Consider the following 115,343-nt stretch of genomic DNA (forward strand, 5'->3'; position numbering starts at 1 on the left):
GGCATCTACCTGTTCACTACCCGCGCGGACGCCGAAGCCTACTGCAGGATGCACACCGCCCGCTTAAAGGACATGGGCATCACTGGCATCGAGGCGCAGATCCTAGAAGCCAACGAGGCGCTGTCGGCGATCAACGATGGTCCTGTCTCCGGTTTTCGATAGAAAAATTCGCTCCACTGTGGTGGTCAACTAATCCCGGACAGTATTTTAAGTTTTTCTTCTGCGATCACGGATGGCACGCCGTCATTGAATGCATGAGGAGTTTTCCACCTGTTGGTAAAGTCTTCTATTTCAACTTTCCTGATACGCTTGGTCCACCAACTTTCGCGCCTTCTCCCAGTCTCCTGCCGTGCGGATATTCACCTCAAGATTTCCGGTTCCCCAGTGGCCTATGCTGGTGACGTCACGGCTGAATGCCGTTTCTTCGCCGAGCGCACCGGGCAGTTTCAGGTACATCTGCAAGCGCGGGTCTTTTCCTGATTGCACCACAATGGATACGAAGTTACGAATGCTTTTGAATGCGGTGTAGAGCTTGAGTTCTTTACGCTGAACTTCATCACCTAGCTGCTCAACGTAATGGCAGACGGTTTGGTACAGCTCAACCAGCGTGGGCGGTGCTTCAACCAGGCGTTCCTGCTGGCTTTTGTCTTTGCTGATGCTTTTAGCCGGTTTTTTGGGCGATAATGACGCACCAGCGACGGGTGCGGCTTGGTTGGCTGTCTGTGCGTTCACCAGTTCCAGTAGCAGCAGCTCATCGCCGAAATAACGGTAACGCATCAGCTCAATGTTGCGGTTGATCTGCTGAACGGCGTGCTCGTCATATTTATTGAAATCTGAGGCAATACAGATCAACCGGGTGCCGCCCCATTCTATATTTTCGGCCTCGGTTTTACCGATTTTTTCCATCACCAGCCATTTGAATTCGGCTTGGTGGTCCTGCAGCCAGTCCAGATAAAATAGGCCTTGGTTGATGACGTTTTCGTTGCTGTGACGTTTGTATTCCACAATCACTGGGCAGCCGTTCTCGTCCAGCCCCAAGGAATCGATACGGCCCTTGTGCGTTTTGCCGGTGCTGTATTCACCGGCCAAAAAACGCACACCGATCAGGGCGTCCATATTCGCTTCGATATGGTTTTGAAGATCCTTTTCCAGCTGTGCGCTTTTACCGCTCAGTTCGGTAGCACTGGTACCGGTAAGTTGAAACAACTTGATATCGCTCATGCAGTGACCTTGCGCTTGCGGGTTTTCTTCATCGGCGTCACAGCCGCCCGCTCCGCCTTGATTCTCTCCAACAACGCCTCGGCACTGTTCTCCCCGCTGATCAGCTCGGGATTGTCCTTGCGCCACTGCTCGGTGAGTTCGCCCCGGAAGGCCTTGGCCAGGATGGACTGGGTGAGGTTATTGACGCGGGCCAGGGCGTTGTTGACCTGTTGTTCGATGCGGTCGGCGTGGGCGAAGAGTTGGTCTACTCGGCTGACTATTTCACGCTGCTCATCAATGTGTGGCAGCAAGATATGCATAGATAACCACTCCGGGAAATAGACGGTTGTATGGGTTGAACCCTTTCCGAACTTAAGAAGAGAGTCTCGTTCAGCAACAAACAGCCATTTCAGCCAGTCTGGATCAATGACTGGAGACGGTACCCAGTTAACAAAATCCTGACTAGTTGCCATACTTTTACCCATTTTCACAACATAACCCACAGAGGCCGTTCGGCTAATACAAATAGTCCCAACCGGGAGCAAACGACTTGCAGAGTTCGCCAACCCTAACTCATTGGTTTTCTGTTCCGTGTCTCGAATCGTCTTGCTGTGGTTTTTGTTCGCATCCCTGATACCTATCCAGCAAATATCCCCGTTCCAGTACTCCGATTTATTTCGACTTGGAGTGTGACCGGACTCCATGCGAGCGACTTCAACCAGAGAGATCCATTTCCACTGCGAGACAGGACTGGCTACAGGCCTCCCCACTGCTGTGGCGTAATTCCCTTGAATAAACGCATCAGATCGAGACTTCCAACGGGCAGGCTTTGGAAGCGGATCATGTCCTTCAAGTAGAGTTTCAGTGGTTTTAGTGGGATTCCGGTGCCGCCACTCCTCCGTCAACCATCCACTCACCGCTGCAGCCAGCACAGACTGGCGAAAGCGTTTGAGGATTTGCGGGATGCGTTCGAGGCGGGCTTTGGTGTTTTCCACCTGGGCCAGCAGGGTGTCGAGTTTGTCGGCGATGACTTTTTGTTCGGCGAGGGGGGGGAGACGTATGTCCATCTCTTCAATAGCTTTACCTGAGATATTAGGTTGAGCACCGCCGTACGCAATTTTTAGAATATCGTCGCTTAAATAATGAACGAGATAATTTTTGTATTTATTGCAACCATCAGTTTGAAAATAAAGTTTTAGATTCCCTACTCGTTGATTTTGATAAGCCGATTCTTTTCCCTGATAAACTCCGATCTTTCCAGTTGTCGCACCTGACATGGCGATCAATAAATCACCGTTTTTAACTTCAAAGCCTGGAGCACCTTCCAGAACGTGCACCGCGGTTTTATCAGAGGCTATCTTACCATCTAGGTCTGAAATTCTAATTACAGGAAACGTATTTTCGCTTGCTGGAATGTAATCGTTGCTTTTAAATGCGAAGCCATTTTTTAAGTAAAAGTAATCGCCAACAACAGCTTTAGACCAGCCAGCTGGTAAGTCTAACTTTTCCATCACACTGCACCTTCTAGCTCTTTAAGCAACCCATCCAGTTCACTTAACGCAGCTTCCAACTCATCCTTCGCCTCACTCGCCAATACACTCGGCTCCGGCAGATTGGCAGCGTCCACGCTGTCGCTATCCTTAAGCCAGGAAATATCCAGCGAGTCGCCCTTGTGTTCAGCAATCCACTGGCGGCTGAAGCTGCGCCAGCGACTGTGGGCCAAACGGGGATCGATACCCTGGTTTTCTTCCGCTTCTTCCGCTTCTTCCGGCAGCTCGATCTTGTCGGAATGGAAGCTGTATTCACCTTCCTGTCGCACACTCAGACCGTTGGGATCATCTCCAAAAACTTTCTCGAACGGCTTGAGGTGTTGCTCACCAAACGGCGTGCGCTTGCCAAAGCTGGGCATGTTGGTGCGCAGATCAAAAACCCAGACATTTTCGGTGCAGTTCTCTTCCTGATACTTGTCCACTGCGCTGCCCTTGGTGAAAAACAGCACATTAGTTTTCACACCCTGGGCGTAGAAGATGCCGGTGGGCAAACGCAGGAGTGTATGCAGGTTGCACTTGTTCATTAAATCCCGGCGTACATCGGTGCCTACGCCAGCTTCGAACAGCACGTTATCCGGCAACACCACCGCTGCACGGCCACCGGGCTTCAGGTTGCGGTAGATGTGCTGCAAAAAGGCCAGCTGTTTGTTGCTGGTTTTAAACGTGAGGTCGTCGCGGGTGACGCTGGCATCACCGCCTTTGCTGGTGCCAAAGGGCGGATTGGCGAGAATGACGTCGGCTTTGGGCAGGCTGGCGCCAGTCTGGCCCAGGGCGTTGCCTAGGTGAACCACGCCTTCATCGTCGCCTTCCATGCCGTGCAGCAGACAGTTCATCAGCGCCAGACGGCGGGTGCCGGGCACCAGCTCGATACCGACAAAGGCATGATTTTTCTGAAAAGCCTGCTGCTGGGCGTTCAGGTCAAACAGGTCGTCGGTTTGATCCTTGATGTACTGATCGGCGGCAATTAGAAAGCCCGCTGTTCCCGCAGCCGGATCTTGAATTGTCTCGCCAGGCTGAGGTTTCAGGCAGCGCACCATGGTGTTGATCAACGCGCGGGGCGTGAAGTACTGGCCTGCGCCAGACTTGGTTTCATTAGCGTTCTTTTCAAGCAGACCTTCGTAAAGATCCCCTAGACCGTCCTTCTGGGCGCTAAACCAGTCGATCTGATCCAGCGTTTTGATCATCTGCTCCAGGTGGCGCGGCTCGCGCAGGCGGGTTTGCGCATCAGCATAAACGGCGCTGATCAAGGGGTCGTCATGAACCAATCTACCCGCACCATCCCGGCCGCTGGAGAGGCTGAGCAGAATGCGTTTGTAGTCATCAAGCAAATTGATGCCCGATTTGCCCTTCAAGTCGGTCCAGCGGCAACCTTCGGGTAGCACGTGACGCTTCAGTGATTCAGCTTGGGTATTCTCGTGCACCATTTTAATAAACAGCAGCAGCACCAGTTCGGTGACGTAGTCCGAGTAATTGATGCCGTCATCTCGCAGCACATCACAAAGATTCCAGAGCTTCTGGACGATGTCGTTATTGGTCATGGTTAGTTCCGGGTTGTTTTATGCGCGCTCAAGGAAGAGCACCATCAGCGGTGTGTTGATGTAGAAGTTGCTGCGGCCGACTTTGGTTTTGTCCAGCAGGCCGATATTGACCAGTTCATCGAGATACTTGGTCGCGGTGATGCGGCTGACGGACAGATCCTCCATGACGAATTCGATTTTCGTATAGGGGTGGTTGAACAGGTTGTTCAGCAGTTCCTGCCGATAGATCTTCGGACACTCATCACGCATACGGTGTTTGGTGTGTTGTATCAACTCGCGGATCTGACTGATCAAGTAAATGGTCTGCTGGGCGGTCTGGCTGACCCCTTCCAGCATATAAAGTAGCCACGGCTCCCAGTTACCGGTATCGCGCACGGCCTGTAGCTCCCGGTAGTAGCCGGCCTTGTTTTGGATCAGGTAACGGCTGAGATACAGCACGGGCAAGTCGAGCAGATCCTTGGCGACCAGGTAAAGCATATTGATGATGCGCCCGGTTCGGCCATTGCCATCATAGAACGGGTGAATGCTCTCGAACTGATGGTGGATGATGGCCATTTTTACCAGCGGGTCGGCATCGCACCGTTCGTCATCGTTGATGTAGTCGACCAGATTGCTCATCAACGCTTCGATTTCCTGAGCTGACTGAGGCGGCTCATAGACGACCTCCCCCGTGGCCTGGTTCTTCAATGCGGTCCCCGGTAGCTTCCGGAAACCGGCATTGTTGTTTTCAAGGGTTTCCTGAATCAGGAGAATATCGTTAAGACGAATCAGTCGGGACTGCCGAACACTGCGGAACCCGGCTCGTAGTGCCGTGGCGTAGTCCTGAACTTCCTTGGTTTGCGGTGAAACGCTGGCTTCATCCGCGACAACGGCGCGGTAAAGATCATCCTGGGTGGTGATGATGTTTTCAATTTCGGAGCTGTGCCGGGCTTCCTGCAACGTTAGGGTGTTGATCAGAATTTCTTCGTTGGGGATGGTCGCCGCGACACCTTTGAGTTCGGCTAGATAGCGGTGTGCCTCCGCTGCCTTCTTAAGCACGGTTCGGGTTTCCCACTGTTCGAGGGCTTCAAGGGGCAGAGTTGGCGGCACGGAACGTCCCTTTCTCATTTAATGTATAGAAAAACCAAAAATCTATACATGTCTGGGCGGATATGCAAAGGAAACGGCACTTTTCTTTGCATATAAGGGCCCAAATGTTCAGAAAATCGAAAAATCTATGCACTTTGCTGTGGCCACATGGCCTCGCCAAGATCTTCCAGTACGGTATCCAATTCATCCCCGAGAATTTTATTCAGCTGCTTAGCACCGCCCTGAAATGCAGGTAGCTGATTGACCGTTTCACGATCGATGATGACTTCATGGGTAAGCTGCTTGGCCAGGCGGTCTAGCCACTTGCGCTGGGCCGATGTCCAATTGTGCTGGATATAGATGCGGTCCATGGCTTCGGCCACACGCTGCTCAAAGGGCTTTAGAGGCTCGCCCAGCGCGGCGCGGCGGATATGGCCGACGATGCTGGCGGCAATGTTTTTATTGGTCTGGTTGCGCACGGCGCTTTGCAGGTTGGCTTCCGAGTAGCCGTGGTTATCCAGCAGTACTTTCACTTCCTTAAGTTGCTGGCGGGTAAGGTCGCGGGGCTTGTTGACGACCACTGCCAAGGCGGTCGATTGATTAACCTGCTCTTTGATAAACGCATTGAAGCTGTCCAGATAGTCTTCTGGCCGTTGGTGCACGCCATAGCTTTGGGTGGGTTCCTGAATGAGTTCGTCTTCATGATGCGAAATCACGGGCATTTGGTCGCTGCCTACCAGGGATTTTACTTGGCTAAGCTGATTGACCAGGCCACTGTGCTGGCGGATGAATGCCGACGCTTCACGAGGGCCAAGTTTATGCAGGTGCTGGTGCAGGGTTTTCGGCTCGACTCCCCACAGCTCGTGCAGTTCGTCCAGCTTGTCTTTCAGCGCCGGTCGGCTTTCGGCTTTGTTGTCGGCCTTGCGCAGTACGCGCATGACCTTCTGGCTGAGCTGGCTAAGCACTACATCAGCCTGGCTTTCGCCCAGTTGTTCGCCAGGGCTGTTCAGCGCTGCTTCTAAATGGCCCTCGTCGGTCAGTTCGTCGACCAGTTGCTCCAAGGTGATATTGGGGTCCCTCACCAGGGGCTTCATGGTATTGACCTCGGCAAGCGCGGCGTAGATATCGACCGGGTCGTAAATACGGAATACGGTTTTGCCGATCTCATCGCAGCGCCGTGTGGCGCGGCCAATCATCTGCTCGTACAAAATGCGCGAGCGTATCCGGCGCATGAATACCAAGTGGCAGATCTTGGGTACATCGATGCCGGTAGTCAGTAGGTCAACAGTGACGGCAATACTGGGATAACGCTCGTTTTTGTAGCGACGGATCAGCTGATCGACTTTGTCGCTTTTGCCGGTAATCTTGGCCACAGCGGTTTCATTGTAGCTGCCGTTATAGAGGTCTTTGAAGGCATCATCCAGCAGCCGCTTGACCATATCGGCGTGCAGGTCGGTGGCGCAGAATATGAGGGTTTTTTCGTCGCCAAAGGGGTCAATCTCCTGGGCAAGTTCCTCGCAGATAACCCGGTTGAAGTTTTCGTTGATCACCCGACGGTTGAAGGACTCAACTTCAAAACTCAGCTCGTCTTCAAGCTCGGTAGTGTCCACTTCGCCGGTCCGAGTGTTGATTACTTCCACCGGGTTGCCCTTCTCGAACTGGATGCCGTTCTTGGTCAGCAGAGTTTCGTAACGAATAGGCGGTTCGTGGTCGATCAGCCAATCGTCTGCGACGGCCTCCCTGTAGGAATAGGTGTAAACGGGTTTGCCGAAGATCTCGCTGGTGTGTTTGGCCGGTGTGGCAGTGAGGCCGATTTTTACCGCATCGAAGTAATCCAACACTCGGCGGTAGCTGGAGATATATTGGCTGGCATCGCGGGTCGCCAGCTCGCCTTCGGTCATTTCCTGGTCCAGGGTGTAACCCCGGTGGGCTTCGTCAATGATAATGCAATCAAACTGGTCAATGGGCGGCGGCTGATCGCTCATAAAGATACGTTTGACCATGGCCTGAACGGTGGCCACCTGAACGCGGGTTTCCACCTCGGCGGCCATATCGCCCAGTTCCGCCACGTTGTAAATATTGCTTAAGGTTTGGTTCTGCTCCAGAGGTGCTTCGTTAAAGGCGTCGATAGCCTGCTGACCGAGTGCTGTGCGATCTACCAAGAATAGAATTCGATGGTAACGTTCGGTTTTCAGGAAGCGGTACATCAGGCCAATGATGGTACGGGTTTTGCCGGTGCCGGTGGCCATGGCAAGCAGTACGGAGCGGACGTTTCGGGACAGGGCATTTTCGGTCGCCGTGATGGCCTTCTGTTGATAGTCGCGCAGTTTCAGGTAACCGAAGGGTTCATTTTTGAGCAGCTTTTCGGCGTTTTCTTTATCGCGTTCCAGTAGATCCAGCAACCCCGCGGGGGTGTGAAATCGTGACAGTGCGCGCCGGGTGTTACTGGGATCACGCGCATCACGAAACCAGGTACCCGATTGTTCGGCCAGCTGGGGAACATAGGGCCGACCGTTGCAGGAATAGACAAAAGGCACCATATAGTGACCTTCATCGTCGGCTGGCCAGGCGATGGTGCGGCCCGCCAGCTCCCAGGTACCGACTAGGGGTGCTTCTACCTTGAAGCCTTTGCTGTAACGTTCGGCCTGATGAATTTTACCCGCCACGTTGGTGTTTTCTTTCTTGGCCTCCACCACTGCAATGGGCGCAAGACCTGCAAACAGTACATAGTCTGCCCGGCCTTTATTGCCGTTATGGTTAGTGGGCCATTCGGCAATGGCACGGTAAGTGCCTTTCTCTGGCCTGGCGCCTTTCTGGTAAGTAATTTCCTGACTGTCGGCGTCCCAGCCCGCCTCAACCAGTTGCTGGTCGATCAGGATACGAGTGAGTTCTTCACTCAAAATAATCTGCTGGCTAGCCGCCTTTGTCTTCTGAGCCACTTCCTGGCGTTGAGCGGAGACTGGCTTCTCACCCTGTTCCATCAGTTGTTGCTGGAGTGCCTTGATCTTCTGCTCGTAATCCTGTTTTTGCTGTACGAGTGCCTGTTCGTGGGCGGTTGCCTCCAACGTTTTGGCTCGGGATTCTTCTTCCATAGCCAGAGCGAGGGCTTCGTACTCGGTCTTTTCCTGTTCAACGAGCTGGCTAAGCTGCTGACTGCTGTCCAGCTCCATGCTGGCGTGCTTCAGGTCATGGCGAAGCTTTTCGATGTCGACTTGCAACTGGCGTAGCTGGGCACTGGGGTCTTGCGGTGGCACGAACGGACCCGGCTTGAATCCAGTGCCAGCGTTGCCAAAGGAGCGGTGAAACCAGATGGCCAGTTCACGGGCCAGCCTCAGGCCGTCCATGGCTTCTTTATGACAAGTGCGGAACTGGTGGGTTGCCTTGTTGCCCTCAATGCGCAGGGTATGGAAAAGCTCTTTTACCTGTGGCTCCAGGCGGACTTCTCGATTCAGGCGGTAGAGCAGATCGGACTGACTGGTTTGGTCATCGAAATCAATCCCTGACGACGCCGCCAGATGCTGGGCAAGCGCCTCTCCGAGCTGGCGTAGCTTGATTAACGTAGTGTTGGGATCGCCGGAGAAGGCTCCCTCCGCAGCCGATGCCAACTGTACGAAAAGCGCGTCATGCTCGGCCAGGAAACCGAAATTTACTGATGTGTTATCGCTGCCTTGCACAATGCGCTCCACTTAGTATGTTTTTTGGTAGACGTTAAGGGAGGCCAGGCCCTTTTGATTACTTTTCTAATACCTGAACTTTAGCAGCCTAGCGATAAATGAGCAGCCCTCAGGCTAGGGAGAGCACCATATTATGAACTTTTCAAAAGCAAGGTAGATGTTGATGGAAAGGGAGCCCGCAATTTTTGGCCAGTTCGTAGATCGCTGTGCCTGCATGGGCATACCCTTTCAGTACACCGGCATGAAGCATCCGAAACGGCCTGATGGCTGTCTGAGCAGAAAGGAATCAGGCCGCTTCTTCCATCAGTCCCGCCGCAAAGTCCATATCAGAGATAAGCCTTCGGAGCCCCCTGATGACGTCGATCATTGGACATATGTCGGCCGTCATCGGGCTTCAGTCTAATGCTTCCGCCGTGGCGTAGGCATCGGAAACGCCGGCTCGGGCGAAGGCGATGTCATCCAGGGGATTCTCATCGTGAAATGGCCTTGCTTTGCTTTGCTTTGCTGTAGTGTAGTTTCACCAAAATATATTTATTTTTTTAGTTTAAGTGCGACAAGAGCTCGGACGATTCTCCGGCAAATCCCTTGTTACCTGAATGATCCTGGATGACGACAGCAATGAATCAGAGCCTTATGCGAGACATGGAATACCTGCGGTTGCTTGAAACCGCCATGGAGCAGTCGTTCAATGCCGTCCTTATCACCACGGCTAGCCTCGACTTTCCCGGACCGGAGATCGTCTATGTCAACGCGGCCATGACGAGCATGAGCGGCTATTCCCGCGAGGAACTGCTGGGCGCCACACCGCGCTTGCTGCAGGGGCCGAAAACCGACCGCGAGATGCTCCACCGTCTGCGCGCGGCCCTGGCGGCTGGTGAGTATTTCGAGGCAAACACGGTCAACTACCGTAAGGACGGTATCCCTTACCAGGTGGAATGGAACATCTCGCCGGTGCGCAATGAGGCTGGCGTCGTGACCCACTTTGTCTCGGTTCAGCATGACATTACCCGACGCATGCAGCATGAGCAGGAACTCAAGCGGATAGCCAGCACGGACATGCTCACAGGCCTGGCTAACCGGCTGAGCTTCGATCGACACCTTGAAAAGGAAATCGAGCGTACCAGGCGCTACGAGCGGCCCCTGTCACTCATCATGCTCGACATCGACCACTTCAAATCCATCAACGATGTTCATGGCCATGATGTCGGCGATCAGGTACTGGTGCACTTCGCTCGCGTACTTTCTGAGAATCTACGCACGACCGATTTCTGTGCGCGCTGGGCCGGCGACGAGTTCATGGTGCTGGCACCGGAAACCGCGCTTTCCCAAGCCGTGCAGCTTGCCGAAAAGCTTCGTCAGGCTATTGTCGGCACGGGTTTTCCGGAAGCGGGGCCGGTCACGGCAAGCTTTGGTGTCGTCGAGGTCGGTCCCGACGAGCTGGCTACCGAGGTGGTCAAACGAGCCGACCTAGCGCTCTATCAGGCCAAGGCCAAGGGCCGCAACCGGGAGATGGCCAACTGAAGACTTCAAGTCGTCTGGCGTGGTGCCCAGGCCCAAGGAAGTGCCTACGCCGCCTTTGCTAGACAAGACCAAGAAGCCAAGCATCCCATGACCGGCTCGCTGATGGCCACACACAGCCACCACCATCGCCTCCAGCCCAGGTTGATAAAACGATCAAAAGGTGAATAGATGGCCTGCGAAAACCAGACCGGTTTGCCCGTCGAAGAACAAACAGAAAGGAATCAGGCTGCTTCTTCCATCAGTCCCATGGCAAAATCCATCTCAACGATGAGTTTCTGCCGCAGAGCGTGGGGCATAGGCCGATCCTTATCGGTGTTCAGCCTCGTATCCTCAATAATGGCCTGAATATGCGAAAGCATCAGCATGCCCCTTTCCACTGCCGTGGTTTCCGAAGAAAAGTACCAGGAAGACCCATCGGCGAGGTCAACACGAATCGATTGATCGGTCATGTTCATTCTCCAAATTTGCGGGTTTGGGAAAGGATCTGAGAGGGCCTAGAAATAAAAATTGCCCTGCGTGCGGGCAGGCAAAAAAAACAGGACAATGGAAATGGGTGAGGGCCGGCCTCCTGGCCAAATCGAGCGTACCCTTGCTCACGATCCCTCTATCCCTAAGATAAACCTCCCAATTTGGGAGGAAATTAACTTAGTTTAATCCTTCCAATTTTTTTTCAATTTCGCCTCGCCATTGCCTGGAACTCAAGATTATCCGTCTTATCTTGATTTTGAGGGGGTAATTAGCGGTCGACAAACGGCCTACACCGGCCCGTGAGGCCCGGTATAATGAAGCCACAATCGCCGGAGCGCACCGAGAGAGTCGTTACTGTTTGGCAAACAGACACAAAAAAACCAGGCCCGCATAAGCGGGCCTGGTTTTTCGAAGCCTTTCGGCTCGAAGCTCGTAACTAAATGCTAGTTAGGCGAGCTGGATGTTTGAAGCCTGTAGGCCTTTCTTGCCTTGGGTCACGTCAAAAGAAACGTTTTGACCGTCTTGCAAGGATTTGAAGCCTTCAGCTTGAATTTCTGAGAAGTGAGCGAACAGATCGTCGCCGCCGTCAGCAGGAGCAATGAAGCCGAAACCTTTAGCGTCGTTAAACCACTTAACTGTGCCAGTTGCCATGTGATAATTCCTTTGCGCTTAGCGCTGTATACAAGTTGCCGGGTGTTGCCCCGAGGTGAAGCGGATAAAACAAGGGGATATGACCAGGCTACCGAAAGAATCGACTACAACTGACAATATTCACTGCTTGCTAACCAACTGCGAGCAATGATCACACATATGCGGGATGATGTCAACGTGATTGAGAGAGGATCTGACGCTGTCTCGCTGATGAGCTTTTTGGCTCAGTGCCTAGGATACCCTTGTAACGCTTTCCCGCTAGACGGAAGTCATATCGCCAAGTACCACTGCCATCAGCGCGCTTTCTCCAGATGATTTCGCCATCCGTAAGTTCCTTTTTGACTGCAGCAGTGCTCTTGTTATCTTTAGTGAATGCTGAAGGTATTTATGAGCGGATGGCAGAACGTCAGATGGCGCGCCCGCAGGAATCGAGGGGAAACTACACAACCTATTGATTTTATTGGTGGGCCCAGTAGGACTTGAACCTACGACCAAGGGATTATGAGTCCCCTGCTCTGACCAACTGAGCTATAGGCCCGCAAAGCGTGCATATCATAGCGAATGTGGCGGGTCGAGGCTAGCCCCCTTGCGCCACCTCGATGTCACTGCGGCACTTTATGTGGATAGAAGGGTCTTTTGAGTAATTCCTCATGCGGAGACGCACTGTGAAAGCCTTGATTGCTCTTATCCCGCTGCTACTGGCGATTCCGGTGCACGCTGACTGGCAGCTTGACCCTGCCCAATCGCAGGTACAGGCATCCATTACCCAGTTGAACGGCGAGGCACCGCAAACCCATCACCATCAAATGCGCGATCTACAGGGCGATATATCCAGCGACGGCACCCTGCGCCTGCCGTTAAAGCTGAGCCAAACCGATATGCTGGAGCGCTTTGGCGAACTGCCGCCCTGGGTGGCCTTGCTGGCCAATACCACCTTGGTCACGCTGGTCGCGCAAATGCCGCCTGAGCGATTGGACGCTTTGGACATTGGAGAATCACTGGTCGAGACGCTTGAGTTTCAAGTTCAGTCCGATTTGGTTAACCAACAAGAGTCGGTGCCGCTGCGCTTTACTCGCGAAGGCTTGAACGAGATACGCGTGACTCACGCCGAGCCGATGGCGATGGATGGCCGGGCGCTGATGGCGAACAGCACGGTGCGCACCGTGCTGTCGCTGCTGGGCTACCAGCAAATCGATGAGCATGTGCCCGTTACGTTGAACGCCCTGCTGATCAACCGCTAAGGCTTTTATGCTTAACCGCTAAGGGCCTCCACATCCTCCGCTTGCGCCCTTCCCGTCTGCACCCGCCACTGTGCAGCGTAGTGGCCGTTCTTGGTCAGCAGTTCGGCATGGGTACCCCGCTCGGCCACACGGCCCTGGTCGATCACCACGATTTCGTCGGCCTCCACAATGGTGGAAAGCCGGTGGGCGATCATGATCACCGTCCGGTCATGGGCAATGCGCTTGAGCGAGCGCTGAATGGCCGCCTCGGTTTCATTGTCGACCGCGCTAGTGGCTTCATCTAGCACCAGAATCGGCGGGTCCTTGAGCAAGGCGCGCGCCAGGGAAAGCCGCTGGCGCTGGCCGCCGGAAAGGCGTACGCCCCGTTCGCCCACTGCGGTATCCAGCCCCTGGGGCAAGATCTCGATAAAGCTCCACGCCTCGGCGGTCTTGGCGGCGTTAATAATAGCGGCGTCGTCGGCATCGGGTTTCCCGTAGGCGATGTTGTCGCGTATCGAGCCTTCGAACAGGTACACATCCTGGCTGACCAGACCGATCGATTGGCGCAAGGAATTCAAGCTGACGCTGTCGATGGGCTGTCCATCGATCCGGACCTGGCCATGGCTGGGGTCATAAAAGCGCAGCAACAGCTTCATCAGGGTGGATTTTCCCGAGCCGGTGGCACCCACCAATGCCAGGGTGTGGCCGGCGGGCACTGTCAGGCTGACGTCTTCCACCCCGGCGCCGCTGCTTGCATAGCGAAAGCTGACCGATTCGAAACTCACTTCACCGCGCACCGGCATGGCCAACGGCCTGTCCGTGTTGTCCTTGATCGTGATTGGCACTTCCAGCAGATCCAGTATCCGCTTGGTACTGGCCATGGCGCGTTCGAACAGGTCGATCACCTGAGCCAGACCCGTCAGCGGCCACAGCAAGCGTTGGGTCAGAAACACCAGTACTCCATAGGCGCCCACGTTGAGGTCACCGCGCAAGGCCATCATCCCGCCGACGGTGAACGTCGCCAGAAAACCCGCGAGTATCGCCATGCGAATCACCGGGATAAATGCCGAACTCACCTGTATCGCCCGTCGATTGGCCTCTACATAGGCTTCGCTGGATTCGCGCAGACGCTCGGCTTCCCGCGCTTCACTGGTAAAGCTCTTGATGGTGGCGATACCGCTCAAGTTATTCGACAGCCGCCCGGCCAGGTCACCGACCTTTTCACGCACGTCGCTGTACAGCGGCCCCGCCTTGCGCTGAAAGTAGAACGCTCCCCAGATGATCAAGGGAATCGGGGTAAAGGCCAGCAAGGCGATCAAGGGGGAAAGCACGAAGAACACCGCCCCCACCGCCACCACGGTCACCCCGACCTGAATCAGCGAATTGGCGCCGCCGTCCAGAAAGCGTTCCAGCTGATTGACGTCATCGTTCATCGTCGCGACCAGCTGTCCGGAACTGCGCGATTCGAAAAACGCCATGTCCAGGCGCTGAGCATGCTCGTAGGCATCCTGGCGCATGTTCGCCTGAAGACGTTGGGCGAGGTTGCGCCATAGAATCTGATAGAGGTATTCGAACAGCGACTCCCCCGCCCAGATAACAAACGTCAGCACCGCCAGCATGGTGATCTGCTGTTGAGGCGCCTCAAACCCGAGGCTTGCCACAAAGCTCTGCTCTTGGTTGACCACCACATCAATAGCGACGCCAATCAGGATTTCCGGGGCGATATCGAATAGCTTGTTGATGATCGAACAGAGCGTCGCAGCGCTAATACGGCGACGGTAGCCCTTGGCATAGCGCAAAAGCCGCACTAACGCCTGAAAACTGTGCGCAGATGAAGACACGACGAATTCCTTGATTATCGTTAGGGTTGCTGAGTGTAACGAAAGTCGTCGACCACCGCAGTGACGATGCCCACGGAAATTTCGATGGGGCTCAATAACGTGCGGCCGGTCTCCTTGAAATAGACATCTATTGCATCCGGCATTGCTCACTGCTCACAATAGCGGTCTTTTTTTCAAGGATGCAGCATGCTTGCCGAACTGTTTGCCGTGATGGCGCCAGTGCTCGCCGGTGCCGGGCTGGGGTTTTCCTGGATTCGCCTGGGCCACCCCTACCCGGTGGAATTCGTAACGCGGCTGGTATTCAACATCGGCACCCCGGCGCTGGTACTGGCGTCGCTTTCCGGTGCGGAAATCGATGCCGAGAGCTTCGGGCGAACCATGCTGGCAACCGCCTTGGTGATCATCGCCATGGCCGCTGCCACCTTTCTGGTGGCTCGCCTGTTACGCCGCGACTGGCGAGTGCTGCTGGCGCCCATGATGTACCCCAACACGGGCAACATGGGGTTGCCGGTGGTGCTTTACGCCTTCGGTAGTGCCGGCTTTGCCTATGGCATTACCATCATGGTGACCGTCGCTCTGCTCCAGTTCACCCTGGGCACGGTGTTCACCAGCCGCGGCAATCCCTTCAAGGCACTGGCCAAGACGCCTATCGTTTATGCGATTGCCATTGCCATGGGGCTGCTTCTGACCGACACCACCTTGCCTCTATGGCTGGCCAATAGCGTAGACTTGATGTCGGGATTCACCGTTCCCTTGATGCTGATTACCTTGGGGGTGTCGTTGGCCAGCATTCAGGTCAGAAGCTTGCGTTCCGGGGTCGGTTTCAGCCTGGCACGCATTCCCCTGGCGGCGACCATCGCCTGGTTGATCGGTGGCTGGATGGGCCTGTCGCCCTTGGCCCAAGGCGTATTGGTACTGCAAATGAGCATGCCGGTGGCCGTGTTCAACTATCTATTCGCCCAGCGCGCCGGACGTGAGCCGGCCTACGTCGCGAGCCTGGTGTTCTGTTCCACCTTATTGGCCCTGATCTATCTGCCTATTCTATTGGCGCTTTTGATGCAGGTAACACAGTAGGTAACTCAACCTCCGGTTTTGAATGGCTCTGCTAGACTCAAGTGAATTTCAATATCTTCAGAACAAGAGACCTTCAAAGCCGGGAGCCTGCCATGCCCCCCTCATTACGCTTCGCTTATCCGAGAGCTGTCACCGTGCCGGTAGCAGTTGGCGCACTGTTGTCCAGCGGTTGGCTATCAGCTACCGAAGTGATCGAACCCCAACTATCCACCGAGCTTCTGGAACTTCGCCTGGAACGCATCGCCGATGATCTAGAGCACCCTTGGTCGCTGGCCTTTCTTCCCGGCGGGCGTTTTCTGATCAGCGAGCGCCCGGGTCGCTTGCTCCTGGTGACTGAAGAAGGTGAAAAGACTGCTATCCAGGGCCTGCCCAGGGTTAACAGCCAGAGCCAGGGCGGCCTGCTGGATATCGCCTTGCATCCACGCTTCGGCGAAGGTGAGCAAGAAGACGAGCAAAACGACTGGCTCTACTTTACCTGGAGTAAAGCCGTCAACGGCGGCACCCTTACTGCGCTTTCCCGGGCACGCCTGGGCGATGATCAGCTGGACGATAAACGATTGAGTGAGCCTGAGTTGCTGTTCGAGCAGCAACGTGCGGCCGGCACACGCCACCATTATGGTTCACGCCTGGCCTGGCTGCCCGATGACACCCTGTTGATGAGTATCGGGGATCGCGGCAACGACCAGCGCGCCCAAGACGCTTCCGATTCCGCGGGTAGCGTTCTGCGGCTGACAGCCGACGGCGGTATCCCCGACGACAATCCGTTTACTCGAGACCCGCAGACCCTGGATGCAATCTATACGCTGGGGCACCGCAATATCCAGGGCATGGTGGTCACCCATGAGGGTCAGGCTTGGGTAAGTGAACATGGTCCCTTGGGAGGAGATGAGATCAACCTGCTCAAGGCCGGAGAAAACTATGGCTGGCCGGAGGTTAGCTTGGGGCTGGATTATTCCACACGTGAACCTATCGGTGCCGACTCCCTTCCCGCTATGCGCAACCCGGCATATGTGTTCGAGGGTCGCTTTGCCCCCTCGGGCCTGACAGAGGCGACAAATGAGGCCTTTGCCCCTTGGCAAGGCAACTTGTTGGCAGGCGGTTTGCGTAGTGAGCAACTCAAAAGACTGGTGGTCGAAGACGCCGAAATCATCGAGAGCGAAGTGATTCTTGACGGTGAGATTGGACGTATTCGAGATGCGCGCCAAGGTCCCGATGGCGCCATTTATCTACTCACCGACCACTCCTCAGGGGGGCTCTATCGCTTGCGCCCCACTGAGTAGAATCGATATTCACCAAGCACCCCGGTTTAGCCAGGCACTTCGAGCAACCGATGCTTTGCCACCCTGGACGAAACAATATCGTGAGGAAGATGCCTGTGAATCACAAGGAATGGGTTACCACTCCCGATGCCACTTATTTTCATGGTCTTGTGGGGGCAAGCAATGCAATGCAAATGCTGTTTCATGATACCGCCCGACTGGCCAAGAGCGATGCCCCTGTCTTGATCCTGGGGGAAAGTGGGACCGGCAAGGAATTGCTCGCCCGTGCCATTCATGCGGAAAGTCTCCGTCACAACCGCGACTTTATTGCCGTCAATTGCGCCAGCATCCCTGCTGAGCTGATGGAAAGCGAATTCTTTGGTCACCTCAAAGGTGCTTTCACCGGCGCCCATGTGACTCGTAAAGGGCTTTTTCAGATGGCACAGGGCGGCAGTCTTTTCCTGGATGAAATCGGCGAAATGCCCTCCAATCTCCAGGCGAAGCTGTTGCGTGCCCTTCAAGAAAAAACCATACGACCGGTGGGTAGTGAACGCGAGGAGCCGGTTGATGTGCGTATCATTGCAGCGACACACCGCGACCTGGAAAAGGAAATTCTCGAAAACAATTTTCGCAGCGACCTTTTCTATCGCCTGGAAACGTTTTCCTTGCGCATCCCTCCCTTGCGTGAGCGTGCCAACGATATCGAGCATCTCTTGTTCGCGCTGATCGACAAACACACTGAACTCCAAGATAAGACCCTGGCACAGGTGGAACCGGAAGCACTCAATGCATTGCTGGATTACTCCTATCCCGGCAACGTCCGTGAATTGGAAAACGCCATCATGCGTGCCATCACTCTGAGCGAGGACGGCATTCTACGCCACCGGCACTTGCCGGAACGCTTGCGCACTCATCCAGGTAAGCTTTCCCCAGGCCTCGATCCGGTCGATAGGAACCTACTGCCGGATAGGCAATTTACTCCTTCTCCTTACGCAGGCTGGCCAAGCCTCCAGGAAATCGAAAAGCGCTATATTTACAAGGTGCTTGAAGCCACCGGCGGTAACAAGCGCCGTACGGCTGAAATGCTGGGAATCGCTCGACGCACCCTCTATCGGCGCCTGGAAGAAGACTAACAGTAGCCACCTTAAAAAGCCCCCGCTAGCGCGGGGGAATGAATGATGTGCTGCATAACTCAGCCGCAGGGAACAGACAGCTGAAATCAACACACCATCATTGGGCCACTCATTCTCACTTCTCCAATCCTGCCTGGCTTATTTTTGAGCCATGGTTGCGAGTCTCAGTTTTCCGGAGACGTCTGCATTTCCTCATCGTCCTCGGGGTTATCCATCTCGTCGTTCATCGGTTCCTGAGAGCTTTCAGCCTCTTCTTGCGGAGAAACCATATCGTCTTCCTGGGGAGGTGCTACCTCTTCTTGCACGGGTGCGGGCGCCGTCTGGGGTGGAGCCATATCTTCAACCGGAGGAATGTCCTCATCATCATTATTGCCGCAGCCCGCCACTAACAGCACGGAAGCGAATACTGCCGTCATCAGAAATGGCAAACGAATTGTCTTCTTATGGCCCTTGGGGGTTGCTGTTTGGCGTTCAGCATCCATTAGCAATTTCTCCTTATCCATACAGGTTTCTTCCTTTAAAGCTGCTTTTCTCTGATCTATAAACTCCTATCATTATTCATGCCAAAAACTGTATTATCTATAAAAAAATAATAAAAACAAATACTTAAAAATAGTCAAATCTAAGAATATTATGCTTTTCCGCATGTAAAATGGCTAGAAATGACACATGCGCCCCAAGCGCCTGACTGAAACGTGTCATTTTGGCCGTAAGGAAGACAGCTCTCTTACCCGCCATGTATAATAATTTTTTGTTATTAAATAAGCTTAATTTGGTAGTTTAATTAATATATAAATAAACCAAAAGGCACTGCTGATGGATGAGACACGTAATGTCAAGATTCAGGTGAGCGGCTTGAGCAAGGTATTCGGCAAACAACCGAAGAAAGCCTTGGAGCTTCGCCGCCGAGGAGCCAAACGCTCTGAAATTCTGGAAAAGACCGGACAGACACTGGGCCTTTACGATATCAACTTCGATGTCTACGAAGGTGAGCTCCTTGTCATCATGGGATTATCCGGTTCTGGAAAATCCACCTTGATCCGTTGTCTCAATCGCTTGATAGACGCCTCCGAAGGGGAAATCATCATCGATGGCGAAAACATTCCCACCCTGGGCGAAAAAGCCTTGCTCGAATGTCGCCGTCGGCACTTTTCCATGGTGTTTCAGAATTTCGCGCTTTTCCCGCACCGTACGGTGCAGCAAAACGCCGAATTCGGGCTCGAGATTCGAGGGGTGGGTAAAACCGAGCGCTATGACATCGCCCGTAGCTCACTCAAGCAAGTCGGCCTGGATGGCTGGGAAGATGCTTATCCCAATCAGCTTTCCGGCGGTATGCAGCAGCGTGTAGGCCTGGCGCGCGCCCTAGCCAACGATGCCAGCGTGCTGTTGATGGATGAAGCCTTCTCCGCACTTGACCCGCTGATCCGCAAGGAAATGCAGGAAGAACTGATCCAGCTGCAGAATAAAATGCGCAAGACGACGGTCTTCATCACTCACGACCTCGATGAAGCCCTGAACATCGGTGATCGCATCGTTCTTCTCAAAGACGGTGAAATCGTGCAGATCGGTACTCCCGAGGAAATTCTGACGCGGCCCGCCGATGACTACGTACGTCGCTTCATTGAAGGGGTCGATCGTTCACGCATTCTCTCCGCGGAAAGTGCCATGCGCCCCGTGCGTGCAACCGCACGCAGCGGCGATGGCCCACGTACCGCGCTGCGCAAGATGCGTGAACATGGTCTGGACTCCATTTACGTCACCGACCGTGATCGTAAATTGCTTGGGCTACTGGAAGCTGATATCGCCAGCAAGGCCGCTGAAAACAAAGCTGACAGTATCAACGACTACCTGATCCAGGATTTTCGCAGCGTCCGTGCGGAAGAACCCATGCATAATCTTTTCGCCATGTTCTCCGACAGGAGTTTCCCTATCGCCGTGGTCGATGAGGAAAATCATTTGCTGGGAGTGGTCGTCAAAGGCGCCGTTCTGGATGAATTGGCACGCGCAGGAGAACAATAATGGAAATTCCACGTATTCCGTTAGGTAGCTGGATCGAAGGCGGCCTCACTTGGCTGACCACTGAATATTCCTCGGTGACCCGGGCGATTTCACGCGTCACCCAGACCGGTATCGAAGTCCTCAATGAAGCCTTGATGTGGTTACCCGAATGGGCGCTGATGGCGCTTATCGCCGTGCTCTGCTGGCGAGTGGCCAGTGTTCGCCTGGGTATCGGTGCCGTATTGGGGCTGGCGGTAATCTGGAACCTGGGGCTGTGGGATCCGATGATCGAGACGCTCACCCTGGTGGTCATCGCCACTCTGGTGGCTATCGTCATGGCATTACCGGTAGGCATTGCCGCTGCCCTTTCCAGTCGCCTGTATCGCGTCATCATGCCGGTGCTGGATTTCATGCAGACTATGCCGGCCTTCGTCTACCTGATTCCCGCCATTCCCTTTTTCGGGATCGGCTCGGTATCGGCTATTTTCGCCACCGTGATCTTCTCCATGCCACCGGCGATCCGTTTCACCACACTGGGGATTCGCCAGGTGCCGGTGGAACTCATCGAAGCCGCCGACGCTTATGGCGCCACGCGTAGCCAGAAACTCTTCAAGGTTCAGCTACCGCTTTCCCTACCCACCATGATGGCGGGCATCAACCAGACCATCATGCTGGCCCTTTCCATGGTCGTTATCGCTGCCATGATCGGTGCTGATGGTTTGGGTAGCGAAGTATGGCGGGCCATTCAGCGCCTGCGCCCCGGCGATGGGTTCGAAGCGGGGATTGCGGTGGTGATTCTTGCCATGCTGCTGGACCGCTTGACTCAATCGCTGCGTCGCACACGCAAATAAGCCGTTTCAGAAGAACGTCATAACGTTGAGGGGAAACTTGCACAAACCCCCTTACTTTCCTCATGCTATACAAGTACAGCATCAAGTAATTCTCATGGAAAAAGGAACAAGAATGCAAAAACATATCCTGAGTCGTCGCGTCCGTTTAGCCTCACTGGCCATGCTCGCAGGTAGCGGACTCGCTGCCGGCGGCCTGGCTCAAGCCGATGACCACAACTCGATCAACCTCGCCTATGTTGAATGGTCCTCTGAAGTCGCCTCCACCAACGTGGTTCGTGTCGTACTTGAACAAGCCGGCTATGAAGTGGATATGACCTCCTTATCCGCCGCTGCCATGTGGCAGGCTCTCTCCACCAGCGATGCCGACGCCATCGTGGCTGCCTGGCTACCCACCACTCACGCCGATTACATGGAGCGTGTCGGTGATCAAGTCGAAGACCTGGGTGCAAACCTGGACGGTACCAAGCTCGGCCTGGTGGTTCCCGCTTATTATGAGGCCGACTCGATTGCCGACCTGAACGACCATGCGGACAGCTTCAACAACGAGATCATCGGTATCGACCCCGGTGCCGGCCTGATGAGCCTGACCGAAGAAGTCGTGGATACCTATGATCTTGATCTGCGCCTGCGCAGTGGCAGCGGCGCTACCATGACAGCGGCATTGTCTTCAGCCATTGCCAACGAAGAAGACATTGCGGTCACCGGCTGGACGCCTCACTGGAAGTTCGCGCGTTTTGACCTGAAATATCTCGAAGATCCGGAAAATGTCTACGGTGGCCCCGAGCAGATTCACACCGTCGTACGCCAAGGCCTGCAAGACGACATGCCCGAAGCCTATGCCATTCTGGATGCCTTTGAATGGACCCCGGAACAGATGGGCGAAGTCATGCTGATGAACCAGCAAGACGATAGCGATCCCTACGAAAGTGCCAAGCAATGGGTCGAAGATAACCCGGAGCTAGTGAACGAGTGGCTGGAGGGCTAAGCCCAGCCTCGCGTTATTCAGCAGGGGGCCTTATGCCCCCTGTTGTGTTTCCGCATGTTCACATTGGTCGACAAGCGTTGAAGGCTTTCCAAGCGCGGATTGTATTTTTACCATAGTATTTGTCGAACCGTGCTTATCGAACCCCTTCAGTGTTGTTTCGAGACAAGGAGACCCTTCATGTTCAACACCATCATGGTACCGGTGGACCTGGCACACATTGAAACGCTGGAACCGGCATTAGCGGTAACCGCCGACATGGCCAAGCATCACAATGCCAGGATTTGTTATGTGGGCATTACCGCCATCACGCCCGGTACAGTTGCCAGAACGCCCGAAGAATACGAGCAAAAACTCGACGCCTTCGCCCAGAAACGTAAAGAGGTTCATGGGCAGCCCGTCAGCGTCAAGGTGTATGCATCGCCCGATCCTGTGGCAGATCTTGATGACCTTTTGATAAAGGCGATCAAGGAAGTCCAGGCTGACCTGGTGGTGATGGCAACCCATCCGCCCCGCCATCTGGATACCCTCATACCCTCTCACGGGGGCAAAGTAGCGACGCATACCCAAGCATCGGTATTCCTGGTACGCCCCACCGACGCCCAGGATTGAGATCAGCGCTTGCTGACGCGCTACATCTGACCCTCACCCACCAAAGGAGGCTGCTTCGTGGCTAATAATCCTGATGACAAGACCCCCTCGGAGGCAACGCCCTCCGAAGGTATACCGGCCCCCGAAGGGGCGGCAAATCTGATCGATACCGATTACGTTATCGGTCAGGACAATATCACGGCCAACAAATTCGGCCTGGATGTCGACCTGCACGGCAAGGTCTTCACCTTCTCCTCGATCGTGATCCTGCTGTTCGTGGTCCTGACGCTAGCGTTACAGGATCAGATGGAGCCGATCTTCAACAGCATGTTCAGCTTTCTGACCACCAACCTAGGCTGGTTTTTCCTGCTCGGCGCCAACGTCTTCGCGCTCCTGGCGCTGGTGCTGATCTTCACGCCCCTGGGTAAGGTGCGTATCGGGGGTGCTGATGCCACGCCGGACTTCGGCTACCTAGGCTGGTTCTCGATGCTGTTCGCCGCCGGCATGGGCATCGGGCTGATGTTCTACGGTGTGGCGGAACCCCTAGGCCACTATGGCACCGCCATGGGCGGTATCAGCGTGGGCGAAAATGGCGTGCGCACTGACTGGGCCCCGCTGGGTGCTGCCGCAGGGGATCAGGCCGGCGCCATCGACCTGAGCATGGCTGCCACCATCTTCCACTGGGGCATTCACCCCTGGGGTGCCTACGCCATTGTGGGCCTGTCGCTGGCGATCTTCTCCTTCAACAAGGGCCTACCGCTGACCATGCGTTCCATCTTCTACCCGGTACTGGGGGAGCGCATCTGGGGCTGGCCGGGACACGTGATCGACATCCTGGCGGTATTTGCCACCCTGTTTGGCCTGACTACCTCGCTAGGCCTCGGCGCTACGCAGGCAGCCGGGGGTCTTGAGTATCTGTTCGGCATCCCCGCCAACGACACCACCCTGGTGCTGCTGATCCTGGGGATTACCCTCGTGGCCCTGGGCTCGATCATGCTCGGCGTCGACAAGGGCGTGCAGCGCCTCTCCCAGTTGAACATGATGCTCGCTGCCCTGCTGCTGGGCTTCGTTATCATCATGGGCCCGACACTGATGATCGCTACTGACGTGGCCGATAATCTGGTCGGCTACGTGACCCACCTGCCGGCGCTCTCCATGCCGTTCGGACGTGAAGATGCCAACTTCAGCCAGGGCTGGACGGCCTTTTACTGGGCCTGGTGGATTGCCTGGTCGCCCTTCGTCGGCATGTTCATTGCTCGCATCAGCCGTGGCCGTACCGTGCGTGAGTTCCTGATCTCAGTGCTACTGATCCCGACCCTGGCCTCGGTGGTGTGGATGACCGCTTTCGGTACTACTGCCATCGACCAGGTGGTCAATTCCGGGATCACCGAGGTGCAGGATGCCGCCCTGGAGCTGCAGCTCTTCACCATGCTGGAGCAGCTGCCGCTGAGCGCCATTTCCTCATTCGTCGGCATCGTGCTGGTGGTCGTGTTCTTCATCACCTCGTCGGACTCCGGCTCGCTGGTGATCGACTCGATCACCGCCGGCGGCAAGGTAGACGCCCCCAAGCCCCAGCGTATTTTCTGGGCGCTGATTGAGGGTGCCCTTGCCATCGCCCTGCTGCTCGGTGGCGGTCTCGCCGCCCTGCAAACAGCCGCCCTCACCACCGGGTTGCCTTTCACCTTGGTGCTGCTGGTCGGCTGCTACGCCATCGTCAAGGGGCTGATGAGCGAGCCACGTAGCGGAAAACCAGAACCGCGCAAGACTAAAACGGTGTGAATGAATAAATAGATAAGCACGAAGCCGAAAAACGAAACGGGCGGCCACATGGCTGCCCGTTTCTATTCAAGCCCTGGATGATTATCAAGAGCTTGGGATGACCTTTTCAACACCAGAAGTCATGCAGCGGCGTATCGCGGTGATAATGCGTGGCAATCTGGGCTTGCAGCAATTCTGCCGTCGCCAACGCATCGATCAGGGCATGATGGCCCTGATACGCTGGCAATCCATAGCGTTCTCGGCTGGGCTGCAAGCGAATCGGTACCGGAGGATGCCCTACCCAACGTTTGAAACGCGCCCACATGGATTGCCGATGCCGCCGCGCTTCCAGCGACATGGTATCGATCATGGGAAACATGACACTCTCGCCACGGCGTGCCTTGACGGCCTCATTGAGAAAAGGCCGTTCGATATGTCGAAAATGCACCACGACGATACGCCCCGCCAAACTTTCCAGCAGCTCATTGAGGATTGCATCCAGATCCGGAGCCTGAGCGATTTCCGAGTGGGTAATATGATGATAGGCAATTGAGCTTTCGACCAAGGCGCGAGGCGGTTTTATCACCCAGTATCGCCGCTGTGAAACGCGAATTCGGTCCAGGGTAAAGGGAACCACTCCCAAGCTTACAATCGCATGGCGGCGCTCATCCAGGCCGGTGGTTTCCATATCCAGTGCCACCATTGGCACGTCCTTGATAGGCGTATCGGGAGCCGGTAACGGCGTGGCAAAGAAATTTGCCACGCCATCATCTCGAGCTTGCTCGGCACGTTGCGACATATATGTCTGCCAGTCCGACAAACGCTGCCTTGAACGCACTCTGAGCATTATGTAGCCCGCCGGTTGGCTGGCATCGGATAGCGAAACTTGAGAAATTTTTGTGCATTGCTCAATACCTGAAAAGCATCCTTGAGCGTATGCCGCTCCGTGTCGGCAACATTTTCCGGTTCAATATTGTTATCCGGCATTCGGCCTTCCTGTAAGTCAATTGCTTGATGACGGATACGCGACATGCACATGAATTCCAACGCATAGCGTAATTTGTCCACGGCACCCGGCATCAGAAGTTGCGTCTCAGCAATGTCATCCAAGCGTTGAAAAGAATTTTGCGCTCGAGAGCCTGCGGCCATGGCATGCACCCGAATCACATCCACCATGGGTGCCGTGCCTCGGCGCTTGAGATTGATCGAGTTGTTATGTTTACCATCCTTTTCCATTACAAAGGTGCGGAAAAACCCTAGGGGTGGCGTTCGGTTGAGCGCATTGCGCGCCATGGCGGCGAGAAACAATGGGCGTTGAGGTGCCTTTTCAGCAATCAGGTCCTGGAGCTGTTCAATGTAGATTTCTTCACCATCGACGGAGTCCAGATCAAAGAATATCGAACTATGCAACAAACGCTCGGGCGTCGGGTTGTCCATCCAGTCATTGAAATACATCTTCCAGATGCGCAAGGGTTGACGCCATTGACGGTTGGTTGCCATCACATCACCCTTGCAGTAGGTGTAACCACAGGCCGCCAGCCCATCGCTAACGTACTTGGCCAATGCCAGAAAGTAGCTGTCATGCTGCTCGGGAACAAAATCATCCGACAACACCAAGGCATTGTCCTGGTCGGTGACGATGTTCTGTTCGTTGCGCGCCATGGAGCCATTGACCATGAAGCAATAAGGCACCGGTGGCGGCCCTAGTTCCTCTTCGGCCAACTCCAGTAAACGACGCGTGAGCCCTCGGCCGATGGTGGATAAGGCACTTCCCACCATGTGCGAATTGGCCCCTTCGTCCACCATCCGCACAAAGGCGGCGCGTACATCCGATGCCAGACGTGCCAGACCCTCTGCGCTTGACTGGCTAAAGATATTGCTCACCAGATAGAGCCCGCTCTGGGTTTCGTAACGAATGATGTCCGATAGATGGACGATACCCACCGGACGCCGACGATAAAGTACCGGTAGATGATGTATGTTATTGCGCAGCATGGTGAGCATGGCCTCATAAACCGTCTCATCCGACTGGATCGTGATCAGCCGCTGGGAAATCACCTCCCCCACCGGGGTCTCGGGGGAGAGCCCTTGTGCCACCACGCGCGTCCTGAAATCGCTGTCGGTCAAAATGCCGCGGATCTGCCAAGTACGCTCTTCGCTGTCGATAAAGCTGCGGCGAGGATCGTCGTCAGCTTCTTCCAATACCAAGGCGGCCGACACCTGAGCCTCGGTCACTTGGCGTGCTGCTTGCTGTACGCTGGTGGTGGTCTCGACCATGACCGGATAACGGGAGAGCAATTTGCGTATCCGAGTGATCATCATGTCGTTGTCTTTTTTTTGTTGTTCCACGGCTGTTTCCAGACGCGGTCTTTCCAGTTCAACAAAATCAGCAAAGTGATCATCTTCAGCACAGAGTGTCTGAAACACTTCATCCGGAATGAAATAGATCAAGGTATCTTCGATGGCCTTGGCGGGAAAACTCACTCTATGACTACGTAACAAGCTGAAGTGGCCGAAAATATCGCCTTCGCCCAACCGGTTATAGAGCTCACCTTTGCGTCGATACACTTCGACGGCGCCACTACGGATGTAACATAAATCCGTTACTGGCTGGCCGAAAAGCATGATGTCACTGCCGGCTTTAAAGTAACTAATCTCGACATGGGTCGCGATCAGGTCCAGGAGGTCGTCCGACAAGCTATCGAAAGGCGGAAATTTGCCCATATGTTGACGAATATCGAGAAGTTCCACGTCCATGCTACCTCCTGGTCCTGCATTCAATGAGACTCTTCATGCTTGCTATCTGATTGCGAGTCAGTGTGGAGCGCCATGCACCGGGCGTAAAGTCATCCGGACAGGAAATCGCACATAAAAAAAGCCACCCTCGGGTGGCTTCTTATGTACGCGCCATCAACAATACCAGATGGCGCGTATTTCGCTAATCAAGCGAAATCGGGCAGTATAGATCAGGAATCAGCTGCCATTTCTTGAACACGTTGCATCATTTCCGGATTCTGCTGGATCGCCTGACCGATGGCATTGAACGTATCGACATCCAGACCGCTATTTTCCACGACTTCAATCATCTTGTCGTTGGCTTCAGCACGAACTTCCTGCTGAGCGGATTCGTCTTCTGCACCATGTAGACGCTCGGTGTATTCTTGAGAAATCACTGCGATTTCCTGTGACGCATCGGCGAACTGTTGCAGCTGCTGATCAGAAAAATCCTGCGCCATCGGGGCGGATTGCTGGGTTGTCGCAGGATCTTGAGCGGAATCCTGTTGAGCGTGGGCGGTAGCCGTCATAAAACCGGCAGCCAGAAGAGCAGCTGAAAACAGTGCGGTCATCCGTTTCATGAAAAGAACCTCTACATAGTGAATGTTGAATTGCCCCCCTGTGACGCGTGTTGGGCAGGCAGGTTCCTTTTTTAATGTAAAAAAACGCAAAAGATTGTAACAAAATTTAAACAAAACTCCCGGCTAATCACCGCAGTTCGGCAGAAACAAGAGATCAACCTCATGTCAAAAAGCGTAGCGACACCCACTGCCGCCTCCCTGGGGCTGGCCGCCATGCCGGTGGTCTTTGTATTGTTATGGAGCACGGGATTCATTGGGGCCAAGTTCGGCTTGCCATACGCCGAGCCCTTTACTTTCCTGTTCGTGCGTTTTGTATTGACGCTCGCCTTGTTGCTACCGCTAGTGCTGGTGATGCGCATTTCCTGGCCTCGAGATGCCAAGCTGTGGGCACATATCGGTGTCTCGGGGCTTTTGGTGCATGGCGCCTATTTGGGCGGTGTGTTTTATGGCATTTACCTGGGCATGCCCGCGGGGTTGGCTTCCCTGTTAGTAGGCTTACAGCCGCTTCTGACGGCAGCCTGTGCCGGGCCTTTGCTCAACGAACGGTTAACCACACGCCAATGGTTGGGCCTGGGACTAGGGCTTTTAGGCATTACGCTGGTGCTGGGCAGCAAGCTTGAACTAGGGGAATCGTTGTTCCAGGGGTTCGGTCTGGGCGCCTTGTTCAGCGTCCTGGCGGCATTGGCCGGGATTTCGCTGGGCACCCTTTATCAGAAACGTTTCTGCACCACCATGCCGCTACTTTCCGGCGCGGTGATTCAGTACGTTGCCGCTGGCCTGCTACTTGGCTTGGGCGCCCTGCTTTTTGAAACCCGGCAGATCGATTGGACGCCTACCTTCATTCTGACACTTGGCTGGTTAGTGTTGATTCTCTCGATAGCCGCCATCCTGCTGTTGATGGCACTGATCAAGCGAGGGGAGGCATCACGCGTCGCCAGCCTGTTTTATCTGGTACCCCCAGTGACCGCTCTTCAAGCCTGGTGGTTATTTGACGAACGCCTGCCGCTACTCGGCTTAGGTGGTATGGCAGTGGCTATCATCGGTGTAGTATTAGTAGTCCATAAAGGTAAGAGTACCTCATCGCGCCGTTAACTCAATTTATGTCAGGATGCGTATAACACATGCAAGGCCACTCCAATTGCGCGCGTGTTGCAGGCCACTGCAATCGCTGTGATAAGCCAGTGCCGTTTGCCTTTACCATGGCATTCCAGCCCATCGTTGATGTGCATCAGAAACGTATTGTTTATTACGAGGCGCTAGTTCGTGGCCTGAATGGCGAATCCGCCGGCAGCATTCTTGGCCAGGTGACCGACGATTTGATGTATCGGTTCGATCAAGCTTGCCGCATCAAAGCCATCGAACTTGCCAGTCAACTCGATATGCAGGAAATACTCTCGATCAATTTCATGCCTAATGCCGTCTACGAGCCCGAGGCGTGTATTCAGGCTACCCTGGAAACGTCTCAACGGGTGGGCTGGCCCACTCAACGGCTTAATTTCGAAATTACCGAGACCGAACGCGTCAGAGATCGCGCGCACCTGCGCAACATCATCGAAAGCTACCATGCCATGGGCTTCACCACCTCGCTGGATGATTTCGGCAATGGGTTTGCCAACCTGGATTTATTGACCGACTTGCGCCCGGACACGCTCAAGATCGACCGTGAATTGATCATGGACTGTGACACTAACAAGCGACGCCAAGCTATCCTGCGTAGCATTGTCGTTCTGGCCGAAAATCTCGGCACCAAACTGGTGGGGGAAGGGATTGAAACCCGTGAGGAGTCGCGCTGCCTGGTGGACTTGGGAATAAATGTGCAACAGGGTTTTTATTTTTCGCGGCCCAAGCTGGAAGCGTTGGCCACGATTGATCCGGAAAAATATCTCTGACGCCTGACAGGTTCTACGCATCGGTTTCTATCAAGGATTGGAGAGTCGCTCCAAATAAGCAGAGCCTCCCAAGTTACGCATCTGCTGACGAATCCACTGGCTTCGCCGTTCAACCTGATCATTCGGACGGGCAGCATTACGGGTCCGTGGGCTGGGTAGAATCGCCGCGAGCAGGCTGGCCTGCCGTACGCTCAATGTATCGGCGGAGGCCCCGAAATAATGCTGGGCGGCAGCTTCCAGACCAAACACGGCGTTATCCCATTCCGCCACGTTGAGATACACCTCAAGAATCCGCTGTTTACTCCAGAACGTTTCGATCAACAGGGTGAACCAAGCTTCCAGCCCTTTACGTAACCAGCTTCGCCCGCTCCAAAGAAAGACATTCTTGGCGGTTTGCTGGCTAAGCGTACTCGCACCACGTAACCGAGCCCCATTACGGCTCGCCTCCCAGGCACGTTTCAACTCCACCAGATCAAAACCGTGGTGCTGAGGAAAGCGCTGGTCTTCAGCGGCAATCACCGCCAATTTGGCATTCACCGACATCGCTTCCCAAGAGCGCCACTCTCGCTTGATATCGATGGGTTCACTATGAACCCAGCTTTGAATCTTACGCTCCACCATCACCATGGAGCCCGGTGGCGGCACCACACGAAACAACACCACCAAGACCACAGATACCAGCACAAACGCCAGCACGCCACGCCACATAACCCTCCAAACCAGGTGAGCGAGACGACGCAACGTGCGGCTTAGCATGAAAGATTCGCCATGTTAGCGCTTGAACAAATGTTCGGCATGATAGCGAAGGTGATCCTCGATGAATGAGGCGATGAAGAAGTAGCTATGGTCGTAGCCGGGTTGCCGACGCAAAGTCAGCGGATGATCGTGTTCTTCACAGACCGCTTCCAGACGTTCGGGTTTGAGCTGTTCTTCAAGAAAATCATCCGCGTCCCCTTGGTCGATGAACAGACGTTGGCGTGAGGCGCCATGGGCAACCAGCTCACAGGCGTCATATTGACGCCAGCGCGAGACATCATCACCCAAATACTCGGTAAAGGCTTTTTTACCCCATGGAGAGGCGATGGGGTTCACCACCGGTGAGAAAGCCGAGACCGAACGAAACCGACCGGGGTGGCGCAGGGCCAGGATCAAGGCGCCATGACCACCCATCGAATGTCCACTGATGGATTCCCGGCCATTGACCGGAAAGTGTTGGCGTACGACCGAAGGCAGTTCCTCGATCACATAATCGTACATCCGGTAGTGCTTTTTCCAAGGTGCTTCGCTGGCATTGACATAGAACCCCGCGCCCGACCCTAGGTCGTAACTCTCATGCTCGCCGGGCAGATCCGTTCCCCTTGGGCTGGTATCGGGACATACGATCGCGACACCCAACTCCGCCGCCACTCGCTGCGCGCCGGCTTTCTGCATGAAATTTTCATCCGTACAGGTAAGTCCGGAAAGCCACCACAACAAGGGCACCCGTTCTTTTTCCGCCTGAGGAGGTAGATATACCGCAAACACCATCTCGCAATCCAAGGCACGGGAATAATGGCGGTAACGCTTGTGCCACCCTCCAAAGCTGCGGTTGGCCGACACCAATTCCAATGTTTCACTCATGCTCATGAGGGGCTCCTTGTGATAGCGACTCGATCATGCTGGGTATTTATTCATCATCATACCGGACTTCAATAGTGCAGCACGGTTCGAATGCTCTTGCCGGCGTGGAGTAGCTCAAATGCCTCATTGATCTTTTCGAAAGGCATATCCTGAGTAATGAACTCGTCAATCTTGAGCTCACCATTCATGTAACGGTCGACATAACCCGGCAATTCACTTCTGCCTTTCACGCCCCCAAAGGCGGAACCTTTCCAGACACGCCCAGTGACCAATTGAAAAGGCCGCGTGCAAATTTCTTCACCGGCACCGGCCACGCCGATGATGATGGATTCTCCCCAGCCCTTGTGACAACACTCCAGCGCCGAGCGCATGACGTTCACATTGCCGATACACTCGAAGGAGTAGTCAACGCCACCATCGGTCAAGTCCACGATCACCTCTTGAATCGGTGCGGCATGGTCCTTGGGGTTGACGAAATCCGTGGCGCCGAATTGCCTGGCCAGCTCGAACTTATCGGCGTTGATGTCGATAGCGATGATACGGGCAGCCTTAGCCATCTGGGCGCCCTGGATCACTGCCAAGCCGATGGCGCCCAGACCGAAAACAGCCACTGTAGCACCCGGCTCGACCTTGGCGGTATTGAGTACCGCACCAATACCCGTGGTGACGCCACACCCCAACAGACAGATCTTGTCCATCGGGGCCTCTTTTGACACCACTGCCAGGGAGACTTCCGGCAATACGGTGTATTCGCTGAACGTGGAAGTACCCATGTAATGGTACAACGGCTTGCCTTCCAGCGAAAAACGGCTGGTGCCATCGGGCATCACCCCTTTGCCTTGGGTCGCCCGCACGGCGCTACACAGATTGGTCTTACCGGATAGGCAGAATTTACACTTGCCACATTCAGCGGTATAGAGCGGAATCACATGGTCACCCGGTTTGACGCTGACCACCCCTTCCCCGACTTCTTCGACTACCCCGGCGCCTTCATGGCCGAGTACCGCGGGAAAGTTACCCTCCGGGTCCGCTCCGGACAGCGTAAAGGCATCGGTGTGACACACACTGGTTGCCACCATTCGCACCAGCACCTCACCGGCTTTCGGTCCTTCTACATCGATCTCGACAAGTTCGAGCGGTTTACCGGCGCTTAACGCCACGGCAGCACGTGATTTCATGAAACCCTCCTAAGATCGACTATGGCTCCAACAGGACGGCAGTCCCGTCTGGTGGAACAGTGATTTTCATTGAATCAGAGATTTAGCAGTGTACGTCAGCGACGAGATGGGTTGAAGCATCTACCTTCAAGATAGATACTGGCAATTCGTGAATGCCCAGTGCGCGTTTCGAAAAGTCGCGTTATACTTAACATTCATAAGTGGATGTATATCGTCGCCAAGCGCCATTTGTTAATAAGGTAATTCATGCCTCATCCTCCCCATGCGCCTATTTCCTTTCGAGCCGCAACTTTGCGCACTGTGCTCTATGTACTGCTCGTGGGAGCTATCGCGCAAGGCGCCTATCTGGAAGCTCTCTATTTCCCCGGAATTCGCTTTTCCGAGTGGGGATTCACCGAGTTCACCCAGACGTTGTTTCTGGTTAGCAGTTGCGCCCTGCTTCTCTATATACGCCAGGGCCTCAAGGTATGGCCCAACGTCACGCTACTGATGCTGGCGTTTCTCGCCGCCTCGCTGGTCAGGGAGCAGGATGCTTTTCTCGACACCTACGTGGCAGATAATACCTGGAAGGTACTGGTGGCCTTCATCATCCTGCCTTCCCTTTACTGGGTAGGACGCAACCGGCATCGCTTCCTCGACGAATTCACCTATTTTGGCAACTCGCTTTCCTTCGGCTTGTTCATGTCCGGCCTGCTGGTCACCTATGTCTTTTCCCGCCTTTATGGGCGCCAGGATTTCTGGCGCGCGGTGCTGGAGGATGACTATGTGCGCGACTTCAAGAATGTCGCGGAAGAAGTGGTAGAGCTAATGGGCTATGCCTTGATACTGATTGCCGTTATTGAACTGCTCATCATGGCGCGGCGCTGGCGTCTAGCCAACGCTTGATAGCAGGCGGCATGCACTAGAATATAAAAAAACGCCCACAGCTTGGCTGCGGACGTTTTGTCGAGCATACAGGACGCCTACTTACTGCCTTGCTAAACTTGACGCTACCGAATTACTCGTCGAGAAACGAGCGTAATGGCTCCGAGCGGCTCGGATGACGCAGCTTGCGCAATGCCTTGGCTTCAATCTGACGAATACGCTCACGAGTGACATCGAACTGCTTACCGACTTCTTCAAGCGTGTGGTCGGTATTCATATCGATCCCGAAACGCATACGCAGCACCTTGGCTTCACGGGCCGTCAGCCCACCCAGGACGTTACGTGTCGCTTCGATCAAGCCTTCGCCGGTAGCCATGTCAATCGGCAACAGCATGGTACCGTCTTCAATGAAGTCACCCAGGTGCGAATCGTCGTCATCACCAATGGGGGTCTCCATGGAGATCGGCTCCTTGGCGATCTTGAGCACCTTGCGTACTTTTTCTTCCGGCATTTCCAGGCGTTCACCCAACTCTTCCGGTGTCGGCTCACGCCCCATTTCCTGAAGCATCTGGCGCGATACCCGGTTGAGCTTATTGATCGTCTCGATCATGTGAACTGGAATACGGATGGTACGTGCCTGGTCAGCGATCGAACGGGTAATCGCCTGACGAATCCACCAAGTGGCATAGGTCGAGAACTTATAACCCCGGCGATATTCGAACTTGTCCACCGCCTTCATCAAGCCGATATTGCCCTCCTGGATAAGATCCAGGAATTGCAGGCCACGGTTGGTGTACTTCTTGGCAATCGATATCACCAAGCGCAGGTTGGCCTCGACCATTTCTTTCTTGGCACGACGTGCTTTCGCCTCACCAATCGAGAGACGGCGATTGACTTCCTTCAAGGAGGCCACCGGCAACTGCACCATATCTTCTTCAAAAGCGATCTTGCGTTGAGCACGCGCGATGTCCGTACGCAATGGCTCCAGACGATCGGCATAGCGGGGGAATTCCGCTTGAAAATCATCCAGCCAGTCCTTGCGCGACTCGTTACCCGGGAATGCCTTGATGAAGGTCTTGCGCGGCACTTTGGCTTTTTTCACGCACAGCTGCATCACGGCCTTTTCCTGAGCACGTACCTGCTCGACACTGATCCGTACCTGGCCTACCAGACGTTCGAAATGCTTGGGCACCAGCTTGATGGGAGAAAACAACTCTGCCAAACGAGCCTGCTCTGCCTTGACCTTCGGATCATTCCGGCCATGTTTTTCTAGGGCTTCGAGAAAGGCGGCATTCTGCTCACGAATCTGCTCAAAGCGTGCCTTCGCTTCTTCTGGGTCAGGTCCACCTTCGCTTGCAGTGGAATCCTCTTCCTCGCCGTCCTCGGCATCGAGATCACTTTCCGGGATTTCCTCGGGCTCTGGGACTTCAGCCTCTGCCACGCCGGGAATACCTTCGTCGGGATCGATAAAGCCGGAAAACAGATCGGAAAGACGCCCGGGCGCCTCTTCATCCTGAGTGGCATCATAGGCATCAAGGATCGAACTGACGGCACCCGGCAGGTATGCCAGCGCCGACATGACTTCGCGTGTGCCCTCTTCAATCCGCTTGGCGATCTTGATCTCGCCTTCACGGGTGAGAAGCTCCACCGTTCCCATTTCACGCATGTACATGCGTACCGGGTCGGTAGTGCGTCCCACGTCACTTTCCACGGCCGCAAGAGCCGCCACGGCCTCTTCCGCCGCGGACTCGTCCGTGGAGTGATCCGACATCATCAAAGTGTCTTCATCCGGGGCAACTTCAACGACACTGATACCCATGTCGTTGATCATGCCAATGATGTCTTCCACTTGATCCGGGTCGGCGATATCCTCAGGTAGATGGTCGTTGACCTCGGCATAGGTCAGGTAGCCCTGTTCCTTGCCGCGCGCGATCAACTCCTTCAGACGTGACTGCTGCTGCGCATTTCCAGCCATAGAAACCCTATCTCGACGAAGAAGAATGAAGCACCTGAAGCGCTGAGAAGGAAAAACTCAACAAGCCGGACAGTATAACGTTAGCGATGGGATATTTTCCAGCTTAGCGTATTTGCGCGGCAATTCAGGTGTGTTAGGTTGTTTGGTTGGCCAGCATTTGATAGCTGGCCGGCAATGTGGTGAATGTGGTGATGGTCAGGCAAGAATTCAACCCCTAACCGGAAAACATCCCTACAAGAACGCCTTTTATCGACGCCCCTGGCTCACCGAACACGCTTACGTCAGGAACGCTGCGAAAGCTCCATGACCAAGGTCGCCAAACGCCGACGCTGGTCGTGATCGAGGCGCTTCCCCGCCCTCTCCTGGGCCAACAAGGCGTCGTATTCCTCTTGCGGCGACTGTCGCCGCCGGCGCTTTTCGAAGTGTTCCAGCAATCCCGTAAGTTCCGCTTTCCGTGTGGCTTTGGGAATCAACAGTTCACGCCGCGCCAGGCTGGTCAAACGCTGCCCCTCCAGGCTGCCTTGAAAATGCGCCAGTAACACCTGGGTACTGCGGTAGCGCCCCGCCCTGAGCAGTTTCGCCACGGCAGAGTATAACAAGGCATCCGGGTCATCTTCGGGCAGCCAATCCTCTTCATCGGGCAGGACCTCCATCAACCCCGGTTCATGCAAAAGCAATTGCACGATACGCGCCAAAGGGCTCAAGGCTCCCGCAGATGCTTTTGCCGGCACCGTTGGCGTCCGGCGACTCACTACCTGAGCTTCTTTCTGCTCCGAAGGGCCGACCTCGCGCAAGCGCCCGGCTGTCTGGGCCTGTTGCTCGCGCTGCGCCAGCAATTCGCCTAGGCGCTGACGGGACAGCCCGCTGCGCCGAGCCAATTCTTCCAACAACAGCGACTTGAGTACGCCTTCCGGCACCTTCGCAAGCGCTATCAATACCTTGGTGGCAAAGCGTTCACGCCCTTCCACCCCCGACAACGCCTGGCCTTCACCGGCCTGCTCGAACAGAAACTCCGAAAGCGGCATGGCACAGGTCACACGGTCCGCGAACGCCTCACGACCTTCACGGCGCACCAAGGTGTCGGGATCTTCACCATCCGGCAAGAACAGAAAGCGTGCCTCTCTGCCATCGAGCATCAACGGTAGAATGGTTTCCAAGGCCCGGCTTGCCGCTTGAAGTCCCGCCCGATCGCCATCGAAGCAAAATACTACCCGGCTGACCAAGCGGAATAATCGAGTTAGATGCTCTTCGGTGGTTGCAGTTCCCAATGTCGCGACTGCATTTTGGATACCGTACTGGGCCAACGCCACGACATCCATATAGCCTTCGACGATCACCACCTGCTCCAGGCGCGGGTTCGCCTGGCGCGCTTCGTACAAGCCGTACAGTTCCCGGCCTTTGTGAAATACCGGCGTTTCCGGAGAATTCAGGTATTTCGGCTGAGCGTCCCCCATGACCCGCCCGCCAAAAGCGATAGTGCGGCCGCGAACATCACGGATAGGGAAAATGACCCGGTCACGAAATCGGTCGTAGGTACGTCCACTGTCTTCATGCTGAATCAGTAGCCCGTACTCCACCTGAACCGGCTCGGCGATACCGCGTTCGCTCAAATGTCGCTTGAGCCCTTCCCACCCGGAAGGAGCGTAGCCAATCCCATAGGTTTTGACCACTTCCTGCGACAATTTGCGACGCTTCAGGTAATCGCGCGCCGCCGCACCTTCCTGCATGGCCAGCCGTTCGCGATAAAAACTTGCGGCAAGCTCGAGAAGATTGACGCCCTCCCGGCGTTTTTTTTCACGCCCCTTGGCATGGGGGTCATCTGCGCCTTCCCGCGGCACCTCAAGGCCCAGGCGCCCCGCCAAATGCTCCACTGCGTCGGGAAACAGCAGCTTGTCATATTCCATCAGGAAACGCAGGGCGTTACCGTGAGCGCCACAGCCAAAGCAATGATAGAACTGCTTGTCGGCACTGACAGTGAAGGAAGGCGTCTTTTCCTGATGAAACGGACACAGACCCGAGTAATTACGACCCGCTTTTTTCAGCGACACACGCTCACCGACAACTTCAACCACATCGACGCGGCCGAGCAAGTCATCAATGAAACGTTGAGGAATCTGACCCGCCATAGGTTGCCAGTGGCCTCGCCTGAGGCGTTGTTTCATTCCCGCAGCACCTGAGCGGCACGACAAGAAGATCTAACAAAACGAAAAACAAACGGCCACCTAGTGGCGGCCGCTTGGCATCCCTCTTGAGACAACCGATCAAAACGACTCAGTTGTCCCCGTACGGATCAATAGAGCCGTTCGAAGCGCTTTTGTTCACGCTGAATCTTCTTGGCATGACGCTTGACAGCTGCTGCCGCCTTACGCTTGCGTTCCGCTGTCGGCTTTTCGTAGTTTTCACGACGACGCACTTCAGACAGAACACCAGCTTTTTCGCAAGAACGCTTGAAGCGACGCAGCGCGACGTCAAACGGCTCGTTATCACGTACTTTAACAGAAGGCATTAAGCACTCACCTACCTTAAGGAGTCTTGAGTTCGGATAGCACGTGCATTGCACTTATATAAGCTACAATGCACGACCCAGGTTTACAGCGCACAATAGTCTAGTCCTGCATGCCCTGCATTGCAAACAATGTACTGACTTCTGGTTTCATGGAATAACGCTGCGCCTGTCCCCGCGGCCTGTCGATAATGCTAGACTTCGGCCTCTTCACCTCTGCAGTCGAGAATCAAGGCATGCGCGTACTGGGCATTGAAACGTCCTGCGACGAAACCGGCGTCGCGCTTTACGATACCAGCGTCAACGATAACCAGGGCGGCTTGCTGGGCGATGCGCTCTACAGCCAGGTCGCCATGCATGCCGAATATGGCGGCGTGGTGCCTGAGCTGGCCTCCCGCGATCACACTCGCAAACTATTGCCGTTGATTACCCAGGTCCTCGATGAGGCCGGGCTCAGCCGCCAGGAGCTTGATGGGATTGCCTATACCGCAGGGCCCGGCCTTGTCGGTGCCCTGATGGTAGGCGCCAGTACCGCGCACGGCATGGCTCGCGCCTTGGGTATTCCCGTTCTCGGCGTCCATCACATGGAAGGCCATCTGCTCGCGCCCATGCTGGAAGACGAGCCACCGGCTTTCCCATTCGTAGCGCTACTTGTCTCCGGTGGCCACACCCAGTTGGTGGAAGTGCAAGGGCTGGGGCGCTATCGATTGCTTGGCGAGTCGGTCGACGACGCCGCTGGCGAAGCCTTCGACAAGGCCGCCAAGATGTTGGGGCTGGCTTATCCCGGAGGGCCTCAGGTGGCACGCCTGGCCGAGCAGGGTAACCCCAAACGCTTTCGCTTTCCGCGCCCCATGACCGATCGACCGGGGCTGGACTTCAGCTTTTCCGGCCTCAAGACGCATACGCTGACGGCGATTCGCCGCCTGGAAGCCGATGGCGAACTCGACCAGCAGGCCCGGGCCGATATCGCCCGCGCCTTCGAAGAAGCCGTGGCGGATACCCTGGTGATCAAATGTCGTCGCGCCCTGGATCAGACCGGCCTGAAACGACTGGTGGTGGCGGGCGGCGTGAGTGCCAACCAGCGCTTGCGCGAACGGCTCGAGCAGGAAACCGTCAAGCGTAACGCCCGGGCGTTCTATCCCCGCGGACGCTTCTGTACCGATAACGGCGCCATGATTGCCTACGTGGGCGCTCAGCGCCTGTTGGCCGGCGAACGAGACGCCGACACCATGCTTGCCATACCCCGCTGGCCGCTGGAAACCTTGACTGCCCCGTCTAAGGCTCCTTGAAACGAGAAGCGACATCTCGGCGCAAACGACGCAAATTATGCCAATGGCGTACCAGCACCAGAGCGCTGAAGACAACCACTATCCCGGTATATTCAGGCGTTAGCCATAGGCTCAACAATGGCGTGAGTAACGCACTGACAATCGACGCCTGGCCGGGGTTTTTCAACCACCAGGCCATCAGCGCCCAGCCCAGCACTCCCAACAGTGCCACTTCGGGCACCAATACCAGCAGCACACCCAAGGCGCTTGCCACCGCCTTGCCCCCGCGGAAACCATGCCATAGCGGATAACTGTGCCCCAGTAATACGGCAAGCCCCACCGCACCCTGCAACCATACCGGCATGCCTAGCCATTTGACCAATCCCACTACCGGCATGCCCTTGAGGGCATCCAATATCACGGTCATCAGCGCCAAGCGCGACCCGTGCGTGCGCAGAACGTTGGAGGCGCCAGGATTGAAGGACCCGCATTGTCGTGGGTCCACCACGCCGGCCCAACGACAAACGCTCAGCGCCGCCAACCAACTTCCGCATAAATAGCCCACAAGTATCCATATCATGACTATCCGCTCGCTTTCTGCCTGGTTCGTCTGTCGCTCGACGGCGTCCTCACGTACAATCGCCGGCTGATTGAAAGGGGAAGGCTCATGGATCGCATCTTGATCGAAGCGTTGGATGTCGACACTATCATCGGCGTCTATGGCTGGGAACGTACGATCACTCAGGCGCTGCAACTCGACCTTGAACTGGCTAGCGACATTCGCTCGGCGGCCGCCACCGATGATCTGCGTCTGACCCTGGATTATGCCGCCATCTGTCAGCGAATCCAGGCGTTTGCCGATGCACATCAATTCGCCCTGGTGGAAACCTTCGCCGAACGTCTGGCCGAATGCCTGCGCAATGAATTTCCCATTGCCTGGCTACGCCTGACGGTACGCAAGCCCGGCGCGGTGGCCAGGGCGAAAAGTGTTGGTATTATGATTACCCGAGGCGTACGTCCTTCTCACGAGCAGGAGCCAAGCTGATGAGGCAAGTGACGGTCAGTCTAGGCAGCAATATCGAGCCTGAGCGGCATATCCGCCTGTGTCTCGATGCCCTCCAGGCACGTTTCGGCAACCTTGCCATATCCGGGGTGTTTGAAAGCGAACCGGTGGGATTTCTCGATAGCCGTAATTTCTACAATCTGGTGGTCGCGTTTTACAGCAACGCCACCCCCGGCGAGCTCCACGCCTGGGCCAAGCACCTGGAAGCCCAACATGGGCGTCGTCCGGACACGCCCAAATACAGTCCACGCGCTCTAGACATCGACCTTCTTACCGTAGGCGAGCTGTGCGGCCTCATCGACGGCGTGACACTGCCGCGTGGCGAAATTACTCATAACGCCTTTGTGCTACAACCGCTCACCGAGTTAATGCCTGACGCCCGCCATCCGCAAAGCGGAATAGCTTACGCAACGTTATGGAAAAATTTCTCGATGGGCAGCCAACGCCTGTGGCCGGTGGACTTTCGCTGGCAAGGAAGATGGCTTTCGCGTTACACCGACGCTCACCTAAATAACGCCCGGTTAAGCGCTGCTCGATAATGCCTGCGCTACCGCATCACGTCGCTTTCGTTTCAAGGCTTCGCCCAACTCCCCCCCTTTGTAGCCGGCAGCCACCAGGTCGCGTGGCTCTACACCACGTGCAGCCTGCCAGGCCCGTTGCACATGTTCCGCCAGGTGCGGCTGCTGGCACTCGATAAACGCCAACTGATCCTCGATCTGCTGGGGCTTACGCCAACCATCAAGGTTGTTCAGCCACGCCATTACCGCTTCCACCGTCACCTCTCCCCGACGCCCATGCTCCAGTAACCGGTGGCTTGCGGCACTATGCCGAGCCAGCTGGGCGACTACCTTGGGCAAGCGCAAGCGCTCGGCAAGGCACTGGCGAGCCTCGGGCGTCAAATGCTCTACCAGCCTGGCATAACGCCAATGCGCCACGCTTGGCGAACCGGATAGAGGAATTTCATGCAGCCGTGCCAGTGCCGTCTCAAGCGAAGCCTGCCCAGCCGCGACAAGTTCCGGCATCAGCACGGAAAGGGCGTCACAGGCCGAAAGCGCATGAAAGTAAGCCTCGGGCTGGGGTTCGCCCAAGGCTTTTTCGGTTTCGACCCAGACCCGCTCGGCGGCCAGATGCTCAAGCTCACCGCTACGCGAAAGCTCCGTCATCAATGCCTGCGTTTCCTCGGCAATGACGAACCCCAGCCCTGCGTAGCGGGCCAGAAACCGCGCCGTGCGCAATACCCGCAAGGGGTCTTCCACGAAAGCCGGAGACACATGGCGCAGCACCCGTGCCTTTAGGTCCGCCAACCCCCCGTAAGGGTCGACCAACTCGCCCTCGGGGGTCTCCGCCATGGCATTGATGGTCAAGTCGCGCCGCGCCAGGTCGTCTTCCAGGCTCACATCAGGGCTTGCATGGACGCTGAAGCCCACATAGCCATGGCCGGACTTACGCTCGGTACGCGCCAGTGCGTACTCTTCATGGGTTTCCGGGTGAAGAAATACCGGAAAATCCCGCCCTACCGGTTTGAAACCGCGTTTGCGTAACATTTCCGGCGTGGCACCCACCACCACCCAGTCATTGTCATAGACCGGCCATCCCAGGCGATCATCACGTACCGCACCGCCGACGCGATAGACCTCCAGTCCCGCAAGCCGACGATCGCGTTGCGCAGCCGACGTCATGATTTTTTCCTTGTCTGCTGGCTGGGCACGCTGATCCGCTTGCCGGTTTCCAGATCAAGCGCGGTCAAGCTGCCTCCCCATACGCAGCCGGTATCCAGAGCCTCGGCGCGCACCTTGGCCTTGGGCAGCCGTCCTTGCAGCGCCGCCCAATGCCCGAAAATAAGATAAGGATCGTCCTGCCGGGCAAATTGAAACCAGGGGGCGAACCCTTCTGGGGCGCTATCCAGCCCTTCCTTGGCCTCGAAATCCAAGCGCCCTTCGGCATCGATGAAACGCATGCGGGTCAAGGCATTGGTGATCATGCGCAGGCGCTCGATGCCTTCAAGCTCAGGGCGCCAGCGACGCGGCTGATTACCGTACATCTGTTTCAAAAAGGCGCCGGCGCGTTCTCCGGTCAAGGCAGCGTTGACTTCGGCCCCCAGTGCTTCAGCCCGATCAAGCGTCCACTGAGGCAACAAGCCTGCATGGGTCATCAGGGTATCGCCATGCCTTACGCTCAAGGGCAATGCCTGCAACCAGTCGAGAAGCGCTTCTCGATCCGGCGCCTCGAGAATAGGCAGCAGGGTATCGTTTTTTTTCAGCTTGCCACCGCCCCGCGCCACCGCCAGAAGGTGCAGGTCATGATTGCCCAGCACCGAGCAAGCGGCAGCGCCCAATGCCTTGACTTCACGCAAGCATTCGAGCGAACCGGGGCCACGGTTGACCAGGTCTCCCGCCAGCCATAACCGATCATGAGCCGGATTGAAATCAATCGCCTCGAGAAGCGCCACCAGTTCCGCATGGCAGCCTTGTAAATCACCTATCGCATACGTGGTCATGCTCAGCCTTTTCGGTCACGTTAACCAGAGCCTTCCTGGCGCCTGGTCGCGTTCAATGAATTTGATTCAACCCCGCCAGCCGAAAGGGCGCGATGGGTACATCGAAGGATTGCTGGGTGGAGACATCGAAACACGTATAAGCCCCCTCCATCACGCCCACGGGGCTTTGCAAAATCGCGCGGCTGGTATAGCGAAAGCGCTGGCCGGGGCCGATCAAGGGTTGCTGGCCGACCACCCCCTTGCCGCGCACTTCCTGGTTCTCACCATTGCCCTGGGTGATTTTCCAGTAACGCGCCATGAGCTGTACGCTATGAGCGCTGGTATTGTGAATGGTCACGGTGTAACCGAAGACATAGCGTGACTCGGATTCGCTGGATTCTTCACTGCGGTAATAGGGTTCGATAGTGACGCCGATGTCCGACACACTCACTCCTCGTGACTTGCGGCATTATTTGCCGCCAGATGGTTGGCAATCCGCACGTACTCTTCCACGGTCAAGGTTTGCGGCCGGCGACCAGGGTCGATCCCCAAGCCCTCCAGTTGCTCGGCGGGAATCAGCCCTTTGAGGTTGTTGCGCAATGTCTTGCGCCGTTGACCGAAGGCCGTGCGCACCATATCGAACAACACTTGGGTGTCTTGAGCGGTATGCGGCAATTGCGCATGCGGGGTCAAGCGAACGATCGCCGAGTCCACCTTGGGGCGTGGCACGAACGCCTCCGGTGGCACCACAAACAACTGATCAACCCGGCAGTGATATTGCGCCATCACCGAAAGTCGTCCCCAGTCCGGGCCGCCCGGCTGTGCCGCCAGACGCTCGACCACTTCCTTTTGCAACATGAAATGCATGTCGCCAATGGCATCTCCCATGGAGAGCAGATGCACGATCAAGGGCGTGGAAATATTGTAAGGCAGGTTACCCACCACGCGCAGCGCCGGCCCCTCGCCTTTCAAGGCAGCGAAATCGAACTTGAGCGCGTCGCCCTCGTGAATCACGAAATCAGGATAGTTGAAGAATTGCACCCGCAGGCCGGGAATCAGGTCACGGTCCAGCTCGATGACTTCCAGATGCCCGGCGGCGTCGAGTAAAGGTTCGGTCAGCGCGCCCTGGCCGGGGCCGATTTCCACCAGCCGGTCGGAGGCACGCGGGGCGATCGAACGCACGATCCGCGAGATAATGCCCGGGTCGCGCAAGAAATTTTGACCGAAGCGCTTACGGGCGCGATGAACCGGCACTTGAGACATGAAAACGCTGTCCTTGGAAGTTGAGTGACACTGACATTGAATGCCGCTGAAATTGAACGACACCAGGATTGAACGGCACTGAAAGCCGGCGGTTTCCGCTGTTAACCGAGCCGCTTGCGACCTGCCAGGGTGGCTGCCAGATTGAGGGCCACCTTCAGGCTTGCAGGATCGGCTTGCCCCGTCCCGGCCAGATCCAGCGCCGTGCCGTGATCCACCGAGGTACGGACCAGCGGCAGGCCCAGGGTAATGTTGGCCGCCCGCCCGAAGCCGGCATATTTCAACACCGCCAGCCCTTGGTCGTGATACATCGCCAGTACCGCATCCACGCCCGCCAAGTGGCGCGGAGTAAACAACGTATCGGCGGGCAGCGGGCCATGAATGTCCAGCCCCTCAGCGCGCAAGGCGTTCAGGGTCGGCGTGATGATGGTCTGCTCCTCATTACCCAGATGGCCGTCTTCACCGGCGTGGGGATTCAAGCCACACACCGCAATCCGTGGCGCCAGGATACCGAACTGTTGGCGCAAGCCGGTTTCCAGAATGCGCACCACCCGCGTCAATCGCTCGACGGTGATCGCATCCGCCACTTCACGCAAGGGCAAATGCGTGGTGACTAGCGCCACTCGCAAGTCGCCTGCACCCTGCCAGCCGGGCACCTGGCTGTGCAGGGCGCGATCGGTGGCCAGCAGCATGACCACTTCGCTCACTTGGCACGCATCGCGCAGAAACTCGGTGTGGCCGGTAAATCCCGGGTGCCCGCCCTCGATGATCACCCCTTTATGCAGAGGGGCCGTCACCATTGCCTGGGCATGGCCAGCCAGACATGCCTTCACTGCCACATGCAAGGTTTGCAGCACGTAATCGGCATTGGCCGGGTTGAGCACCCCGGGATTGGCGGGCTCACCCAGGGGCACCGGCCACACCGCCAGCATGCCGGGCCCGCTTTCAGGCAGAGCCTCGCCGGGTTGGCTGACGCTGATCCGCACCTGCAAACCCAACTGGCGGGCACGCGCCGCCAGCATTTCAGGATCGCCGATGGCGACAGTGCCCGAGGGCAGATCGCCTCCGGCGGCCAGCATCAGGGCAAGTTCGGGGCCGATACCCGCAGGCTCACCGGTGGTCAAAACCAGCCGGGGGCGGGCGTGTGCCAAACCAGGCATTACAGGCGGATATCGACGAAGGCTTGCGAACGGATTTCCTGGTGCCAGTTTTCCAGCGCCTCATTGGCACGCCGCTGGAACAGCGCCTGGCGTACCTGTTCACGCTGTACTTCCTGGCTGGCATCCTGGCGATACTGCTCGAGTGCACGCTCGACATCACGCTCGGTGACCGACACGCGCCCCCCCACTTGGCGCTGCTGCACCTGACGAATCAGCATTTCACGGCGGATGTCTTCACGTACATCGGCCAGGGACGAGCCGTCGGCTTCGAGCGCATCGGCGAATTCATCCAGGCTCATGCCATTGGATTCAGCAATGCGCCGCACTTGCTGATTGAGCTCGGTTTCATCCACGCTGAAGTTGGCTTCGCGAGCCTTTTGTAACTGGATCTCCTCTATCACCATGCGCTCCAGCACTTGCTCTCGAAGCGTTGGCCGGGGCGGCAAACTGGCACCTTGTCCTTCGGCTTGACGAAGCACCTGTTGCAAGCGGTCATCGAGTTCGCTTTGCATGATGGCACGGTCATCGACCACCGCCACGATACGGTCGAGCACACGTCGTTCCGTGGATTGAAAGTCCTGCGCCTGCAAGGTTATGGGAGCAATCCCCAAGCACAAAGCCAGCCCCAGAACGCGTCCCAGCGTGGTGATCTTTGTGCTGCACATCAATGGATTTCGTTTGTTCATATAAAACGTCTCTTGAGAGTAAGCGTCTGGCTCGATCGGTCTTGCTCAATAGAACTGGCTCAATCGAACAGGGCAGCGAATCCAGGTAACTGGGTTCCTAGGAAAGCCCCTAGAACTGCGTCGCACGATAACCAGGGATCGCCTGCTCGAAAGCACCGCCCGAATGTTGTCCCATGCCACCCAGGCCTTTGAACACAAAACGCAGGAAAATTCCCCGGTCACTGAAGTCATCTTCCACGCGCGCGGTGTCGTTATCGTCCACCCACTCACGCCACACCAGCTGCAGGCCGTAACAACAATCATTCCACTGCACACCGGCCAACTGGTCAAGCGAACGCTGATGCGTCTGATCGTGAAGATAACGTCCGATCAAGTCCAGGCGTGGCGTGGCTTTCCAGGCAAACGAGACATCTATCTCTTCACGGTTGTAATCACGATAGGCGTCGTCACCCGGCAACACTGCCGGGTCGAACCCCTGGATTTCCCAGCGATACCCGAGGTTCAGCACATGACCGTCAGGATGCCGGTAGCGAGCCTCGACTGAAGAACGTTCGGTCTGGTCACGGTGGTCATCGTAAAGCCATTCATAACCTGCGCTCCAGCGCGGGGTGATCTGCCAGTCCAGACGGGTCACCAGCGGCGAACGCTCGCGGGTCGCCTGATAATAACGTGCCTCGGTGAGATACTCGTCGCGGCGCGACTTGTCCGGGTCACCGTCGATGTCGATGCGTCGGTCAGCGAAATACACACTCTGCCCCATACCTACCGAAAGCCGCTCAGCGCCGGCGCCATCTTCCAGCAGGCGCGATTCCAGCGCGTAAGAAAGGCGATTGAGGTCCCCCACGCGGTCGGCACCGGAAAAACGCCGGGTTGACCATAGCTGGTTCCATGAAAACGTCCGCTCACGACTGTCGAAGTCGGGCAGGTCGCGTTGATCGGTACGCGGCACATAGGCATAGTTGAAACGCGGCTCCAACGTCTGGCGGTAATCCTGCCCGCCCAGCGCCAGTTCACGCTCGAACACCAGGCCGCCATCCACCGAGCTTAACGCCACACTACGCGTCGGCGTGTCGCTGCGCTGTGTCTGGCGATCATCGTAATCCAGCGTGTAAGCGGTATGCCAAAGCTCGCTGCGTGGTTCAAGGTAACCCCAGGGGCGATCAAAACGCCACCCGACTACCGGAGTAAGGTGCAGCCGTGACCCGATAGCCGCCTCACGCTCCGGCACGACGGTCTCGTCCACGTCACGCCAGAAATACGTCGCATTGGAGCGCCATTCGGAATACAGGCCGTTATCAAACTGCCATTGAGCGTTGGCGGCCAGACTGGGCAGACGATAGAACGGCTTATCGTTATCGGCAAGCGGATCTTCCAGACGCTGAAATCCCTGGGCACGGGCGTCCAGTTGCCAGCGCTCACCGCGATAATCCACCTGAGCCAGACGCTCCATGCTGACCCTTGAGTCTCCGCCGATGCCGCTGTCGAAATCATCGAAGTAGCGCCCGTCGCTGGCGCCGCCGTAACGCAGGCGATAATTACTGCGTGAGGTCAGACGCCCCGCATGGGTGGCATCAATATACCAGCGATCTTCTCCGGCATAACGATTAGCGCCGCCGCCGGAGCCGCCATCGTCACTGGAAAGCCAGGCCCCCTCGATCTGCCCGGCGCTTGCCTCGCGCAGATAACGGTACTCACCGCCCAGCAACCAACCATGGTCCGACAACCAGCGCGGAATAAACGTAGCGTCCTGATCAGGCGCGATATTCCAGTAAAACGGTTGGGCATAATCGACCCCATCCCCGGAGGCACTCAAGGAAGGCCACAGCAGACCCGTCTGGCGACGATCATCAAGCGGAAAGCGCAGCCAAGGCCAATAGAACACCGGCACATCCTTGACTTCGAGCCGGGCATGGCGAGCGGTACCCACGCCACTTGCCTGATCGAGCTTGATGTCGCTGCTCACCAGACGCCAGGTATTGTCACCCGGGTCACAGGTCGTGAAACCGGCATCACGCAGACGATAGCGATCTTCCCCGGTCTGCTTCAACTGGGCCGCCTGGCCGCGAATATGCTGGTTGTAGAACACATAAGCGGTATCTTCCAGCGTCGCGCGATCGGCGCTCAATGCCATATCCGCTCGTTCAGCGCGCACCAGGACGCGCCCATCCCGCAAGGAAAGCTTTCCTTCTGCGTACAGCTGCTCGCGGTCCGCAGGGATTTTCAATGACTGGGCTTCCAGTTGGGCATCGCCGCGGCGAAGCACCACATCACCACGCAACAGAGCGTCTCCGCCGGTGGCATAATTCAGCGCATCCGCTTCCAGCGAAAGAGCCTCGGGGTCGGGCGCAGCGGGCAGACGGTATGCCGGCATGACGTAACGTCCGCGACATAGCTGTCCTTCTGCGGCCGCGCCCTCCCAAGGGTGCCAATCAAGCTGTTCCGCCGTGGGTTCGTCGCCCTGCCCCCAGGCGGGGCTCAGCGATGCACTTGCCAGCAGGCCGGCCCCCAGCATTCGCGAAATCGGTGCCGTGCGCGAAAGTCGCTTGCCCATGTCCGTTATCCTTGGCATCGAGAATCGGTATTATACAGTCCGCATGATGCCCGACCAGCAAGGAGCTTGCATGTCCTCTTCACGATTTGACGCCTTGACCGCCTGGACAGCCGAGCGACACGGCTTGCCTGTTAGCGCCCTTACGCTCTCTCCAGCCGGTGGCGACGCCAGCTTTCGGGGCTATTTTCGCTTCACCCTGCCGGGAGGCGAAAGCCGCATGCTGATGGATGCCCCTCCCGAGCAGGAAGACTCCCAGACCTTCATCGCCATCGCCGAACGCTGGCGAGCCGCCGGGCTGGCGGTGCCGATCATCTACGCTCATGATCTGGCACAAGGGTTCATCGAACTACAGGATCTGGGCGAGACACCTCTGCAGAATGCGTTCAGGGCCGCCGAGCATCCCGATACCCTGGCACGCCATTACCAGGCGCTGGCGGTTATCGCCGCCCTGCAGAACCGCGCCGACCCCGGCGCCTTGCCGGCTTACGATGCTGCCTTGCTGGGCCGTGAACTGGATCTTTTCCCCGACTGGTGCCTCAACGCCTGGCTGGGAATAGAGGCGCCCGACAGCTGGCTGGCCGTACGCAAGGCGCTGATCGAGACGGCCCTGAGCCAGCCGGTAGTCAGCGTGCATCGGGATTTCGATGCCATGAACCTGATGCTCTACGAGGATCAGCTGTACATGATCGATTTTCAGGATGCCGTGGCCGGACCCATTGCCTATGATTTGATATCGCTGCTGCGTGGGCGTTATTGCCGCTTTTTCCCTGAGGCCTTCAGTGCCCTTGTCGGCGAGTTTTACCATCAGGCCCGACGCGATGGCCGTCTGGCTGCCGACATCGACCAGGCGACCTTCGAGCACCAGACTCAGGCCATGGCCGCCCAACGCTCCCTCAAGGTGCTGGGGATTTTTTGTCGTCTGACCTTGCGCGATCACAAGACCGGTTACCTGTGGCGTTTGCCGCATTTTCTCGATCATCTGGAGGATAGCCTGGCCACCCTGCCCGCCCATAGCGACTTTCTGCACTGGGTAAGGGAGACCCTGCGCCCAGCATTGAACCAGCGCCTGAGCCGGGAGGACGTCCAGTGAAAGCCATGATACTCGCCGCCGGGCTGGGCAAACGCATGCGTCCCTTGACCGACCACTGCCCCAAGCCACTGTTGCCGGTGGCGGGCAAGCCGTTGATCGTGCATCACCTGGAACATTTAGCGCGCAAAGGAGTCAATGAGGTGGTCATCAATGTCAGCTACCGGGGTGAGCAGATCATCCAGGCGTTGGGCGATGGCGAGCGTTACGGGGTCAGCATTGCCTGGAGCTATGAGCGAGAGCCATTGGAAACAGGCGGAGGTATTCGTCATGCCTTGCCATTGCTCGGGGATGCCCCTTTCCTGCTGGTCAACGGTGACATCTGGTGCGATTACCTGCCCGACCCAATCGCGCTCGGTGACGGCAAGATGGCTCATCTGGTACTCGTGAACAATCCCGACCACCATCCTCAAGGTGATTTTCATTTGGCGCACAACGGGTGCGTTCAACTGGAAGGCAGTCCTAGGCTGACATTTTCCGGGCTAAGCGTGATCGACCCGGCGCTGATAGCCGGCCTGCCGCCCGGTGCCTTTGCCTTGGCGCCGCTGCTGAAAAATGCCATGCAACAACAGCGGGTTAGTGGTGAACATTTTCAAGGTAGCTGGGTGGATGTAGGCACACCCGAACGCCTTGCCCGGCTGGAAACACAGCTGCAAGCAGCACCCTGAGCCCGGATGGATGTAAACCCTGCAGCGAGGCGAGGGAAAAATGCTATCCTCCCCCAACCAATAGTGATCCAACCCGAGGAGAGGTGCGTGAAAGCTCGAGTCAGATGGACGGATGGTCGACAGTTTGTGGCGGAATCCGGCAGCGGCCATAGCTTGGTGATGGACGGCCCGCCGGATCACGGCGGACGCAACACCGGCCCACGGCCGATGGAAATGTTATTGATGGGCATGGGCGGCTGTACCGCTTTCGATATTCTCAACATTCTCGACAAGGCGCGGGCAGACGTGACCGATTGTGTCGCCGAAATCGAGGCCCAACGCGCCGAGGAAACGCCTGCGGTATTCACCAAGATCCACGTGCACTTCGTGGTTAGTGGCCGGGCGTTGAAAGAAAAGCAGGTAAAACGCGCCGTCGAGCTGTCCGCAGAAAAATACTGCAGTGCCTCGATCATGTTGGTCCGGGGAGGCGTGGATATCACCCATTCTTTCGAGATTATCGACGTTTGAACATCTTTTCCGCGAAAGTCATAAAAAAATGCTCTTGGTCGGGTGCGCCGCACGACTCGGCCGGGCATAATACGCCCCCTTATTTTTATATAAGTGTTTATCGGTTCCGGCGCTGGCTCGTCGGGGTGTCTTCACCTGCCATGAGGAGGCTCGGACGTGTCTGATAATCTCCGACTCCACGGGTTTAACAACCTGACCAGCTCTTTGAGCTTCAACATCTACGACATCTGCTATGCCAAGACCGAAGAGCAGCGTAAAGCCTACATCGATTATATCGATGAGCTTTACAACGCCGAGCGCTTGACCCAGATATTGAAGGATGTGACCAATATCATCGGTGCTCATGTGCTCAATATCGCGCGGCAGGATTACGAGCCCCATGGCGCCAGCGTGACCATCCTGATTGCCGAGCACGAACTTGACGATGCCGCCCCCGAGCAGATTCAGCCGGGCCCCGGCCCCTTGCCCAAAACCGTGGTCGGTCACCTGGACAAGAGCCACGTGACGGTGCACAGCTACCCGGAATCTCACCCGGATAATGGCATCAGCACGTTCCGGCTGGATATCGATGTGTCCACCTGTGGCATGATCAGCCCGCTCAAGGCGTTGAACTATCTGATTCACAGCTTCGATTCTGACATTGTCACCGTGGATTACCGGGTGCGCGGTTTCACCCGGGACGTCAATGGCAAGAAACTGTTTATCGACCACGACATCACCTCGATCCAGGACTACCTGGCCGAAGACACCAAGCATGCCTATCAAATGGTGGATGTGAACGTGTATCAGGAAAACATGTTTCACACCAAGATGCTGCTCAAGGACTTCGCCCTGGACAACTACCTGTTCGGCACCTCCCGGCGCGACATTACCTTCGAAGAGGCCCGCGACATCGAAAGCCGGCTGCGCAAGGAAATGCTGGAAATCTTCTACTCGCGCAACGTGGACTGAACGCCCTTTTCCTGCCTCGCTTTACTCGGCGTCAGTAGACGCCGGGCTCTCCTTCCGGGCGCGTCTTGAAGCGACGATGCAACCACAGATATTGCTCTGGGTGCTTGCGAATCGCCTGCTCGACAAATGCATTCACCCGGGTGGCATCCTCCACTTCATCGTTACCGGGAAAGTCTTCGAGCGCCGGCAACCATTCGATGGTATAGGTGTGATTATCCGGGTTGCGATGAAATATCAGCGGCACCACCGGTGCGCCGGTCATGCGCGCGATCTTGGTGGTCAAGCGGATGGTAGCGGCCTGCTGACCGAAAAACGGGGCAAACACACTGACCCCTCGCCCAAAATCCTGATCCGGCGAATACCATACGATGCGGCCTGCTTTTATACAGCGAATCATGCGGCGTAGATCGTGACGGTCGATCAGTTCCCCAAAGACGCGATGCCTGGAGCGAGTCATGAAACGATCGAATAACGGATTATTGTGGGGGCGATAAACGGCATCCGCTTCGAAGAACAACGAATGCAAGGCGCCTCCCATATCAAGGGTCGAAAAATGCACCCCCACGATCAATACCCCTTTGCCTTGGGCTTTGGCCCGCTTCAGATGCTCTTCACCTCGGCAAGCCACACGATGGCGCAGATGCTCGGCATCACGGCACCAGGCTGTGGCGGTTTCCATTAAGCCGATGCCATTGGCGATAAAGGTTTCACGCACCAGGCGGCGCTGTTCGACAGCGGATTTTTCGGGAAAGGCCAACGCCAGGTTGGTGGCGGTAATGTGCCGGCGCCGTTTGACCAACCGCCAGGCGGCCAGGCCTATCCCCTTACCCAGCCAGAGCTTGAGCCGCCAGGGCAGCCAGGCGACCAGGTGCATGGCACCGATCGCAAGCCAAGTGGGCCAGAAACGCGGATGCGCAAAGGAAGCGGGGTAACGACGTTTAGACATATAAAAGGCAACCGCTCAGCAAAGGCCACCATGATAGCGCCTTGGCACGCGCGGCAGTACCCCGGTCAACAAGGTGTAGCTGATGGTATCGCAATAACCTGCCACTTCATCGATATTCAGCGTTTGGCCACTCAGGGCACGTCCCCACAATATCACCTCGCTGCCGATGGTCGCCTCGGGCACCTGGGTAATGTCCACGGTCAGCATGTCCATCGACACCTTGCCGGAAAGCGCGCACCGCTTGCCTTCGACCAGCACCGGGGTTCCATCCACGGCATGGCGATCATAACCATCGCCGTAGCCGCAGGCCACCACCGCAATCCGCGAGGGTCGAGAGGCTTGCCAGCGCCCGCCGTAACCCACCGGCTCACCCTGGGCGAGTTCACGTACTGCAATGATCTCCGAACGCAGGCTCATTACCGGGGCAAGCCGCTGGCTGACGGCATTGGGCACTTCCAGGGGGTCGCTTCCGTACAGCATGACACCTGGGCGGTTCCAGGCACCATGTGCCATCGGCCATGCCAAGGTAGCCGGTGAATTGGCCAGGCATAGGGGGGCCTTGAGCTGGACAGCCAATGCATTGAGACAGGTCATCTGGCGCTGAAAGTAGTCGTCATCCAAGCGGTCTGCGGTGGCGAAATGGCTCATCAGGTGAAGGTTGGTGGCCCGCATCGGTGCGGCCGACAATTGCCGCCAGACGCTCGCCGCCTCTTCAGGACGAAACCCCAAACGATGCATGCCGGAATCCACTTTCAGCCATACCGGAATAGGCCGACGCGGCGTAAACCGCAACAACGCCTGCACCTGCCAATGGCTGTGTACCGCCATCCACACACCCAGCTCATCGACGAGCACCAGCTCATCGGGAGTAAAAATGCCTTCCAGGAGTACAATCGGCGTGCGAATACCACCTTCGCGCAGCACCATCGCCTCTTCCAGGCAGGCCACGGCAAATGCCGGAGCCAAGTCTTCCAGTGCCTTGGCGCAAGCCAGAGCGCCATGGCCGTAGGCATCGGCCTTGAGCACGGCCAACGCCTGACTTTGTGGCGCCAGGTCCCGCGCCAAGCGGTAATTATGACGCAGGGCGTCAAGGTCAATATGAGCCGTCAACGGGCGCATCGGATATTTCGCTTGCTTAGCATGGGTAGGCCAGGCACCCACCACAGATAACCATGGTTTTTCGAGGTCATTATTAAAGAGGACATTTGAAATTAACCTTGGCGGCACAGGGCGTACCGTACCGCCAAGCGCACACCATCAGTTTTCGAAAATCGAATTCACGGACAAGCCTTGCTTCTCCAGAGCACGACGCAGTTTCTTGAGCGCTTCCACCTGAATCTGGCGTACCCGCTCACGGGTCAAGCCGATTTCAGCACCCACGACCTCCAAGGTGGCGGCTTCATGGCCGCGCAGACCGAATCGGCGCACCACCACTTCCCGCTGCTTTTCACTCAATTCATCCAGCCAGCCGTCGACATGTTCCTTGACGTCACCATCCACCAACGAGGTTTCCGGCCCGTTTTCATGCTCATCGGACAGCGTATCGATCAGCGGCTTGTCGCTCTCGCCGCCCACTGGATAGTCCACCGAGGAAACGCGTTCATTGAGGCGAAGCATTTTCTTGACCGACGCGACCGGTCTATCCAGATGCTCGGCGATTTCTTCGGCGGTCACTTCGTGATCCAGCTTTTGAGTCAATTCCCGTGCCGCACGCAGATAGATATTCAATTCCTTGACCACGTGAATCGGCAGACGAATCGTGCGCGTCTGATTCATCAAGGCACGCTCGATGGTCTGGCGTATCCACCAGGTGGCATAAGTGGAAAAACGAAAACCACGTTCGGGATCAAATTTTTCCACCGCACGGATTAAACCGAGGTTGCCTTCCTCGATAAGATCCAGCAATGTCAGGCCGCGATTGAGATAACGCCGCGCAATCTTGACCACCAACCGAAGGTTGGATTCGATCATTCGCGAGCGTCCAAGCGAATCGCCCTTGCGGGCCAAACGCCCGTAGAACACTTCTTCTTCCGGCGTCAGAAGTGGAGAAAAACCAATTTCATTGAGATATATTTGCGTTGCATCCAGGCTTTTGTGGTGCTGACGATCCTCGCGCCCCAATGCTTTCTCGAAAGCATCTTCTTCAACGACAGAATCATCCTCCACCTGGCCCACCGCTTCCTCTGCGGAGTTCAGGTCGACTTCCTGAATATCGCGTTCCAGCATACTCATTATATAAAACCCCCGTGATTGGGCCTGCCCGCCTTCAAACCAAAGCATTCTTTGCGCCTATCATCGGCGCTTATTGTTATGGCTGTTTATTATTTTACCCATTCATTTCTTATGAGTTATTTCATTCATATGCATGAATTATGTGGATCGGTAATTTTTAACAACCGCTTTGTAACTGCCGAAAGGTTTTACCGGCAGGTATCACGTCATTTCTTGATGTTAGCGTATCAGTAATTCAGGATATATCGCCTCAGCGTGACGGCAGGAACGTTAGGGGATCTTTAGGCTGTCCATCCTCACGCACTTCGAAATGCAGCCTGACATCTTCTGCATCACTGTCGCCCATGGTGGCAATGACATCCCCTGCGGCCACGACATCGTTTTCGTCGACCAGCAAGCTGTCATTATGCGCATAGGCGCTAAGGTATTGATCATTATGCTTTAGCAACACAAGGTTGCCATACCCCCGGACTCCGCTACCCGCATACACCACGATGCCGGGACCCGCCGCCTTGACAGATTGCCCCTTTTCCCCGGCGATATCAATCCCGGCAGTAACGTTGCTTCCCTTGCCGAATCCCCCCACCACCTGGCCGTCGACGGGCCACTGCCAGTCCACGGTTTCAACCGGGGTATAGGTACGTTCCGCACGGGGCGTGGGTGGGGCGGCTTGTGGCTCCGAGTCTTGCACGTCGGGCGCGGTGGGTGCTTCAGAGGCAGTTTCAGGCTCGGGCTCGGGTGCGGGTTCAGGCTTAGCCTCAGCTACAGGCTCGGACTCATTAATGGATGCTACCTGCGATTCGGAAGCCGTCTCGGCTTGCGGTTCAGCCTCAGTGGCGGATTCCGGCTCACGCTCGTCAGCCTGGCGTTTATCGCGTTCGATCGCGGTTTCATCGGGCAGCAGCCAGTCCAGCTCTTGATCTTGGGCCTGCGAAACCGAAGCCACTGGCTGGCCATCACCTTGATTCAGACCGGTCGCTACCGCACCGGCACTACGCGACTGAGTCGTCACGGTAGCATCGGATTGGCCCATTTCGGTTGAGGGACGTGAAGGCTGTCCCCCGTTACCACCCAGCTGCAGCTGATCGCCAGGATGAATCTGATAAGGGGGGTCGATACTATTGAGCGCCGCCAGCTGCCGGTAATCCAGATTATGCTGCCAAGCGATGCCATACAGGGTATCTCCGGGCTTTACGGTATAGCCTGAAGATGAACGTTGAACCGCACGGCTGGCTTCGCTCAGGTCACGTACCTGAGGCCCCCCTCCTTGCTGGGCGGCACACCCGGTGATTACCAGCGCCAAAGCGGATGTGATGAATACTTTATGCATGAAATTCCTACTCCTTTTCAGTCACTTCCGCAGCGGGCTTATGGGACCCGAACCTACGACCGGCACTCGCTTTTCGATTCAGCAACAACACCAATACAACCCCGCCAACCATCAGTGCGATAACAGTAGGTACCTGAGCCGAAGCACCGGTCAACACAGCATAATCATCCGGCGAAAGATAACGAAACGTCAACGGAATCAACTGTCCATCGGGGCCCAGCTGATAACGCACCAGCTCGCGCCATGGCCAAAGGACCGGCAGCGAACCAAGAATAAAGCCTAACAGGAGCTGCAATGTGCCCCCATGATAGCGACTCAACAACCACGCCAGAAGGCGCGAAAACAGCATCAATCCAATCAGACAGCCTAGCCCGAACAGGCTCATGACCCCCCAATCCAGCCCCCGGATAGCGTCCATGATGGTGCCGTACAACCCCATGGTCAAAAGCAGAAAACTACCCGATACCCCGGGTAGCAGCAAGGCACTGATGGCCACTGCCCCGGCCAACACCAAGACCAGTGCATCGTTGCCGATCACCAGTATCAGAGGCATCAATGAAGGCAATACCCTGGCCAGCATCAAACCTATCAGCAGTGGCAGCAGATAGATCCATTTCCAACCCCGCTGAGCCCCCCCTACCACCAGAGCCGAGGCCGCCACCAGGCCGAAGAAGAAACCGTCCAACAAAAGTGGATAAGCCTCCATCAGCCACAGGGCCAGGTGCGCCACACTGAACAGACTCGCAGCAATACCCAACAACAGCGGGAGGGCGAAGGACAGGTTCAAATGCACAGCCAGCCCTGGCCATCGTCCACGACGCCAGGCACCCAAAGCACTGGGTCCGAACTGCCGAATGGTATGAATCAGCTCTTCATAAATACCGGTAACAAAGGCAATGGTGCCACCCGACACGCCGGGAACGGCATCCGCCGCTCCCATGCCGGCACCCTTGAAAAAAACTCCAATTTGACGCTTCAACCAACAACTCCTTGTAACAAGGGCACAAAACGTACCGGTTCCAACCGGCGCCGGTCGATGGTCTCACCCACTCGACGTAGCTGAGTCAACCATTGCGTGCCATCGGCATCCGCCAAGGGGGCAATCAATACGCCACCCTCGCTGAGTTGTGCGAGTAATTCATGAGGTACCACTTCGGCGCAAGCCGTCAGCAAAATGACATCGAAAGGGGCCGCCTGTGGCCAACCATGATTGCCGTCGGCCAGTGCCAATCTTGCTGATACCTTGAGCCGCTTCAGACGCAATGCGGCACGCTCATGCAAGGCATGGATGCGTTCCACCGAATAGAGTTCCGTGAGCAGGCGCGAAAGAATCAACGTCTGGTAGCCGGAACCCGTTCCAACTTCCAGCACGCGACGCGGCGATTCCCGCACCACAAGCTCCGTCATCCGGGCGACGGTCAAGGGTTGCGATAACGTCTGTCCGAAGCCCAGCGGCAAGGCGGTATCTTCGTAGGCACGGTGCGCCAATGCTTCATCGACAAACAGATGTCGCGGCTCGCGGGCCATGACATCGAGCACTTCCCGGTTACGTACACCCTGCTCGATCAAGCGTTGAATCATGCGGTCACGGGTACGCTGGGAGGTCATGCCGCTACCCCGCAATTCAGCCGGTGAGGGATCAGGCAAAGGCATCCAACCATTCCTGCACATCCTGTCGCGAAGGGTAACGCGTCAGGTCCGTATGTAACGGGGTGATGGAAACATAACCGTCTTTCACCGCGGCAAAATCGGTATCCTCGCCCTCATCGGCATTGGCGCCCGCCGCGGCGATCCAGTAACGCTTGCGACCCCGCGGGTCCTCCACTTCCAGAGGGCGATCCGCCGGGCCGCGATACCCGGTGCGCGTAACGCGAAACCCGCGTAACTGCTCCCAGGGCACGTCCGGCACGTTAACGTTGAGCAGGCTGCGCGGCGGCAGGGAAAGCTGATCGGCGGCACCTACCAGCGTGGCCGCCACCCGGGCAGCGGTCTCGAAATACTGGCGCCCGCACAACGACATGGCAATCGCACTCATGCCCAGGTTACGCCCTTCCATTGCCGCAGCCACGGTACCGGAATAAATCACGTCATCGCCCAGGTTGCTGCCGTCATTGATGCCGGAAATCACCAGGTCGGGCTTTTCGTCCCACACCCCGTTAACGCCCAGGTAAACGCAGTCCGCTGGGGTGCCGTCGACACTGTAGAAGCCGTTTTCCAGCGCCGTCAGCGCCAGCGGCCGGGACAGGGTCAAGGAATTACTTGCCCCGCTGCGGTCACGATCCGGCGCCACCACACGCAGCTTGGCGTGGGGCAACAAGGCCTCATACAAGGCGCGCAGACCCGGAGCATGCACCCCATCATCATTGGAAAGCAGCAATCGCCGCATCATTCACACTCCTTGTTCGGCCTAGCCGTCGGGCCGGGCATGGTCGATAGAGAAGCCGGCAAAATCAGGATGCTCGATCAGTTCGGCAAGCACTGCGGTGGCAAAGCCGCCCCGGGGCAGTGAAAAAGCTAACTGCACCCTGTCACCTTCGATTTGCAGGCTGGGTTCAAGCAGGCACATGCGCAATGCTCGCTGGGCACGTTTGACCCCGGCCTGGCACAAGCCTTCACATAAGGCGCCATGGGTCTGTGACAACTGCTGCTCATAGCTGCCGGCCTGTTGTGTCGCCAGCTCACCCGTACCCCACATCGGCCCGGTGGGATGAATGTCCAGGGCCGCCGCTCGTTCAAGCAACTCCGCCGGCACCTCATCCACGCAGAAAATGCTTTGGGTGCCGTCCAGCATCACGACATCACCCGCCACCGGCTGCGCCCAGTCGCCCGCCTGCACGCGAGCGCCCAGCAGTTCATTGAACAAGAAACTGCGTGCCGTGGAAAGCATCATGCCTTGACGGTCGTCGCGCTTGCGCCAGCCACGTGCCAGCAACTCCCGGGCGCGAAGCAGGTTGCGCCCACCCGCCCCGAAACGTTGCGGCCCGAAATAATTGGGCACCCCCGTCTCGCACAATGTCTCCCAGCGCCGGGTGAAATCAGCGGCGGCGACGGCTTCTCCCGTCAGGCACAGCGTAAAGCGGTTGGTACGATGCACGCCTCGCTTGAGCTTACGCGGATGGCGCACCTGCTCAAGCAGGATAATACCCAGCTCGGCCAGCTGACTTTTCAGCGCCTCCGGGTCGTCCTTGCCCGGCAGATGGACACTCAGCCATTGGCGGGTGACCGCTACCCGGTCTTTCATTCCTGAATACCCCACATCGCGTGGGCCGACCGCGCACAGCCGAGCCAATATCCTGACCACATCCAGCGTGGTCTGGTTGCGTTTTTCCAGGCGCAGCCACAGATGTTCGCCGTGCCCTTCGGGGACGAAATCCAGCGTTTCCTCCACACGAAAATCTTCCGGTCGAGCGCGGTAATTGCCGGGAAGCGGAGGACCGAAGGCTGCATCCAATACCCGCGGCCAGCGCGCCATGACGGCTTCTCTCATGATTCACATCTCGGTGAAGCGTTGCTTGCCAGCAGCACCACGGCCTCGGCGGCGATGCCTTCACCGCGTCCGGTAAAACCCAGGCGCTCGGTGGTGGTCGCCTTGACGTTGACTTGCTCAAGCGTAGCGCCCAGGTCCGCGGCGATGGTTTCACGCATGGCTGCAATGTGTGGCATCATTTTCGGTGCCTGGGCCAGCAGGGTGGCGTCTAGGTTGAGCAGTTCAAGCCCCTGATCTTGCACCAGCGTCATGACATGGCGCAGCAGCTCGCGGCTATCGGCACCCTTCCAGGCCGGGTCGGTATCGGGAAAATGCGCGCCGATATCGCCCAGGGCGCAGGCGCCCAGCAGGGCGTCGCAGACGGCATGCAGCAAGACATCGCCGTCGGAATGAGCGACGAAACCCTGTTCGAAGGGTATCGCTACCCCACCGATCATCAGGTGATCGCCGGGGCCGAAGCGGTGAACGTCAAAGCCGTGGCCGATGCGCATCATGAGTTCCTCTGTTGAGCGGCCAGAATGGCATTCGCCAGGGCCAGGTCGTCCGGGTGGGTCACCTTGAGATTGTCGCGCCGCCCACTGACTAGCCGAGGATACTGGCCCAGCGCCTCCACCGCCGAGGCTTCATCGGTCACCGTCAGTTGATTCGCGCGGGCCTGATCCAGGGCACGGCAGAGCAATTCGAAGCGAAAGCCCTGCGGCGTCAAGGCATGCCAGAGCCCGTCGCGCGGCTCGGTGGCGCCACTGGCACCGCTGTCATCGGCACGCTTCATGGTATCCGCCACCGGCATGGCCAATAGCGCACCGGCCGGATGCGTTTGCATGTGGCTCAGCAGCAAGCCGAGGTCCGCAACGCTGACACAGGGGCGGGCCACGTCGTGCACCATGACCAGGTCGTCAGGTTCAGCCGGAATGGCCGCCAGTGCCTGCATCACGCTGTCCATGCGCTCGCTGCCCCCGTCGACCCTCTGCCAGCGGGCAAACGGTACCCAGCCGGGGTCGAACCATTGGTCGTCAGGATCAAGACACAGTACCAGATGGGCGTCGGGAAAGGCGGCGTGAAGACGTTCAAGGGTATGCCGCATGATAGGCTTTTCACCCAGCGCAAGGTATTGCTTGGGTTTGGCGGCGGCCATGCGGCGGCCCTGCCCGGCGGCGGGTACGATCAGCCATAAGGGATTTTTCATGATACCGGGGCCTTCATGGCAAGAGTTTCTGACCGGGTTCCACGACCAGGCCGGCGTTGATTTCCAGCATCTGGTTTTCGATCGCAACGCCGGGCACCCAGAAAAACTGTTCATCGGTGCGCACCATGCCCATGTCACTGCGGGCACGCTCCTCGACGGCATCCAGACCGTTTTTCAGGTCGGAAACTTCGGCGGCCAGGCGGGCATTGCGTTCACGCAGGGGCCGGTTATGCGCTTCCAGGACAGCGACGCGCTCACGCACTATCTGCAGATCCTGCCATCCGCCCTCACCCAACCAGAGCCGATACTGCAGCAGCGCCAGCATCACTCCCAGTGCGATCACCAGCCACTTGTGCATTATGTCGTTCCTCCGCCACATAGTGAGGATTGAGGATGGCCGCGCATTATGCCACCAACCTGAACTAGCCGCGAACCGTTCCTGGCATTCATTGCTTGAACGGCAATGCCTCCTGGGCGGCTTGGCAGTAAGCCTCGATCTGTCGGCGCTCTTCGGCACAAAATCTTGCCACCGCCGTTTCCAGCCCCGGATGCGCCAGATAGTGCAAGGAACGCAAACGGCGCGGTGCGAAACCTCGAATCAGTTTATGTTCGCCTTGGGTACCCGGGTCGAATAGCGTCAAGCCGCGCGCCAGGCAATGCTCGATCCCTTGATAGTAGCAGGCCTCGAAATGCAGGCTGTCAGCGACGATTTCGCTGCCCCAATAACGCCCGTAAAGACTCTGTGCCCCCTGCAGATACAAGGCCGCCGCCACCGGCTTGCCTTCCAGGCGGGCCTGCACCAGCAGTAGCGAGGCCGGCAGGCTATGCCGCAGCCGCTCGAAAAATTCCCGGTTAAGATACGGCGGGCGGCCACGCTCATGATAAGTGATCGTATAACAACGATAGAAGTGCGCCATCGCTTCAGCGGTGATGCCTTCCCCTTCCAGGCGCACCAGCTCCAGGCCCTGCTCGGCCACCAGGCGCCGCTCGCGGCGAATCGCCTTGCGCCGCTTTGAGGTCATCCGCGCCAGAAAGCCGTCGAAATCGCCGTATTGCTCATCGTGCCACTGAAATTGCACGCCATGGCGAACGATCAACGCCGGGCAAACCTTTTGCCAGGCTTCGACATCATCGTCATCCGCAAACAGCAGGTGCCAACCGGAAAGCGAGCCCTGATCGCAGGCCTCCTGCCAGCCCTGGGCCAACAGGCGCCGGGCGGCCAAGGGGTCGATATGCGCTGCCAACAAGGTGCGGGTACCGGGCACCGGGGTGAAGGGCACCGCGCTGAGTCCCTTGGGATAATACTGACCACCGGCGCGCTCCAGAGCATCGGCCCAGCCCCAGTCGAACACATATTCCCCATAGGAATGGTATTTACGATATAGCGGCATCGCCCCTACCAGATTGCCGCCCTGCCATAGGGTAAGATGGCAAGGCTCCCACCCCGTGGCGGCACTCACACTGCCGCTGGCTTCCAGGGCGTGCAGGAATTCATGACGCATGAAAGGCTGGTCGGCGCCCACCAGCGCATTCCATTGGCTTGCCGTCACGGCCTCAATGGCAGGTACAATAGACAATGACAGTGGCTGCATGACACCTCCGGTGAATGTTCAAACGGTAGATACCGCCTCGTCACTGTACACAAGTTTCAAAAATCGGGTTTCAAGAACAGGGAACGGTCATGACAGGGAAACTAGACGAGTGGTTTACCATTCAGCGCCATGCGGCCGACCTGGAGCGCTACCCCGGCCTGGCGACTCGCCGCGCACGTCTGTCGCGTCTCGCCAGGATGACACGTCATCATCAGCAGGCCATTGTTCAAGCCATTCAGGCTGACTTCGGGCAACGCAGCGAAACAGAGATCCGCCTGGCGGAAATCAGCGCCGTTGTGGATGCCGTGCGCCACGCTCGCTGGCATCTGCGGCGCTGGATGCGGCCTCGCCGGGTGAGCGTACCCTGGCGGCTATTGCCTGCCAAGGCGCGCATCATGCCCCAGCCCTTGGGCGTGGTCGGCATCATCTCTCCCTGGAATTACCCCTGGAGCCTGGCCTTGCTGCCGGCCGTCGATGCCTTGGCCGCCGGGAACCGGGTAATGCTCAAGCCCAGTGAACACACGCCTCATACCAGCACCCTCCTGGCGCAGCTGATACCCCAATATTTTTCTGCCGAGGAGCTCTGCGTGGTCGAGGGGGACGCGGAGCTTTCCCGACACTTCAGCGCCTTGCCTTTCGATCATCTGGTGTTTACCGGCTCGACTACCGTGGGCCGCCGGGTGGCCAAGGCCGCCGCCGAGAATCTCACCCCGGTCACCCTGGAACTGGGCGGCAAATCACCGGCGGTAATCGGCGCGGATGCCGACCTCGACCAGGCGGCTTCAGCGATTACCTTCGGCAAGGGATTCAATCACGGCCAGACCTGCATTGCGCCGGATTACGTTCTGGTGGAAAGCCGTCGTCTCACGGACTTCATCAAGGCCATGAGCCGCGCCATCGAGCATCAGCGCAGCCATAATTCACGCGACGCCACCGCTATCATCAACCCCGGCCACCAGCAGCGCCTGAGACGCATGCTCGACGAGGCCCGCGATCACGGCTGCCGCGTGATTGAGTTCGGCGACTCGGCACCCGCACTGATAATCGATCCTCATCAGTCCCTCGAAATAATGCAACAAGAAATCTTCGGGCCCTGGTTGCCGATTATCGGTGTCAAGGATATCCCGGCGGCGACAAGTTTTATCAATGCACGCCCCTCCCCCCTGGCGCTGTATGCCTTCACGCATGACAAGGCCACCCAGCAAGAGCTTGCCTATCACACCCGCTCCGGTGCCCTGGTATTCAACGAGACGCTACTGCATCACGCCATTCCCCAGCTGCCCTTCGGCGGGGTAGGCGAAAGTGGCATGGGCGCTTATCACGGTCGCCACGGCTTTGAGCGTTTCAGCCACTTACGTGGCCTGATGTATCAATCCAGGCACCCGACGACTCGCCTGGTACGACCGCCCTACCGGCGCTGGTTGCTTAAATTATTGGGCTATTGAGCGCCTTGAACTGCCAAAGATGAAGTTTCCATGCAGTCCTTTCACTTCTGTCACGGAGAGCCTTGATGGCCCACGACCTGCTTGACCGCTTACGCCAACGCCTGGAAGAACTCAATCGCTCCGAGCGCAAGGTGGCCAACGTCATTCTCGACGACCCCACCACCGCCACCACCATGAGCATTGCCAGCCTGGCCCATGCAGCCGGTATCAGTGAGCCCACCGTCAATCGTTTCTGCCGCAACTTCGGCGCCAAGGGGTATCCGGATTTCAAGATCAAGCTGGCCCAGAGCCTGGCGGGCGGCACGCCTTACGTGACACGTGCGGTCGAACCCGATGACAACGCCGCGCAATATACCCAGAAAATCTTTGGTGCCACCATCGCCGCCCTGGATGAGGCCCGTCGGGAAATCGACATGGAAGCCATCGAACGCATGGTGGATTACCTGACCCAGGCCAAGCAGATCCATTTTTTCGGCCTGGGGGCGTCCGGCGCCGTGGCGCAGGACGCTCAGCACAAGTTTTTCCGCTTCAACTTGCCGGTCATGGCTTACGTGGATGTATTGATGCAGCGGATGATCGCGGCGGCTTGTCATACCGGCGATGTGGTGGTGGTGATTTCCTACACCGGGCGTACCCGTGAGCTGGTGGATATCGCCCGGGTGGCGCGTGAAGCCGGTGCCGTGGTGCTCGGGATCACCGCACCGGATTCCCCGCTGAGTAATGAATGCACCGCCACGGTGGAGGTTTCCACGCCGGAAGATACCGATCATTACATGCCGATGACCTCACGCATGATTCAACTGACGTTGATCGATGTGCTGGCCACCGGCGTTACCCTGCGTCGTGGCGAGGATTTCCTGCCCCACCTTAAAAAGATCAAGGACAGCTTGCGCGAAACACGCTTCCCCCCTGCCGGTGGAGCCTGACGCCATGGGGTATCGGACCTTGCTGCGCCACCATCGTGGACTTCTGGGCATCGCCTTTCTGGCCATGTTCAGTTCAAGCCTGGGGCAAAGTTTCTTTGTGGGTTTGTTCCAGGTCCCCATAGCCGAGCACCTGGGGCTGAGCACCGGCCAGTTCGGTACCGCCTATGCCTCGGTGACCTTGGTGGCCGGCTTTGCCATGCTGCGTTTCGGCCCCACCATCGACTGGATCAATCCGCGCCGCTTTGCCGCTACCGTGCTGTTATTGCTGCTGGTCGGGATACTGCTTCTCACCCTGGCTCCCTGGTGGGGGTTGGGAATCCTGGGCCTGGGATTGGTGCGGATGTGCGGCCAAGGCATGCTCACTCATTTGGGCAACACCCTCGCCGGGCGCGAGTTCACCGTGTTGCGTGGTCGCGCCATGGGATTGATCAGCCTGGGGTTACCTCTGGGAGAAATCGCCCTGCCACCTCTGGTCGCCCTGGCGCTGGTGTGGCTTGGCTGGCGTGAGTTCTGGTGGTTGATGTGCGTATTGCTGGCAATTCCCTGGCTGTGGCTATTAGCCAAGACGCCCTGGCCCAAGGCGCCGGGTGCCAAGCCTTCGCGCGCGCAACGCCGACACGGCCCCCAGCCGTTCAGGGACAAGAATTTCTGGTGTCTGTTGCCGTTACTCATGTCGCTTCCCGTCACCATGACGGGCCTGTTTATCTACCAGGCCCAAATGACCACGGCGCTGGGAAGCTCCTTGGCCGTCTATGCGCTGGCATTGAGCGGCATGGGGCTGGCAAAGCTTCCCGGCGCCCTGCTTGGAGGGCGCTGGATCGATCACATCGGCCCGGTGCGTCTGGCACGCTTTTATCTGTCGCCTTACGCCTTGGCCATGGGCATTGCGCTGATCCTCGGTGGAGATATCAGCGTATGGGCCTTGATGGTCGGCGGCGGCCTGGCAATGGGCGCTCAGGAGCTGGTCGCCACCGGGCTTTTGATCAAGCTATGGGGAAGCGAACATCTAGGCAGAGTACGCTCGGCCTTGAGTGCCTCGATGGTATTTTCCACCGGCATCGCCCCCGCCCTGTTGGGTATCGCGCTGGACGCGGGCCTGTCTTTTCAGATGATTCTGATGGGCATGCTGGGGTTTATCGTTCTGGCGTGGTGCCTGGCCCAAGGCGTGTTGCACGCCGCCAACCAAGCGAATAGCGAGAAGAGCTGACGAATAGCGAATCAACACAAGCGAGCATAGACGGGTGTTTAACGTAGAATCAGCACGGGTACCGAGGCGTTGCGCAGCATGGTGGTGGTAGTGCTGCCGACCAGAAGATGGCGAATGCGTGAGTGGCCATAAGCCCCCATTATCAGCATATCGATGGCATGTTGCTGTTGGTACTCTCGCAACGTGGCTTCCACGTCACCGGCCTTGATGGCCCCTTCGGCCTCATGGCCGGCTTCGCGCAACACAGCCAGTGCCCATTCCAGTTGAGAGCGATTTTCCGCGGTTTCCGCCCCGACGATCACCACATGACAAACCGTACCGGCAAACAGCGGGCTCTTGGCCAGCATTTCCACGCCCTTGCGCGCCGTCTTGCTGCCATCGAAGGCCATCATCACGTTTTCCGGATGCTTATAGTGACGCGGTACCATCAGTATCGGCCGGTGCATCTCCCGGACCACGCGCTCGAGGTTCGAGCCCAGATGCTCACTGGCCTGATGCGCGGTTTCACCGCGCTTGCCCATCACCAGTAAGCGAATCCCGCCCTGCAGCTCGACCAAGGATTCGACCAGGGTGTCGTTACGCTGGCGGATGCCAGGGTCGGCCACCCCTTTCTCGATGGCGCGGGTCTTGGCGGCATCCAGCATCAAGCGGCCCTGTTCGCGGGTGACCTTGGCGCGCTGTTCCTCCAGTTCTGAAAGCTTTTCCAGCAGATGCTCACGGGTGCCCAACCCCACGTTTCCCGACAAGTCCGGTTCGGAAATCTGCGGATGGTTGTCCACTACATGGATAAACGTCAGGGGGGCTTCAAGTGCCAAGCAGGCCCAAGCGGCGTAATCACACACCCCTTCGGCATACGGGGAACCATCGATGGCAGCCAAGACCTGATCGGACATAACACAAGACTCCTAGAAAGGGTGCAACGACGAGTTATTATTAATGGCACATCGTTGTTAATGACAAATTGTTGTGACCCTTTCTTTTTACACTATTAGCTCACTCGCCGATATCCACCGACCACCCCCTGCTTACTCAATACCCATTGCCATAGATGAAGTTCGCGTGCGCGGAAGGCACCGGCACAGCTCAAGAGGTAATAGCGCCACATTCTAAAGAATGTATCCCCGTAGCGTTCACGAAAGCGTGGCCAGTGCTCGACGAAATTATCGTGCCAGGCCATTAGCGTGTGATCGTAATCGGCGCCGAAATTATGCAGATCCTCGATCACGAACAATTCATCCATGGCGTGCGTCATCTGTGGAAGAGAAGGCAGCCCCCCATTGGGAAAGATATATTTATCGATCCAGGGGTCGGGCATTGTCCTGTGCCTGTTTTTGCCAATGGTGTGCAACAGGAACAGACCATTGTCTTTCAAGCATCGGTTGGCGACTTCCATGTAACAACGGTAATTCTTGAACCCGACGTGTTCGAACATGCCGATACTTACAATGCGGTCGAACTGCCCCTCGATTTCCCGATAATCCTTAAAACAGAATTCCACCGGCAACCCAGTTTTCATCAATGCCTTACCGTATTCGGCTTGCTCCCGTGAGATGGTCACGCCGACACACTCCACACCGTAATTCTCGGCGGCATAGGCCATGAAGCTACCCCAGCCACAGCCGATATCCAGCACTTTCATGCCCGGTTCAAGCTCAAGCTTGCGGCAAATGAGATCCAGTTTGTCCTCCTGCGCCTGCTCCAGGGTCTTTGCCTTGTCCCAATACCCGCAGGTGTAGGTCATGCGTGAATCGAGCATCGCGGCATAGAAGTCGTTACCCAGGTCATAATGGGCCTCGCCCACTTCCCAGGCACGCTTGACACTTTGCAGATTGAACAGCCGAGCACGCAATGCATGGCCGATCAACTTACGATGACTCACCTGGGCGGGAATTCTGGCGCGCAGCAAGTGATAAAAAAACTGGTCCAGCGCCTGGGCATCCCATTGCCCTTCCATATATGCCTCCCCCAACCCCAGATTACCCTTGGCCAGAGCCCGTTCGATCACATCACCGTTATGCAGCTGTATGTCCCAAGGCTCATTTCCATTGATATGAATCCCTGCGTGCCCGAGCAATTGCTTTACCAGTTGGTGAGAGCTATTGGCGGGGTCAAGCATGGGAGGAGGCTCGACAGCAGAGGGGATAACGTTTCTATCCAGACTTTCCATGTGGCACCTCGTTAAGCGGGTTATCGGATGATGTTCACCTTGTGGGGAAATACACGATTGGTTATTGGATGGGCTACTAGACAGGGTAGCTGCAGAAACAAAAACCGCCCTGTAAAGGACGGCTTTTGTTGATCCAGTGCTTGTTGACTTAGCGTTTTAACTCAGGCTTTGGTTAATGCCGTCGTTATTAACGTAGCAGCAAAACAGGCACTTTGCTGTTACGCAACATGGCGGTCGTGGTACTCCCCACCAGCAGATGGCGTATGCGGGAATGGCCGTAAGCACCCATCACCAGCAGATCAATGCCCTGCTCTTGCTGGTAGTTGCTCAGGGTCTCTTCAACATCGCCGGCACGAATCACCCCCTGTGCTTCGTGGCCGGCATTGCGCAAGATAGCCAACGCCCATTCCAGTTGGGAATTGTATTCGGCGGTACTCGCGCCCACGATCACTACGTGACAGGCAATGCCCTGAAATAGCGGGCTACGCGCCAGCATCTCGATGCCCTTGCGCGCGGTCTTGCTGCCATCGAAGGCCATCATCACTGTCTCGGGACGTTTGAAGGTCTGCGGTACCATTAGAATGGGACGGTGCATTTCGCGCACCACGCGTTCCAGGTTGGAGCCCAGATGGCCACTGGCTTGATGTCCGGCTTCACCGCGCTTGCCCACCACCAGCAGGCGAACGTCATCCTCCAGTTCGACCAGGGTTTCCACCAGGGTGCCGTTACGCTGACGCGTGGCGGACGTGGTCACGCCATCCTCCACGGCCCTGGCTTGGGCGGCCTCCAGCATCAACCGGCCCTGTTCGCGGGACACCTTGGCGCGTTGCTCGTCCAAGTCGGAAAGCTCTTTCAGCAGTTTTTCACGTGCGCCCAGCTTCAGGTTGCCCGAGAGATTATGCTGTTGCGTGGTTTGCGAACGATTGTCCACCACATGCAAAAATGTCAGCGGGGTCTCCAGCGCCTGGCTTGCCCAGACAGCGTAATCGCAGACGCCTTCCGAAAACTGCGAGCCGTCGATCGCGGCCATTACCTGTTCGGTCATCTTGCACTCCTCGTTGATTCAAGCATTCAGTGGCCGCCCATGAGTTTTTCCACCGCTTCAGGATCATCATGTACCGCGTAACGGTCGACGATGGTGGCGCTGGCTTCGTTCAAGCCGACAAGCTCAACTTCGGTACCTTCACGACGGAACTTGATCACCACCCGGTCCAGGGTCTGAACGGCGGTAATATCCCAGAAGTGCGCACGCGACAGATTGATGGTGACCTTGTCAAGGCTTTCCTTGAAGTCGAAAGCGCCACCGAAATGCTCGGAGGAAGCAAAGAATACCTGGCCCACTACCTGATATTCTCGGGCACGGCCTTCGTCGGTTGCCCTGGAATCGATATACAGGATGTTGCCGACCTTGTTGGCAAAGTTCATGGCGGCAAGCAGCACCCCCACAAAAACACCGATTGCCAGGTTATGGGTGAAAACCACCACGACCACCGTCGCCAGCATCACCATATTGGTGCTCATGGGATGTTTTTTCAGGTCGCGGATTGATTCCCAGCTAAAGGTACCGATGGCAACCATGATCATCACCGCAACCAAGGCGGCCATGGGAATCTGGGAGACCCAGTCCGCCAGGAACACCACCATCAATAGCAACGCGACCCCGGCGATCAGCGTCGACAAGCGGCGGCGCCCCCCAGATTTAATATTGATTACCGACTGGCCGATCATCGCGCAACCCGCCATGCCGCCGATCAAGCCGGAGCCTATGTTGGCGATACCCTGGCCCTTGCACTCGCGGTTCTTGTCGCTTTTGGTATCGGTCAGGTCGTCTATGATCGTCGCCGTCATCATCGATTCAAGCAGACCCACCACGGTAAGCATCAGAGCCGTCGGCAGGATGATCATCAGGGTTTCGAGGTTGAGCGGCACGTCCGGCCACAGGAAGATCGGCAGGCTGTCCGGCAGCTCGCCCATGTCGCCGACGCTGCGAATTTCCATGCCGGTGAGCATGTAGACGGCGGTCAGTACCACGATGCATACCAGCGGCGAGGGAATGGTCTTACCGAGTACCGGTACATAGGGAAACAGGTAAATAATGCCCAGGCCGGCCAGCGTCATGGCATACACATGCCAGGTCACGTTAGTCAGCTCCGGCAGTTGCGCCATGAAGATCAGGATCGCCAAGGCATTGACGAATCCCGTGACCACCGAGCGCGAGACGAAGCGCATCAGATCGGCCAGTTTCAGGTAGCCGGCGATAATCTGGAGCACCCCGGTCAGCAGGGTCGCCGCCAGCAGGTATTCCAGGCCGTGTTCCTTGACCAGGGTGATCATCAGAAGCGCCATCGCGCCGGTGGCCGCGGAAATCATCCCGGAACGTCCGCCGGTGAAAGAGATGATCACACAGATGGCGAAGGAGGCGTACAGACCCACCTTGGGGTCGACACCCGCAATGATGGAGAAGGCAATGGCTTCGGGAATCAACGCCAGCGCCACGACGATGCCCGAGAGCGTGTCGCCCTTGAGATTCGATAGCCAGGATTGCTTGAAGGATTGGATCATTTGCGGTTCCGTTGGGTTGTGGGGCGCCGACATTCATACGCAGCAAACAGCAGGCGCATCGATGCGCTCTGAGAAGGCGAAGAATATTGACGAGGACGAGTCAAGTCCTTGGCGCTACTGAAATGCAGTCAACAGTACGGGGTTAACCCGCAAGTCATTACATGGTTAAGCGACTAGGGAGTATCGATGAGCAAGAAGTTACGCAAGGGAACTCCGTCACCGGAACGCGCAAGGCACGCGAGGGGGCTTAGCGCTAGGGTGGACTAGAGGCGATCATCAAAGGGTCCAATCGTTGAACGGAGGTGAAATACCACGCCGCGAGCATGAGACTTTAGTCTATTCGCCTCGGCAAGATGAAGGCGGATTCTAGCAGTAATCGCCTTTGACTTCACCCCAAGCGGGGCCAAGTCGATAAAACAAGGTTTCGATAAAACAATGTTCAACAAATGGCACGTCCTTGCTTTAGCGTTTCTTGCGCGTTTTTCAGCGCGGTTATCCTGCTACGTTCAAGCCGCCGCTCCATCAGCCCTTTCACCAACAGCGTACCCAATACTATCGCGCCACCCATAAATGCCAGTGCCGAGGGGCGTTCGGCCAATATCCACCATACCCACAGCGTACCGACCACCACTTCCATCAGCATCAGAAGCCCGACTTCGGCGGCAGGCAAGTATAACGGGCCACGCTGGATCAAGGTGAACCCTAGCGGTAAAAGTGCCAGACACAGCACCCCTAGCCACACCATGCTCTCGGGAGAAGGCATGGTCAGCGATGCACCGAAACCACTGGTAACGAACGCCACCCATGCCACGATCAGCCCTGCCAAGGTCAACATCGGGCTCATATCGACACCCGGGCGAGTACGGCATAGGGTGAAATTGGCGGCCAAGGCAGTCGCTGCCAACAAAGCAAAACCATTGCCTATCCAGGAACCGGCCCCCGCATCATCGAGTACGATCAAGGAGGTCCCCAATAGACACAAGAAAATAGCCACCCAGGTTCGCCGAGGCAGATGCTCTCTTAGAAACACTCGGGAAAGCGCCGCGGCTATCAACGGCGCGCTCGCCAGGATAATCAATACATTGCCGCCCTTGGTGTACTGGTTTCCCAGCACGAAACCGAAAGTCGAGAAACTGAAAAGCACGGCCACGCCGATCCCGGTCATGCCGCAACACCGATAAGCGTCAAAGAAGCCTGCCCGATGCCGGGCATAGACAATCAAGGAGAACCCCAGGGCGGTGAGCAACCCTCGCCACAGCAGGATATCTAGGTCGGGCAGGGCGATCAGCTTGATCAATAGTGCATCGGGGGAAATGATTAGCGCACCGCCGGCGGTCATCAACCACCCCTGCTGGCGGCGCGAAAGCGCCTGACTCATTGTTCCGGTGTCGCCTTGCGGGCGTCAGCGTTTGGCCCCGACTCACCCATCGCCTGAAATGCCTTGAGAAGGTCCATCGGCATCGGGAAGACCACGGTGGAACTCTTGCTGCCCATGTCCGCCATGGTCTGAAGGTAGCGTAGCTGTAACGCCGCCGGGTTGGCGGACAGTACGTGGGCAGCCTCGACCAGCTTCTTGGAAGCCTGCAGCTCACCTTCGGCATGGATCACCTTGGCACGCCGTTCGCGCTCGGCTTCAGCCTGGCGGGCAATCGCTCGGATCATGCTCTCATCCAGGTCGACATGCTTGATCTCCACGTTGGCGACCTTGATGCCCCAAGCTTCCGTCTGAATATCGAGAATCTCTTGAATGTCATCGTTAAGCTTATCCCGCTCGGAAAGCATTTCGTCCAGATCATGCTTACCCAGGACCGAGCGCAGCGTGGTCTGGGCCAGTTGGCTGGTGGCCACGGTGAAATTTTCTACCTGAATAATCGCCTTCTCGGGGTCGACCACGCGAAAATACAGCACCGCATTGACCTTCACCGTGACGTTATCCTTGGAAATCACATCCTGCTCGGGCACATCCATGGTAACGGTGCGCAGATCCACCACATCCACTTTCTGGATACCCGGCACGATAAAGAATAGCCCCGGCCCCTTGACCGTCTGAAAGCGGCCCAGGAAGAACACCACCCCGCGTTTGTACTCCGGGAGAATACGAATCGAAGCCGCTATCAGCATCAATAGCAGGACGACCGGTACTAGATATGAAATGATCATGTCTTGGCTCCTTATGGATTGCATGGTACCTGGTTGCTTGTTTCACACCGGCTCGACATGCAGCGTCAAGCCCTCGACGCGAACCACTTTAACCGTCTGGCCCTGGCTCAGCGGCGTTTGACTTCGTGCATGCCAACGCTCGCCTTCCAGTCGTACATAGCCCTGCTCTTCGAAGTCCTTCAGCACTACCGCTTCATGGCCCACTAGCTGATCCTGGCCGGTATGCGCCGGTTGTAGCTTGAGTCCGATGAAGCGTGTTGCCGTCCACAGCATCACCGCCGCGGCCAGCAACGCCACCCCACCGATCATGGGCAACGAGACACGTAAATTTTCGGCGTCCATCAACATGATGGAGCCGAACACGAAGGCCGCAATTCCGCCTATGCCCAAGATACCAAAGCTAGGCATCAGGGCTTCGCCCACGATCAATCCCAGCCCGACCACTATCAGTGCTAGCCCCGCGTAGTTGATAGGCAACACTTGAAAAGCAAACAACGCCAATAACAGACAAACGATACCGATGGTGCCGGGAAACAGGCTGCCGGGGCTGGAAAGCTCGAAGAGCAATCCATAAAACCCGATAAGCATCAGAAAATAGGCGATGTTGGGGTTGGTGATAATCGCCAGCAACTGGGTACGCCAATCCGGGTCGAAACGATCAACCTCCAGCCCTGCGGTTTGCAGAATACGCTCACCGTCATGCATGACCACTTCCCGACCGTCAATTTTCGCCAGTAGCTCCGACAAGTCGCTTGCCAGCACATCGATCACCTCTTGTTCCAGCGCTTCGCTTGCGGTCAGGTTGACGGCTTCGCGCACGGCTTGCTCCGCCCAGTCGGCATTGCGTCCGTGGCGCTTTGCCAGGCTGCGAATGAAGCTGACGGCATCTTCCAGCACCTTACGCTCCATGGCGTCACCGCCTCGGCGGGGTGTATCGGTCGAGGTATCCTCATCGCCCGTGGCATCATCCTCAGGGTCGCCCTCATCGGGCTGCTCGCTTGTACCGGGAAGGCCCCCACCCATCTGAATCGGCGTGGCGGAACCCAGGTGTGTCGCGGGTGCCATCGCTGCCACATGGCTGCCATAAAGCAGATAGGTTCCGGCACTCGCCGCTCTTGCCCCGCTAGGCGAGACATACATCACCACCGGAATATCCGAGCCCAGCATTTCCCGAATCATGTCCCGGGTGGTTTCCACCAAACCACCCGGGGTATCGAGCTGCACGATCATCACTTCACTGCCCCGCTCCCGGGCAGTTCGCAAGCCGCGCTCAAAATAATCCTTGGTCGCCGGGCCGATTGCCCCTTCCACCGTCAAAAATAGCGCCTGGCGCTCAGCTGTTTGAGTTTGAGCATGGGTTTGCCAAGCCAGCAGGAGGGTACCCAGCAGCAGGAAGCCCAAGGAAATCGAAAAAATCCTGAGAACATGCTTCCCGAACGTCATGATGACTCTCCCTGCATATGCCTAGGCTTACTGCACAGCCTAGCAGCTGAACACCAACCCACCCATATCTCATGCTCGGTCGATGCATGTTAAGCCCAATGCAGAATGTGAGTCGGCGGTGTCTTTCGTTACCATGGGCAGCAAGGGTGGCGATCACCACCGAACCAACCTGTTCGGCGACATCCTTTCCGACCTCTGCGCGGGGCTGGTGGGCGGCCTGGGCCTGGCACCCGGCTCCAATATCGGCGAGCAAGCGGCAATCTTCGAAGCGGTACATGGCTCGGCACCCGATATTGCCGGCAAGTAAACGGTCCACTAAATACATCTACTCAAGCTAAATTTTACCGCCCACACTGAGGTTCTCTTTATCCAGGAGGTCCTCATGAAGCGCGAACTCAACGCTATGCAGGCTTTTTGGCTCGGTCATCTGTATCACGCTTCCGTGATGGAGATGCCGCTAAGCCTGTATGCCAAGCACCAGGGGTTAACCTTGGCCGATCTATTAATCTGGGAGAAGCGATTAACCGTGCGCGGCTTGCCAGTCCCAAAACGTCACCGTCCCGCCCGGTTTATTGAAGTGGCGGTGGCGCCATGATCCGCCCGAGTGCCGACCTGAACGTGTATCTGTGTCGCGAACCGGTGGATATGCGCAAGCAGATCGATGGACTGGCCTTGCTGGTTCAGGAAGCCATGGAACTGAACCCGTTTGATAAGGCGCTGTTTGTGTTCGGTAACCGTCAGCGGGACAAGGTGAAACTGTTGTTCTGGGAGCGTAATGGCTTTGTGGTGTGGTACAAGCGCCTGGAACGTGAGCGCTTTAAATGGCCAACGCACCTGGAAGGTGACTCGGTCACGCTGAGTGGCCAGGAGCTGAACTGGTTGCTGGATGGCGTTGACCTGAAAGCGATGCAGCCTCACAAAGCATTGGATTTTCAGTGTATTGGATGATTTTTTACTCCACTTTTGCAGGGATTTTTGATAGCCTTTGAGGTATGAAAAACGCCGCTTCCTCCTCTCATCTTGTCTCTCGACTGCAACGCCAGGTACAAGCGCAGCAGGAAGAGATCGCGCAGCTTCATCGCCTGATGGAGAAAAAAGAGGCGCAGTGGGAAGCGGCCAAACAGTCTCTGTATGAACAGTTCCGCCTGGCACGGGAACGTCAGTTTGGCCCCTCCACTGAAAAGTACGGCATCCAACAGGGTGACCTCTTGATCAATGAGGCCGAGTTGGCCGTTGATGAAGAGGACAGTACAGCGGATGACGCTCAAACTGATGCCATCGATGAAACATCCTCTGAAAAATCTGACGATAACGCCGCTGCCCCGGCCAAAAAGCGCACGCGCGGTGGACGTGTGGCCCTGCCACCAGAGCTTCCTCGCGTCAAGGTGGTTCATGAGCTGGACGAAGCGGAACGTTGCTGTGCCGAGGATGGCACCGAGCTCAAGGTCATTGGCGAAGACGTCAGCGAAGAGCTTCATGTCGTGCCGGCACGGGTCGAAGTGATCCGCCATGTGCGGCACAAATACGCCTGCCCCACCTGTGAAGAAACCATCCAGACAGCCCCGGCACCGGCCAAGCTACTGCCCAAGAGCAATGCCAGCGCCACCCTGTTGGCTTACGTGGCCACCGCCAAGTACCAGGATGCCTTGCCGCTCTACCGGCAAAGCCAGATCTTTACCCGTCACGGTGCCCACTTGCCCCGCAACACCTTGGCGCGCTGGATGGTGCAGGCGGGTGAGCGCCTCTCACCGGTGATCGAGACGCTGCGTCAACACCTGTTAACGGCCCCTCTGATCCACATGGACGAGACCACCCTCCAGGTCAATCAGGAAGAGGAACGCAACGCCAGCGCCAAATCCTACATGTGGGTGCAGCGGGGTGGGCCACCCGGGAAGCAGGCAGTGCTGTTCGACTACGACCCCAGCCGTGCTGGAAGCGTGCCCGTGCGCCTGTTGAGCGATTATACGGGGTGCCTGGTGACTGATGGCTATGAAGGCTATGCCGAGGTCGTGCGGCGTAATGGCATTACCCACGCGGGCTGTTGGGCCCATGCACGACGCAAGTTCATCGAGGCCCAAAAAGCGCAGCCAACCAGTAAGACTGGCAAAGCAGGTTGGGCGCTGAACCAGATCAGCAAGCTCTATGGCGTCGAAAAGCAGGCCAAAGCGTTGGCACCTGAGGCACGTCAGGCGCTACGCGAGAAGCAGAGCCGCCCACTGATCACTCAGCTACGCACCTGGCTCGACAAGTCCCTGGCACAAGTACTGCCCAAAAGCGCGTTGGGTAAAGCGCTGCATTACCTGGATAGCCAGTGGCCGCGCCTGACCCGCTTCCTTGATGACAGCAGAATCCCGCTGGATAACAACTTGGCCGAAAATGCCATCCGCCCCTTCGTAGTGGGCCGCAAGAACTGGCTCTTCAGTCACACCCCGAGGGGTGCTGAGGCAAGCGCGGCGATCTACAGCCTGATCGAAACGGCCAAGGCCAATGGCCTCTCGCCCTATGACTACCTGCAGTACGTCTTCGAAACGCTGCCCACGCTCAACGACGACGAACTCACCACACTGCTGCCCTGGCAATGGAAGGAAACGTTACCCGCCTGAGCGAAGCCTGCCCAGATGTGGTTAGTGGCTCGCTTACGCCGGCAAGAACATGGCCAACCCCTGCGCCTTGTTGCTCGCGGCAGCCGATATGCTCGATCACCTGGGCATGGTGGAGAAAGGCAGCGCTATCCGGGCCGCCATTCGTACCGTGTTGGAAACCCGGCGCGACATGGTCACCGCCGATATGGGAGGCAGCGGTACCATGCAAACCTTCGCCGAGGCACTCGTGGCCGAACTACGAAACTGAAGTAACCCAGTACCGCATCGTGCTTCCCCTTTGAGCCACGATGCGGGCACCGGAACTCCCCTCAGGCACCTCCCTATCACAATCCTCATACTTTCAAAGCAACTACTAATAACTTTTTATTAACTAAAAAGAATGTTAAATAAAAACAATATCTAATAAAAATTTCTAAAAAAACAATAAAAATAATTGATTAAAAAACAAAACAGGCTACCCAAATACCCCTCATTCCTGTTTCTCTTTATTTAACTTTCTTTACAGGTCCCTTACTTAATCTAAATTATAGTGAGCTCTGCTTAGCTAATCTATGATTATTCGACTATACCTGTGTACTAGCTCTTACCGACGCAGAGCCTATGGCAAGATTGCCAAACGCAGGATGCGTAGTGGTATCAGCATTAAACGTTGCCTATAGGCATCGTTGACCATGATAAATCCAAGGAGGGCAAACATGGGCAATGTGGCTTTGCATGATGTTACTACCAACAAAGGTGATCTAAACCCAAACATTCCGGATGATGTCGTGCAAATTGACTCAAGTGTCATTGATACCCCTTTTACCTATGAAAAACCTCTTCGCGAAGCTAAAAAGCCGTGCAAGACAGTTCATGACCGCAACGTTAACCAACCTCCTGAAAAGACGCTCGAATCTCCCCAACGTATACTTTTCGTTACTTCCGAGATTGCCGATTTCGTCAAGGTCGGGGGACTGGGCGATGTCTCCTCGGCACTGCCCCGAGCGCTCGCGACGCACCATGACGTAAGAGTGTTGATTCCCGCTTACCGGGAAATGATTCAGTCCGAGCATGAGATCGAACCTGTCGGTCACCTGGCCGCATTTGCGGGTCTGCCGGCCTGTGATATCGGAAAAATCACCTGTGACGACGGCCTGATTATCTATGTGTTGTTGTGTCCCGAGCTTTATCAACGTGAGGGTACGCCCTACGGCAGGGGTTCGAGCGGCTATGGCGATGGGCAAAATGAAGGCTGGGATGACAATGATATTCGCTTCGCCAGATTGTCACGCGCCGCCGCAGATATCGCCCTGGGAGATGCCGGTCTGGATTGGCAGCCCCAACTGTTGCACCTCAACGACTGGCAGTGTGGCCTGACAGCGGGCTATCTGCATTGGCAGGGAGAGTCGGTACCCAGCGTATTCACCATCCACAACCTGGCCTATCAAGGCGTATTCAACGCCTCGCGTCGTGAAACGTTGGGCATTCCCGAGGAGGCGTTTCATATCGAAGGAGTCGAGTTTTACGGCGAACTTTCTTTCATGAAAGCCGGGATCGTCTATGCCTCGCATGTCACCACCGTCAGCGCGACCTATGCCCAGGAGATCACCACGCCTAACTTCGGCTGCGGGCTGGATGGTCTGCTTAGCTGCAAGGCGGAAAGTAAGCAATTGAGCGGGATTCCCAACGGGATTGACGACTCTTGGGATCCGCGTACCGACACCCACATCGCTCAAGCTTTCTCCTGCAATGATTGGCGGGGCAAGCGCGTCAACGCCGATTACGTAAGGCGCCACTTCGGCCTGGCAGCCGGCCAGGGTCCTCTGTTTGCCGTGGTGTCTCGTCTGGTACATCAAAAGGGGCTGGATCTGACCATAGAGGCGGCCAAGACCATCGTTCATGCGGGGGGCCAGATCGTTTTCATGGGCTCCGGCGAGCACCACGTGGAAGAGGCATTACGCAAGCTGGCAGCGCGTTTTCCGGGCGCCATTGCCGCCTATATCGGTTTCGACGAGCACCAGGCCCGCTGCCTGTTTGCCGGCAGTGACTTTCTGCTGATGCCTTCACGGTTCGAACCATGCGGGCTGAGCCAGATGTATGCCCAGCGTTTCGGCTCATTACCCATCGCCTATTGTACCGGCGGCCTGGCCGACACCATTGAGGATGGCGTGTCCGGCTTTTTGTTCAATGACATGGAATTCGGCAGTTACATGAAATCCATTCAGCGAGCCTTCACCGTTTTCAAGTCGACCGACCTGTTCAATGCCATGCGCGGCGCCGCCATGGCGGGCCGCTATCACTGGCGGCAGTCAATCGAACCGTATAGCAGGCTGTACCAGCAGGTACTCGAAAAGCAGGGCGACAAGACGCAAGCCATCCACTGAAGAGATGAGCCATGTTTCAAAGCGACGCATCTCAGAGAGCCAGGTTTCAGCCTACCTTCGGCGCCCAGGTCATCAGTGAAGGACGAACACGCTTTGTTCTATGGGCGCCTAGCGCGCATGCAGTCGAGCTGGAAGTCGAAGGGAGACCGCGCATGGTCATGGCGGAAGCAGGCAATGGATGCTTCTCGATCGAAGCGTCATGTAGCCATGGTGCTCGCTACCATTATCGCGTGTTCAAGGATGATGACCAAGCCGGTACTCGGATACCCGACCCGGCCTCCCGCGCCCAGGCCGGTGACATCGACGGGCCGAGCCTGGTGATCGACCCCCAGCATTATGTATGGCGAAACACTGCCTGGCAGGGCCGCCCCTGGCACGAAACCGTGCTTTATGAAGTGCATATCGGCACCTTGGGCGGCTTCGACGGTGTGCGCCAACGTCTGCCTTATCTTGTCGAGCTTGGGGTCACCGCCATCGAACTGATGCCGGTCTCGGAATTCCCCGGGGCACGCAATTGGGGCTACGACGGCGTGCTTCCCTACGCGGTGGAGGCCTCCTACGGCAGCCCCGACGATATGAAAGCGCTGATCGATGAGGCTCACGAGCTCGGGTTGATGGTATTTCTCGACGTGGTCTACAACCATTTTGGTCCGGAGGGCAACTACCTAGCTCATTATGCCAACGCCTTCTTTCGTGACGACCTGGTCACGCCCTGGGGACCTTCCATCGATTTTCGCCAGCCCATGGTGCGCCAGTATTTCATCGACAACGCCCTGATGTGGCTCGAAGAGTACCGGCTGGACGGCTTGCGGTTCGATGCAGTGCATGCCATCAGCGAGCGCGACTTTCTGATCGAAATGGCGGAGGAAATACGCGCACGCAGCGCACCGCAACGCCATCTGCACCTGGTTCTTGAAAACGAGGGCAACAGCGCGAGCCTGATCAACCCTCGGCAGTACAGTGCCCAGTGGGACGATGACTGGCACAACGTCATCCATGTGCTGCTGACCGGCGAGCATGAAGGCTACTATGCCGATTTCGTCGAGGATGCCACGTCACGCCTGGCATGCTGCCTGAGCGAGGGCTTCATCTACCAGGGCCAGCAGTCGCGTCACGGCCACTCCCGCGGCGAGCCCAGCGGCCACCTGCCGCCTACCGCCTTTGTGGCATTCTTGCAGAATCACGACCAGATCGGCAATCGCGCCCTTGGCGAGCGGCTGAGCGTTCTCGCCGACCCCGAGGCACTCGAGGCCGCCACCCTGCTGCTGCTGCTTTCGCCGATGGTGCCCTTGCTGTTCATGGGCGAGGAATGGGGCTCCAGGCGCCCTTTTCTGTTCTTCACCGAACATAAAGATGACCTCGCCGAGGCAGTCCGTGAAGGAAGGCGCTCGGAATTCGCCGACTTCAGCGCCTTTCGCGACGCAAGGACCCGCGAGCAAATTCCCGACCCCAACGCGCGCCAGACTTTCGAGGGCTCGATTCCCGATTTCGAAGCTCGCGAAACACCTCCCCATGATGCCTGCCTTGAGCGTTATCGCACCCTCCTGGCGCTGCGCCACCGTGAGATCGTGCCACGCTTGGAAGGCGCCGTGGCACTGGGGGCAGAGGTGCTGGGCGAAAAAGCCGTCGTCGCCCGTTGGCGGATGAACGATGACAGCCAATTGGCCATAGCGCTCAACCTGAGCGATGAGCCGGTGGCGACCTCCGGTTTCGGTGTCGGTCAGCATTTGTATGAAACCCGGGAAGGCGTGGCGGTAGCAGCACAAAGCGGGCGCCTGGCACCCCGCTGTGCCGCCGCCTGGCTGCAACACAATCCAGGAGAAGAGGAAATGAGTGTATGAGCGATACGCTGAGACAACTCGCCACGGCGGCCGGTTTACTCCTGGAATGGGAAAACAGCGATGGCGAAACTCGCCAGTTGCCGGAAGAGCGCCAACGCAGACTGCTTTCGATCCTCGGTTTTCCCGCCGATGATGAACCGGCCATGCGGGACAGTCTGAAACGCCTGAAACGCTTGAACGAACCCGAAGGACCCGAGCAATGGCCGCCGCTGATTACCGCCGACGGAGGTTATTCAGTGGCACTGCCTTCGTCGCTGACGCCTGGCACCCCTTTCACCCTGATTCTTGAGCAGGGCGGCCGTCGAGCGGGGTATCTTGAAAAACGCGATTGCCTGCCCGCCGTAGCGGAAATTGGCTACCACAGGCTGCAAATTGCCAACGTGGAAATAACGCTGGCCGTCGCCCCGGCGCAATGTTTTTCTCCCAAGGATGCGGTCACCGAGCCTACCCCACGCCTCTGGGGGCTCACCGCACAACTCTATGCCCTACGTCGCCCCGGTGATGGCGGGATCGGCGATGCCTTGGCCTTGGAAATCTTTGCCGCGCGCGCGGCTGAACAGGGAGCCGCGGCGCTGGCAATCAGCCCGACTCACGCCATGTTCAGCGCCGACCCCGAGCGTTATAGCCCCTATTCGCCTTCCAGCCGCTTGCTGCATAACGTGCTTTACGGTTCCCCCGAAATCTTACTGGGCAAGGCGGCGGTGAAAAAGGCCGAGGCACAAGGCGACCTTGAAGCGCGAATGCGTCGCCTGGAAGCCGACGACTATCTCGATTGGCCCGCCGCGGCACGTACCAAGCTGGCCTGGTTACGCACCCTCTACGACGACCTGACGACTCGCCAGGATAGCGAGGCTCAAGCACTGCGCCAGAATCTGGAGGCGTTTCGCCAGGCAGGCGGCAGTTTGCTGGAAGATCATTGCCGTTTCGAGGCGCTGCAAATGGAGTTCGGGCCGAGTGACTGGCATGATTGGCCTCAGGCCCTGCGCGACCCCGCCAACCCCGACGTCAGCCGCTTCGCTGAAGCCCACGCCGAGGAAGTGGGCTTTCACGCCTTCTTGCAGTGGGTCGCAGACCAAGGGTTGGCTCATGCCCAGAAGGCGGCCCGCGATGCAGGCATGAAGGTCGGGCTGATCGCCGACCTGGCCGTAGGCGCCGACGCCGCGGGCAGCCAGACATGGAGCCGCCAAGCGGAAATGCTGGAAGGCGTTTCGATCGGTGCGCCCCCCGACCTTCTCAACGTCCATGGCCAGGACTGGGGATTGGCCGCCTTTTCACCCTACGGTCTGGTCCATTCGGGGTTTCGCAGCTTCATCGACATGCTGCGTAACGCCTTCACTCACGCCGGCGGGTTGCGTATCGACCACGTTCTCGGCCTGATGCGTCTGTGGCTGATCCCCTATGGCGCTCCACCCACCGAAGGCGGCTACCTGCGCTATCCCTTTGACGACATGCTGCGCCTGGTGGCGCTGGAATCATGGCGGCATCGCGGCATCGTCATCGGCGAGGATCTGGGCACCGTCGCCCCGGGCTTTCGGGAACGCCTGGCCGCACGCGGCATCCTGGGCATGCAGGTACTCTGGTTCGAACTGGATGAAAACGATGCCTTCCTGCCGGCAAGCGACTGGTCTGCCGAAGCCATGGCGACCACCTCGACCCATGACCTTCCCACCGTCGCCGGCTGGTGGGCGGGCCGCGACATCGAATGGCGCAGCCGCCTGGGTCTGCTCAAGGAGACGCAAAGCGTCGAAAGCGAGCAAGGCGAACGTCGCCGAGCACGCGCCAGGCTCGCAAGTACTCTGGGGCTGCTTTGCCACGGCTCGTTGACCAGAACGCTGGAAGCATCCGACATTCCCGCTTCCCAGGTACTCGATGCCTGTGCACGCCATCTGGGTCGCACGCCTGCCCCCCTGGCATTGCTCCCGGTGGAGGACGCCTTGGGGCTCGAGGAGCAGGCCAACCTGCCGAGCACTATCGACGAGCATCCCAACTGGCGAAGGCGCTGGACGGCCGATGCCGACGTGTTATTGGCATCGAATGAAGTTCGCCATCGGCTTGGCGAACTGGCGCGCCTACGGAGGTCGGCTCATGAATGAGATCCGCGCGACCGTCCGCCTGCAATTTCATGCCGGTTTCACCCTCGATGACGCAGAACGCTGGGTAGACTACTACGCCGCCTTAGGAATCAGCCATATTTATGCCTCGCCGCTACAGGCGTCGCGAAGCGGTTCTCCGCATGGCTACGACGGTATCGACCCGACCCGCATAGACCCTGAGCTTGGCGGCGAGGCGGCGCTGGAGCGCCTCGTGACACGGCTACGCACGAACGACATGGGGTTGATACTGGATATCGTGCCCAACCATGTCGCGGTCGGCGGCTCGGAAAATCCCTGGTGGCAGGAGGTGCTGGCCTGGGGTCGTGACAGCCCCTATGCCGAATTCTTCGACATCGACTGGTGCTCTCCCGACCCGTTGCTCACCGGAAAGCTGCTGGTTCCGTTTCTCGGTGCGCCTTATGCCGAGATACTCCAGTCAGGTGAGTTGTCGCTGCGCTACGTACCGCAAGCGGGGAATTTTCACCTCGCCTATCACGAGCATCGTTTTCCCATCGACCCACGCCATTACGGCGATATCTTGCGCCTTGCCGAGCACGACTTGCTATGGAACCTGGCGGCACAATTCGATGCGCTGCAGCAGCGTGAGGATGCCTATACCGCCGTTGACGAGATCCGCCGTCAGCTACGCCTGATTGTCGAGGCTACCCCAGCTCGCCAAGCGCTCGATGAGGCCTTGGCGCTGTTCGACGGTGTCATTCCCGCCGGTGCCATCCGTCTGCATACCCTGCTCGAACGTCAGCATTACCGCCTAGCATGGTGGCGAACCGCCTCCGATGAAATCAACTGGCGGCGTTTCTTCGACGTTACCGAACTGGGGGGATTACGCATCGAGCTGCCCCAAGTCTTCGAGGCCACCCATGCACTGCCGCTACGCCTGGTCGAAGCGGGTTGGGTGGACGGCCTGCGGGTCGACCATGTCGATGGGCTTGCCGATCCCCGCGGCTATTGCCTGCGTCTGCGCCAGCGCCTGGACGCCTTGCAGGAAAAGCGCCCCGCCGATGCGCCGCGCCATGTTGTCCTCTATGTAGAAAAGATCCTGGGCGCCGAGGAGACGTTGCATTGCGACTGGGGCGTGGATGGCACCAGCGGTTACGAGTTCATGAACGACGTCTCCGGGGTACAGCACGACCCGGCCGGTGCCCAGCCTCTGCGAGAGCTGTGGCATGAGGTCAGCGGTCGCGACCCCGACTTTCTTGTCGAGGTCCGCCTGGCCCGGCGCGAAATACTCACCCATATCCTGGCCAGTGAATATGCTGCCTGCGCGCGAGCGCTGCACGCCGTCGCCCGCTCACAGCTGGCCAGCCGCGACATCACCCTGGCGTCGATTCGACGTGCGCTGAAGGCATTGATCGCGCATTTTCCGATCTATCGCACCTATGCCGACGACGCAGGCCGCCCCGAGGTAGACGAACCTTTCTTCGCCCAGGCCATGGCGGGGGCACGCCAAGACCTTAGCCCTCCTGATGCGTGGGTTCTCGAACAACTCGACCTTTGGCTGGGTGGCGAAGCGCCAAGCGACTGCGAGGATAACCAGGAACGCCGGCTGCGCCAGCGGGCCATCGTGCGTTTCCAGCAACTCACCTCCCCGGTCGCCGCCAAGGCGGTGGAAGACACCGCCGGGTATCGCAGTGCGGTGCTGATCTCGCGCAACGACGTGGGCTTCGATGGCGAGCACTTCCACCACTCCCCCGAGCATTTTCATGCCGCGAACGCCTGGCGCGCTCGCCACTTCCCTCTCAGCCTGGTAACCACCGCGACTCACGACCACAAGCGCGGCGAGGACGTACGCGCACGGCTGGCCGCGCTCAGTGAGCACGCCAAGCCGTTCACCGACCAGGTCGAGCATTGGCGGCTGTTGGCCACCCCGCTGCGTCGGACACTACTCGACGGGCCTGCCCCCTCGCCCGGCGACCAGTTGATCCTCTATCAGCTGCTGCTCGGTGCCTGGCCGCCGACCCTCGAAACTCAGGACGCAGACGGCATGCGGGACTTTACCCAGCGCCTTGTCCAATGGCAGCAAAAAGCCCTGCGCGAAGCCAAGTTGCATAGCCATTGGCTATGGCCGGACGAAGCCTACGAGGCGGCCTGTCGTGAGTTTCTGGAAGGCCTACTGGCAGAGCCGATGCTGCGTGATTCACTCGCCGACGCGGCGCGAGCGCTCGATCTTCCCGGGGCGATCAACGGCCTGGCCCAGACCGTACTGCGACTCACCGTCCCCGGTGTGCCGGATCTCTACCAGGGCTGCGAATTCTGGGACTACAGCCTGGTCGACCCCGACAATCGGCGCCCGGTGGATCATGCTGCGCGCCAGGCGGCGTTGGCTGAGGAGCCGACACCGCTTGCCACTCTACCTGATTGGCGTGACGGACGATTGAAGCAAGCCGTCATCGCTCAGCTGCTGGCGCTTCGACAACATCAGCCTGCGCTATTCGCTCAAGGCAACTATCGTGAGATAGCGACGACTGGCGAAAACGCTGCCAACCTTCTAGCTTTCACACGAGGCCACGCCGGACAACAGTTACTGGTGGTAGTGCCCCGGCTCCCCGCTGGCCTGTTGGGCGATGCCGAGCAACCACATATCCCGCCACAGCGTTGGGGCAACACCCGTTTGCAGCTGACGCCTGAGCTGCAAGGCACCTGGCAGGAAGTGCTGACTCACGCCACCCTAGCGATAAGCGAGAGCGAGATTCCAGCCGCAACACTTCTGACAGAGCTGCCCGTCGGGGTTTTTCTACGTGACGATGCCTTGGCCGCTAGAGATCGGGAAACATCTTTTCTACATTGAAACAAACAAGTCAGGGGGAATTGATATGGCTGACGAAATGAGTGAAGCCGAGCGGGTACGTTACTTGGCCTACAAGATCTGGGAGTCCGAAGGGCGCCCCGAAGGGCAACAACAGCGCCATTGGGACATGGCATTGAAAATTGTCGCCACCGAACAAGTAGCGGGCACCGATGCCACTCTCGAAGAGGTGGGGGAACCCCTTGATGAGGCGCCTATTCTGGAAGACGAATTGCCCCTGGAAGAGGACGAAGTGGGCATTCAGGAGAACCGCCTGCCGTTGGAGCCGCCCGACGGGGAGCCTTCTTTCGATGAGGTACCCTTTCGTGATGACAAGATGGCGGGGACGGATGTCCCGGTACAGGATCGTGGCCATCCGGAACAGGCACCGCCATCAGCCGAACCGCCGCCAGGGGCGATGGAGCCACTGCCGGAAGACTCCGCCACGGTAACGCGCACCCGTCGCCCTCGGCGTAGTGCCGATACCCTAACGCCGACTAACGAGACGGATACCACCCAAGTGCCGGGCAAGACAGCATCCCGCACTCGCAAAAGCGCCACCACCTTGGAAAAAACCACCAAAAAGCCTGCAAAAACGACGAAAGCTACGAAAACGGAGCAAGAACCTAAAACAGCGAAGAAGACCAAAACCACCAAGACCAAGAAGACCTCGGACCCTAGCTAGACACGCCGGGAGTGCCCTATCGGGTCAAGGATGCATGCGATGAAAACAAACCAAGCCTCACAGGACGGTGAAAAAACTGTTACCCCCGAGGAGTCCCCCAGCGTCATGCGGCGCTCAAGGGTGCATGAAGGTTGGTCATTCCCGCTGGGGGCGACTTGGGATGGCTTGGGCGTAAATTTCGCGCTGTTTTCGGCCAACGCCACCAAGGTCGAACTGTGCCTCTTCGATGAGTCTGGCGAGCAGGAACTGGAACGTGTCGAATTGCCGGAATATACCGACGAGGTATGGCACGGCTATCTCCCCGATGCCCGGCCCGGCCAGCTTTACGGCTATCGGGTTCATGGGCCTTACGCGCCCGAGGAAGGCCATCGCTTCAACGCCAACAAGCTGTTGCTCGATCCCTACGCCAAGCAGATCGTCGGCGACCTGAAATGGGATGACGCCTTGTTCGGCTACACCATCGGCCACCCTGACGGCGACCTGAGCTTCGATGAACGCGACAGCGCTCCCTTCATGCCACGCTGTCGTGTACTCGACCCCGCCTTTACCTGGGGCCGTTCGCGAGGCGTACAGCTACCTTGGGATCACACCATTCTCTACGAGACGCATGTACGCGGCTATACCATGCGCCACCCGGCGGTGCCGGAAGCACTGCGCGGCACCTTCGCCGGGCTGATGGTTAACGAAGTGGTCGATTACATCCACTCGCTGGGGGTGTCCTCGGTGGAGTTTCTGCCGATTCACGCCTTCATCGATGATCAGCATCTGCTTGAAAAGGGCCTGAGAAATTACTGGGGGTATAACACCCTGGGATTTTTCGCCCCGCATTCGCGTTATCTTTCGGGCGAAAGTATTCATGAATTCAAGGAATTGGTGGCGCGTTATCACGCTAAAGGCCTGGAGGTAATTCTGGATGTGGTCTACAACCACACCGCCGAAGGCAATGAACTCGGTCCCACGCTTTCGCTCAAGGGAATCGACAACGCCGTCTACTACCGTCTGATGTCCGACGAGCCGCGCTACTACATCGATGATACCGGCACCGGCAACACCCTGAACCTGAGCCACCCGCGAGTGCTGCAGATGGTCACTGACTCACTGCGCTACTGGGCCACGGAGATGCGTGTCGACGGCTTTCGCTTCGACCTGGCGACAATTCTCGGGCGCGAACACCACGGCTTCGATGAGGGCGGCGGTTTTCTTGATTCCTGCCGTCAGGATCCGATCCTGAGCCAGGTGAAGCTGATCGCCGAACCTTGGGACTGCGGCCCCGGCGGCTATCAGGTCGGCGGTTTCCCGCCGGGCTGGGCGGAGTGGAACGACCGCTACCGCGATACCGTACGCGCCTTCTGGAAAGGTGACGAAGGACAACTTTCCGAACTCGCCACCCGGCTGATGGGTTCGGCGGACTTCTTCGATCGACGCGGCAGGCGCCCATTCGCCTCGGTCAACTTCGTGACCGCCCACGACGGCTACACCCTCTACGATCTCGTCGCCTACAACGAGAAACACAACGAAGCCAACGGCGAAAACAACATGGACGGCCACGACCATAACCTCTCCTGGAACCACGGCGAGGAAGGCCCCACAGATGACCCTGAGATCAAGGAACTTCGGCTGCGTCAGATCCGCAATTTCTTCGCCACTACCCTCTTTTCTCAAGGTACCCCGATGCTATTGGCGGGCGACGAGCTGCTGCGTACCCAGCAAGGCAACAATAACGCCTACTGCCAGGACAATGAGATCAGCTGGCTTGACTGGAACTTCAGTGGCGATGCCCACGAGATGATCGAATATCTGCGTCGCGTGACGGCACTGCGATTGCGCTACCCCATTCTGCGCCGAGGACGCTTTCTAAGCGGTGAGTACAACGAGGACATGGGGCTCAAGGAAGTCACCTGGCTAGCCCCGGACGGCGAGGAAATGGATGTCGAGCGCTGGGAGGACTCCGAAGCCCGCACCTTGGGGCTGATGCTCGATGGTCGCGCCCAGCCCTCGGGCATTCGGCGTGCGGGTGCCGATGTCACCCTGCTGCTGATCTTCAATGCCCACCACGACGCAGTGGCTTTCAAGTTACCCGACGCGCCGAGCGGGAGCGGCTGGCTATGCCGCCTCGATACCAGCCGGACCATCGAGGAAGAACCTTTCCAGCATGCTTTCGGTGACGAGCATGTAATGGAAGGCCGTTCATTGGCCCTGCTGGAATTGGTGCAGGGAAAAGTCAGCGCCTTTGCTACCTAGACATGACGCAGCTCAGGCAAGGCACAGTGCAATTATCGACCAGGCCGAACTGCAACAGAGGAGCATGTGATGAGTTCACCTCCGTATTCAACGCCCGGGGCCGCCCCGACGCAAGAGCAGGACCCGCAAGACGTATGGGCAGCCGTCCAGGCACCTCGTATCGCTATCGAATCGGTACAGCCGACACTCGACCATGGGCGATTCGCGGCCAAAGCCATTGTCGATGAACCAGTGACTGTCACGGCGACGATCTTTGCCGATGGTCACGACGTGCTGGCGGCTGCGGTTTGCTGGTACGACGAGCAAGGCCAGCAGCACCGTGAGCCCATGCGTCAGATAGAACCGTTGGGCCTGGATATCTGGGAGGGCCGTTTCACACCCCAGCGGGTTGGACGACACGGTTTTATCATCGAAGCCTGGTGGGACATTTACGCCACTTACCGCTACGAACTCTCGAAGAAGCATCAGGCCGGGGTGCCGGTGGAACTCGAACTCGAGGAAGGCAGACGCCTGATCGAGCAAGCCGCCGAACGCAGTGAAGGCGCGCTAAAAGAAGCGCTCGACGTCATTCATGAACACTTTCGCATCCTCGAGCATGACGCCGAGCGAGTCGCCCTGCTGCTGGCTAGCGAGACGGCGCATTTGATGCACCAGGCAGATGCCCGCCCTTACCTGACCCGAAGCGATGCACTTTATCCGTTGGAAGTGGAACGCCTCAAGGCACGCTTTGCCAGCTGGTACGAGCTGTTTCCCCGCTCGGAAACCGACGACCCCGAGCGCCACGGCACCTTCGACGATGTCCACAAACGCCTGCCGATGATTCGCGACATGGGCTTCGATGTGCTCTATTTCCCGCCCATCCATCCGGTTGGGCGCACTCATCGCAAGGGCCCTAACAATATTCTTGAGGCAGGGCCGGACGACCCGGGCAGCCCTTACGCCATTGGTAGCTCCGAAGGCGGCCACGACGCCATTCATCCGGAACTGGGTAGTCGCGAGGATTTCCGCAATCTTGTGCGTGTGGCCGCCGAGCATGGCCTGGAGATCGCCCTGGATTTCGCCATCCAGTGCTCGCCGGATCATCCCTGGCTCAAGGAGCACCCCGGCTGGTTTTCCTGGCGGCCCGATGGCTCGATCCGCTACGCCGAAAATCCGCCCAAGAAATATCAGGATATCGTCAACGTCGATTTTTATGCCGAGGACGCCATCCCTTCACTGTGGATCGAGCTGCGTAATGTGGTGCAGGGCTGGATCGACGAGGGGGTGAAAATCTTTCGCGTCGACAACCCTCACACCAAGCCGCTGCCCTTTTGGGAATGGCTGATCGCCGATATTCGCGGGCGCGACCCCGCGGTGATTTTCCTTGCCGAAGCCTTCACCCGGCCGGCCATGATGCTGCATCTCGGTAAACTGGGATTCACCCAGAGCTACACCTACTTTACCTGGCGGCATACCAAGAAGGAGCTGACCGAGTATTTCACCCAGCTCAACGAGTCGCCGCTGCGCGAGGGATACCGGCCCAACTTTTTCGTCAATACGCCGGACATCAACCCCTACTTTCTGCAATCGTCGGGGCGGCCCGGCTTTCTGATTCGTGCAGCCCTTGCCACCATGGGCTCAGGGTTGTGGGGCATGTACTCGGGGTTCGAGCTATGTGAAGGTCAACCGGTGCCGGGCAAGGAGGAATATCTCAATTCCGAGAAATACGAAATACGCCCGCGTGATTACACCGCGCCCGGCAATATCAATTACGAGATCGCCCAACTCAACCGCATCCGCCGCGAGAATCCGGCGCTGCAGACCCATTTGGGGCTTCGCTTCTATCCGGTGCACAACGACCGGCTGCTGTTCTTCGGCAAGCGTAACGAAACAGGCGACAACTTCATTCTCGTCGCCGTCAACCTCGACCCCTTCGAAACCCAGGAAGGCGCCTTCGAATTGCCGCTCTGGGAGCTTGGGCTACCTGATGATGCCGCCCTGCATGGCGAAGATCTCATGAATGGTCATCGTTGGACATGGCATGGCAAATGGCAATCGGTGCGGCTCGATCCATGGCACCAGCCGTTCGCCATCTGGCGCATTCGCCCGGTCCACTAGCCACTTCATTCGTGCCCATAAAATGCAGGGAGGGTAAGCCCAATGATGGATGCCAGCAGCGAAACACACGCCGTCGAGGCCATTGATTTCCTTGACGATCCCCTCTGGTACAAGGACGCAGTGATCTATCAGGTGCACGTCAAGGCGTTTTTCGACGCCAATGACGACGGCATCGGCGACTTCGAAGGGTTGATCCAGAAGCTCGACTATATCGTTGAGTTGGGCGTGAACACGATCTGGATATTACCGTTCTATCCCTCGCCACGTCGCGACGACGGCTACGATATTGCCGAATACACCAGCGTCAGCCCCGATTACGGCACCCTTCAGGATGCGCAACGCTTCATCGAGGAGGCACATCGGCGCGGCCTGCGCGTACTCACCGAGCTGGTCATCAACCACACCTCCGACCAGCACGAATGGTTTCAGCGCGCCAGACAAGCGCCGCCGGGCTCACCGGAACGTGACTTCTACGTCTGGTCGGATACCGATCTGAAGTACCCGGGCACGCGGATCATCTTTCTCGACACCGAGTCCTCCAACTGGAGCTGGGACCCGGTGGCCGGCGCCTACTACTGGCACCGCTTCTATTCCCACCAGCCGGATCTCAATTTCGACAACCCTCAGGTACTCGATGAAGTGCTCAAGGTGATGGCGTACTGGCTCGACATGGGCGTCGACGGCCTGCGCCTGGACGCCATTCCCTATCTGGTCGAGCGCGAAGGCACCAACAACGAAAACCTGCCCGAGACCCATGTGGTACTCAAGAAGATCCGGGCGGTGATCGACGAGCGCTACCCCGATCGCATGCTGCTTGCCGAAGCCAACCAGTGGCCGGAGGATACCCGACCCTACTTCGGCGACGGCGACGAGTGCCATATGGCGTTTCACTTCCCGCTGATGCCGCGCATGTACATGGCCCTGGCCCAGGAAGACCGCTTCCCGATTACCGACATCCTGCGCCAGACCCCGGAGATTCCCGCCACCTGTCAGTGGGCGATATTCCTGCGCAACCACGACGAGCTGACCTTGGAGATGGTCACCGACAAGGAGCGCGACTATCTCTGGAACCACTACGCTTCCGACCGCCGGGCACGCATCAACCTGGGGATTCGGCGTCGCCTGGCACCGCTACTCGAGCGCGACCGCAGGCGGATCGAACTGCTCAACAGCCTGCTGCTGTCGATGCCGGGCACGCCGGTGCTGTATTACGGCGACGAGATCGGCATGGGCGATAATATCTATCTCGGCGACCGGGACGGCGTGCGTACCCCGATGCAGTGGTCGGTGGATCGTAACGGCGGTTTTTCCCGCGCCGATCCGGCAAGCTTGGTTTTGCCGCCGATCATGGACCCGCTTTACGGCTACCAGACCGTCAACGTCGAGGCTCAGGTGCGCGACTCGCATTCGCTGCTCAACAACATGCGGCGATTGCTGGTGGTGCGCAGCCAGCACCGCGCCTTCAGCCGCGGCACCATGCGTCCGCTCTACCCGGCCAACCGGCATATCCTCGCTTACCTGCGCGAGATGACGCTGGACAACGGTGAGACGGAAACGCTGCTGTGCGTGGCCAACGTGGCACGTACCGCCCAGGCGGTGGAACTCGACCTTTCCGCTTTCGCCGGCCAGGTGCCGGTGGAAATGGTTGGTGGCAGCGCCTTCCCACCGGTCGGCAAGCTGCCTTACCTGCTGACCTTGCCGCCCTATGGCTTCTTCTGGTTCCTGCTGGCCCCGGAAACCGCCATGCCGGAGTGGCACGTCCCGGTACCCGAACCGATGCCAGACTACGTCACCCTGATCATAAAACGTCACCTGGAAGAGATTTTCGAGGCGACACCCAGGCAGCTGCTCGAACGTGAAACATTGCCCAACTACCTGCCCAAGCGGCGCTGGTTCGCCGCCAAGCAGGCGCGCATCAAGCAGGTAAAGATACTCTACGTGGCTCGCTTGGAGCACAACCGACACACTTTGCTGATCAGTGAACTGGACGTCGATCATGCCCAGGGCAGCGAGCGTTATCAGTTACCGCTGGCATTTCTGAGTGAGGAAGAGCAGACCAGCGCCCTGCCGCAGCAGCTCGCCATGGCGCGGGTACGCCGCTTCCATGAGGTAGGACTTCTGACCGACGCCCTCACTCTGGACGCCTTCACCCTGGCAGTGCTCGATGCCATGCGCCAGGAAACCCGCCTGCCTTGCGATGCCGGCGAAATATGCTTTCTGCCCACCACGGCCTTTAGCGAGCTTGCGCTTCCCGAGCAACCGGAGGTGGTGCAACAGGCCGCGGAGCAATCCAACAGTTCGGTGATCATCAATCGTCAGTTGGTACTCAAGTTGTTCCGGCGCCTGGAACCGGGCCTGCACCCCGAGGCGGAAATCGGACGCTACCTCACCGAGCGGGGCTTTGCGCATATTGCACCACTGCATGGCGAGGTGACCCGCTTCGACGACCAAGGCACCCCGCAGACGCTGATGATCCTGCAAGGCTACATCGATAACCAGGGCGACGCCTGGTCCTGGACCCGTAACACCCTGGGGCGGGCGATTCGTGAAGCGGTAGCCGATAGTGAGCGCAGGCGGGATACCAGCCGCGAAGAGACAGGCTACGGCGCCTTCAATGAGCTTGAAGATTTCACCATCACCCTGGGCCGGCGTTTGGGCGAGCTGCACATGGTGCTGGCGTCGCCCAGCGACGATCCGGCTTTTGCCCCCATGATCGCCGATGAATCCCAGGTGGAGCTCTGGACGCAGCGCGTACGTGAACGCGTCGAGGAAGCGCTGGAATTGCTCGAGCATCACAAAAGCGCTGCTGGCGAAGCCGAACAGCAACTGGCCGATAAGATTCTGGCCCAGCGCGATAACTTGCTGGCTTCCATAGAGACGATGGCGGCGCTTGCCGAAGGCAGCCTGATCACTCGTATTCATGGCGACCTGCATCTCGGTCAGGTACTGGTGGCGCATGACGACGCCTACATTATCGACTTCGAGGGCGAGCCGGCCCGGCCGCTGGAGGAGCGTCGCGCCAAGGACAGCCCGCTTAGAGACGTTGCCGGGATGTTGCGCTCGTTCGCTTACGCCTACGCCAAGGTCGAGGAAGCGCAAACCGGCCATGAAGGCACCGAAGCGCAAGCCGATACCGGCCACGACGTAACGGAACAGTATCTGCTCAAGGGACGCCAGGCGTTCTTGAATGCCTACTGGCAGGCCACGCTCGATATGCCCCACGAATGGAAGCAGACCAGTGGAGCAGCCGCAGCGGTCGATCTATTCGTACTCGAAAAGACCGCCTACGAGATCGCCTACGAAGCCGCCAATCGCCCCGCCTGGCTGGGGGTACCGTTACGTGGCCTGGCCTCCATTGTCGAACAATTGAGCTCAGGAGAACCCCATGAATGATTTTACTGCCAGACCCATGCTGGATCGCACCCTGTGGCTGTCGGAGGATGATGCCGAGGCGCTGGCAAAGGGGTCGCACCGCAATCCTTTTTCGCTGCTCGGCATTCACGACACCGAGGAAGGCAGTCTGCTGCGGGCTTTCCTGCCCGGTGCCTTGGGTGTTGATGTGCTTGACCGCGAAGACGGGACTTTTCGCTGCTGCCTGACGGCCATCCAGATTCCCGGGCTGTTCGCCGCTCGGTTGCCGCATGCCGCCCCTTACCTGCTGCGCATCCGCTGGCCCGATGGTGAACAGCTGACCGAAGACCCGTACAGCTTTGACCTGCTGCTCGGCGAGATGGATCTTTACCTGATCGGCGAAGGCAACCATCGTGACTTGGGCCACTGCCTGGGGGCTCAACCCATGCAAGTGGACGGCGTCAGCGGAGTGCGTTTCGCCGTCTGGGCGCCCAATGCGCAACGCGTCTCGGTGGTGGGACCTTTCAACCACTGGGACGGGCGCCGCCATGTGATGCGCCTGCGCCATCCCGCCGGGGTGTGGGAATTGTTCATCCCACGCCTCGGCCCGGGAACGTCGTACAAGTACGAAATACTCGATGCCCACGGCACCCTCGGGCTACGCGCCGACCCGGTGGCTCTGGCCACCGAAGCTCCCCCCAATACCGCTTCGGTGGTCGCCGATACCACGCCCTTTGTCTGGCATGACGAAAAATGGATCGCGCAACGCGACGAGTCGCACCAACCTACCCGGCCGATCAGTGTCTACGAAGTGCATGCCGCTTCATGGCGCAAGCACGGCGGCGACAACGGCGAGATGTACAGCTGGCGCGACATGGTCGAGCATTTGATCCCTTATGTCGTGGAAATGGGTTTCACACATGTCGAGTTGCTGCCGATCATGGAACACCCCTTTGGCGGCTCCTGGGGTTACCAACCGCTGAGCCAGTTTGCGCCCAGCGCACGCTTCGGCACGCCCAAGGACTTCGCCTATTTCGTCGACGAATGCCACCGCGCAGGACTCGGTGTGATTCTCGACTGGGTACCGGCGCACTTTCCCACCGACCCCCACGGTCTGGCGCGTTTCGACGGCACCGCCCTGTATGAGTACGAGCACCCTTTCGAGGGTTTCCATCAGGACTGGGACACCTACATCTACAACCTGGGCAGGCGTGAAGTACACGGCTTCATGCTCGCCTCGGCGCTGCACTGGCTGCGGCATTTCCATGTCGATGCGTTGCGCGTCGATGCCGTCGCCTCGATGCTCTACCGCAACTATTCGCGCAACGAGGGCGAGTGGATTCCCAACAAGTACGGCGGCCATGAAAACCTCGAGGCGATCGACTTTCTGCGTCACCTCAACGATGTGGTTGCCGAAGAAGTTCCTGGCGCGGTGGTGATTGCCGAGGAATCCACCGCCTGGCCCGGGGTTACCCAGCCGACCGCCGAGGGCGGGTTGGGCTTTGCCTATAAATGGAACATGGGTTGGATGCACGACACCCTGGAGTACATCGCCAAGGATCCGGTATATCGCGCCTACTCGCATCACGACATGACCTTCCCCATGATTTATGCGTTTTCCGAACACTACGTGCTGCCGATCTCTCACGACGAGGTGGTACATGGCAAGGGGTCGTTGATCGGCAAGATGCCCGGCGATGAGTGGCAGCAATTCGCCAACCTGCGCGCCTATCTTTCCGTCATGTGGTCCCAGCCCGGCAAGAAGCTGTTGTTCATGGGCTGTGAATTCGGCCAGTGGCGCGAGTGGAGCCATGACCGTGAACTCGACTGGTCGCTACTCGGCGAGCCCCGCCATGTCGGCGTTCGCCGGCTGCTCTGCGATCTCAATCGCCTCTACGCGGAACAGCCCGCCCTGCATGAATGCGACAGCGAGCCGCAAGGCTTCATATGGGTGGTGGGTAACGATGATATCAACAGCGTCTTTGCCTGGCTGCGGGTAAGCGCCACGGGCGAACCGCTGCTGGTGGTCGCCAACATGACGCCGGTGCCTCGCATCGACTATCGGCTAGGGGTACCCCAGGCAGGGGGGTGGGAAGAGATATTCAACAGCGACGCCGAATGCTATGGAGGATCGAACTTGGGTAACATGGGCCGGCTGACAGCCGCCGATGCTCCCTTGCACGGTCAGATCGCCAGCCTGGAATTGACGCTGCCACCGCTGGGGGTATTGATGCTACGCCCGACTGAAGCGCTCCGAGAATAAGCTGGGTAGGCTGGCACGAGGCAACCCTGACTCAATGCCGAGTCAGGGCAAGCTATCTTTAATCACTCTATCCGCTTCAACCTTCCCAGGCGTAATCGGCAAAGGCGTCATCCAGCTCAGGATGATTGATATGATTCGAGTAGTTGCTCAGGGTCTTCACCGCCATGGCGAGCACAATCTGCATCACATGCTGCTCTTCAAACCCCGCCTCCAGAAACGCTTTTACATCGGCGTTGTCCGGCTTGCCTCGGGTATCGAAAATGACCTGGGTGAACTGGCTCAAGGCGGCCAGACGCTCATCGGGAATCGGCTGGTCATTGCGCAGCGCCTTTATCACCTCGGACGGTACCTGAGAGACCTTTTCGCCCAGCATGCTATGCGCCGACATGCAGTAGCTGCAGCCATTCAGGCGGCTGATGGTGAGAAACACCACTTCCTGCTCGGGCGGGGCAAAACCTGACTCCTCACGGAACAGATCATACCCGTGCAAATAGGTATCCAGCACCCCCGGCGCCTTGGCCATGGCCTGGTACATGTTGGGTACGAACCCCAGTTTGGCGTTGGCTTTCTCCAGCAACGGCTTGGCCTTGGCATCGGCGTTATCGAGGGTTTGCGGGGCTAGCTTCATTTTATATTCGGCTGTCATGGTAGTTTCCTTGCTGTTGTTGGATGGGCGATAATAAATATGGAACAATCGATCCAAAAATACCAAATGGATTATTTCAAGCGTGCTTTTTCTCGCTCTTCAGTGCAGGTATTTTTCAGCGAAGCCCTGTCAACACCTGCTCTACCGCGCCGCCGGCATCTTCGGCACTGGCGCCGCTCTTGAGTAGCGTGCGCAGCCCGGCCATCGAAAGCGTCAGGTAATTGGCCAGCATGGCGGCATCTCGACCCGCGTCGATATCGCCTTCCTCCTGGGCCTGAAGCACCGCCTGGTGGAAAAGCTGCCTGATCGCCGCAACGGCAACAGCGGCCTCACGCGAGGGGGCGTCGCCACGCTGGCCCAGCTCACTGGCGGAATTGAAAATCAAGCATCCCAGGGCAGCACGCTCGCTGCAGGCATCCCGGGCAGTGTCGCGAAACAAGCCTTCGATGAAGGCAAATGCACTCGGTGAAGCCGTCAGCATCCGCTGCAGTCTTGCTACCAGGTTGTCGCGGTAACGATGCAGCGCTTCAAGAAACAGCTGTTCCTTGTTGCCGAAAGCCTGATACAGGCTGCTGCGCGAGATCTGCATGGCCGCCAGCAGATCGCGGGTGGATGCACTATTGTAACCTTGTGCCCAGAAGACCTGCATTGCCTGGGCAATAGCTTGGTCGGGGCTGAATGCTAGGGGGCGTCCTCTTGTCATGGCTGGACTTTAAAACCAATCGTTCCATAATGCAAACCGTAGCGTCACACGACAGATGTTGCCAATTTCCATTTTTCTCCACAGAGCCGCTCTCTCATGTTGCATCAAGCCTCCTCTTTCGAGAATCAAAAGCGCCTTGAAGCGGTGCGCCCGCGTTTAATAGCTTTTGCCAGGTTGCATTTACGCAATGCCACCCTGGCAGAAGATGTGGTCCAGGAAGCGCTGCTTACCGCCCATGAAAAAGCCAATGATTTCGAAGGCCGCTCCGGCTATGAAACCTGGGTGTTCGGCATATTGAAATACAAGATTCTTGATGGGCTTCGCGCCCAGAAACGCCAAGGTACCTGGCAGCCGATGAACGACGATATCAGCGACGACCTGCTCGATCGCCTGTTTCAGGAAAACGGACGCTGGCAACCTAATGCCCGCCCTAGCCGCTGGGGCGAACCGGATGCCGTGTTCGAAAACGAACATTTCTGGCAAGTGTTCGATGCCTGCATGACCGCCCTGCCGGACACCATTGCCCGGGTATTTTCGTTGCGGGAATTGATGGGGCTCTCGACCCAGGAGATATGCAAGGAGACCGGCCTCAAGGAAAACAACTGCTGGGTCATCCTGTACCGCGCGCGGCTACGCCTGCGTACCTGTATCGAGCACGGCTGGCTCCAGGAAGAATCAACTTGAGGAGGAATACAGCATGATCATGTGCCAACGCGCCACAGAGCTGATGTCTCAACGTTTGGACCGTCCACTGAGCTGGCAGGAACGTATATCGCTGCGCTTGCATCTTTCGATGTGTGGCGCCTGTAGCCAGTGCAATCGTCAATTCGACCTGCTTCACCAGGTGGGTGAGCGTCACCCGGCAGTAAACACGCACAAAAAGCCATCCATGAAGTGATAATTCATTGTTGCCATGCTTCTTCGTGGCTATTGTGCATTGAGTACTGAACAGAAAGTTTCCAGCAATATGTCGCTGCATTTCTTGCGCTGGCGCATTGAAGTCAATACAAAAAACGGGTTTACTAGCAGAACATTCTATGAGGAATTCTCGATGAAGGGGTTTGGGATACCACCGCTTCGCCTACGAAATAGCCGCCTGCTGGCGTTATTTCTGGTGCTGGTGCTGTCATTGAGCAGCTTGCCGGCGCATGCGAGCATGGATGCCTGCTTCATCGATTGTACCCCTACCCAAGTAGAGATGCTGGATACCCATGAAGGCTGCGCCGCCTGTGCCGCCCTCACCTCAACGGGTATTTTTACTATAGACGTTCCCAATTTCCTGGCCATCGCTCCCTTGATGGCCGTTGACGTTCACACGCCTCCTCCCCCGCGCCGACCTCCCAAAGCCTGAACGAACAACTGACATCTCTATCAGTTGCGGAAGCACTCGCGCTTCCTGAAAGAATATTTCGCATATTCCCCGTTCGTCAGGAGTTACATCATGATGACTGCATGTTTCAACGCCATGGGTAGCATGGGCTGGTTAGGCTGGCTGTTGCCTATCGTCATGCTCAGCCTATTAGGCTTAAGTATCGCCGCACTGGCCAAATATCTTTTTTCTTCTTCCTCCGTAGACTCCTCCTCTTCCGCAGATTCCTCTTCCAAGGGAGCTAGCTAATGAACCGTCCTATTACCGCCCTCGTTCTATCCACCGCCTTGATGACGGCCGGTACAGCGCAAGCCGCCCTGCCGAGCGAAGCGACTCTCTACAAGAACCCGCAATGTGGCTGCTGCGATGCCTATGCCCGTCATCTGGAAAGTTTGGGTGTCAGCGTTACCATCGTCGATGATGTCGAGGTGGGCAGCATCAAGATGGAAGCCGGTTTGCCCTACGGCCTTGGTTCCTGTCACACCACGCTGATGGGTGATTATGCCATTGAAGGCCATGTGCCTCTGGTTGCCGTCGAGGCACTGTTCGAGCAACGACCCGACATCGACGGCATCGGCTTGGCGGGCATGCCTATCGGCACGCCGGGGATGCCCGGCCCTCAACAGGCACCTTGGGATGTCTACCAATTCACTGATCAGGAATCACAACCCTTCATGACACTTTAGGCATCAGCAGCAAGTTTTCGGCTATTTTTCGCCTCGGCTCGATCACAACATCGCGTAACGAGCTGAGGCAGCCATACTTATCTCGTGGCATCCCGCCACAAGGTGTTCAACGACACTGACATAATGGGCTGACGCGCCCGAAAGGAGATAAATAATGAAACTATTCAATAGCTTGCCAAAAAACTTTCTTAAGCGTTTTTCCAAACAGGCTCTTGCGCTCGGCTTGGCCGTTTCGTTTAGCGCCGGTTCCAGCATCGTTCTTGCACAAGGCATGATGGGTGGTGGCCAAGGCGGCCAGGGCATGCAGCAAGGCATGATGGGCGGTGGCCAAGGCGGCCAGGGCATGCAGCAAGGCATGATGGGCGGTGGCCAAGGCGGCCAGGGCATGCAGCAAGGCATGATGGGCGGTGGCCAAGGCGGCCAGGGCATGCAGCAAGGCATGATGGGCGGTGGCCAAGGCATGGGTCCCGGCATGATGGGCGGCATAATGGATATGCCTTGTCCCATGATGGGCGGAATGGACGGAATGGACAGCGCCGGGATGGGCATGATGCTGCAGGCCGACCCTGAACAGCGTGAGCAGTTGCGAGCGCTGAAAGAGGAATATCGTCCCGCCCAGTTCGCCCGCATGGGCCGGTTGATGAACCTGCGCGACGAGATGATGGCGGCAATGCACCAGTCTCGCCCCGATCCCGAAGAGGTGGAGAAAATCCATAGCCGTATGGCCGAATTGCGTGGCGAAATGCTCGCTGAACATATACGTCATCGCAATGATATGGAGGAACTGCTGAGCGATGAGCAGCGTCAGCAACTTCAGAACAGAGGCTCCTCCATGCAGGGGGGTGCGTCCCCATCCGCTGGTTCCAACACTCAGTAGCAGTAAAAGCAGTAAGCTTTTGAAAAATATAATTAAATAGACGGCCACTCCATAGGTCGCCTTTTCCTTTCTTCCAAGAGACAATGGGGCTGATCTGCAACCGGGAGAAAACGATTAATCTCAGGCGCGAGTGACGTAACGCAATATCTCTACCACCTGCTCGGGGGTCGTGGCCCATGCCATGGCGGCGGCATCGACTTCCTTGAGCGGATGAATGATTTCCTCGCCATGCAAGGTGATATAAGGCTTGTCGAGTGCCGCGCAATACCCCGCATCGAAGGCGGCATTCCACTGCTTGTATTTGTCGCCGAAGCGTACCACTACCAAATCACTCTGCTCGATCAGGGTCCGCGTGCGGATGGCGTTGACCTTGGATGATTTATGGTCGCGCCAGAATTGATTGCCTTCCTCACCCAGATGATCGCCGGCGGCGTCACTGGCGTCGTGATCAGTCACCGGCGACGTGAACACCACATCCAGACCGGCAGCCTCGGCGCCTTGGGCAATCTGCTCGCGCCAATCGGTATGAATCTCGCCGGACAGGTAGACATAAAAGCTCATGCTGGTTCCTTGTATTTTTTCAGTAAAACGCTTCGAAGGGTTCGGCATGATAGCCAGGAACGCAGCGAACCTTCAAGCAATCACGCGGTCCGCCAGCTCTTCCAGGTCGGCCACGGTCATGCTCGGTTCGATGGCCCAGGGGTCGAAAGGCGCTTCCGGGCTACGCCGCACCCAGGCACTACGCAAGCCGGCATGAGTGGCGCCTATCACGTCAAAGGCATTACTCGACACCAGCCAAGTATGTTCTGGACGGGCTTCCAGGCGATCGCGCAGATGGGCATATACCACCGGGTCGGGCTTGAACCGCTTGATCTCATCGACGCTGATGATGTCATCCATGTGTGATTTCACCCCGGCACGATCCAGCAATTTTTCCACCGCCTCCCGGGTGCCGTTGGAAAATGCCACGCAGCGCATTCCCGCCTGATGAAACTTGTCCAGCGCGGGCGCTACATCGGCGAACGCGGGTAGTTCGGCGTAGCTTGCCATCAGGTGGTCATGGTCGTTTTCGGAAAGTCCCGTCTGCATGGAGCGGTCGGTGAACAACAGGGCATCGCGGGTGCACTCGGAAAACGGTACGTAAGCACCCATCAGCCCGCGTCGAAAACTGTATTCGAGTTGCTTTTCGCGCCAGCGACGAGCAAATTCCAGCGCTTTTTCAGGCTGTTTCAAGCGCCGTTCGAGTTCCACGGTGACGCCCTGGGTGTCAATCAAGGTACCGTATACATCCAACGCGATAACTGGTTGCATGGAAAGCTCCTTTATTTCAGCTAAATAGTTCAGGCTTTTCGCCAAGCTTTCATGACAAAAAACTCATTGGGAAGCACTTTCGGTCATGGCTCGAGCACGATCGAAGGTTTCCAGCGAAACCCCGTTACCCGAGACTAGCAGCGCCACCCGCTGCCCGCTAATATCGATGCGATGTTCCTCCAGGGCCGCCAGACCGATGGCGCCACCCCCTTCCACCAATATCTTCTCTTGTGCCAGCAGTTTGACCATGGCATGGGCAATGGCGGTTTCCGATGCCTGGTAATGCTCATCCATCACCTCACGCACAATCGCAAGGGTACAGCGGTTATGCTTACCGATGCCGCCGCCGAGCGAATCGGCAAGGCTCGGGGTTTCCTCGACATCCACCGGATGGCCTGCCTTGAGGCTTTCCCACATCGCGGCACCTTGCGAAAGGCTCACCCCGACAATACGCACCGCTGGATTGATTACCTTGATTGCCGTACCCACACCGCCCAGAAGCCCGCCACCGGAGAGTGCCATGATGACTCGGTCAAGGTCGGGCGCATCTTCCATCAGTTCAAGCCCGATGGTGCCTTGCCCGGCAGCAATCAAGGGGTCGTCAAAGGGCGGAATCGCGATCATGCCCTTCGCCACCAGGCGATCGACCTCTTCGAAAGCCGCGTCCTGGTCGGCACCGCAGCGTCTGGCTTCGGCTCCCAGCGCTTCGATGGCACGCACCTTGTTGTCCGGCACCATCTCGGAGAGACAGACCACGGCGGAAAGTCCCAGACGGGCGGCGGCAAACGCCACCGCCCGGCCATGGTTACCCGTGGATGCGGTGGTGACCCCGCTGGCCAGCGCCTCCCGGCCATGGCGCTCGATCAAGGCCGCGAGCATGTTGGTGGCGCCGCGCAGCTTGAAGGCACCAGTGGGTTGCTGGGTTTCCAGCTTGAGAAACACCTCGGCGTCGAATTGACGCGATAACGCCGCTGAACGTATCAGCGGCGTGCGCGTGACCAACCCGGCAATGCGCCGCCGGGCGTGGTAGATCTCAGCCAAGGTGACCCCGTGGCTCGATGCTGCGGGCACCGAGTCCGGGGAGTTCACTTCATGCGGCATGACCTTGCAAATCTCCTGATTTGACCAGCTCATCGGTAACCTTATCGACAGCGCGCTTGGCACGTCCGAGCATCTCGTCGACTTCGCTACGATTGATGGTAAGCGGCGGTGCGAAGCCCAGAATGTCGCCTTGCGGCATGGCGCGTGCAATCAGGTTTTCTTCCAGGGCGGCGGCGGCCACACGCGGGCCGACTTTCAGCGCCGGGTCGAAATGCGCACGACCGGCGGCATCCGGAGAAAACTCGAGCGCCGCCATCAGGCCGACACCCCGCACGTCACCCAGCAGCGGGTGGTTACCGAAGGTGGCCTTGAGCTGTTGCTGGAAGTAGGCGCCGGTCTCGGCGGCATTGGCCACCAGGCCTTCATGCTCGATGATATCCAGGTTGGCAATAGCCGCCGCACAGCCCAGCGCATGGCCGGAATAGGTCCAACCATGGCCGATGGGGCCGTATTCGCCGGTGCCCTGCTCCAGCACGCTCCATACCTTATCGCCCACGATCACCCCGGAAAGCGGCTGGTAGGCGCTGGTCAGGCCTTTGGCAATGGTGATCAGGTCTGGCTTGATCCCGTAGAAATGGCTGCCGAAATCAGCGCCTGTACGCCCGAAACCACAGACCACTTCATCGGCGATCAACAGCACATCGTACTTCTTGAGCACCGCCTGAACCTGCTCCCAGTAGCCTTCCGGCGGCGGCACGATACCGCCAGTACCCAGCACCGGCTCGCCGATGAAGGCGGCGACGGTATCCGGGCCTTCCTCCAGGATCATTGCTTCGAGTTTCTGGGCGCAAAAGGCGGAGAATTCACGCTCGGTCATGCCGTGCTGCTCAGCAGCGCGCAAGTAGTAATGCGGTGCTTCAGTATGGCGAATGGTTTCGATAGGCAGGTCGAAGTGATCGTGGAACGCCTTGAGGCCGGTCAAGGAGCCCGAAGCGATACCCGAGCCGTGATAGCCGCGCATCCGCGAAATGACTTTCTTCTTCTGCGGGCGACCCAGAACATTATTGTAGTAACGCACGATCTTGAGCTGGGTTTCATTGGCATCCGAGCCGGACATGCCGTAATAGACCTTGGACATCCCCATGCCGGCGATTTTCAGGATGCGTTCGGAAAGCGCAATCTGCGGCTCGTTGGAATGGCCCACATAGGTGTGGTAATAGGAAATTTCCATGGCCTGATTGTAGATCGCCTCGGCGATTTCCTTGCGGCCATAGCCGATATTCACGCAGTACAGACCGGCAAAACCGTCGATGAACTCACGGCCGTCCTTGTCCACGATGTTGATGCCCTGTCCACCGCTGATCACACGTCCCGGCGCGTCGCCATGGGCAAAATCACGCAGATGAGTGGAAGCGTGGAAGGTCACCTTGCGGTCACGGTCGATCAAATCCTGATGCTGGCTCATGGCACTTTTCTCTTAAATGAAATCTCTTAAATGAAGGCCCCGGTCTTACCGGGGTGATTGTTTAATATATTGTTCAGCATTAACTCAGTTCGGGAATTCTGCGAGCGCAGCTAGCTTCCGGAAACAGACCCTAAAGCACCCAGACAGTAATACTTGGTTTCGAGATACTCATCGATGCCCGTGGCACCGCCTTCGCGACCCAGACCCGACTGTTTGACGCCGCCGAAGGGCACCGGCGGGCCAGTCATCTTCACCGAGTTGACACTGACCATGCCATATTCGAGTGCCCGCAATAGCCGCCAGATACGCCGTATATCATGGGTATACACATAGGCTGCCAGGCCGTATTCAGTATCGTTGGCCAGTTCGATCACCTCATCATCGTTGGCGTAAGCGGTGATGCCCGCCACCGGAGCGAAGTTCTCTTCCTTCCATACCTTCATCTGCGGGGTGACGTTGGTCAGCAACACCGGCATGAAGAAGTTGGGACCGGGGGCTTGCGATTGATCACCCATCACCAGCTTGGCGCCGCGCGAAATGGCATCGTCGACAATCGCGGAAGCTTTCTCTACCGCCTGGGCATGAATCAAGGGGCCGAGGTCGATTTCGCTTTCCAGACCATTGCCCACGGTGAGCGCCGACATTCGCTGAGCGAAATGCTCGACGAACTCATCGTGAATCGACTCATGCACCAGGATGCGGTTGGCTGCCAGGCAATCCTGCCCTGCGGTCTGGAACTTGGCCGACACCGCCGCAAACGCCGCCTCCTTAGGGTCGACATCCGGCCCCACGATGAAGGGCGCATTGCCGCCCAGCTCCAGTGACAGCCGCTTGATGGTATGCGCGCTCTGCTCCATCAAAATCCGCCCCACCCGAGTGGAGCCGGTGAATGACAGCGCCTTGATACGCGGTTCTGCACACAGCACCTTGGAGACTTCCGGCGCATCGCCCAGCACCACGTTGAAGATGCCATCGGGAATACCGGCACGCTCGGCGAGTTCCGCCAAGGCCAAGGCAGAGAACGGCGTCTCATTGGCAGGCTTGACGATCACCGGGCAGCCCGCGGCCAGTGCCGCGGCGGCCTTGCGGGTAATCATTGCCAACGGGAAGTTCCAGGGAGTGATCAAGGCGGCGATACCCACCGGCTCCTTGAGAGTCCCCAGGGCCGCATTGGGAATGTGGCTGGGAATCGTCTCGCCGTAGGTACGCTTGCCTTCCTCGGCGAACCAGCGAATGAAGCTGGCCCCGTATTCCACTTCACCACGTGCATCGGGCAGTGGCTTGCCCTGCTCCAGGGTCATGATGATGGCAAGGTCTTCGCGGTGTTCCTGCAGCAGGTCGTGCCAGGCCAGCAAACGCTCGCAACGCTCATCGGCGCGTAGCGCCCGCCACTGCACGAAGGCCGCTTCGGCGGCGTCTACCGCGGCGGTTATCTGCTCGGCTTCAAGCAGTGGAATATGCCCCAGCGCTTCGCCGGTGGCCGGATCATACACAGCCTCTTCGCGGCCACCTGAACCGTGCGTCCATTTGCCATTGATATAAGCATACTGACGAAATAGGCGTGGATCGCTGAGACGAGTCGACAGTGTCATGGGCACCTCCCCTGGGTCTCGCTGCGAGTTGGACATCGGTGCGCAGCGGGAAAAAAGTGAACGGCCCGCAGGCCGTTGCATGTGTTCAGGGTAAGGCAATTCGTGGCAAGAGAGTTTTTGAAAGGCCGCCCGTTGGGCGGCACTTTTTTTGTCTATCCCCTCTGGAGTGTGGTTTTTTTTGGTGGAGCCGGTTTCATCAGCCTGCTGCCGGGTCGATCAGGGCTTCCTCGGCAAACACCACCAGCCCCAGCTCCGGCCGATAGCCGTGGATCTCGGTCACATCCAGCGCCTGAAGGAAATACAGAATTTCCTCGCTGATCACCTGCCCCGGCACTAACACCGGAAAGCCCGGTGGGTAGGGAATCACGAAGCTTGCCGATACCACATCGCGCCCTTCCCGCATCTGCGCCTGTAGCTTGCCATTATCGAAGCGCAGGTATTCGGTATTTTCTTCATCGTAGCTAAGAAAGTAGGCGCAGCGGATATCGCCCTGGGGGGTATCGGTACTGGGCCGGAAAGCATCGTGAAAGCGGCTGAAGTCCGGTAGCGGCGGCAGCTCATGATTCAGGGAATGCACCTGATGCTCGATGATCTTGCGTTCGGGGCGGCTGCTGTCCTCCCAGCGATACTCGAATTCCTTGGCCAGCTTGATCAATACATCCAGCAGGTAGGCGATCGAGCCACGGGTGGTGCCGATATTGGTCATGAACAGTACGGTGTTGCGTGAGGTCTTGTTGATCTGGATACCGTACTTGTTCATCAGGTATTCATTCTTGAAGGTATCGCCGTCGACCCCGGTATTGCCGATGGCGATGGTCACGCGAGTGGGATCGACCACGAACTCGTCGCGCGCCCAGGCCTCTTCCATCTTGTTCCAACCGGTAACCGGGTCGTAGTAGGACTCGACCCCCGATTCGCGGTAGGCCTCGGGCACCATGTCGCTGTTCTTCAATACGCGAAAATACTTCTGTAGCAAGGGGTGGCTGTAGAGCTGTTCGCGTAGCGAAAGCGCCGTCTCGACCTGGGAGTGCACCAACTCGAAGCCTTCCATTTCCGCCTGCATACGTCCCACATCCAGCGACGCCACGATCTGATAATTGGGTGAAGTCGAGGTATGGGTCATATAGGCTTCATGGAAGGAAGACTCGACCTTCTGGCGGAAATCCTGGTCCCAGACGTGAATCATCGAACCTTGACGCAAGGATGTCAGCGTCTTGTGGGTCGAGTGAGTGGCATAGGTACGAATGCGTACCAGGTCCGGGTCGGGCATCAGCCGCTGGTCGAGCCAGGTGGCGTCGTCATCAGGGTCGAGCTTGTCGAACTCGGCTTTCCAGGCGGCGTATTCCTCGCGATAACTTTCGCCGCGATAACGATACCGCAAGGTACGTGCCGAGTTCATGGCGGTGCGCGGCCGATACGTGGGGTTGAAGCCGGCGAAGGCGAACCAGGCTTCGTCCCACAGAAATACCAGGTCCGGCTTGATCGCCAGGCACTCCTCCATCACCCGGCGCACGTTGTAGACGATACCGTCGAAGGTGCAGTTGGTCAGCAGCAGCATCTTCACCTTGTGCAGCTGCCCGGCGCGCTTGTAGGCAAGCAGGGTCTTCTTGATGTCGCGCAGCGGCACCGCGCCGTACATGGAGTAATCGTCGAGCGGGTAGGAATCCAGATAGCTGACATGAGCGCCGGCCAGGACCATGCCGTAGTGATGCGACTTGTGACAGTCGCGGTCGATCAGCACGATGTCCCGTGGTTTGACCAGCGCCTGCACCACGATCTTGTTGGCGGTGGAAGTGCCGTTGGTGACGAAGAAACTGCGGCGCGCGCCAAACGCCCGGGCGGCATACTCTTGCGCCTTCTTGATCGGCCCGTAAGGCTGCAGCAGCGAATCGAGCCCCCCGGACGTCGCCGAGGTTTCGGCCAGAAAGATATTGATGCCGTAGAAGTCGATCATGTGCCCCGCCCAGTGGGAGCGGGTGACCGACTTACCCCGGGAGATGGGCATGGCGTGAAACACCCCGGTGGGCTTTTTGCTGTATTCACGCAAGGCATCGAAGAACGGCGTGCGATAGCGGTCGTCGATGGCCCGCAGGATAGTATGGTGCTGTTCGATGTAATCCGTTTCACGGTAGAAGATACGGTTGAAATATTGAATGTCGCGACTCGCCGTGGCCTCGACATCGCCGCTGGTGACCAGAAACTGATCGATCTCCGGGCGTAGCTCGTGAATCATCGAGCTGAGCAGAATGCTGCGCTCGGCTTCGGTCTGATGTTCCAGCTCCTTTTCCGAAAGACCTTCCAGATAGTTACGCAGGGCACTGAGGTTGTACTTCGACTTGTAGGGAAATTCGTAGCGGATCAGGCACGCCTGGATGTTGGGATTGACCAGTATGGCGATCAGCGCATCCTCGAAGCTTTTTACCGTCACCACGTCATAGACAAAGCGGTCTTCGGGGCGACGCATGTTGTGAAAGGCCTCGCGCACCACCTCTTCTTCCTGGTTGGAAAGATTATCCACGATCAAAAGCTCGAAATAAGGCTGTGCCGAGCTATTGGAAGCCGGGTGCCCACGGCGTAACTGATTGAGGGCATCGAGGGTTTCCAGGTCTTCGGCCCCGGCATCGGTCTCGGAGAGATCGACTTGTCGACGCCGATAGGACTCACTGATCAAGGCTCTGACCAGACGCTTGACCACTTTATCCAACAGCGCATATTCACCGCGATTGAACAGCGTCCAGAGGTGCCGAAAGTCCTCCTTGGACGGAAAGGCGTGATAATCCTCGATGATCTCCAGGCGGGTCAATTTGACGTCGATGGCCTTGATCAGGTTCTTGGCGCGACTCTCCTCCTCGAGCCGTACCAGAATACCCAGGTCACGTTTGAGCGCATTCCAGGTGTCGGCGCGAAGCTGGGAAATCTTGTGATAAAAACCCAGGGCGGTGTAGGACGTTTCGGTAGGATTGCTCTCTTGCATGACGACACCCATCCTTTTTATCGGTATTTGTCTGGAAAAGGCACTGGTTTCGGCAGCAGTGCTTATCAGCTTTGCAGGCCGCGTGAGCCGTAGCGCACGGTGATCTGTTCTTCGGGAAATGCCTCGAAGCTCAAATCCAGCACCATGCCGGGCCAACGAAACTGGGTACGCCCCTCGTTGGGGCGATACACCGCGGTATACACCGTGCCCAGGCCGTGCCGGTAGTCGTGACGAAACAGGGGTGGTGCGGAAAAGGCCGAGATCAGCCGCGCATCGGTGGTGGCGTCGTCATCCACCAGAATCGAAAGTTGACGCTCGCGGATTAGGGTTTCCGAGGCCAATGCATGGGCATACCACTCGATCTTCTTTTGATGATTGGTGGCCACCGCCACCCGCCGGATACTCGCACGGCGATCCGGTGCGATCATGGCCGTGACATAGCGCCCGCAGGCATCCGCCACGGTGATGTTGTAGGCCATGTGGGTGGGCACTCGCACCAGCACCGCGGCGGCTTCGGGCACCGTATCGCAGAATTCGAGGATGTAGCGCAGGATGATCGGCGCGCCGAAGCCATCCCCTACCACCTTGCGCCCGCCGAATGCCAGCGAAACCGCAAGCCCCGAATCGTTCATGCCATCCAGCACGCCCCACAGGCAATCCGACATGGCGATCACCCGGCGCTGATTCCAGCGGGTGTAGAGAATGGTGCCCTCGCACAGCTCCGGCGGGTAATCGTAGTTGCGCGCCAGCACCGTGGCCGTCGCGCTTGCCAGCACCGCCTGGGAGCAACCGGTGATGTACGGCGGCGGGCGGTACAGGCTCAATAGCCGTGACGAAAGATCGCCCCCACCGGCCAGCTCGCACAGGGTGCGGTAGGTATCCAGCAACTCCGGCATGTGATGGCGCAGGGCGTTATAACACTCCAGGTAGGAGGGGCGTTCGCGTTCACCTTCAGCCAGGTACCAGGGTTCGTAGGCCGGCCAATGGTAATGAAACAACGACTGCCACTTAGGCCCCGCCACCTCTTCATGCACGGTGCGAAACGTCAGTGTCTTGTCCAGCTCGCCTCGTGACGCCCGGCCTGCGGCAAAGTTGCCGTCCATGCTCACAGTATCTTGAAGTTGCCACCGCCGATGGCATGGCTGACGGCAACCTCCTCCACCACCGGGTCCTGCAATGCCTGTCCGGTGTATTGCTTACGGATACCCTCTATCCATGCCTTGGCCCTTTCGGTCAGTTGGAAGTCATCGTCCATCAAGCGGCCCCGGGTGATCAGGATACCCAGATCGGCCCCTTCATAGCGGAAGTCACCGGCGCCGCTGATGCGCAGAAAGAAGGCTTCATGCTCGTTTTCCGCCGCATGAGGATGATAGCTGTAATGATCGTAGGCGAGCTCGCCATTGTCATTCATGCGCCATACCCCGGTGCTCGGCGCCTGGGTCAGAAGGTCAACGCTTTCGTCGGTATGCTTGATGACCAGCTGGCTCCAGCTGTCGACGCTTTCGGGATGCGACCAGCGCTCGTTGATCTCGTCGATATCCAGATCGAAGTCGACATCCGAGAATTCCAGCAAGTGGAACAGGAACAGCGGGATATCCGAGTGAGCGAAGGCCGCCACGTTGGTCAGGGAACTCGCACCGGTAACGCGGGGATTGAGCTCGCCCAGGTACACATCGTTGGTGTCCATGTCGATCAGGAAGTCGAGCTCGAAGTAACCGCGATAACCTTCTTCGCGCAGGGCTTCACCGAATTTGAAGGTGTACTCACGCGCCAGGTCGCGCACTTCCTGACTGAAAGCCCCGGCAAACATCTCGTTGCCGCACCAACCGCCCTTGTAGGGCGTCAGCGTCTTGAACCCTACAAGCTCGGTCATCAAGGGGCCGACCACCGTGCCGCAGCGCGTGGCGCAGGCCTCTATCGCCGAGCCGCGACAGTTAATGCGTTTCATGATCTTGACCTCGGGCTCGGCTTCGATCTCTTCGGCGTGCTTGTAGTAGTCCTCTTCGTCGGCAATGAAGAAGGTGGTGTGCCCGGAATCGCCGAAAGCGGTCTGCACCACCAGGTCGCTGCCCAGCGTCTGACTCACCTCGCTGAGTTCCTGATAACTGCCCACCTTGGCCAGCACATTGGGCACGCTGGGCACCCCGGCTTTATTGCCGATACGTACCGTCTCGATCTTGTTGTCCATCCGCTGGCGCAGTTCCGCCGGCGGAAAGGCAACCCGCAGCCCCAGTTGCTTGCAGATTTCTTCGGTGTGCTCGTCGAACATCAAGAACGTGGCCACCCCGGCGTTGTCGCCGTCGGCACGTGATTGAATGAAATCGATCACTTCCTTGTGTTCGAGCAAATAGTTGTTGATGTCTTCGATGCTCTCGAAATCGCGGGGAAACTTCTCTTTGGGCACGAAGACGTTACGCTGCTTGCCTTCGAAGCAGTCGATATAGTTGATGTGACGAAAGCCCCCCACCCAATCACCGATTCCCAGCAGATTGAAGTTGGTCGCGGAAATGAAATAGACCGGCTCCTTGTTGTTGCGAAAATGTCTACGAACGTCCGCAATGGAAGTAATTTTAGTCATTATTATCGCTCCTTCGGTGGCGGGTACTGGGGCCGTATGGTAAGGGTTGGCTAGAATGTGTCGAGGTCGGACCGTACCGGCTTGGCAAGCGGGCCCAATGTATCGAGAAAAGGTGAGGAGCCGTTTTCGCTACGATACAGCGAGAAATCCACTTCCCGATCGCGGAAACTCTTGAGCGGCTGGCCCAGACCGCGCAGACCAGTCTCGCGCTCGCGGCGCACTCGGGTGAGGTCGATCTCAATCGGCATGATCTCTTCACCGATGCCGGCCTGATGGATCACGTCACCCGACGGCCCGACCACGATGGAACGACCGTTGCCCAAGGCGCCTGCGCCATTGATATCGAAGAAATAGCACTGATTGACCGCGGCATTGGTACGTGCGATCGAGAGCTCGATGTCCCGGTCGATGGTATCGGTCATGGTGGGATGAAGAATCACTTCAGCGCCCATGGCGACCAGGGTACGGGTGGTTTCGGGAAACCACATGTCGTAGCAGATGGACACGCCGAAGCGGCCTACCGTGGGTACATCGAAGACCACGAACTCCTTGCCGCTTTCCACTCCGGCTTCATAAGGGCGAAAGGGAAACATCTTGCGATAACGCGTCACGATCTGCCCCAGGGGATTGATCACCACCAAGGTGTTATAGACATGCTCACCGACCTGCTCGAACATCGAGCCGGGAATCAGCCAGATACGGTATTGCGCGGCCAGCTGACAGAACATCGCTTCGGCATCGCTGGGTAGCGGTTGAGCATGATGCGGCGAAGCGCCCATGGGCATCAATTCGCTGAACAGCACCATCTGAACCTGAGGAAAACGGTTCATCAGCACGTCGATACGATGGCGCATGGCCTCGGTATTGTCGCCATGGTGCAGGGCATGCATTTGAACACCGGCAATGGTGAAATAAGACATTGGTTTCTCTCTGCGTCAGGCGATCCGGCTGTTTTAACTTAGCTTGCTGGTCTGGAGACTTGTGTTCTGCTGGGTTAGTCAGTGCGTGGGAACTCACTTTCATCCTAAGCCAACGGAACGCTGAATTGGCGTTGACCATGCGTCTAGCTAAATCATCAGCTTCGATTTACTCGGGTAAAATCATAGGAAATCCTCCGGGAGAACCCCCGGTTCGGACTGTTTGACTGCCTTGGTCACGATATAAGTGCAATAGCGCTCGATTCCCACTTCCGAGACCAGCCAACTATCGATCAGACGTTGATAGCTATCGATGGAGCGCGCCTCGAACTTGACCAGATAATCCACCCCGCCGCCCACCGCCACGCATTCGGTGACTTCCGGGGTTTCCTGCACCATTGCCTCGAAACGCGAGAAGCTTTCGCTATTATGCGCCTTGAGCTCGATTTGTACCCATACCGTATTGCGCGGCACCAGCGCCTGGCTGTCGATACGGGCACTATAGCCTTGAATGATGCCGGCCTTTTCCAGGCGGCGAACGCGCTCCCAACAGGGGCTGACCGAGAGATTGATCGCCTCGGCCAGCTTGGATTTGGTAATTCGCCCGTCCCGCGACAGGATTTCCAGAATTTTTACATCATAACGATCGAGTTTCATTGGTTCAGGCGTCCAGAGACTCGACAATGGCGGCAATCACCGCCAGCGTATCGCCCATACTGATCAACGCGGGGCCGCGCCGGGCCATCAGCATGCCGTCACGCTCGGCGTAATAGGCCACCGGCGCGGCACCACTGCGGGTCATGTCGTAAACATAGGCGATCACCTGCCCTTTCTCGATCCTGTCGCCCAAGGCCACGGTCAGTTCCAGCAGCCCGCTGTGTTCGCTTTGTACGTAGCAGCTGGCATCGGGCATATCCAGGTACACCTGCGGCGCGTCGGGCATGACCACCTCGCCTTGAGTGAGCCCGAAATACACCAGAAAGTTATCGATGCCGCGCTGGGTAATCGCGATGCTTTGCGGTGTCGAGGTACCCACGCCGCCCAGCTCGGTTGCAACGAAAATCTTGCCCTGACGCTCGCAGGCGGTATCGAACAGTCTTTCGGCATCCAGTTCGAACATCACCATGGCATAGGGAGCGCCGAAGGCCTTGGCGCCTTCAAGGGCGCGCTGCTGCTGGTGCTTATCATCCAGCACATGCGAAGCGGCAAACGGCAGGATATCCAGCGTCCGCCCGCCGGAGTGCAGGTCGAGCACCACATCGGCCAGCGGAATCATTACCCGGTTGAAATAATCGGCGATCTGAGCGGTGGGGCCGCCATTGGGGTCCCCGGGGAAGCTGCGATTGAGATTGCCGCCATCCATCGGCGAGGTACGCTTGCCGGCCATGGCCGCAGGAGTGTTCATCATCGGCACGATAATCACCCGGCCGCTGACATCTTCCGCCTTGAGCGTCGTGGAAAGCTTCATCAGGGCGGTAATCCCTTCGTATTCGTCGCCGTGATTGCCCCCGGTCAATAGCGCCGTCGGGCCTACGCCGTTCTTGACCACAGTGACCGGAATCATCACCGCGCCCCACGCGGACTCATCGGTGGAAATCGGCAACTTGAGAAAGCCGTGCTGCACGCCCTCGGCATCAAAATCGACGGTCGCGGAAATCGGGCTGGGTCGCTTGCTCATAATAAAGTCCTTGTTGACGGGCATCGCTTACGTTGCGTCTGCTCACTTCACAAACAGCTGGCGCGGAAAATTGGCCAGCGTTTCGACGCCGGTGTCGGTGATAAGAATGCTTTCGGTAATTTCCAGCCCCCAGTCCTCGACCCACAGCCCCGGCATGAAGTGAAAGGTCATGCCGGGCTGTAAAATGGTCTCGTCCGAGGGGCGCAAGCTCATGGTGCGCTCTCCCCAGTCGGGGGGATAGGAAATACCGATGGGATAACCGCAGCGCGCCCCGCCACGGTCGAAGCCGTATTTATCCATCGCCGCCCCCAACGCCATGGCGATATCCGCGGTGCGGTTGCCCGGTTTGGCCACCGCCAGGCCGTTCTCGATGCCTTCGAGAAGGGCGGATTCGGCCCGAATAAAGTCTCGCGGCGGCCTTCCCAGAAAGACGGTACGCGACATCGGGGCGTGATAGCGCTTATAGCAACCGGCAATTTCGAAGAAGGTGCCTTCGCCTTCCAGGAAAGGCGTATCGTCCCAAGTCAGGTGGGGAGCGGAAGCATCCGCGCCGGTAGGCAATAACGGCACGATGGCCGGGTAGTCGCCACCGAACACCTTGCCGTCGTCGTTGGTCCAGCCTTCGATACCCACCCGATAGATTTCCGAGACCAGCTTGCTCTTGGGCAAACCGGGCTCGATCACTTCCAGAATGCGTGAGTGCATGCCTTCGACGATTTTCGCCGCCACCCGCATGTATTCCACTTCTTGGGACGACTTGATCGCCCGACACCAGTTGACCAAAGCGTTGGCATCCAAAAAGCGGGCATGGGGAAGCTCGCGCAGCAGGCTCTGGTAAGCCTTGGCGGAAAAGTAATAGTTGTCCATTTCCATGCCGACCACCCCGGTATGCCAACGCCGGTCGGGCAGGATGGTCTGCGCCAGATAGTCCATGGGATGCATGTGCGGATTTTGCACATAGTGATCCGGATAGTAGGTAATGTTCTCTGGGTCCATCCAGCAGGTACGCAGCGCGCCGTTGGCATCCATCCGGCGGCCGTACCA

101 protein-coding genes, 1 tRNA gene and 4 pseudogenes (2 of these 106 only partly in view) are annotated in these 115,343 nt (G+C 57.7%); 45 read left to right on the forward strand and 61 right to left on the reverse strand.

What is annotated here, in order from left to right:
• A protein-coding gene (locus tag LG290_RS13025) for a monooxygenase (RefSeq protein ID WP_499835170.1) crosses the window boundary here: on the forward strand, positions 1-162 show its 3' portion. Its footprint begins 153 nt before the window's first position; only the last 162 of its 315 coding nucleotides appear in the window; the start codon falls outside the window, past its left edge; its stop codon occupies positions 160-162.
• 129 nt (positions 163-291) lie between these two features.
• Here LG290_RS13025 and LG290_RS13030 read toward each other — a convergent pair whose 3' ends face one another.
• The 5 genes from LG290_RS13030 to hsdR form a co-directional block, all read right to left on the reverse strand.
• Positions 292-1,221: a DUF5655 domain-containing protein gene (locus LG290_RS13030; protein ID WP_499835171.1), complete on the reverse strand. Its 930-nt coding sequence runs from the start codon at positions 1,219-1,221 to the stop codon at positions 292-294.
• Positions 1,218-2,711: a restriction endonuclease subunit S gene (locus LG290_RS13035; RefSeq protein WP_499835172.1), complete on the reverse strand. Its 1,494-nt coding sequence runs from the start codon at positions 2,709-2,711 to the stop codon at positions 1,218-1,220. The genes LG290_RS13030 and LG290_RS13035 overlap by 4 nt, the downstream gene beginning before the upstream one ends.
• Positions 2,711-4,288, reverse strand: coding sequence for a class I SAM-dependent DNA methyltransferase (locus tag LG290_RS13040; RefSeq protein ID WP_499835173.1), 1,578 nt, complete (start codon positions 4,286-4,288; stop codon positions 2,711-2,713). The genes LG290_RS13035 and LG290_RS13040 overlap by 1 nt, the downstream gene beginning before the upstream one ends.
• A gap of 18 nt (positions 4,289-4,306) precedes the next feature.
• Complete coding sequence (locus tag LG290_RS13045; protein WP_499835174.1) at positions 4,307-5,377, reverse strand: Fic family protein; 1,071 nt, start codon at positions 5,375-5,377, stop codon at positions 4,307-4,309.
• 125 nt (positions 5,378-5,502) lie between these two features.
• On the reverse strand, positions 5,503-9,030 hold the full coding sequence (gene hsdR / locus LG290_RS13050) for a type I restriction-modification system endonuclease (protein WP_499835175.1): 3,528 nt from the start codon (positions 9,028-9,030) through the stop codon (positions 5,503-5,505).
• A 618-nt stretch (positions 9,031-9,648) separates the two neighbouring features.
• Here hsdR and LG290_RS13055 point away from each other — a divergent pair.
• Positions 9,649-10,551: a sensor domain-containing diguanylate cyclase gene (locus tag LG290_RS13055; RefSeq protein WP_499835176.1), complete on the forward strand. Its 903-nt coding sequence runs from the start codon at positions 9,649-9,651 to the stop codon at positions 10,549-10,551.
• 221 nt (positions 10,552-10,772) lie between these two features.
• On the opposite strand, the gene LG290_RS13060 is transcribed toward LG290_RS13055, so the two are convergent.
• The 3 genes from LG290_RS13060 to LG290_RS13070 all read right to left on the reverse strand — a co-directional run bounded on the left by LG290_RS13060 (position 10,773) and on the right by LG290_RS13070 (position 12,208).
• The gene (locus tag LG290_RS13060; protein WP_499835177.1) at positions 10,773-11,000 is read right to left on the reverse strand and encodes a hypothetical protein; all 228 of its coding nucleotides are present in this window, start codon (positions 10,998-11,000) and stop codon (positions 10,773-10,775) included.
• A 466-nt stretch (positions 11,001-11,466) separates the two neighbouring features.
• On the reverse strand, positions 11,467-11,670 hold the full coding sequence (locus LG290_RS13065) for a cold-shock protein (protein WP_160417682.1): 204 nt from the start codon (positions 11,668-11,670) through the stop codon (positions 11,467-11,469).
• Between the two features lie 461 nt (positions 11,671-12,131).
• Positions 12,132-12,208: transfer RNA gene (locus LG290_RS13070), tRNA-Ile, on the reverse strand.
• Positions 12,209-12,320: 112 nt separating this feature from the next.
• Here LG290_RS13070 and LG290_RS13075 point away from each other — a divergent pair.
• The gene (locus LG290_RS13075) at positions 12,321-12,911 is read left to right on the forward strand and encodes a hypothetical protein (RefSeq protein ID WP_499835178.1); all 591 of its coding nucleotides are present in this window, start codon (positions 12,321-12,323) and stop codon (positions 12,909-12,911) included.
• A gap of 11 nt (positions 12,912-12,922) precedes the next feature.
• Here LG290_RS13075 and LG290_RS13080 read toward each other — a convergent pair whose 3' ends face one another.
• Entirely contained in the window at positions 12,923-14,731 is a 1,809-nt protein-coding gene (locus LG290_RS13080; protein WP_499835179.1) for an ABC transporter ATP-binding protein, read from the reverse strand.
• Positions 14,732-14,751: 20 nt separating this feature from the next.
• On the reverse strand, positions 14,752-14,874 hold the full coding sequence (locus LG290_RS13085; RefSeq protein ID WP_499835180.1) for a hypothetical protein: 123 nt from the start codon (positions 14,872-14,874) through the stop codon (positions 14,752-14,754).
• Between the two features lie 43 nt (positions 14,875-14,917).
• On the opposite strand from LG290_RS13085, the gene LG290_RS13090 reads away from it, so the two are divergent.
• The 4 genes and pseudogenes from LG290_RS13090 to LG290_RS13105 all read left to right on the forward strand — a co-directional run.
• Positions 14,918-15,805 carry an AEC family transporter gene (locus tag LG290_RS13090; RefSeq protein ID WP_499835182.1) on the forward strand — a complete coding sequence of 296 codons (888 nt, stop codon included), beginning with the start codon at positions 14,918-14,920 and terminating at the stop codon, positions 15,803-15,805.
• Between the two features lie 92 nt (positions 15,806-15,897).
• On the forward strand, positions 15,898-17,085 hold the full coding sequence (locus tag LG290_RS13095; protein ID WP_499835183.1) for a PQQ-dependent sugar dehydrogenase: 1,188 nt from the start codon (positions 15,898-15,900) through the stop codon (positions 17,083-17,085).
• A 125-nt stretch (positions 17,086-17,210) separates the two neighbouring features.
• Positions 17,211-17,976, forward strand: a pseudogene (locus LG290_RS13100) (sigma-54 interaction domain-containing protein); the annotation flags it as partial.
• A gap of 80 nt (positions 17,977-18,056) precedes the next feature.
• A pseudogene (locus LG290_RS13105) lies at positions 18,057-18,197 on the forward strand (helix-turn-helix domain-containing protein); the annotation flags it as partial.
• Between the two features lie 164 nt (positions 18,198-18,361).
• Here LG290_RS13105 and LG290_RS13110 read toward each other — a convergent pair.
• Positions 18,362-18,700 carry a hypothetical protein gene (locus tag LG290_RS13110; protein WP_499835184.1) on the reverse strand — a complete coding sequence of 113 codons (339 nt, stop codon included), beginning with the start codon at positions 18,698-18,700 and terminating at the stop codon, positions 18,362-18,364.
• A 313-nt stretch (positions 18,701-19,013) separates the two neighbouring features.
• Here LG290_RS13110 and LG290_RS13115 point away from each other — a divergent pair, with 313 nt between their 5' ends.
• The 5 genes from LG290_RS13115 to LG290_RS13135 all read left to right on the forward strand — a co-directional run bounded on the left by LG290_RS13115 (position 19,014) and on the right by LG290_RS13135 (position 24,398).
• On the forward strand, positions 19,014-20,216 hold the full coding sequence (locus LG290_RS13115) for a quaternary amine ABC transporter ATP-binding protein (protein WP_499835185.1): 1,203 nt from the start codon (positions 19,014-19,016) through the stop codon (positions 20,214-20,216).
• Entirely contained in the window at positions 20,216-21,046 is an 831-nt protein-coding gene (locus LG290_RS13120) for an ABC transporter permease (RefSeq protein ID WP_160419618.1), read from the forward strand. Before LG290_RS13115 ends, LG290_RS13120 begins: the two co-directional genes overlap by 1 nt.
• 112 nt (positions 21,047-21,158) lie before the next feature.
• Entirely contained in the window at positions 21,159-22,031 is an 873-nt protein-coding gene (locus tag LG290_RS13125; protein ID WP_499835186.1) for a glycine betaine ABC transporter substrate-binding protein, read from the forward strand.
• A gap of 177 nt (positions 22,032-22,208) precedes the next feature.
• Positions 22,209-22,640 carry a universal stress protein gene (locus LG290_RS13130; RefSeq protein WP_499835187.1) on the forward strand — a complete coding sequence of 144 codons (432 nt, stop codon included), beginning with the start codon at positions 22,209-22,211 and terminating at the stop codon, positions 22,638-22,640.
• Positions 22,641-22,697: 57 nt separating this feature from the next.
• The gene (locus LG290_RS13135; RefSeq protein ID WP_499835188.1) at positions 22,698-24,398 is read left to right on the forward strand and encodes a BCCT family transporter; all 1,701 of its coding nucleotides are present in this window, start codon (positions 22,698-22,700) and stop codon (positions 24,396-24,398) included.
• A gap of 106 nt (positions 24,399-24,504) precedes the next feature.
• Here LG290_RS13135 and LG290_RS13140 read toward each other — a convergent pair whose 3' ends face one another.
• The 3 genes from LG290_RS13140 to LG290_RS13150 all read right to left on the reverse strand — a co-directional run bounded on the left by LG290_RS13140 (position 24,505) and on the right by LG290_RS13150 (position 27,733).
• Positions 24,505-25,224 carry a 3'-5' exonuclease gene (locus LG290_RS13140; protein ID WP_499835189.1) on the reverse strand — a complete coding sequence of 240 codons (720 nt, stop codon included), beginning with the start codon at positions 25,222-25,224 and terminating at the stop codon, positions 24,505-24,507.
• Positions 25,224-27,134, reverse strand: a complete 1,911-nt coding sequence (locus tag LG290_RS13145; protein ID WP_160419613.1) for a DUF294 nucleotidyltransferase-like domain-containing protein — start codon at positions 27,132-27,134, stop codon at positions 25,224-25,226. Before LG290_RS13145 ends, LG290_RS13140 begins: the two co-directional genes overlap by 1 nt.
• 209 nt (positions 27,135-27,343) lie before the next feature.
• The gene (locus tag LG290_RS13150) at positions 27,344-27,733 is read right to left on the reverse strand and encodes a DUF4168 domain-containing protein (protein ID WP_499837106.1); all 390 of its coding nucleotides are present in this window, start codon (positions 27,731-27,733) and stop codon (positions 27,344-27,346) included.
• A gap of 162 nt (positions 27,734-27,895) precedes the next feature.
• Here LG290_RS13150 and LG290_RS13155 point away from each other — a divergent pair, with 162 nt between their 5' ends.
• Entirely contained in the window at positions 27,896-28,825 is a 930-nt protein-coding gene (locus LG290_RS13155) for a DMT family transporter (RefSeq protein ID WP_499835190.1), read from the forward strand.
• 29 nt (positions 28,826-28,854) lie between these two features.
• Positions 28,855-29,622, forward strand: coding sequence for an EAL domain-containing protein (locus LG290_RS13160; RefSeq protein ID WP_499835191.1), 768 nt, complete (start codon positions 28,855-28,857; stop codon positions 29,620-29,622).
• A gap of 30 nt (positions 29,623-29,652) precedes the next feature.
• Here LG290_RS13160 and mtgA read toward each other — a convergent pair whose 3' ends face one another.
• The 3 genes from mtgA to LG290_RS13175 form a co-directional block, all read right to left on the reverse strand.
• On the reverse strand, positions 29,653-30,378 hold the full coding sequence (gene mtgA, locus LG290_RS13165; protein WP_160419610.1) for a monofunctional biosynthetic peptidoglycan transglycosylase: 726 nt from the start codon (positions 30,376-30,378) through the stop codon (positions 29,653-29,655).
• 15 nt (positions 30,379-30,393) lie between these two features.
• Positions 30,394-31,248: an S-formylglutathione hydrolase gene (gene fghA, locus LG290_RS13170; protein ID WP_499835192.1), complete on the reverse strand. Its 855-nt coding sequence runs from the start codon at positions 31,246-31,248 to the stop codon at positions 30,394-30,396.
• Positions 31,249-31,310: 62 nt separating this feature from the next.
• Positions 31,311-32,420: an S-(hydroxymethyl)glutathione dehydrogenase/class III alcohol dehydrogenase gene (locus LG290_RS13175; RefSeq protein WP_160419608.1), complete on the reverse strand. Its 1,110-nt coding sequence runs from the start codon at positions 32,418-32,420 to the stop codon at positions 31,311-31,313.
• Positions 32,421-32,666: 246 nt separating this feature from the next.
• Here LG290_RS13175 and LG290_RS13180 point away from each other — a divergent pair, with 246 nt between their 5' ends.
• Positions 32,667-33,305 (forward strand): hypothetical protein, encoded by a 639-nt coding sequence (locus LG290_RS13180; protein ID WP_499835193.1) that lies wholly within the window; start codon positions 32,667-32,669, stop codon positions 33,303-33,305.
• A gap of 112 nt (positions 33,306-33,417) precedes the next feature.
• Here LG290_RS13180 and rpoD read toward each other — a convergent pair whose 3' ends face one another.
• The 3 genes from rpoD to rpsU form a co-directional block, all read right to left on the reverse strand.
• On the reverse strand, positions 33,418-35,259 hold the full coding sequence (rpoD, locus tag LG290_RS13185; RefSeq protein WP_160419606.1) for an RNA polymerase sigma factor RpoD: 1,842 nt from the start codon (positions 35,257-35,259) through the stop codon (positions 33,418-33,420).
• A 281-nt stretch (positions 35,260-35,540) separates the two neighbouring features.
• On the reverse strand, positions 35,541-37,385 hold the full coding sequence (dnaG, locus tag LG290_RS13190; RefSeq protein WP_499837107.1) for a DNA primase: 1,845 nt from the start codon (positions 37,383-37,385) through the stop codon (positions 35,541-35,543).
• A gap of 164 nt (positions 37,386-37,549) precedes the next feature.
• Entirely contained in the window at positions 37,550-37,765 is a 216-nt protein-coding gene (gene rpsU / locus LG290_RS13195; protein ID WP_160419605.1) for a 30S ribosomal protein S21, read from the reverse strand.
• Between the two features lie 233 nt (positions 37,766-37,998).
• Between rpsU and tsaD the strand changes: the two genes are divergently transcribed.
• Positions 37,999-39,051 carry a tRNA (adenosine(37)-N6)-threonylcarbamoyltransferase complex transferase subunit TsaD gene (tsaD, locus tag LG290_RS13200; RefSeq protein WP_499835194.1) on the forward strand — a complete coding sequence of 351 codons (1,053 nt, stop codon included), beginning with the start codon at positions 37,999-38,001 and terminating at the stop codon, positions 39,049-39,051.
• Here the strand turns inward: tsaD and plsY are convergent.
• Complete coding sequence (gene plsY / locus LG290_RS13205) at positions 39,038-39,610, reverse strand: glycerol-3-phosphate 1-O-acyltransferase PlsY (protein WP_499835195.1); 573 nt, start codon at positions 39,608-39,610, stop codon at positions 39,038-39,040. The two genes, tsaD and plsY, sit on opposite strands and share 14 nt — an antisense overlap.
• Before the next feature lie 87 nt (positions 39,611-39,697).
• Here plsY and folB point away from each other — a divergent pair, with 87 nt between their 5' ends.
• Together folB and folK are read left to right on the forward strand one after the other, a co-directional pair.
• A complete protein-coding gene (gene folB, locus LG290_RS13210; protein ID WP_160419603.1) occupies positions 39,698-40,075 on the forward strand; it encodes a dihydroneopterin aldolase in 378 nt (125 codons plus the stop codon).
• Positions 40,075-40,632, forward strand: a complete 558-nt coding sequence (gene folK, locus LG290_RS13215; protein ID WP_499835196.1) for a 2-amino-4-hydroxy-6-hydroxymethyldihydropteridine diphosphokinase — start codon at positions 40,075-40,077, stop codon at positions 40,630-40,632. The genes folB and folK overlap by 1 nt, the downstream gene beginning before the upstream one ends.
• Here folK and LG290_RS13220 read toward each other — a convergent pair.
• From LG290_RS13220 to LG290_RS13250, 7 genes are all read right to left on the reverse strand, one after another.
• A complete protein-coding gene (locus tag LG290_RS13220; RefSeq protein WP_499835197.1) occupies positions 40,615-41,772 on the reverse strand; it encodes a tRNA nucleotidyltransferase/poly(A) polymerase-related protein in 1,158 nt (385 codons plus the stop codon). The genes folK and LG290_RS13220 overlap by 18 nt on opposite strands.
• Positions 41,769-42,590: a symmetrical bis(5'-nucleosyl)-tetraphosphatase gene (locus tag LG290_RS13225; RefSeq protein WP_499835198.1), complete on the reverse strand. Its 822-nt coding sequence runs from the start codon at positions 42,588-42,590 to the stop codon at positions 41,769-41,771. The genes LG290_RS13220 and LG290_RS13225 overlap by 4 nt, the downstream gene beginning before the upstream one ends.
• Positions 42,591-42,642: 52 nt before the next feature.
• Positions 42,643-43,014, reverse strand: a complete 372-nt coding sequence (gene apaG, locus LG290_RS13230; protein WP_371829368.1) for a Co2+/Mg2+ efflux facilitator ApaG/CorD — start codon at positions 43,012-43,014, stop codon at positions 42,643-42,645.
• 2 nt (positions 43,015-43,016) lie between these two features.
• Positions 43,017-43,832 (reverse strand): 16S rRNA (adenine(1518)-N(6)/adenine(1519)-N(6))-dimethyltransferase RsmA, encoded by an 816-nt coding sequence (gene rsmA / locus LG290_RS13235; protein ID WP_499835199.1) that lies wholly within the window; start codon positions 43,830-43,832, stop codon positions 43,017-43,019.
• A 101-nt stretch (positions 43,833-43,933) separates the two neighbouring features.
• On the reverse strand, positions 43,934-44,989 hold the full coding sequence (gene pdxA / locus LG290_RS13240; protein WP_499835200.1) for a 4-hydroxythreonine-4-phosphate dehydrogenase PdxA: 1,056 nt from the start codon (positions 44,987-44,989) through the stop codon (positions 43,934-43,936).
• Positions 44,989-45,675 carry a SurA N-terminal domain-containing protein gene (locus LG290_RS13245; protein WP_499835201.1) on the reverse strand — a complete coding sequence of 229 codons (687 nt, stop codon included), beginning with the start codon at positions 45,673-45,675 and terminating at the stop codon, positions 44,989-44,991. The genes pdxA and LG290_RS13245 overlap by 1 nt, the downstream gene beginning before the upstream one ends.
• A 109-nt stretch (positions 45,676-45,784) precedes the next feature.
• Positions 45,785-48,226, reverse strand: a complete 2,442-nt coding sequence (locus tag LG290_RS13250) for an LPS-assembly protein LptD (RefSeq protein WP_499835202.1) — start codon at positions 48,224-48,226, stop codon at positions 45,785-45,787.
• A 70-nt stretch (positions 48,227-48,296) separates the two neighbouring features.
• Between LG290_RS13250 and LG290_RS13255 the strand changes: the two genes are divergently transcribed.
• The 4 genes from LG290_RS13255 (at position 48,297) to speD (ending at position 51,439) form a co-directional block, all read left to right on the forward strand.
• A complete protein-coding gene (locus LG290_RS13255; RefSeq protein WP_499835203.1) occupies positions 48,297-49,316 on the forward strand; it encodes an aminoglycoside phosphotransferase family protein in 1,020 nt (339 codons plus the stop codon).
• On the forward strand, positions 49,313-49,981 hold the full coding sequence (gene murU, locus LG290_RS13260) for an N-acetylmuramate alpha-1-phosphate uridylyltransferase MurU (protein WP_160419595.1): 669 nt from the start codon (positions 49,313-49,315) through the stop codon (positions 49,979-49,981). The genes LG290_RS13255 and murU overlap by 4 nt, the downstream gene beginning before the upstream one ends.
• A gap of 87 nt (positions 49,982-50,068) precedes the next feature.
• Positions 50,069-50,488: an OsmC family protein gene (locus tag LG290_RS13265; RefSeq protein ID WP_114485592.1), complete on the forward strand. Its 420-nt coding sequence runs from the start codon at positions 50,069-50,071 to the stop codon at positions 50,486-50,488.
• Positions 50,489-50,644: 156 nt separating this feature from the next.
• A complete protein-coding gene (gene speD / locus LG290_RS13270; RefSeq protein WP_160419594.1) occupies positions 50,645-51,439 on the forward strand; it encodes an adenosylmethionine decarboxylase in 795 nt (264 codons plus the stop codon).
• Between the two features lie 31 nt (positions 51,440-51,470).
• Here speD and lpxL read toward each other — a convergent pair whose 3' ends face one another.
• From lpxL to LG290_RS13330, 12 genes are all read right to left on the reverse strand, one after another.
• Positions 51,471-52,385: an LpxL/LpxP family Kdo(2)-lipid IV(A) lauroyl/palmitoleoyl acyltransferase gene (lpxL, locus tag LG290_RS13275; RefSeq protein WP_160419593.1), complete on the reverse strand. Its 915-nt coding sequence runs from the start codon at positions 52,383-52,385 to the stop codon at positions 51,471-51,473.
• Between the two features lie 15 nt (positions 52,386-52,400).
• Positions 52,401-53,504: an alanine racemase gene (gene alr, locus LG290_RS13280; RefSeq protein WP_499835204.1), complete on the reverse strand. Its 1,104-nt coding sequence runs from the start codon at positions 53,502-53,504 to the stop codon at positions 52,401-52,403.
• Between the two features lie 138 nt (positions 53,505-53,642).
• Positions 53,643-54,617, reverse strand: coding sequence for an RNA polymerase sigma factor RpoS (gene rpoS, locus LG290_RS13285; RefSeq protein ID WP_499835205.1), 975 nt, complete (start codon positions 54,615-54,617; stop codon positions 53,643-53,645).
• A gap of 250 nt (positions 54,618-54,867) precedes the next feature.
• Positions 54,868-55,947, reverse strand: coding sequence for a peptidoglycan DD-metalloendopeptidase family protein (locus LG290_RS13290; RefSeq protein WP_499835206.1), 1,080 nt, complete (start codon positions 55,945-55,947; stop codon positions 54,868-54,870).
• Positions 55,948-55,954: 7 nt separating this feature from the next.
• Complete coding sequence (locus LG290_RS13295) at positions 55,955-56,926, reverse strand: DUF368 domain-containing protein (protein ID WP_499835207.1); 972 nt, start codon at positions 56,924-56,926, stop codon at positions 55,955-55,957.
• Complete coding sequence (locus LG290_RS13300) at positions 56,923-57,600, reverse strand: protein-L-isoaspartate(D-aspartate) O-methyltransferase (RefSeq protein ID WP_499835208.1); 678 nt, start codon at positions 57,598-57,600, stop codon at positions 56,923-56,925. The genes LG290_RS13295 and LG290_RS13300 overlap by 4 nt, the downstream gene beginning before the upstream one ends.
• Entirely contained in the window at positions 57,587-58,333 is a 747-nt protein-coding gene (gene surE / locus LG290_RS13305) for a 5'/3'-nucleotidase SurE (protein WP_114485584.1), read from the reverse strand. The genes LG290_RS13300 and surE overlap by 14 nt, the downstream gene beginning before the upstream one ends.
• Before the next feature lie 21 nt (positions 58,334-58,354).
• A complete protein-coding gene (gene truD, locus LG290_RS13310; RefSeq protein ID WP_499835209.1) occupies positions 58,355-59,434 on the reverse strand; it encodes a tRNA pseudouridine(13) synthase TruD in 1,080 nt (359 codons plus the stop codon).
• Positions 59,431-59,925 (reverse strand): 2-C-methyl-D-erythritol 2,4-cyclodiphosphate synthase, encoded by a 495-nt coding sequence (gene ispF / locus LG290_RS13315; RefSeq protein ID WP_499837108.1) that lies wholly within the window; start codon positions 59,923-59,925, stop codon positions 59,431-59,433. Before ispF ends, truD begins: the two co-directional genes overlap by 4 nt.
• Positions 59,925-60,620, reverse strand: a complete 696-nt coding sequence (gene ispD / locus LG290_RS13320; protein WP_499835210.1) for a 2-C-methyl-D-erythritol 4-phosphate cytidylyltransferase — start codon at positions 60,618-60,620, stop codon at positions 59,925-59,927. The genes ispF and ispD overlap by 1 nt, the downstream gene beginning before the upstream one ends.
• 13 nt (positions 60,621-60,633) lie before the next feature.
• Positions 60,634-60,978 carry a cell division protein FtsB gene (gene ftsB, locus LG290_RS13325; RefSeq protein WP_499835211.1) on the reverse strand — a complete coding sequence of 115 codons (345 nt, stop codon included), beginning with the start codon at positions 60,976-60,978 and terminating at the stop codon, positions 60,634-60,636.
• A gap of 88 nt (positions 60,979-61,066) precedes the next feature.
• A complete protein-coding gene (locus tag LG290_RS13330) occupies positions 61,067-62,212 on the reverse strand; it encodes a GNAT family N-acetyltransferase (protein ID WP_499835212.1) in 1,146 nt (381 codons plus the stop codon).
• Positions 62,213-62,301: 89 nt separating this feature from the next.
• Here LG290_RS13330 and LG290_RS13335 point away from each other — a divergent pair, with 89 nt between their 5' ends.
• From LG290_RS13335 to LG290_RS13345, 3 genes are all read left to right on the forward strand, one after another.
• Positions 62,302-63,657 carry an aldehyde dehydrogenase family protein gene (locus tag LG290_RS13335; RefSeq protein WP_499835213.1) on the forward strand — a complete coding sequence of 452 codons (1,356 nt, stop codon included), beginning with the start codon at positions 62,302-62,304 and terminating at the stop codon, positions 63,655-63,657.
• Between the two features lie 65 nt (positions 63,658-63,722).
• A complete protein-coding gene (locus tag LG290_RS13340) occupies positions 63,723-64,583 on the forward strand; it encodes a MurR/RpiR family transcriptional regulator (RefSeq protein ID WP_499835214.1) in 861 nt (286 codons plus the stop codon).
• Positions 64,584-64,587: 4 nt separating this feature from the next.
• Positions 64,588-65,790, forward strand: coding sequence for an MFS transporter (locus LG290_RS13345; protein ID WP_499835215.1), 1,203 nt, complete (start codon positions 64,588-64,590; stop codon positions 65,788-65,790).
• A gap of 38 nt (positions 65,791-65,828) precedes the next feature.
• Here LG290_RS13345 and LG290_RS13350 read toward each other — a convergent pair whose 3' ends face one another.
• The 7 genes from LG290_RS13350 to LG290_RS13380 all read right to left on the reverse strand — a co-directional run bounded on the left by LG290_RS13350 (position 65,829) and on the right by LG290_RS13380 (position 74,122).
• Positions 65,829-66,683 carry a universal stress protein gene (locus LG290_RS13350; protein ID WP_499835216.1) on the reverse strand — a complete coding sequence of 285 codons (855 nt, stop codon included), beginning with the start codon at positions 66,681-66,683 and terminating at the stop codon, positions 65,829-65,831.
• A 95-nt stretch (positions 66,684-66,778) separates the two neighbouring features.
• The gene (cfa, locus tag LG290_RS13355) at positions 66,779-67,957 is read right to left on the reverse strand and encodes a cyclopropane fatty acyl phospholipid synthase (protein ID WP_499835217.1); all 1,179 of its coding nucleotides are present in this window, start codon (positions 67,955-67,957) and stop codon (positions 66,779-66,781) included.
• A gap of 187 nt (positions 67,958-68,144) precedes the next feature.
• Entirely contained in the window at positions 68,145-69,002 is an 858-nt protein-coding gene (locus LG290_RS13360) for a universal stress protein (protein WP_499835218.1), read from the reverse strand.
• Between the two features lie 26 nt (positions 69,003-69,028).
• Positions 69,029-70,519 (reverse strand): SulP family inorganic anion transporter, encoded by a 1,491-nt coding sequence (locus LG290_RS13365; RefSeq protein ID WP_499835219.1) that lies wholly within the window; start codon positions 70,517-70,519, stop codon positions 69,029-69,031.
• Between the two features lie 439 nt (positions 70,520-70,958).
• Positions 70,959-71,897: a DMT family transporter gene (locus LG290_RS13370; RefSeq protein ID WP_499835220.1), complete on the reverse strand. Its 939-nt coding sequence runs from the start codon at positions 71,895-71,897 to the stop codon at positions 70,959-70,961.
• Entirely contained in the window at positions 71,894-72,679 is a 786-nt protein-coding gene (locus tag LG290_RS13375; RefSeq protein WP_160419176.1) for a slipin family protein, read from the reverse strand. The genes LG290_RS13370 and LG290_RS13375 overlap by 4 nt, the downstream gene beginning before the upstream one ends.
• 42 nt (positions 72,680-72,721) lie before the next feature.
• Positions 72,722-74,122 carry an NfeD family protein gene (locus LG290_RS13380; protein WP_499835221.1) on the reverse strand — a complete coding sequence of 467 codons (1,401 nt, stop codon included), beginning with the start codon at positions 74,120-74,122 and terminating at the stop codon, positions 72,722-72,724.
• Positions 74,123-74,285: 163 nt separating this feature from the next.
• Here LG290_RS13380 and LG290_RS13385 point away from each other — a divergent pair.
• The 14 genes and pseudogenes from LG290_RS13385 to glgB all read left to right on the forward strand — a co-directional run.
• Positions 74,286-74,426, forward strand: a pseudogene (locus LG290_RS13385) (isocitrate/isopropylmalate family dehydrogenase); the annotation flags it as partial.
• 78 nt (positions 74,427-74,504) lie between these two features.
• A complete protein-coding gene (locus LG290_RS13390) occupies positions 74,505-74,717 on the forward strand; it encodes a hypothetical protein (protein WP_499835222.1) in 213 nt (70 codons plus the stop codon).
• Positions 74,714-75,070, forward strand: coding sequence for an IS66 family insertion sequence element accessory protein TnpB (tnpB, locus tag LG290_RS13395; protein ID WP_499835223.1), 357 nt, complete (start codon positions 74,714-74,716; stop codon positions 75,068-75,070). The genes LG290_RS13390 and tnpB overlap by 4 nt, the downstream gene beginning before the upstream one ends.
• 44 nt (positions 75,071-75,114) lie before the next feature.
• The gene (tnpC, locus tag LG290_RS13400) at positions 75,115-76,725 is read left to right on the forward strand and encodes an IS66 family transposase (protein WP_499835224.1); all 1,611 of its coding nucleotides are present in this window, start codon (positions 75,115-75,117) and stop codon (positions 76,723-76,725) included.
• A gap of 37 nt (positions 76,726-76,762) precedes the next feature.
• Positions 76,763-76,972: pseudogene (locus tag LG290_RS13405) on the forward strand (isocitrate/isopropylmalate family dehydrogenase); the annotation flags it as partial.
• Positions 76,973-77,492: 520 nt separating this feature from the next.
• Complete coding sequence (gene glgA / locus LG290_RS13410; protein WP_499835225.1) at positions 77,493-79,088, forward strand: glycogen synthase GlgA; 1,596 nt, start codon at positions 77,493-77,495, stop codon at positions 79,086-79,088.
• Positions 79,089-79,099: 11 nt separating this feature from the next.
• Complete coding sequence (gene treZ, locus LG290_RS13415; protein ID WP_499835226.1) at positions 79,100-80,929, forward strand: malto-oligosyltrehalose trehalohydrolase; 1,830 nt, start codon at positions 79,100-79,102, stop codon at positions 80,927-80,929.
• A complete protein-coding gene (gene malQ / locus LG290_RS13420) occupies positions 80,926-83,022 on the forward strand; it encodes a 4-alpha-glucanotransferase (protein ID WP_499835227.1) in 2,097 nt (698 codons plus the stop codon). Before treZ ends, malQ begins: the two co-directional genes overlap by 4 nt.
• On the forward strand, positions 83,015-85,828 hold the full coding sequence (gene treY / locus LG290_RS13425) for a malto-oligosyltrehalose synthase (protein WP_499835228.1): 2,814 nt from the start codon (positions 83,015-83,017) through the stop codon (positions 85,826-85,828). The genes malQ and treY overlap by 8 nt, the downstream gene beginning before the upstream one ends.
• Positions 85,829-85,853: 25 nt before the next feature.
• Positions 85,854-86,510 (forward strand): DUF2934 domain-containing protein, encoded by a 657-nt coding sequence (locus LG290_RS13430; protein WP_499835229.1) that lies wholly within the window; start codon positions 85,854-85,856, stop codon positions 86,508-86,510.
• A gap of 39 nt (positions 86,511-86,549) precedes the next feature.
• Entirely contained in the window at positions 86,550-88,751 is a 2,202-nt protein-coding gene (gene glgX / locus LG290_RS13435; protein ID WP_499835230.1) for a glycogen debranching protein GlgX, read from the forward strand.
• Positions 88,752-88,820: 69 nt separating this feature from the next.
• Entirely contained in the window at positions 88,821-90,848 is a 2,028-nt protein-coding gene (locus LG290_RS13440) for an alpha-1,4-glucan--maltose-1-phosphate maltosyltransferase (protein ID WP_499835231.1), read from the forward strand.
• 42 nt (positions 90,849-90,890) lie between these two features.
• A complete protein-coding gene (treS, locus tag LG290_RS13445) occupies positions 90,891-94,241 on the forward strand; it encodes a maltose alpha-D-glucosyltransferase (RefSeq protein WP_499835232.1) in 3,351 nt (1,116 codons plus the stop codon).
• Positions 94,234-96,462 (forward strand): 1,4-alpha-glucan branching protein GlgB, encoded by a 2,229-nt coding sequence (gene glgB, locus LG290_RS13450; protein WP_499835233.1) that lies wholly within the window; start codon positions 94,234-94,236, stop codon positions 96,460-96,462. Before treS ends, glgB begins: the two co-directional genes overlap by 8 nt.
• Before the next feature lie 76 nt (positions 96,463-96,538).
• On the opposite strand, the gene LG290_RS13455 is transcribed toward glgB, so the two are convergent.
• Both LG290_RS13455 and LG290_RS13460 read right to left on the reverse strand, forming a co-directional pair.
• Positions 96,539-97,108 (reverse strand): carboxymuconolactone decarboxylase family protein, encoded by a 570-nt coding sequence (locus LG290_RS13455; RefSeq protein WP_499835234.1) that lies wholly within the window; start codon positions 97,106-97,108, stop codon positions 96,539-96,541.
• A gap of 115 nt (positions 97,109-97,223) precedes the next feature.
• Entirely contained in the window at positions 97,224-97,811 is a 588-nt protein-coding gene (locus LG290_RS13460) for a TetR/AcrR family transcriptional regulator (protein WP_499835235.1), read from the reverse strand.
• A gap of 96 nt (positions 97,812-97,907) precedes the next feature.
• On the opposite strand from LG290_RS13460, the gene LG290_RS13465 reads away from it, so the two are divergent.
• From LG290_RS13465 to LG290_RS13490, 6 genes are all read left to right on the forward strand, one after another.
• Positions 97,908-98,495, forward strand: coding sequence for a sigma-70 family RNA polymerase sigma factor (locus LG290_RS13465; protein WP_499835236.1), 588 nt, complete (start codon positions 97,908-97,910; stop codon positions 98,493-98,495).
• Positions 98,496-98,538: 43 nt separating this feature from the next.
• The gene (locus LG290_RS13470; RefSeq protein WP_499837109.1) at positions 98,539-98,709 is read left to right on the forward strand and encodes a zf-HC2 domain-containing protein; all 171 of its coding nucleotides are present in this window, start codon (positions 98,539-98,541) and stop codon (positions 98,707-98,709) included.
• 153 nt (positions 98,710-98,862) lie between these two features.
• Positions 98,863-99,162, forward strand: coding sequence for a hypothetical protein (locus tag LG290_RS13475; RefSeq protein ID WP_499835237.1), 300 nt, complete (start codon positions 98,863-98,865; stop codon positions 99,160-99,162).
• Positions 99,163-99,252: 90 nt separating this feature from the next.
• The gene (locus LG290_RS13480) at positions 99,253-99,429 is read left to right on the forward strand and encodes a hypothetical protein (protein WP_499835238.1); all 177 of its coding nucleotides are present in this window, start codon (positions 99,253-99,255) and stop codon (positions 99,427-99,429) included.
• Positions 99,429-99,866, forward strand: coding sequence for a DUF411 domain-containing protein (locus tag LG290_RS13485; RefSeq protein WP_499835239.1), 438 nt, complete (start codon positions 99,429-99,431; stop codon positions 99,864-99,866). Before LG290_RS13480 ends, LG290_RS13485 begins: the two co-directional genes overlap by 1 nt.
• A 154-nt stretch (positions 99,867-100,020) precedes the next feature.
• The gene (locus tag LG290_RS13490) at positions 100,021-100,743 is read left to right on the forward strand and encodes a Spy/CpxP family protein refolding chaperone (protein ID WP_499835240.1); all 723 of its coding nucleotides are present in this window, start codon (positions 100,021-100,023) and stop codon (positions 100,741-100,743) included.
• Positions 100,744-100,863: 120 nt separating this feature from the next.
• Here the strand turns inward: LG290_RS13490 and LG290_RS13495 are convergent, their stop codons facing one another.
• The 12 genes from LG290_RS13495 to doeA form a co-directional block, all read right to left on the reverse strand.
• The gene (locus LG290_RS13495; protein ID WP_160419160.1) at positions 100,864-101,304 is read right to left on the reverse strand and encodes a YtoQ family protein; all 441 of its coding nucleotides are present in this window, start codon (positions 101,302-101,304) and stop codon (positions 100,864-100,866) included.
• 72 nt (positions 101,305-101,376) lie between these two features.
• Positions 101,377-102,054: a haloacid dehalogenase type II gene (locus LG290_RS13500; RefSeq protein ID WP_499835241.1), complete on the reverse strand. Its 678-nt coding sequence runs from the start codon at positions 102,052-102,054 to the stop codon at positions 101,377-101,379.
• Between the two features lie 63 nt (positions 102,055-102,117).
• Positions 102,118-103,155 carry a hydroxyectoine utilization dehydratase EutB gene (gene eutB / locus LG290_RS13505; protein ID WP_499835242.1) on the reverse strand — a complete coding sequence of 346 codons (1,038 nt, stop codon included), beginning with the start codon at positions 103,153-103,155 and terminating at the stop codon, positions 102,118-102,120.
• Positions 103,145-104,560, reverse strand: coding sequence for an aminotransferase (locus LG290_RS13510; RefSeq protein ID WP_499835243.1), 1,416 nt, complete (start codon positions 104,558-104,560; stop codon positions 103,145-103,147). The genes eutB and LG290_RS13510 overlap by 11 nt, the downstream gene beginning before the upstream one ends.
• Before the next feature lie 110 nt (positions 104,561-104,670).
• Positions 104,671-106,152, reverse strand: coding sequence for an NAD-dependent succinate-semialdehyde dehydrogenase (locus LG290_RS13515; RefSeq protein ID WP_499835244.1), 1,482 nt, complete (start codon positions 106,150-106,152; stop codon positions 104,671-104,673).
• 196 nt (positions 106,153-106,348) lie between these two features.
• Positions 106,349-109,126 (reverse strand): aminotransferase class I/II-fold pyridoxal phosphate-dependent enzyme, encoded by a 2,778-nt coding sequence (locus tag LG290_RS13520; RefSeq protein WP_499835245.1) that lies wholly within the window; start codon positions 109,124-109,126, stop codon positions 106,349-106,351.
• Positions 109,127-109,191: 65 nt separating this feature from the next.
• Entirely contained in the window at positions 109,192-110,229 is a 1,038-nt protein-coding gene (locus LG290_RS13525) for a C45 family autoproteolytic acyltransferase/hydrolase (RefSeq protein WP_499835246.1), read from the reverse strand.
• Between the two features lie 2 nt (positions 110,230-110,231).
• The gene (locus LG290_RS13530) at positions 110,232-111,704 is read right to left on the reverse strand and encodes a biotin carboxylase (protein ID WP_499835247.1); all 1,473 of its coding nucleotides are present in this window, start codon (positions 111,702-111,704) and stop codon (positions 110,232-110,234) included.
• Positions 111,705-111,754: 50 nt separating this feature from the next.
• Positions 111,755-112,624, reverse strand: a complete 870-nt coding sequence (locus tag LG290_RS13535; protein ID WP_499835248.1) for a carbon-nitrogen hydrolase family protein — start codon at positions 112,622-112,624, stop codon at positions 111,755-111,757.
• 180 nt (positions 112,625-112,804) lie between these two features.
• On the reverse strand, positions 112,805-113,278 hold the full coding sequence (locus tag LG290_RS13540) for an Lrp/AsnC family transcriptional regulator (RefSeq protein WP_499835249.1): 474 nt from the start codon (positions 113,276-113,278) through the stop codon (positions 112,805-112,807).
• A gap of 4 nt (positions 113,279-113,282) precedes the next feature.
• Positions 113,283-114,299: a N(2)-acetyl-L-2,4-diaminobutanoate deacetylase DoeB gene (doeB, locus tag LG290_RS13545; RefSeq protein WP_499835250.1), complete on the reverse strand. Its 1,017-nt coding sequence runs from the start codon at positions 114,297-114,299 to the stop codon at positions 113,283-113,285.
• Between the two features lie 42 nt (positions 114,300-114,341).
• On the reverse strand, positions 114,342-115,343 hold the 3' portion of the coding sequence (doeA, locus tag LG290_RS13550) for an ectoine hydrolase DoeA (protein WP_499835251.1). 198 nt of this gene lie beyond the right edge of the window; the window shows 1,002 of its 1,200 coding nt (coding positions 199-1,200); its start codon lies beyond the right edge, outside the window; its stop codon occupies positions 114,342-114,344.

Origin of the sequence: Halomonas sediminis (assembly GCF_044871105.1) — a bacterium.
Lineage (GTDB): Bacteria > Pseudomonadota > Gammaproteobacteria > Pseudomonadales > Halomonadaceae > Vreelandella > Vreelandella zhuhanensis.

Excerpts from the sequence above, each read along its gene's own strand:
- LG290_RS13290 (WP_499835206.1), bottom strand. The coding sequence starts at position 55,947 with ATGCATAAAGTATTCATCACATCCGCTTTGGCGCTGGTAATCACCGGG.
- treY (WP_499835228.1), top strand. The coding sequence starts at position 83,015 with ATGAATGAGATCCGCGCGACCGTCCGCCTGCAATTTCATGCCGGTTTC.
- eutB (WP_499835242.1), bottom strand. The coding sequence starts at position 103,155 with ATGCCGCATGAAGTGAACTCCCCGGACTCGGTGCCCGCAGCATCGAGC.
- LG290_RS13250 (WP_499835202.1), bottom strand. The coding sequence starts at position 48,226 with ATGGGCAAGCGACTTTCGCGCACGGCACCGATTTCGCGAATGCTGGGG.
- LG290_RS13470 (WP_499837109.1), top strand. The coding sequence starts at position 98,539 with ATGTCTCAACGTTTGGACCGTCCACTGAGCTGGCAGGAACGTATATCG.
- rpoD (WP_160419606.1), bottom strand. The coding sequence starts at position 35,259 with ATGGCTGGAAATGCGCAGCAGCAGTCACGTCTGAAGGAGTTGATCGCG.
- LG290_RS13460 (WP_499835235.1), bottom strand. The coding sequence starts at position 97,811 with ATGACAAGAGGACGCCCCCTAGCATTCAGCCCCGACCAAGCTATTGCC.
- glgX (WP_499835230.1), top strand. The coding sequence starts at position 86,550 with ATGAAAACAAACCAAGCCTCACAGGACGGTGAAAAAACTGTTACCCCC.
- LG290_RS13510 (WP_499835243.1), bottom strand. The coding sequence starts at position 104,560 with ATGAGCCAGCATCAGGATTTGATCGACCGTGACCGCAAGGTGACCTTC.
- tnpC (WP_499835224.1), top strand. The coding sequence starts at position 75,115 with ATGAAAAACGCCGCTTCCTCCTCTCATCTTGTCTCTCGACTGCAACGC.
- LG290_RS13530 (WP_499835247.1), bottom strand. The coding sequence starts at position 111,704 with ATGACTAAAATTACTTCCATTGCGGACGTTCGTAGACATTTTCGCAAC.
- LG290_RS13115 (WP_499835185.1), top strand. The coding sequence starts at position 19,014 with ATGGATGAGACACGTAATGTCAAGATTCAGGTGAGCGGCTTGAGCAAG.
- mtgA (WP_160419610.1), bottom strand. The coding sequence starts at position 30,378 with ATGCTAAGCCGCACGTTGCGTCGTCTCGCTCACCTGGTTTGGAGGGTT.
- LG290_RS13525 (WP_499835246.1), bottom strand. The coding sequence starts at position 110,229 with ATGGACGGCAACTTTGCCGCAGGCCGGGCGTCACGAGGCGAGCTGGAC.
- LG290_RS13520 (WP_499835245.1), bottom strand. The coding sequence starts at position 109,126 with ATGCAAGAGAGCAATCCTACCGAAACGTCCTACACCGCCCTGGGTTTT.
- malQ (WP_499835227.1), top strand. The coding sequence starts at position 80,926 with ATGAGCGATACGCTGAGACAACTCGCCACGGCGGCCGGTTTACTCCTG.
- glgB (WP_499835233.1), top strand. The coding sequence starts at position 94,234 with ATGAATGATTTTACTGCCAGACCCATGCTGGATCGCACCCTGTGGCTG.
- LG290_RS13440 (WP_499835231.1), top strand. The coding sequence starts at position 88,821 with ATGAGTTCACCTCCGTATTCAACGCCCGGGGCCGCCCCGACGCAAGAG.
- treS (WP_499835232.1), top strand. The coding sequence starts at position 90,891 with ATGATGGATGCCAGCAGCGAAACACACGCCGTCGAGGCCATTGATTTC.
- tsaD (WP_499835194.1), top strand. The coding sequence starts at position 37,999 with ATGCGCGTACTGGGCATTGAAACGTCCTGCGACGAAACCGGCGTCGCG.
- LG290_RS13130 (WP_499835187.1), top strand. The coding sequence starts at position 22,209 with ATGTTCAACACCATCATGGTACCGGTGGACCTGGCACACATTGAAACG.
- LG290_RS13540 (WP_499835249.1), bottom strand. The coding sequence starts at position 113,278 with ATGAAACTCGATCGTTATGATGTAAAAATTCTGGAAATCCTGTCGCGG.
- LG290_RS13345 (WP_499835215.1), top strand. The coding sequence starts at position 64,588 with ATGGGGTATCGGACCTTGCTGCGCCACCATCGTGGACTTCTGGGCATC.
- LG290_RS13180 (WP_499835193.1), top strand. The coding sequence starts at position 32,667 with ATGCCTCATCCTCCCCATGCGCCTATTTCCTTTCGAGCCGCAACTTTG.
- LG290_RS13150 (WP_499837106.1), bottom strand. The coding sequence starts at position 27,733 with ATGAAACGGATGACCGCACTGTTTTCAGCTGCTCTTCTGGCTGCCGGT.
- LG290_RS13140 (WP_499835189.1), bottom strand. The coding sequence starts at position 25,224 with ATGCTCAGAGTGCGTTCAAGGCAGCGTTTGTCGGACTGGCAGACATAT.
- folB (WP_160419603.1), top strand. The coding sequence starts at position 39,698 with ATGGATCGCATCTTGATCGAAGCGTTGGATGTCGACACTATCATCGGC.
- LG290_RS13390 (WP_499835222.1), top strand. The coding sequence starts at position 74,505 with ATGAAGCGCGAACTCAACGCTATGCAGGCTTTTTGGCTCGGTCATCTG.
- LG290_RS13330 (WP_499835212.1), bottom strand. The coding sequence starts at position 62,212 with ATGCAGCCACTGTCATTGTCTATTGTACCTGCCATTGAGGCCGTGACG.
- doeB (WP_499835250.1), bottom strand. The coding sequence starts at position 114,299 with ATGAGCAAGCGACCCAGCCCGATTTCCGCGACCGTCGATTTTGATGCC.
- LG290_RS13060 (WP_499835177.1), bottom strand. The coding sequence starts at position 11,000 with ATGACCGATCAATCGATTCGTGTTGACCTCGCCGATGGGTCTTCCTGG.
- treZ (WP_499835226.1), top strand. The coding sequence starts at position 79,100 with ATGTTTCAAAGCGACGCATCTCAGAGAGCCAGGTTTCAGCCTACCTTC.
- LG290_RS13145 (WP_160419613.1), bottom strand. The coding sequence starts at position 27,134 with ATGGACGTGGAACTTCTCGATATTCGTCAACATATGGGCAAATTTCCG.
- LG290_RS13085 (WP_499835180.1), bottom strand. The coding sequence starts at position 14,874 with ATGCCGGATGCAATAGATGTCTATTTCAAGGAGACCGGCCGCACGTTA.
- pdxA (WP_499835200.1), bottom strand. The coding sequence starts at position 44,989 with ATGCCTGGTTTGGCACACGCCCGCCCCCGGCTGGTTTTGACCACCGGT.
- LG290_RS13035 (WP_499835172.1), bottom strand. The coding sequence starts at position 2,711 with ATGGAAAAGTTAGACTTACCAGCTGGCTGGTCTAAAGCTGTTGTTGGC.
- LG290_RS13365 (WP_499835219.1), bottom strand. The coding sequence starts at position 70,519 with ATGATCCAATCCTTCAAGCAATCCTGGCTATCGAATCTCAAGGGCGAC.
- LG290_RS13430 (WP_499835229.1), top strand. The coding sequence starts at position 85,854 with ATGGCTGACGAAATGAGTGAAGCCGAGCGGGTACGTTACTTGGCCTAC.
- LG290_RS13255 (WP_499835203.1), top strand. The coding sequence starts at position 48,297 with ATGTCCTCTTCACGATTTGACGCCTTGACCGCCTGGACAGCCGAGCGA.
- LG290_RS13515 (WP_499835244.1), bottom strand. The coding sequence starts at position 106,152 with ATGACACTGTCGACTCGTCTCAGCGATCCACGCCTATTTCGTCAGTAT.
- ispF (WP_499837108.1), bottom strand. The coding sequence starts at position 59,925 with ATGCGCATCGGCCACGGCTTTGACGTTCACCGCTTCGGCCCCGGCGAT.
- lpxL (WP_160419593.1), bottom strand. The coding sequence starts at position 52,385 with ATGTCTAAACGTCGTTACCCCGCTTCCTTTGCGCATCCGCGTTTCTGG.
- LG290_RS13340 (WP_499835214.1), top strand. The coding sequence starts at position 63,723 with ATGGCCCACGACCTGCTTGACCGCTTACGCCAACGCCTGGAAGAACTC.
- alr (WP_499835204.1), bottom strand. The coding sequence starts at position 53,504 with ATGCGCCCGTTGACGGCTCATATTGACCTTGACGCCCTGCGTCATAAT.
- truD (WP_499835209.1), bottom strand. The coding sequence starts at position 59,434 with ATGAGAGAAGCCGTCATGGCGCGCTGGCCGCGGGTATTGGATGCAGCC.
- fghA (WP_499835192.1), bottom strand. The coding sequence starts at position 31,248 with ATGAGCATGAGTGAAACATTGGAATTGGTGTCGGCCAACCGCAGCTTT.
- LG290_RS13220 (WP_499835197.1), bottom strand. The coding sequence starts at position 41,772 with ATGACGTCGGCTGCGCAACGCGATCGTCGGCTTGCGGGACTGGAGGTC.
- LG290_RS13335 (WP_499835213.1), top strand. The coding sequence starts at position 62,302 with ATGACAGGGAAACTAGACGAGTGGTTTACCATTCAGCGCCATGCGGCC.
- LG290_RS13300 (WP_499835208.1), bottom strand. The coding sequence starts at position 57,600 with ATGCCTTTGCCTGATCCCTCACCGGCTGAATTGCGGGGTAGCGGCATG.
- LG290_RS13485 (WP_499835239.1), top strand. The coding sequence starts at position 99,429 with ATGAACCGTCCTATTACCGCCCTCGTTCTATCCACCGCCTTGATGACG.
- LG290_RS13455 (WP_499835234.1), bottom strand. The coding sequence starts at position 97,108 with ATGACAGCCGAATATAAAATGAAGCTAGCCCCGCAAACCCTCGATAAC.
- LG290_RS13095 (WP_499835183.1), top strand. The coding sequence starts at position 15,898 with ATGCCCCCCTCATTACGCTTCGCTTATCCGAGAGCTGTCACCGTGCCG.
- rpsU (WP_160419605.1), bottom strand. The coding sequence starts at position 37,765 with ATGCCTTCTGTTAAAGTACGTGATAACGAGCCGTTTGACGTCGCGCTG.
- LG290_RS13040 (WP_499835173.1), bottom strand. The coding sequence starts at position 4,288 with ATGACCAATAACGACATCGTCCAGAAGCTCTGGAATCTTTGTGATGTG.
- LG290_RS13535 (WP_499835248.1), bottom strand. The coding sequence starts at position 112,624 with ATGTCTTATTTCACCATTGCCGGTGTTCAAATGCATGCCCTGCACCAT.
- LG290_RS13350 (WP_499835216.1), bottom strand. The coding sequence starts at position 66,683 with ATGTCCGATCAGGTCTTGGCTGCCATCGATGGTTCCCCGTATGCCGAA.
- LG290_RS13125 (WP_499835186.1), top strand. The coding sequence starts at position 21,159 with ATGCAAAAACATATCCTGAGTCGTCGCGTCCGTTTAGCCTCACTGGCC.
- LG290_RS13175 (WP_160419608.1), bottom strand. The coding sequence starts at position 32,420 with ATGAAATCACGTGCTGCCGTGGCGTTAAGCGCCGGTAAACCGCTCGAA.
- ftsB (WP_499835211.1), bottom strand. The coding sequence starts at position 60,978 with ATGCACAAGTGGCTGGTGATCGCACTGGGAGTGATGCTGGCGCTGCTG.
- rsmA (WP_499835199.1), bottom strand. The coding sequence starts at position 43,832 with ATGTCTCAAGTGCCGGTTCATCGCGCCCGTAAGCGCTTCGGTCAAAAT.
- surE (WP_114485584.1), bottom strand. The coding sequence starts at position 58,333 with ATGCGGCGATTGCTGCTTTCCAATGATGATGGGGTGCATGCTCCGGGT.
- LG290_RS13075 (WP_499835178.1), top strand. The coding sequence starts at position 12,321 with ATGCGGAGACGCACTGTGAAAGCCTTGATTGCTCTTATCCCGCTGCTA.
- folK (WP_499835196.1), top strand. The coding sequence starts at position 40,075 with ATGAGGCAAGTGACGGTCAGTCTAGGCAGCAATATCGAGCCTGAGCGG.
- plsY (WP_499835195.1), bottom strand. The coding sequence starts at position 39,610 with ATGATATGGATACTTGTGGGCTATTTATGCGGAAGTTGGTTGGCGGCG.
- LG290_RS13370 (WP_499835220.1), bottom strand. The coding sequence starts at position 71,897 with ATGAGTCAGGCGCTTTCGCGCCGCCAGCAGGGGTGGTTGATGACCGCC.
- LG290_RS13030 (WP_499835171.1), bottom strand. The coding sequence starts at position 1,221 with ATGAGCGATATCAAGTTGTTTCAACTTACCGGTACCAGTGCTACCGAA.
- ispD (WP_499835210.1), bottom strand. The coding sequence starts at position 60,620 with ATGAAAAATCCCTTATGGCTGATCGTACCCGCCGCCGGGCAGGGCCGC.
- LG290_RS13065 (WP_160417682.1), bottom strand. The coding sequence starts at position 11,670 with ATGGCAACTGGCACAGTTAAGTGGTTTAACGACGCTAAAGGTTTCGGC.
- LG290_RS13480 (WP_499835238.1), top strand. The coding sequence starts at position 99,253 with ATGATGACTGCATGTTTCAACGCCATGGGTAGCATGGGCTGGTTAGGC.
- cfa (WP_499835217.1), bottom strand. The coding sequence starts at position 67,957 with ATGGAAAGTCTGGATAGAAACGTTATCCCCTCTGCTGTCGAGCCTCCT.
- LG290_RS13225 (WP_499835198.1), bottom strand. The coding sequence starts at position 42,590 with ATGACCACGTATGCGATAGGTGATTTACAAGGCTGCCATGCGGAACTG.
- LG290_RS13110 (WP_499835184.1), bottom strand. The coding sequence starts at position 18,700 with ATGGATAAGGAGAAATTGCTAATGGATGCTGAACGCCAAACAGCAACC.
- LG290_RS13375 (WP_160419176.1), bottom strand. The coding sequence starts at position 72,679 with ATGATCATTTCATATCTAGTACCGGTCGTCCTGCTATTGATGCTGATA.
- LG290_RS13500 (WP_499835241.1), bottom strand. The coding sequence starts at position 102,054 with ATGCAACCAGTTATCGCGTTGGATGTATACGGTACCTTGATTGACACC.
- dnaG (WP_499837107.1), bottom strand. The coding sequence starts at position 37,385 with ATGGCGGGTCAGATTCCTCAACGTTTCATTGATGACTTGCTCGGCCGC.
- LG290_RS13055 (WP_499835176.1), top strand. The coding sequence starts at position 9,649 with ATGAATCAGAGCCTTATGCGAGACATGGAATACCTGCGGTTGCTTGAA.
- LG290_RS13465 (WP_499835236.1), top strand. The coding sequence starts at position 97,908 with ATGTTGCATCAAGCCTCCTCTTTCGAGAATCAAAAGCGCCTTGAAGCG.
- LG290_RS13490 (WP_499835240.1), top strand. The coding sequence starts at position 100,021 with ATGAAACTATTCAATAGCTTGCCAAAAAACTTTCTTAAGCGTTTTTCC.
- LG290_RS13380 (WP_499835221.1), bottom strand. The coding sequence starts at position 74,122 with ATGACGTTCGGGAAGCATGTTCTCAGGATTTTTTCGATTTCCTTGGGC.
- LG290_RS13475 (WP_499835237.1), top strand. The coding sequence starts at position 98,863 with ATGAAGGGGTTTGGGATACCACCGCTTCGCCTACGAAATAGCCGCCTG.
- rpoS (WP_499835205.1), bottom strand. The coding sequence starts at position 54,617 with ATGAGTATGCTGGAACGCGATATTCAGGAAGTCGACCTGAACTCCGCA.
- tnpB (WP_499835223.1), top strand. The coding sequence starts at position 74,714 with ATGATCCGCCCGAGTGCCGACCTGAACGTGTATCTGTGTCGCGAACCG.
- LG290_RS13120 (WP_160419618.1), top strand. The coding sequence starts at position 20,216 with ATGGAAATTCCACGTATTCCGTTAGGTAGCTGGATCGAAGGCGGCCTC.
- LG290_RS13245 (WP_499835201.1), bottom strand. The coding sequence starts at position 45,675 with ATGAACAAACGAAATCCATTGATGTGCAGCACAAAGATCACCACGCTG.
- LG290_RS13155 (WP_499835190.1), top strand. The coding sequence starts at position 27,896 with ATGTCAAAAAGCGTAGCGACACCCACTGCCGCCTCCCTGGGGCTGGCC.
- LG290_RS13495 (WP_160419160.1), bottom strand. The coding sequence starts at position 101,304 with ATGAGCTTTTATGTCTACCTGTCCGGCGAGATTCATACCGATTGGCGC.
- LG290_RS13360 (WP_499835218.1), bottom strand. The coding sequence starts at position 69,002 with ATGACCGAACAGGTAATGGCCGCGATCGACGGCTCGCAGTTTTCGGAA.
- LG290_RS13090 (WP_499835182.1), top strand. The coding sequence starts at position 14,918 with ATGCTTGCCGAACTGTTTGCCGTGATGGCGCCAGTGCTCGCCGGTGCC.
- LG290_RS13160 (WP_499835191.1), top strand. The coding sequence starts at position 28,855 with ATGCAAGGCCACTCCAATTGCGCGCGTGTTGCAGGCCACTGCAATCGC.